The 114145-nt window shown below is 65.5% G+C and carries 105 protein-coding genes, 1 tRNA gene, 1 other RNA gene and 4 pseudogenes (2 of these 111 only partly in view); 53 read left to right on the forward strand and 58 right to left on the reverse strand.

What is annotated here, in order from left to right; all coding sequences use genetic code 11:
* Positions 1 to 929, forward strand: partial view of a homoserine O-acetyltransferase MetX gene (gene metX, locus OO015_RS03165; protein WP_265939703.1) — the 3' portion only. The gene continues 202 nt to the left of window position 1, outside the view; only the last 929 of its 1131 coding nucleotides appear in the window; its start codon lies beyond the left edge, outside the window; it ends in the stop codon at positions 927 to 929.
* A 79-nt stretch (positions 930 to 1008) separates the two neighbouring features.
* Here the strand turns inward: metX and OO015_RS03170 are convergent, their stop codons facing one another.
* Positions 1009 to 2007: a homoserine dehydrogenase gene (locus OO015_RS03170; RefSeq protein ID WP_265939705.1), complete on the reverse strand. Its 999-nt coding sequence runs from the start codon at positions 2005 to 2007 to the stop codon at positions 1009 to 1011.
* 292 nt (positions 2008 to 2299) lie between these two features.
* Between OO015_RS03170 and asd the strand changes: the two genes are divergently transcribed.
* Positions 2300 to 3352, forward strand: a complete 1053-nt coding sequence (asd, locus tag OO015_RS03175) for an aspartate-semialdehyde dehydrogenase (RefSeq protein WP_265939707.1) — start codon at positions 2300 to 2302, stop codon at positions 3350 to 3352.
* A 66-nt stretch (positions 3353 to 3418) separates the two neighbouring features.
* Here asd and cimA read toward each other — a convergent pair whose 3' ends face one another.
* On the reverse strand, positions 3419 to 5038 hold the full coding sequence (gene cimA, locus OO015_RS03180) for a citramalate synthase (RefSeq protein WP_265939709.1): 1620 nt from the start codon (positions 5036 to 5038) through the stop codon (positions 3419 to 3421).
* 276 nt (positions 5039 to 5314) lie between these two features.
* Complete coding sequence (locus tag OO015_RS03185; protein WP_265939711.1) at positions 5315 to 6919, reverse strand: thiamine pyrophosphate-binding protein; 1605 nt, start codon at positions 6917 to 6919, stop codon at positions 5315 to 5317.
* A 594-nt stretch (positions 6920 to 7513) separates the two neighbouring features.
* On the opposite strand from OO015_RS03185, the gene OO015_RS03190 reads away from it, so the two are divergent.
* Positions 7514 to 8017, forward strand: a complete 504-nt coding sequence (locus tag OO015_RS03190; protein WP_265939713.1) for a polysaccharide deacetylase family protein — start codon at positions 7514 to 7516, stop codon at positions 8015 to 8017.
* 3 nt (positions 8018 to 8020) lie between these two features.
* Here OO015_RS03190 and OO015_RS03195 read toward each other — a convergent pair whose 3' ends face one another.
* Positions 8021 to 8737: an MBL fold metallo-hydrolase gene (locus OO015_RS03195; protein ID WP_265939715.1), complete on the reverse strand. Its 717-nt coding sequence runs from the start codon at positions 8735 to 8737 to the stop codon at positions 8021 to 8023.
* 119 nt (positions 8738 to 8856) lie between these two features.
* Positions 8857 to 9120, reverse strand: coding sequence for an SWIM zinc finger family protein (locus OO015_RS03200; RefSeq protein WP_265939716.1), 264 nt, complete (start codon positions 9118 to 9120; stop codon positions 8857 to 8859).
* A 289-nt stretch (positions 9121 to 9409) separates the two neighbouring features.
* Here OO015_RS03200 and mobA point away from each other — a divergent pair, with 289 nt between their 5' ends.
* Genes mobA through OO015_RS03215 form a run of 3 tightly spaced genes read left to right on the forward strand, consistent with a single transcriptional unit; the run spans position 9410 to position 12508 of the window.
* A complete protein-coding gene (gene mobA, locus OO015_RS03205) occupies positions 9410 to 10051 on the forward strand; it encodes a molybdenum cofactor guanylyltransferase (RefSeq protein ID WP_265939718.1) in 642 nt (213 codons plus the stop codon).
* Positions 10048 to 11682, forward strand: coding sequence for a gamma-glutamyltransferase family protein (locus OO015_RS03210; RefSeq protein ID WP_265939720.1), 1635 nt, complete (start codon positions 10048 to 10050; stop codon positions 11680 to 11682). Before mobA ends, OO015_RS03210 begins: the two co-directional genes overlap by 4 nt.
* A gap of 13 nt (positions 11683 to 11695) precedes the next feature.
* The gene (locus OO015_RS03215) at positions 11696 to 12508 is read left to right on the forward strand and encodes an SAM hydrolase/SAM-dependent halogenase family protein (RefSeq protein ID WP_265939722.1); all 813 of its coding nucleotides are present in this window, start codon (positions 11696 to 11698) and stop codon (positions 12506 to 12508) included.
* Positions 12509 to 12883: 375 nt separating this feature from the next.
* On the opposite strand, the gene OO015_RS03220 is transcribed toward OO015_RS03215, so the two are convergent.
* Both OO015_RS03220 and miaB read right to left on the reverse strand, forming a co-directional pair.
* Positions 12884 to 13774 carry a tetratricopeptide repeat protein gene (locus OO015_RS03220; protein WP_265939724.1) on the reverse strand — a complete coding sequence of 297 codons (891 nt, stop codon included), beginning with the start codon at positions 13772 to 13774 and terminating at the stop codon, positions 12884 to 12886.
* 24 nt (positions 13775 to 13798) lie between these two features.
* Positions 13799 to 15172 carry a tRNA (N6-isopentenyl adenosine(37)-C2)-methylthiotransferase MiaB gene (miaB, locus tag OO015_RS03225; protein ID WP_265939726.1) on the reverse strand — a complete coding sequence of 458 codons (1374 nt, stop codon included), beginning with the start codon at positions 15170 to 15172 and terminating at the stop codon, positions 13799 to 13801.
* Between the two features lie 199 nt (positions 15173 to 15371).
* On the opposite strand from miaB, the gene OO015_RS03230 reads away from it, so the two are divergent.
* Together OO015_RS03230 and OO015_RS03235 are read left to right on the forward strand one after the other, a co-directional pair.
* Positions 15372 to 16145, forward strand: coding sequence for a hypothetical protein (locus OO015_RS03230; RefSeq protein WP_265939728.1), 774 nt, complete (start codon positions 15372 to 15374; stop codon positions 16143 to 16145).
* Between the two features lie 11 nt (positions 16146 to 16156).
* Entirely contained in the window at positions 16157 to 17011 is an 855-nt protein-coding gene (locus OO015_RS03235) for a helix-turn-helix domain-containing protein (protein ID WP_265939729.1), read from the forward strand.
* Here the strand turns inward: OO015_RS03235 and OO015_RS03240 are convergent.
* The 5 genes from OO015_RS03240 to OO015_RS03260 form a co-directional block, all read right to left on the reverse strand.
* Positions 17002 to 17931, reverse strand: coding sequence for a diacylglycerol/lipid kinase family protein (locus OO015_RS03240; RefSeq protein WP_265939731.1), 930 nt, complete (start codon positions 17929 to 17931; stop codon positions 17002 to 17004). The two genes, OO015_RS03235 and OO015_RS03240, sit on opposite strands and share 10 nt — an antisense overlap.
* Positions 17928 to 19097: a Vms1/Ankzf1 family peptidyl-tRNA hydrolase gene (locus OO015_RS03245; protein ID WP_265939733.1), complete on the reverse strand. Its 1170-nt coding sequence runs from the start codon at positions 19095 to 19097 to the stop codon at positions 17928 to 17930. The genes OO015_RS03240 and OO015_RS03245 overlap by 4 nt, the downstream gene beginning before the upstream one ends.
* A gap of 281 nt (positions 19098 to 19378) precedes the next feature.
* On the reverse strand, positions 19379 to 19699 hold the full coding sequence (locus OO015_RS03250) for a hypothetical protein (RefSeq protein ID WP_265939735.1): 321 nt from the start codon (positions 19697 to 19699) through the stop codon (positions 19379 to 19381).
* An 11-nt stretch (positions 19700 to 19710) separates the two neighbouring features.
* Positions 19711 to 20922, reverse strand: a complete 1212-nt coding sequence (coaBC, locus tag OO015_RS03255; RefSeq protein ID WP_265939737.1) for a bifunctional phosphopantothenoylcysteine decarboxylase/phosphopantothenate--cysteine ligase CoaBC — start codon at positions 20920 to 20922, stop codon at positions 19711 to 19713.
* Positions 20880 to 21518, reverse strand: a complete 639-nt coding sequence (locus OO015_RS03260) for a DUF2085 domain-containing protein (protein WP_265939739.1) — start codon at positions 21516 to 21518, stop codon at positions 20880 to 20882. The genes coaBC and OO015_RS03260 overlap by 43 nt, the downstream gene beginning before the upstream one ends.
* An 81-nt stretch (positions 21519 to 21599) precedes the next feature.
* On the opposite strand from OO015_RS03260, the gene OO015_RS03265 reads away from it, so the two are divergent.
* From OO015_RS03265 to OO015_RS03280, 4 genes are all read left to right on the forward strand, one after another.
* Positions 21600 to 21673 (forward strand) — tRNA-Glu (locus OO015_RS03265).
* 309 nt (positions 21674 to 21982) lie between these two features.
* Positions 21983 to 22975 carry a sugar phosphate nucleotidyltransferase gene (locus OO015_RS03270; RefSeq protein ID WP_265939741.1) on the forward strand — a complete coding sequence of 331 codons (993 nt, stop codon included), beginning with the start codon at positions 21983 to 21985 and terminating at the stop codon, positions 22973 to 22975.
* A 3-nt stretch (positions 22976 to 22978) separates the two neighbouring features.
* Entirely contained in the window at positions 22979 to 23899 is a 921-nt protein-coding gene (gene prmA, locus OO015_RS03275; RefSeq protein WP_265939744.1) for a 50S ribosomal protein L11 methyltransferase, read from the forward strand.
* Positions 23896 to 24693 carry a 16S rRNA (uracil(1498)-N(3))-methyltransferase gene (locus OO015_RS03280; RefSeq protein WP_265939746.1) on the forward strand — a complete coding sequence of 266 codons (798 nt, stop codon included), beginning with the start codon at positions 23896 to 23898 and terminating at the stop codon, positions 24691 to 24693. The genes prmA and OO015_RS03280 overlap by 4 nt, the downstream gene beginning before the upstream one ends.
* Here OO015_RS03280 and OO015_RS03285 read toward each other — a convergent pair.
* The gene (locus OO015_RS03285; RefSeq protein ID WP_265939748.1) at positions 24644 to 26365 is read right to left on the reverse strand and encodes an ABC-ATPase domain-containing protein; all 1722 of its coding nucleotides are present in this window, start codon (positions 26363 to 26365) and stop codon (positions 24644 to 24646) included. The two genes, OO015_RS03280 and OO015_RS03285, sit on opposite strands and share 50 nt — an antisense overlap.
* A gap of 104 nt (positions 26366 to 26469) precedes the next feature.
* Between OO015_RS03285 and OO015_RS03290 the strand changes: the two genes are divergently transcribed.
* On the forward strand, positions 26470 to 27231 hold the full coding sequence (locus tag OO015_RS03290) for an alpha/beta fold hydrolase (RefSeq protein ID WP_265939750.1): 762 nt from the start codon (positions 26470 to 26472) through the stop codon (positions 27229 to 27231).
* An 8-nt stretch (positions 27232 to 27239) separates the two neighbouring features.
* On the opposite strand, the gene OO015_RS03295 is transcribed toward OO015_RS03290, so the two are convergent.
* The 5 genes from OO015_RS03295 to OO015_RS03315 form a co-directional block, all read right to left on the reverse strand.
* Complete coding sequence (locus OO015_RS03295; protein ID WP_265939752.1) at positions 27240 to 27686, reverse strand: hypothetical protein; 447 nt, start codon at positions 27684 to 27686, stop codon at positions 27240 to 27242.
* A gap of 33 nt (positions 27687 to 27719) precedes the next feature.
* Positions 27720 to 28967, reverse strand: a complete 1248-nt coding sequence (gene rho, locus OO015_RS03300; protein WP_265941012.1) for a transcription termination factor Rho — start codon at positions 28965 to 28967, stop codon at positions 27720 to 27722.
* Between the two features lie 363 nt (positions 28968 to 29330).
* Positions 29331 to 30338, reverse strand: a complete 1008-nt coding sequence (gene glpX / locus OO015_RS03305) for a class II fructose-bisphosphatase (protein WP_265939754.1) — start codon at positions 30336 to 30338, stop codon at positions 29331 to 29333.
* A gap of 4 nt (positions 30339 to 30342) precedes the next feature.
* Positions 30343 to 33270 (reverse strand): helicase C-terminal domain-containing protein, encoded by a 2928-nt coding sequence (locus tag OO015_RS03310; protein WP_265939756.1) that lies wholly within the window; start codon positions 33268 to 33270, stop codon positions 30343 to 30345.
* A 28-nt stretch (positions 33271 to 33298) separates the two neighbouring features.
* Positions 33299 to 34405 carry a M20/M25/M40 family metallo-hydrolase gene (locus tag OO015_RS03315; protein WP_265939758.1) on the reverse strand — a complete coding sequence of 369 codons (1107 nt, stop codon included), beginning with the start codon at positions 34403 to 34405 and terminating at the stop codon, positions 33299 to 33301.
* Positions 34406 to 34614: 209 nt separating this feature from the next.
* Between OO015_RS03315 and sdhC the strand changes: the two genes are divergently transcribed.
* From sdhC to OO015_RS03340, 5 genes are read left to right on the forward strand one after another with little or no spacing between them, the layout of a single operon-like run.
* Entirely contained in the window at positions 34615 to 35019 is a 405-nt protein-coding gene (gene sdhC, locus OO015_RS03320; RefSeq protein ID WP_265939760.1) for a succinate dehydrogenase, cytochrome b556 subunit, read from the forward strand.
* Positions 35020 to 35032: 13 nt separating this feature from the next.
* Positions 35033 to 35446, forward strand: coding sequence for a succinate dehydrogenase hydrophobic membrane anchor subunit (locus tag OO015_RS03325; RefSeq protein WP_265939762.1), 414 nt, complete (start codon positions 35033 to 35035; stop codon positions 35444 to 35446).
* A gap of 3 nt (positions 35447 to 35449) precedes the next feature.
* Positions 35450 to 37177, forward strand: coding sequence for a succinate dehydrogenase flavoprotein subunit (gene sdhA / locus OO015_RS03330; protein WP_265939764.1), 1728 nt, complete (start codon positions 35450 to 35452; stop codon positions 37175 to 37177).
* 1 nt (position 37178) lies between these two features.
* The gene (locus OO015_RS03335; protein WP_265939765.1) at positions 37179 to 37874 is read left to right on the forward strand and encodes a succinate dehydrogenase iron-sulfur subunit; all 696 of its coding nucleotides are present in this window, start codon (positions 37179 to 37181) and stop codon (positions 37872 to 37874) included.
* Between the two features lie 12 nt (positions 37875 to 37886).
* Positions 37887 to 38360 carry a hypothetical protein gene (locus OO015_RS03340; protein ID WP_265939767.1) on the forward strand — a complete coding sequence of 158 codons (474 nt, stop codon included), beginning with the start codon at positions 37887 to 37889 and terminating at the stop codon, positions 38358 to 38360.
* A gap of 65 nt (positions 38361 to 38425) precedes the next feature.
* Here the strand turns inward: OO015_RS03340 and ffs are convergent.
* An RNA gene (ffs, locus tag OO015_RS03345) (signal recognition particle sRNA large type) lies at positions 38426 to 38689 on the reverse strand.
* A gap of 589 nt (positions 38690 to 39278) precedes the next feature.
* Entirely contained in the window at positions 39279 to 40514 is a 1236-nt protein-coding gene (locus OO015_RS03350) for an ArsR/SmtB family transcription factor (RefSeq protein ID WP_265939769.1), read from the reverse strand.
* A 296-nt stretch (positions 40515 to 40810) separates the two neighbouring features.
* Here OO015_RS03350 and OO015_RS03355 point away from each other — a divergent pair, with 296 nt between their 5' ends.
* From OO015_RS03355 to OO015_RS03395, 8 genes and pseudogenes are all read left to right on the forward strand, one after another.
* Positions 40811 to 41992, forward strand: coding sequence for an ABC transporter substrate-binding protein (locus OO015_RS03355; protein ID WP_265939771.1), 1182 nt, complete (start codon positions 40811 to 40813; stop codon positions 41990 to 41992).
* Between the two features lie 23 nt (positions 41993 to 42015).
* Positions 42016 to 42717: pseudogene (locus OO015_RS03360) on the forward strand (FAD-dependent oxidoreductase); the annotation flags it as partial.
* A 95-nt stretch (positions 42718 to 42812) separates the two neighbouring features.
* Entirely contained in the window at positions 42813 to 43328 is a 516-nt protein-coding gene (locus OO015_RS03365; protein WP_323053854.1) for an FAD-dependent oxidoreductase, read from the forward strand.
* 260 nt (positions 43329 to 43588) lie between these two features.
* A pseudogene (locus OO015_RS14140) lies at positions 43589 to 45144 on the forward strand (4-hydroxyphenylacetate 3-hydroxylase N-terminal domain-containing protein).
* A gap of 155 nt (positions 45145 to 45299) precedes the next feature.
* A complete protein-coding gene (locus OO015_RS03380; RefSeq protein ID WP_265939777.1) occupies positions 45300 to 46295 on the forward strand; it encodes a catechol 2,3-dioxygenase in 996 nt (331 codons plus the stop codon).
* A 144-nt stretch (positions 46296 to 46439) separates the two neighbouring features.
* Positions 46440 to 46655 (forward strand): hypothetical protein, encoded by a 216-nt coding sequence (locus OO015_RS03385; RefSeq protein ID WP_265939779.1) that lies wholly within the window; start codon positions 46440 to 46442, stop codon positions 46653 to 46655.
* Complete coding sequence (locus tag OO015_RS03390) at positions 46656 to 47135, forward strand: hypothetical protein (RefSeq protein WP_265939781.1); 480 nt, start codon at positions 46656 to 46658, stop codon at positions 47133 to 47135.
* A 115-nt stretch (positions 47136 to 47250) separates the two neighbouring features.
* Positions 47251 to 47466 carry a tautomerase family protein gene (locus OO015_RS03395; protein ID WP_265939782.1) on the forward strand — a complete coding sequence of 72 codons (216 nt, stop codon included), beginning with the start codon at positions 47251 to 47253 and terminating at the stop codon, positions 47464 to 47466.
* Positions 47467 to 47692: 226 nt separating this feature from the next.
* On the opposite strand, the pseudogene OO015_RS14145 reads toward OO015_RS03395, so the two are convergent.
* From OO015_RS14145 to OO015_RS03430, 7 genes and pseudogenes are all read right to left on the reverse strand, one after another.
* Positions 47693 to 47992: pseudogene (locus OO015_RS14145) on the reverse strand (CocE/NonD family hydrolase C-terminal non-catalytic domain-containing protein); the annotation flags it as partial.
* Positions 47993 to 48186: 194 nt separating this feature from the next.
* Positions 48187 to 49017: an ABC transporter permease gene (locus OO015_RS03400; protein WP_265939784.1), complete on the reverse strand. Its 831-nt coding sequence runs from the start codon at positions 49015 to 49017 to the stop codon at positions 48187 to 48189.
* Between the two features lies 1 nt (position 49018).
* Positions 49019 to 49843 carry an ABC transporter ATP-binding protein gene (locus OO015_RS03405; protein ID WP_265939786.1) on the reverse strand — a complete coding sequence of 275 codons (825 nt, stop codon included), beginning with the start codon at positions 49841 to 49843 and terminating at the stop codon, positions 49019 to 49021.
* Between the two features lie 216 nt (positions 49844 to 50059).
* A pseudogene (locus tag OO015_RS03410) lies at positions 50060 to 50882 on the reverse strand (ZIP family metal transporter).
* A 124-nt stretch (positions 50883 to 51006) separates the two neighbouring features.
* Positions 51007 to 52218: a nickel pincer cofactor biosynthesis protein LarC gene (gene larC / locus OO015_RS03420; RefSeq protein ID WP_265939791.1), complete on the reverse strand. Its 1212-nt coding sequence runs from the start codon at positions 52216 to 52218 to the stop codon at positions 51007 to 51009.
* A gap of 11 nt (positions 52219 to 52229) precedes the next feature.
* Positions 52230 to 53351, reverse strand: coding sequence for a 23S rRNA (adenine(2503)-C(2))-methyltransferase RlmN (gene rlmN / locus OO015_RS03425; RefSeq protein WP_265939793.1), 1122 nt, complete (start codon positions 53349 to 53351; stop codon positions 52230 to 52232).
* 45 nt (positions 53352 to 53396) lie between these two features.
* Positions 53397 to 54563, reverse strand: a complete 1167-nt coding sequence (locus OO015_RS03430) for a PrsW family intramembrane metalloprotease (RefSeq protein ID WP_265939795.1) — start codon at positions 54561 to 54563, stop codon at positions 53397 to 53399.
* 97 nt (positions 54564 to 54660) lie between these two features.
* On the opposite strand from OO015_RS03430, the gene OO015_RS03435 reads away from it, so the two are divergent.
* Positions 54661 to 55569, forward strand: a complete 909-nt coding sequence (locus OO015_RS03435) for a hypothetical protein (RefSeq protein WP_265939797.1) — start codon at positions 54661 to 54663, stop codon at positions 55567 to 55569.
* Here OO015_RS03435 and OO015_RS03440 read toward each other — a convergent pair.
* Entirely contained in the window at positions 55550 to 55813 is a 264-nt protein-coding gene (locus OO015_RS03440) for a hypothetical protein (protein ID WP_265939799.1), read from the reverse strand. The two genes, OO015_RS03435 and OO015_RS03440, sit on opposite strands and share 20 nt — an antisense overlap.
* 27 nt (positions 55814 to 55840) lie before the next feature.
* The gene (locus OO015_RS03445; protein WP_265939801.1) at positions 55841 to 56395 is read right to left on the reverse strand and encodes a hypothetical protein; all 555 of its coding nucleotides are present in this window, start codon (positions 56393 to 56395) and stop codon (positions 55841 to 55843) included.
* A 168-nt stretch (positions 56396 to 56563) separates the two neighbouring features.
* Between OO015_RS03445 and OO015_RS03450 the strand changes: the two genes are divergently transcribed.
* Positions 56564 to 57079 (forward strand): OsmC family protein, encoded by a 516-nt coding sequence (locus OO015_RS03450; RefSeq protein ID WP_265939803.1) that lies wholly within the window; start codon positions 56564 to 56566, stop codon positions 57077 to 57079.
* Here OO015_RS03450 and OO015_RS03455 read toward each other — a convergent pair.
* Positions 57070 to 57750, reverse strand: a complete 681-nt coding sequence (locus OO015_RS03455) for an RraA family protein (protein WP_265939805.1) — start codon at positions 57748 to 57750, stop codon at positions 57070 to 57072. The two genes, OO015_RS03450 and OO015_RS03455, sit on opposite strands and share 10 nt — an antisense overlap.
* A gap of 144 nt (positions 57751 to 57894) precedes the next feature.
* On the opposite strand from OO015_RS03455, the gene OO015_RS03460 reads away from it, so the two are divergent.
* Together OO015_RS03460 and OO015_RS03465 are read left to right on the forward strand one after the other, a co-directional pair.
* Positions 57895 to 59487 carry an amidase gene (locus OO015_RS03460; RefSeq protein ID WP_265939807.1) on the forward strand — a complete coding sequence of 531 codons (1593 nt, stop codon included), beginning with the start codon at positions 57895 to 57897 and terminating at the stop codon, positions 59485 to 59487.
* A gap of 249 nt (positions 59488 to 59736) precedes the next feature.
* Complete coding sequence (locus OO015_RS03465; protein WP_265939809.1) at positions 59737 to 60354, forward strand: superoxide dismutase; 618 nt, start codon at positions 59737 to 59739, stop codon at positions 60352 to 60354.
* A gap of 63 nt (positions 60355 to 60417) precedes the next feature.
* Here OO015_RS03465 and OO015_RS03470 read toward each other — a convergent pair whose 3' ends face one another.
* A complete protein-coding gene (locus tag OO015_RS03470; RefSeq protein WP_265939810.1) occupies positions 60418 to 61392 on the reverse strand; it encodes a ring-cleaving dioxygenase in 975 nt (324 codons plus the stop codon).
* A 338-nt stretch (positions 61393 to 61730) separates the two neighbouring features.
* On the opposite strand from OO015_RS03470, the gene OO015_RS03475 reads away from it, so the two are divergent.
* On the forward strand, positions 61731 to 62261 hold the full coding sequence (locus OO015_RS03475) for a MarR family winged helix-turn-helix transcriptional regulator (RefSeq protein ID WP_265939811.1): 531 nt from the start codon (positions 61731 to 61733) through the stop codon (positions 62259 to 62261).
* Here the strand turns inward: OO015_RS03475 and OO015_RS03480 are convergent.
* Genes OO015_RS03480 through OO015_RS03505 form a run of 6 tightly spaced genes read right to left on the reverse strand, consistent with a single transcriptional unit; the run spans position 62258 to position 67289 of the window.
* On the reverse strand, positions 62258 to 62746 hold the full coding sequence (locus OO015_RS03480; protein ID WP_265939812.1) for an MOSC domain-containing protein: 489 nt from the start codon (positions 62744 to 62746) through the stop codon (positions 62258 to 62260). The genes OO015_RS03475 and OO015_RS03480 overlap by 4 nt on opposite strands.
* Before the next feature lie 7 nt (positions 62747 to 62753).
* On the reverse strand, positions 62754 to 64247 hold the full coding sequence (locus OO015_RS03485) for a gluconokinase (RefSeq protein ID WP_265939813.1): 1494 nt from the start codon (positions 64245 to 64247) through the stop codon (positions 62754 to 62756).
* Entirely contained in the window at positions 64244 to 64756 is a 513-nt protein-coding gene (folK, locus tag OO015_RS03490; protein ID WP_265939814.1) for a 2-amino-4-hydroxy-6-hydroxymethyldihydropteridine diphosphokinase, read from the reverse strand. The genes OO015_RS03485 and folK overlap by 4 nt, the downstream gene beginning before the upstream one ends.
* Positions 64753 to 65601: a dihydropteroate synthase gene (gene folP / locus OO015_RS03495; protein WP_265939815.1), complete on the reverse strand. Its 849-nt coding sequence runs from the start codon at positions 65599 to 65601 to the stop codon at positions 64753 to 64755. The genes folK and folP overlap by 4 nt, the downstream gene beginning before the upstream one ends.
* Positions 65598 to 65999 carry a dihydroneopterin aldolase gene (gene folB, locus OO015_RS03500; RefSeq protein WP_265939816.1) on the reverse strand — a complete coding sequence of 134 codons (402 nt, stop codon included), beginning with the start codon at positions 65997 to 65999 and terminating at the stop codon, positions 65598 to 65600. Before folB ends, folP begins: the two co-directional genes overlap by 4 nt.
* Positions 66000 to 67289 (reverse strand): bactofilin family protein, encoded by a 1290-nt coding sequence (locus OO015_RS03505; RefSeq protein WP_265939817.1) that lies wholly within the window; start codon positions 67287 to 67289, stop codon positions 66000 to 66002.
* Positions 67290 to 67402: 113 nt separating this feature from the next.
* Here OO015_RS03505 and OO015_RS03510 point away from each other — a divergent pair, with 113 nt between their 5' ends.
* Positions 67403 to 69019, forward strand: coding sequence for an AAA family ATPase (locus OO015_RS03510; RefSeq protein WP_265939818.1), 1617 nt, complete (start codon positions 67403 to 67405; stop codon positions 69017 to 69019).
* 6 nt (positions 69020 to 69025) lie between these two features.
* Here the strand turns inward: OO015_RS03510 and OO015_RS03515 are convergent, their stop codons facing one another.
* Positions 69026 to 70006 (reverse strand): tyrosine-type recombinase/integrase, encoded by a 981-nt coding sequence (locus OO015_RS03515; protein ID WP_265939819.1) that lies wholly within the window; start codon positions 70004 to 70006, stop codon positions 69026 to 69028.
* 274 nt (positions 70007 to 70280) lie between these two features.
* Here OO015_RS03515 and ggt point away from each other — a divergent pair, with 274 nt between their 5' ends.
* The 7 genes from ggt (at position 70281) to OO015_RS03550 (ending at position 76807) form a co-directional block, all read left to right on the forward strand.
* Complete coding sequence (gene ggt / locus OO015_RS03520; RefSeq protein WP_265939820.1) at positions 70281 to 71981, forward strand: gamma-glutamyltransferase; 1701 nt, start codon at positions 70281 to 70283, stop codon at positions 71979 to 71981.
* Positions 71982 to 72070: 89 nt separating this feature from the next.
* The gene (locus tag OO015_RS03525) at positions 72071 to 72916 is read left to right on the forward strand and encodes a sulfite exporter TauE/SafE family protein (protein WP_265939821.1); all 846 of its coding nucleotides are present in this window, start codon (positions 72071 to 72073) and stop codon (positions 72914 to 72916) included.
* 1 nt (position 72917) lies between these two features.
* Positions 72918 to 73352 carry a DUF1634 domain-containing protein gene (locus tag OO015_RS03530; RefSeq protein WP_265939822.1) on the forward strand — a complete coding sequence of 145 codons (435 nt, stop codon included), beginning with the start codon at positions 72918 to 72920 and terminating at the stop codon, positions 73350 to 73352.
* Positions 73353 to 73460: 108 nt separating this feature from the next.
* Positions 73461 to 73865 carry a hypothetical protein gene (locus OO015_RS03535; protein ID WP_265939824.1) on the forward strand — a complete coding sequence of 135 codons (405 nt, stop codon included), beginning with the start codon at positions 73461 to 73463 and terminating at the stop codon, positions 73863 to 73865.
* On the forward strand, positions 73862 to 74704 hold the full coding sequence (locus OO015_RS03540) for a sulfite exporter TauE/SafE family protein (protein WP_265939826.1): 843 nt from the start codon (positions 73862 to 73864) through the stop codon (positions 74702 to 74704). The genes OO015_RS03535 and OO015_RS03540 overlap by 4 nt, the downstream gene beginning before the upstream one ends.
* A gap of 196 nt (positions 74705 to 74900) precedes the next feature.
* Positions 74901 to 75506, forward strand: a complete 606-nt coding sequence (locus OO015_RS03545) for a cupredoxin domain-containing protein (protein WP_265939828.1) — start codon at positions 74901 to 74903, stop codon at positions 75504 to 75506.
* Between the two features lie 479 nt (positions 75507 to 75985).
* Positions 75986 to 76807 carry a cytochrome c gene (locus OO015_RS03550; protein ID WP_265939830.1) on the forward strand — a complete coding sequence of 274 codons (822 nt, stop codon included), beginning with the start codon at positions 75986 to 75988 and terminating at the stop codon, positions 76805 to 76807.
* 421 nt (positions 76808 to 77228) lie between these two features.
* Here OO015_RS03550 and OO015_RS03555 read toward each other — a convergent pair whose 3' ends face one another.
* Both OO015_RS03555 and OO015_RS03560 read right to left on the reverse strand, forming a co-directional pair.
* Positions 77229 to 78350, reverse strand: coding sequence for a threonine synthase (locus tag OO015_RS03555; protein ID WP_265939832.1), 1122 nt, complete (start codon positions 78348 to 78350; stop codon positions 77229 to 77231).
* 120 nt (positions 78351 to 78470) lie between these two features.
* Positions 78471 to 79628: an acyl-CoA dehydrogenase family protein gene (locus OO015_RS03560; RefSeq protein WP_265939834.1), complete on the reverse strand. Its 1158-nt coding sequence runs from the start codon at positions 79626 to 79628 to the stop codon at positions 78471 to 78473.
* 197 nt (positions 79629 to 79825) lie between these two features.
* On the opposite strand from OO015_RS03560, the gene OO015_RS03565 reads away from it, so the two are divergent.
* The 4 genes from OO015_RS03565 to OO015_RS03580 all read left to right on the forward strand — a co-directional run bounded on the left by OO015_RS03565 (position 79826) and on the right by OO015_RS03580 (position 83584).
* Entirely contained in the window at positions 79826 to 80362 is a 537-nt protein-coding gene (locus OO015_RS03565) for a macro domain-containing protein (protein WP_265939836.1), read from the forward strand.
* 75 nt (positions 80363 to 80437) lie between these two features.
* Complete coding sequence (locus OO015_RS03570) at positions 80438 to 81499, forward strand: tartrate dehydrogenase (RefSeq protein WP_265939838.1); 1062 nt, start codon at positions 80438 to 80440, stop codon at positions 81497 to 81499.
* A gap of 9 nt (positions 81500 to 81508) precedes the next feature.
* Positions 81509 to 82708: an enolase C-terminal domain-like protein gene (locus OO015_RS03575; RefSeq protein WP_265939840.1), complete on the forward strand. Its 1200-nt coding sequence runs from the start codon at positions 81509 to 81511 to the stop codon at positions 82706 to 82708.
* Between the two features lie 225 nt (positions 82709 to 82933).
* Entirely contained in the window at positions 82934 to 83584 is a 651-nt protein-coding gene (locus OO015_RS03580) for a DedA family protein (RefSeq protein WP_265939842.1), read from the forward strand.
* Between the two features lie 31 nt (positions 83585 to 83615).
* Here OO015_RS03580 and OO015_RS03585 read toward each other — a convergent pair whose 3' ends face one another.
* Entirely contained in the window at positions 83616 to 84548 is a 933-nt protein-coding gene (locus tag OO015_RS03585) for an LLM class flavin-dependent oxidoreductase (RefSeq protein ID WP_265939844.1), read from the reverse strand.
* Positions 84549 to 84840: 292 nt separating this feature from the next.
* On the opposite strand from OO015_RS03585, the gene OO015_RS03590 reads away from it, so the two are divergent.
* Entirely contained in the window at positions 84841 to 86031 is a 1191-nt protein-coding gene (locus OO015_RS03590) for an MFS transporter (RefSeq protein WP_265939846.1), read from the forward strand.
* Between the two features lie 53 nt (positions 86032 to 86084).
* On the opposite strand, the gene OO015_RS03595 is transcribed toward OO015_RS03590, so the two are convergent.
* From OO015_RS03595 to OO015_RS03610, 4 genes are all read right to left on the reverse strand, one after another.
* Positions 86085 to 87158 (reverse strand): hypothetical protein, encoded by a 1074-nt coding sequence (locus OO015_RS03595; protein ID WP_265939848.1) that lies wholly within the window; start codon positions 87156 to 87158, stop codon positions 86085 to 86087.
* A gap of 241 nt (positions 87159 to 87399) precedes the next feature.
* Positions 87400 to 89685, reverse strand: a complete 2286-nt coding sequence (gene metE / locus OO015_RS03600; RefSeq protein WP_265939850.1) for a 5-methyltetrahydropteroyltriglutamate--homocysteine S-methyltransferase — start codon at positions 89683 to 89685, stop codon at positions 87400 to 87402.
* A gap of 197 nt (positions 89686 to 89882) precedes the next feature.
* Positions 89883 to 90350, reverse strand: coding sequence for a hypothetical protein (locus tag OO015_RS03605; protein WP_265939852.1), 468 nt, complete (start codon positions 90348 to 90350; stop codon positions 89883 to 89885).
* A 92-nt stretch (positions 90351 to 90442) separates the two neighbouring features.
* Positions 90443 to 91657 (reverse strand): DUF711 family protein, encoded by a 1215-nt coding sequence (locus tag OO015_RS03610; protein ID WP_265939854.1) that lies wholly within the window; start codon positions 91655 to 91657, stop codon positions 90443 to 90445.
* Positions 91658 to 91891: 234 nt separating this feature from the next.
* On the opposite strand from OO015_RS03610, the gene OO015_RS03615 reads away from it, so the two are divergent.
* The gene (locus tag OO015_RS03615; protein WP_265939856.1) at positions 91892 to 92617 is read left to right on the forward strand and encodes a PIG-L deacetylase family protein; all 726 of its coding nucleotides are present in this window, start codon (positions 91892 to 91894) and stop codon (positions 92615 to 92617) included.
* Between the two features lie 3 nt (positions 92618 to 92620).
* On the opposite strand, the gene OO015_RS03620 is transcribed toward OO015_RS03615, so the two are convergent.
* The 5 genes from OO015_RS03620 to OO015_RS03640 form a co-directional block, all read right to left on the reverse strand.
* Complete coding sequence (locus tag OO015_RS03620) at positions 92621 to 93529, reverse strand: LLM class flavin-dependent oxidoreductase (RefSeq protein ID WP_265939857.1); 909 nt, start codon at positions 93527 to 93529, stop codon at positions 92621 to 92623.
* A gap of 214 nt (positions 93530 to 93743) precedes the next feature.
* On the reverse strand, positions 93744 to 94004 hold the full coding sequence (locus OO015_RS03625; protein WP_265939859.1) for a hypothetical protein: 261 nt from the start codon (positions 94002 to 94004) through the stop codon (positions 93744 to 93746).
* Positions 94005 to 94072: 68 nt separating this feature from the next.
* Positions 94073 to 94678, reverse strand: coding sequence for a DsbA family oxidoreductase (locus OO015_RS03630; protein ID WP_265939861.1), 606 nt, complete (start codon positions 94676 to 94678; stop codon positions 94073 to 94075).
* Positions 94679 to 94731: 53 nt separating this feature from the next.
* Entirely contained in the window at positions 94732 to 95118 is a 387-nt protein-coding gene (locus OO015_RS03635; protein WP_265939863.1) for a DoxX family protein, read from the reverse strand.
* A gap of 79 nt (positions 95119 to 95197) precedes the next feature.
* A complete protein-coding gene (locus tag OO015_RS03640) occupies positions 95198 to 95761 on the reverse strand; it encodes a YceI family protein (protein WP_265939865.1) in 564 nt (187 codons plus the stop codon).
* Between the two features lie 153 nt (positions 95762 to 95914).
* Here OO015_RS03640 and OO015_RS03645 point away from each other — a divergent pair, with 153 nt between their 5' ends.
* From OO015_RS03645 to OO015_RS03655, 3 genes are read left to right on the forward strand one after another with little or no spacing between them, the layout of a single operon-like run.
* Positions 95915 to 96289 carry a winged helix-turn-helix transcriptional regulator gene (locus OO015_RS03645; RefSeq protein WP_265939867.1) on the forward strand — a complete coding sequence of 125 codons (375 nt, stop codon included), beginning with the start codon at positions 95915 to 95917 and terminating at the stop codon, positions 96287 to 96289.
* Between the two features lie 18 nt (positions 96290 to 96307).
* Positions 96308 to 97237: a cobalamin-binding protein gene (locus OO015_RS03650; RefSeq protein WP_265939869.1), complete on the forward strand. Its 930-nt coding sequence runs from the start codon at positions 96308 to 96310 to the stop codon at positions 97235 to 97237.
* Complete coding sequence (locus OO015_RS03655) at positions 97237 to 98052, forward strand: ECF transporter S component (RefSeq protein WP_265939871.1); 816 nt, start codon at positions 97237 to 97239, stop codon at positions 98050 to 98052. The genes OO015_RS03650 and OO015_RS03655 overlap by 1 nt, the downstream gene beginning before the upstream one ends.
* Here the strand turns inward: OO015_RS03655 and OO015_RS03660 are convergent.
* From OO015_RS03660 to OO015_RS03670, 3 genes are all read right to left on the reverse strand, one after another.
* Positions 98049 to 99239 (reverse strand): CaiB/BaiF CoA transferase family protein, encoded by a 1191-nt coding sequence (locus OO015_RS03660; protein ID WP_265939873.1) that lies wholly within the window; start codon positions 99237 to 99239, stop codon positions 98049 to 98051. The genes OO015_RS03655 and OO015_RS03660 overlap by 4 nt on opposite strands.
* 98 nt (positions 99240 to 99337) lie before the next feature.
* Positions 99338 to 100015 carry a response regulator gene (locus OO015_RS03665; protein WP_265939874.1) on the reverse strand — a complete coding sequence of 226 codons (678 nt, stop codon included), beginning with the start codon at positions 100013 to 100015 and terminating at the stop codon, positions 99338 to 99340.
* 86 nt (positions 100016 to 100101) lie between these two features.
* Positions 100102 to 102318: a GAF domain-containing protein gene (locus OO015_RS03670; RefSeq protein ID WP_265939876.1), complete on the reverse strand. Its 2217-nt coding sequence runs from the start codon at positions 102316 to 102318 to the stop codon at positions 100102 to 100104.
* 158 nt (positions 102319 to 102476) lie between these two features.
* Between OO015_RS03670 and OO015_RS03675 the strand changes: the two genes are divergently transcribed.
* The 5 genes from OO015_RS03675 to OO015_RS03695 all read left to right on the forward strand — a co-directional run bounded on the left by OO015_RS03675 (position 102477) and on the right by OO015_RS03695 (position 109296).
* Positions 102477 to 103241 carry an MBL fold metallo-hydrolase gene (locus OO015_RS03675; RefSeq protein ID WP_265939877.1) on the forward strand — a complete coding sequence of 255 codons (765 nt, stop codon included), beginning with the start codon at positions 102477 to 102479 and terminating at the stop codon, positions 103239 to 103241.
* 20 nt (positions 103242 to 103261) lie between these two features.
* Positions 103262 to 104752 carry a hypothetical protein gene (locus tag OO015_RS03680; RefSeq protein WP_265939878.1) on the forward strand — a complete coding sequence of 497 codons (1491 nt, stop codon included), beginning with the start codon at positions 103262 to 103264 and terminating at the stop codon, positions 104750 to 104752.
* Between the two features lie 99 nt (positions 104753 to 104851).
* The gene (locus OO015_RS03685; protein WP_265939879.1) at positions 104852 to 106225 is read left to right on the forward strand and encodes a L,D-transpeptidase family protein; all 1374 of its coding nucleotides are present in this window, start codon (positions 104852 to 104854) and stop codon (positions 106223 to 106225) included.
* A gap of 117 nt (positions 106226 to 106342) precedes the next feature.
* Positions 106343 to 107755 (forward strand): cryptochrome/photolyase family protein, encoded by a 1413-nt coding sequence (locus OO015_RS03690; protein ID WP_265939880.1) that lies wholly within the window; start codon positions 106343 to 106345, stop codon positions 107753 to 107755.
* Positions 107755 to 109296 (forward strand): FAD-dependent oxidoreductase, encoded by a 1542-nt coding sequence (locus OO015_RS03695; protein ID WP_265939881.1) that lies wholly within the window; start codon positions 107755 to 107757, stop codon positions 109294 to 109296. The genes OO015_RS03690 and OO015_RS03695 overlap by 1 nt, the downstream gene beginning before the upstream one ends.
* An 8-nt stretch (positions 109297 to 109304) precedes the next feature.
* On the opposite strand, the gene mrdA is transcribed toward OO015_RS03695, so the two are convergent.
* From mrdA to OO015_RS03720, 5 genes are all read right to left on the reverse strand, one after another.
* Positions 109305 to 111473: a penicillin-binding protein 2 gene (mrdA, locus tag OO015_RS03700; RefSeq protein ID WP_265939882.1), complete on the reverse strand. Its 2169-nt coding sequence runs from the start codon at positions 111471 to 111473 to the stop codon at positions 109305 to 109307.
* A gap of 214 nt (positions 111474 to 111687) precedes the next feature.
* The gene (locus OO015_RS03705) at positions 111688 to 112662 is read right to left on the reverse strand and encodes a ribose-phosphate diphosphokinase (protein ID WP_265939883.1); all 975 of its coding nucleotides are present in this window, start codon (positions 112660 to 112662) and stop codon (positions 111688 to 111690) included.
* A 4-nt stretch (positions 112663 to 112666) separates the two neighbouring features.
* Positions 112667 to 113428, reverse strand: a complete 762-nt coding sequence (gene rnc, locus OO015_RS03710; protein ID WP_265939884.1) for a ribonuclease III — start codon at positions 113426 to 113428, stop codon at positions 112667 to 112669.
* Positions 113428 to 113862 (reverse strand): hypothetical protein, encoded by a 435-nt coding sequence (locus OO015_RS03715; protein ID WP_265939885.1) that lies wholly within the window; start codon positions 113860 to 113862, stop codon positions 113428 to 113430. The genes rnc and OO015_RS03715 overlap by 1 nt, the downstream gene beginning before the upstream one ends.
* 89 nt (positions 113863 to 113951) lie before the next feature.
* On the reverse strand, positions 113952 to 114145 hold the 3' portion of the coding sequence (locus OO015_RS03720) for a DUF190 domain-containing protein (RefSeq protein ID WP_265939886.1). It continues 172 nt past the right edge of the window; the window shows 194 of its 366 coding nt (coding positions 173-366); its start codon lies beyond the right edge, outside the window — the gene reads right to left on this strand; its stop codon occupies positions 113952 to 113954.

The following is a 114145-nucleotide window of genomic DNA, read 5'->3' on the forward strand; positions in this document are numbered from 1 at the left end:
TCGCCTCCCACGCACCGGACGATCAACTGGGCTGGTGGGAACCGATGGTCGGGCCTGGCCGGTTCATCGACACCGACCGGCATTTCGTGATCTGCGCCAACGTCCTCGGTAGTTGTTATGGCTCCACCGGGCCACGGTCGATCGATCCGCGGACCGGTCGTCGATACAATCTTCGCTTCCCACTGATCACGATCCGCGACATCGTCCGCTCCCAGGCCTTGCTGCTCGACCAGCTCGGTATCGAGCGGATCTACGCCGTGATCGGTGGCTCGCTCGGTGGCATGCAGGTCCTCGAATGGGCTGCGATGTATCCGGACCGGGTCGAGCGGATCGTGCCGATCGCGGTCGGCGGCCAGTTTTCCGATCAGGGCATCGCCTACAACGAAGTGCAACGGCGCGCCATCATGCTCGATCCAGCCTGGCGGAACGGCGAGTACGAGGACGGCGAGGGGCCGCAGCGCGGGCTGGCCATCGCACGCATGCTCGGTGTGATCACGTACCAGTCGGACGAGCTGATGACCGCCCGGTTCGAGCGCCGAACGGAGGCACGCTATACGGCCTGGCCCGAGTTCCTCGGTCGCTACGATGTCGAAGGGTACCTCCACTACCAGGGAGACAAACTGGTCCGGCGGTTCGATGCGAACTGCTATCTCTACCTCACCCGGGCGATGGATTCGCACGACCTCGGGCGCGGTCGCGGCGGGTATCCAGCTGGTCTCGCGCTGATCCGTGCCCGGACGCTCTGCATCGGCATTCGGTCCGACATCCTCTTCTGGCCGAGCCAGGTACGCCAGCTGGCTGACGATCTGCGCGCCTTCGGTACCGATGCCCAATACTGGGAACTCGACTCACCGAATGGCCACGATGCCTTCCTCAAGGACTTCGACCAGATCGGCCCGGTCATCGCCGGTTTCCTCGCGGAACCGTGACGTCACGTCGAGCGAAACGCAACGCAGGAGCAGGGGATCGGTTGCAGTCGACCCCCTGCATCCTCAACACCGCACGAGTTCAGCCAGCTGGATCGATCCGCGGAAGCAGCGCCGGGCCGAACCGCACGGCATCGATGACATCGGCGATCAACGCAGCGGCGGTGGGCGCGGGGCCAGCCCCTGGCCCGTACAGGACGACCGTGCCGACCCGGTCACAGGTGAGTTCGATCGCATTCAAATTGAGGCGCACGTGCGCGAGAAGGTCGTTCCCCGAGACGAAGACCGGATGCACCCGCAGTTCCCAATCGCCGTTCTTGTACACCGCCTCCGCAATCAGTTTCACCGCCCCACCGCGCGTCCGCGCGTCGAGGATCTGATCCGGCGTGACGCTGGTTATCCCGCGGCGATCGATCCGCTCGGGGTGAATATGCCGGCCAGCCACGAGCGAGGCGAGGATGCTCAGCTTGTAAGCCGCATCGAACCCCTCGACATCAGCAGTCGGGTCCGGCTCGGCGTAGCCGCGGCGTTGTGCTTCGCGCAGGGCGTCATGGTATGCTACCCCCTCCTCGGCCATCATGGTCAGGATGAAGTTCGTCGTCCCGTTCACGATACCCCGGATCCGCTCCACGCGGTTGACCGACAAGAGCTGCCGCAGGCTCGCCATCAGCGGAATTCCTGCTCCCACGCTCGCTTCGAAGAGGAGCGCTCGCTGCCTCTCGCGCGCCACAGCGACCAGCTCCGCGAAGTGCTTGCTCAGAGCCTCCTTGTTCGCCGTGACGACGTGTTTCCCCGCCAGCAAGGCACGTTTCAAGTAGGTGGCAGCTGGCTCCTCACCGCCCAGTGCCTCGACGACGACGACCACGTCCGGATCCTCGAGTATCGGATCGATACTGGTGGTCGCAGCATGTTCCGGCAGACCAGCCGCGACCACCCGTTCCGGATGGCGAGCCATGCCCCAGCGCACGTCGATCCGAAGGCCTGTGCGTCGCGCAAGCTCGTCCCCCTTGTCCTGGAGGGTCTTGGCAACAGCTGAGCCGACCGTTCCGACTCCGAGCAACGCGACACCGACTGTCTGCATCTGACGACCCTCTCCGCTCGTTTCCTTGACCCACAACGCCATGCCTGGTACAGTGACGCCAGGCGCACACAGGGTAGGCGAGCCCTGGCGCCTCGCGCAACGGGAAGGGTGCTTGAAGGAGTGGACGCCGTGCGCATGACTGGCCGCGTCACGACTACGACAACAGCGACTCGTCGCGCCGGCGTGCGCTCGGGCAGCCCGTGACGCGCGGTGAATCCCGAGCGAGCGCCGGCAGGGGCTGTTGCCTCTGCCGGTTTTGTTGTGTCGGACGTTTTCGTGAAAGGAGGCTGTCGTGGCAGAACGGATCGATGTCGCGATTCTGGCGGCGACCGGGAGTGTCGGACAGCGCTTCGTGCAGTTGCTGGCTGGTCACCCCTGGTTCCGCATCGCCGAGCTGGTAGCCAGCGACCGCTCCGCAGGTAAACGGTACGCCGATGCGGTGAACTGGCGCATCAGCGCTGCGCCACCGGAGGAAGTCCGCGATATCGTCGTCAAGCACATCGAAGAACCGATCCAGAGTCCGGTCGTCTTCTCCGCGCTGCCTGGCGGAGTTGCAGGCGCGATCGAGGAAGCGCTCGCCCGTGAGGGAAAGAAGGTCTTCACCAATGCGCGCGATCACCGCATGGATCCTGACGTACCGCTCCTCATTCCCGAGGTCAATCCGGACCATGCCCGGGCGATCGAGCGGCAACGGCAGCTCCGCGGCTGGCGCGATGGGTTCATCGTCGCCAACCCGAACTGCTCGACGATCCATCTCGTTCTCGCTCTCAAGCCGCTTTACGATGCCTTCGGGATCGAACAAGGTATCGTGACCACGTTGCAGGCCGCGTCGGGAGCCGGTTATCCCGGTGTCCCCTCGCTCGATCTCATCGACAACGTGATCCCGTACATCGGCGGCGAGGAAGAGAAGATCGAAGCCGAATCCCGCAAGATCCTCGGCCAGTGGGCCGACGGCATCTTCCAGGACGCTCCGCTGACGCTCAGTGCGCACTGCAATCGGGTGCCGGTTCGTGACGGGCATCTCGAGACTGTCAGCCTCAAGCTCCGCCAGCAGGCAACTGCGGCCGAGGTGATCGAGGTGCTGCGCTCCTTCCGTGCTCGCCCTCAGGAACTCGAACTTCCCAGCGCGCCGCGCCACCCCGTGATCGTGCTCGACGAGCCGGATCGCCCGCAGCCGGTACTCGATCGCGATGCCGAACGCGGGATGGCGTCGGTGGTCGGCCGCGTCCGGCCCTGCCCGGTCTTCGATATCCGCTTCGTCGTACTGGGGCACAACACGATCCGCGGTGCTGCTGGGGCTTCGGTCCTCAACGCCGAACTCTTCTATCGCGAGGGCTTGCTCTGACACGTGACGATCGCGAAGGGCGGGGCAGGCGTCAGGCACACACCACCTGCCCCGCCTCATTCTGCCTCACGGTGCGACCGGTACCAGCTGCGGGATCCTCGCCGCGACCTCAGGTCGCGTCACCAGCGGGTAGGCGAGGCTATCTGCCAGTGCGAGCCACGACGCTTCGATGATGTTTTCCGACGACCCGACCGTGTTCCAACTGCCTTGGGCATCTCCGGAGCGAATCCAGACGCGTACTTTGGCTCCTGTCCCGTGGTGGTCGTCCAGCACGCGCACCTTGTAGTCCTCGAGCTCGACCTTCGCGATCTCCGGGTAAAACTCCTGCAGAGCCTTACGCGTGGCACGGTCGAGCGCATTCACCGGCCCGTTTCCTTCTGCTGCGGTGTGGAACACCTGGTCGCCGACCCGCAGCTTCACCATCGCTTCGGCGAGCATGCCACGTCCGTTGCGGTACTCGGTCAGCACAGTGTAGTCGAGGACTTCGAAGGGAGGCCGATAGTCCGGCAAGTTCCGCCGGATCAGGAGCTCGAGTGACGCATCGGCGTCTTCGAACCAGTACCCCTGGAACTCCAATTCCTTGATCTGCTCCAGGACGCGCCGCACCACCTCCGGCTTGTCGGAGAGTTCGATCCCGAAGCTCCGCGCCTTGACGATGATGTTGCTGCGGCCACTCAACTCGCTCACCAACACGTGCCGCGTATTCCCGACGACTTCCGGAGGCATATGCTCATAGGCTGACGGATGTTTGGCGATCGCGTTGACGTGCAGTCCTGCCTTGTGGGTGAACGCGAAGGCACCGACGAACGGCAGGCGCGGATCGTGCGTGAGGTTCGCGACCTCGGCCACGTAGCGAGACGTTTCGGTCAGCTTGCGCAACTGTCCCGGTGGCAGGCACCGGTAGCCGAGCTTGTACTCGAGGATCGGGATGATCGAGCAAAGATTGGCATTCCCGACTCGCTCACCGAGCCCATTGATCGTTCCCTGGACATGCGTCGCACCAGCCAGTACTGCCGCGATACTGTTCGCGACCGCCAGCTCGCAGTCGTTGTGCGTGTGGATCCCGACCGTGCAGGAAACCGCAGCGATCGCGTCACGGACAGCTCGTACCAGGGGATCGGTCAGTGTGCCACCGTTGGTATCGCAGAGCACGACAGCATCGGCACCGGCATCGCAGGCGGCTCGGAGCACCTCAAGCGCGTACTCGCGATCCTCGGCGTACCCATCGAAGAAGTGCTCGGCATCGAAGATGACCTCGCGCCCAGCCCGCTTGAGGTAGGCAACCGACTCCGCCACCATGCGGAGATTCTCCTCGAGCGTCGTCCCGAGGATCTCGCGCACCTGGAACGACGATGCCTTGCCGACGATCGTGACCGTCGGCGTTTCGGCAGCGAGCAACAGTCGAAGATTCGCGTCGTCCTCGACGGCGATACCAGCCCGACGCGTGCTCCCGAATGCCACGATCCGCGCATGCTTCCACTGCTCGTGGCGAGCGCGCTCGAAGAACGCCATGTCCTTCGGGTTCGAGCCAGGCCAACCACCTTCGATGTAGGCAACGCCCAGCTCGTCGAGCGCGCGGGCGATCTTCAGCTTGTCCTCGGTAGTCAGCGAGACGCCTGAACCCTGCGTCCCGTCGCGCAGCGTCGTGTCGTAAATCGCCACCCATCGTCCCTCGTGCTCGTTCATGACCCTCCTCCAGACACCTGGCGGCCTCCCCGCGTCGGGGAGGCCGCCGTCACTCCGTTCGCGCTGATTACTCTTTCACACGCCTAGGGCTCGACCCTCCCCAACGCCGCATACCCCGCCACGCGGGGCCGAATGATCGAAATAATCGCGATCGTCAGGTCGGGCCAGCGAGCCATCGGCGCCACACCCTCCAGTATTCCCTCGTAGCCTAAACCATGCTCCGTCGTTTGTCAAGTACGACGATCCACGGCTGACCGGATACTGCCGTCTCCGCCGTCAGACTGGAAAGTCGATCGGCACCTCGATCAACGTCGGCCGGGATCGGTTGAGCGCGGCGGTGACAGCCTCGGTGAGCATGTCCGGGGATGTCGCTCGAACGGCCGGAATCCGATACGCCTCGGCCAGACGCAGGAAATCGGGATTCACGAGGTCGACCGCGATGAAGCGACGCCCGTACGAGCGGGCCTGCTCGTCCTTCACAGCCGTATAACTCGCATCGTTGAAGAGGACGATCGGGATACCGAGCTCGAACTGTACCGCTGTCGCGACCTCCTGCATGGTGAACTGGAAGCCACCGTCACCGACGAGTGCGACTACGGCCGCCTCCGGGCGCGCGATTTTCGCACCGATCGCCGCGGGCAGCGCGAAGCCGAGTGTCCCGTAGCCGGTCGGGAAGAGATAGGTGCGGGGTTCGTAGACCGGATAGTGCCGGTTGCCGACGTACGCCATCATCGTCATGTCGTTGACCAGGATCCCGTCGCGTGGCAGCGCCGCGCGGAGCGCCCGCAGCCACTCGGCGTGCTCGGCGCCCCACGCCTGTTCGAGCGCTGCGCGCTTGCACGCTGCGAGTTCCTCCACCGACCAACCCGAGCGCGAGATGCCGCGTGACGCCAGTGCCTCCAGCAACGCACGCGCAGCCGCCCGCACGTCAGCGAGGATGGCGAGACTCGGCGGATACTGGCGCAAAATCTCGCCCGCGTCGATATCGACGCGGATCCGGCGCTCCGGTAAGGGCAGCTTGCCGTTCTCGGTGTCCTGAGCCCCGAGCTTGGAACCGAACACGATGGCCAGATCGGCCTGCCGGAGCAGGCGATCGACCGGATTTCCAGCCTCCCAGAGATTGCCGAGGCAGCGCGGGTGATCCTCCGGCACGGCCCCCTTCCCCTGGATCGTCGTGAGCACTGCCGCGCCCAGACGTTCGGCGAGTTCGACGAGTTCAGCACTCGCGCCGCTCGCCACCGCCCCGCCCCCGCAGTAGATAACGATGCGTTCGGACGCTTCGATCGCAGCGACCGCAAGCTCGACCGCCCCTGAGCTCGGTTGCGGTGCAATCCGCGCCGGTTGTTCCAGATGCGCAAGATCGATCTCACCCGTACCTCGGAGCACGTCGAGCGGGACTTCGACATGGGTCGGCCGGGGACGACCGTTGATCGCCTGGCTGAACGCCTCCCGGATGAGGGTCGGCACCTCCGGGACGCCGCGGGCGCGATCAGCCCACTTCGTGAGCACACGCATGATGCCGAGCTGGTCCCGGCAGTCGTGCAGGTGTCCGAGCATCTGTCCCTGCCAGTCCTGCTCGACGTTCGAGGCGATGACCACGAGCGGCGAGGAGTCCGCGTAGGCCTCCCCGACCGCAGTAGCGATGTTCGTCACGCCCGGGCCAGTGATGACGATCGCGACACCTGGCTTCCCGGATACCCGCGCATACCCGTCCGCCATGAAACCAGCACCCTGCTCGTGCCGAGCGAGAATGTGCCGGATCGGTGACGAATACAGTGCGTCGTAAATCGCCAGCGTGTGCACGCCTGGGATGCCGAACACGACCTCAACGCCTAACCGCTCCAGTGTGCGTACGACTGCCTCGCCACCGTGCACTCGCATCGGATCCCCCATCCATCCTGTGCCGATCAGCGTCGCGATTATAGAATCCGGGCGAGCGGCAGCATACGTCGCTCGCGTCAACCTGGAGTTCGAGGGGGACGGACACGCCAGTGGGGGTACCGAAGGCTGTGCGGCGCATCACGCACCTCCTCGTCCTGTTCTTCTCTTCTCGGCAGTCGTCCTCGTGTCACCGGCTACCTCGGCACCCGTGCGGATCACGCGTCCAGTGCGCCCAACCGTGGACGCACCGAGGTCGCTTCACCAGCTGCGGGCAGCGAGTTCACGGAGGAGCCACCGGATCGCCCACCCCCAGTCGAGCCAGGGCGCAACCACCTCCCTCAGTGAGCGACCAACACCCCTTCTACCCACTCCGGGATCGACCGCCGCGTCGCCGACACCGGTCCCACACCCCTTCACGGATCCCGTACCGATCCTCATGTATCACTACATCCGGCCTCTCCCCGGACCGGAAGACCCGATCGGGCGTGGCCTTTCGGTCGATCCGGAGTCGTTCCGCGACAGCTGCACTGGCTCGCGCCCCACGGCTATACGCCCATCACCCTATCGGAACTCGCTGCGCTGCGGCAGGGTACGATGCCAGCGCCTCCCAAGCCGATCGTGCTCACCATCGATGATGGCTACCGCGATTTTTACGAGAACGCCTGGCCGATCTTACGCTCCTATCACTTCCACGCGACCGTGTTCGTCATTACCGGTTTCCTCGATACGCCGCGTTACCTCACCTGGGACATGGTGCGGGAGCTGGATCGTTCTGGCCTCGTCGAGATCGGAGGCCACACCGTGCACCATGTCGATCTCACCCAGGCTTCCGCCGAGAGCCTTGTGCAGGAATTGACTGACTGCCAGCGTGCGCTCAGCGAAGCACTCGGCCATCCGGTGGTATCATTCGCCTATCCGGCGGGCAAATTCGACAGTCGGGTCGAGGCAGCTACGGCACACGCCGGCTACCGCATCGCGGTGACGACGCAGCCCGGATGGGCAAAGGCCGATGACGATTGGCTCGCACTGCCGAGAGTACGCGTTCGGGGCGAGATGAGCCTCGAGGAGTTCGCTGCGCTGCTCACCGGTTCGCGCTGACGCTCAGGCACCGGCTCCGCGTGGTTCGCAGATCCTGACTTCCGCGACCCCCTGTACGAGCGCGGCGAGCCGTCTGGCATCCTCGACAGAGCCGACGATCGCCCCGTAATGCATCGGGATCACCACACGCGGCTTCAGCATCCGCACCGCTTCTGCAGCTTCCTCAGCGGTCATAACGTACGTGCCGCTGACCGGGAGAAACGCATAATCGACCGGACCGAATTCGGCCATCTCCGGAATCGCGTCGGTATCGCCAGCGAAGTACCAGGTCACCGAGCCGACTCGGCAGATATACCCCACATGCTCGCGCTCGCGCGGATGGAACGGAACACCAGGACTGCGGAACTTGTTGAGGTTATATGCTGGCACAGCTCGCACCTGGAGTGGCCCGTGCGCAATCTCCTGACCAGGCCGTATCACATGTACTGGTGGAAGAAGCCCTTCGCCTTGTGCGGCTGTCGGATTGACGATGAGGAGCGTCCGCTCAGGATCGCGTATCTTCGCGACGTCGGTGGGAGAGCAGTGATCGAAGTGCTCGTGACTGATCAGAATGACATCCGCACTCGGCTCACCGTCCGGAATCCGAAACGGGTCGTGATAGATCCGCAACCCGTCGACGTCGATACGGAACGCAGACTGTGCGTACCACGTCACGTCGAAAGACATCCATACCCCCTGTTCGGTACCACTGGCCACGCGCCACACGGTCGACGGACTCATGCAAGGATCCCCCGGCCCCGCTCGAGCGCCTTTCCAGCAGGGGACCCCAACGATTTCCCGTCAAGGGCACTCACTCGGCACCGAGTCGGCGCCCCCTGAGTTCGGTCGTGCTCGGCGTATTACAGGACAGGCTCAGCGGGTTCAGCTGGACGCGGAGCGAGAAGGCCGAGCAAGCGTTCGACCGCCATGATATGGCTGCATGTACCGAGCCCGAGCGCTTCGAACGAGTGGCAGGTGCAGAACCACGTTCCCTGCTCGAAACGCACGTCGTAGACATCGTGATCGCCACGGAACCGGATATGCAGGGACTCGATATGAGCCCGATCCGGTTCAGCAGCGTACCGTCGAGCCTTTTCGATCTTGCTGATCAGGCTCGAGTTCATCGCACCGCTCCTTTCTTCCTCTTCCCTCGGGCCCACGTTACCTCTGCCGAAGCAACAGCACAAGCGCGTCGAGGTATACTGCCCTCGCGCCTACACCCCTCAATTGCTGGACCTCTGCTCATGGTGAGGCCCTCTCGACTGGGGATCGCTCCTTCCAGTATAGCGGACACGGCATCCGGGGGACAATCGCTGTCCACCATCACGTCCCACACCGGGCTACGCAGCGGGCGCCGGCGACGGTCTGCTGCATGCACGGGCGATTGCGCTACACTCGCGCTCGGAGGAAAGCATGCAGGCGAGTATCGCTCTCCTCGCTGGCGGACAAAGTCGACGCATGGGGCGCGATAAGGCGCTCCTCGACTTTCTGGGAGAGCCGCTGCTCGCACGCATGATCCGTCGCGTGCGCCCGTTGACCGACGATCTGTTCATCGTCGCGTCCGATCGGCCGGAGTACGAGCAGTTCGGAGTGCCGGTGGTACCGGATCGCTTTCCTGGCTGTGGCCCTCTCGGTGGCATCGATACGGCCTTGCACGCCGCGCGCCACGACTACTGTCTCGTGCTCTCCTGCGACCTTCCCTTCGTCAATCCTCGCTTGCTCGCCGCACTGCTGGCCATCCCACGCGACTATGATGTCCTCGTCCCCGTTCGGTCGATCCGCACCGACCAGGGCGGAGACGAGACCTTCGAGACCTTGCATGCCGTCTACGCCAAGACCTGCATACCGGCGATCGAGCGATGCCTCGCCGAGAGCCGCTACAAGATCGTCAGCTTCTTCTCGTCCGTTCGGGTACAGCGCGTCGAAGAAGCGTTCGTGCGGTGGTACGACCCTGATCTCCTTTCGTTCCTGAACGCGAATACGCCCGAGGCTTATGCGCAGGCACTCGCGTTGGCGCGTCGCGTACTGGATCGTGGAGGCGGAGACGTGCCATGAGGAGTCGCATCGTACCGGTTTTCGCCGAGCGAGCCGGAAGGCCGGTCGTGATGGGTCGCCGCTGGGCGATCGCCAGTGGCCATCCTGTCGCCACCTGGGCAGGCGCACGCATGCTGGAACGAGGTGGTAGGGCCATCGATGCGGCTCTCGCGATCGCTGCTGCGCTGAATGTCGTCGAACCGCACATGTCCGGCCTGGGTGGCGATCTCGCCGCATTGGTCATCGACTCCCGCACGGGTCAAGCATGGGCGATCGACGGGATCGGCCTGGTTCCGCTCGAAGCCACCCCGGAACGCTTTCGCGACGGTATCCCCGAGCATGGGCCACTGACCGTGGCGGTACCGGCTGCCGCCCGAGCCTGGGAACTCCTCTATACCCGCTGGGGCACACTCCCCCTTCGCGAGATACTCGCGCCGGCGATCGAACTCGCCGCTGACGGCTTCCCGGTGAGTCACAACCTGTCCGCCTACCTCGCTGCGTATACCGATCGCTTGACGACAGACGAGTGGGCGGCACGCACGTTCGTTCCCGCGGGCCGTCCGCCTCAACCCGGTGACATCCTCCGGCAGCCGCACTTGGCGCGGACGTTCGAAATCCTCGCGACGGCCGGGTTCGCCGAACTGTATCGCGGTCGATTGGCCGAGCAACTGGTCCGCTCCCTGCGACAAGCGGGTGGTGTCCTTTCCACCGAGAGCCTCGCGCTGGCAGAAGCGAAACCGGAGCCACCGCTCCAGCTCGGATATCGGGAGTGGACCGTGTGGGCACCACCATCGAGCATTGGAGCGCAGGAACTGCTTCTCACGCTCGCTCTGCTCGATCGCTTTCCCGTCGCGGGCTGGAAGCCGCTCTCGGCTGAACTCCTGCACGTCATGATCGAAGCCACGAAGCTCGCCGAAGTCGAACGCGAACGCTGGACGGCGAACTCGCACGCGCCCACCCCGCTCCCGGCCGAGGCGCTCGATCCTGCTCACGCGCAGGCGCTCGCCAGAACGATCGATCTGCGCCGAAGCACGCCACGCCACGCCGCGGAACGACGCGAGCGAACCGCGACGACCGCATTCGTGGTCGTCGACAGCACGCGACTCGCGATCGTCGGAACGGCGAGTCTACATGAGCCATTCGGTTCCGGCTTCGTCGCCGGCGACACCGGGATCCTGCTCAATAACGCCCTGGTCTCTCGTACCCTCGACCCGCAGGCACCGTATCGTCTCGCTCCTGGGAGCCGTGTCCGCCACGCGCTGAGCCCTATCGCGGTGACAGGCAACCGGACGCTGATCGGCATCGGTTCGTCGGGTGGCGATGCACAACCGCACGTTCTCGTCCACGTCCTCACCCATCTGCTCGAATTCGGCTTCTCGGCGCAGGAAGCCGTCGAACTCCCCCGCTGGCGCTTCCGCCGCTCCGGCCGAGCAGCGGTTTCGTCCCGGGGTGCCGACGGGCTCGTCGAGGTCGAAGGTCGCCTACCGAATGCGACGATCGAAGGGCTCCAGGCACGCGGGCATCGGGTGGAACGGCTTCCGCGCTGGGGGCCGATCGGCTCCTGCCAACTGGTGCTCCGCCGCGGAGATCGGGACATCGCGCTCGAAGCGGCAGCCGACCCGCGGAGCGATGCCTATGCACTCGCCTGGTGAAGGGCAGCGACCGATGGAACAGGAATGGCGAGCGACCGGGATCGTCACGTTCCTGAGTGACTACGGCATCCAGGATAGTTATGTCGCTCAAGTCAAAGGGGTCATGCTCGCTCGCCATCCAGGCCTGACGATCGTCGACATCAGTCACCTGATTCCGGCACAGGACATCCTCGAGGGGGCCTTCCAGCTCGCGACGTGCTGGCGTGTCTACCCATCGGGAACGGTGCACCTCGCCGTGGTCGATCCGGGAGTCGGTACCAGCCGGCGGCCGGTCGCTGTGCTCGCCGACGCGCACCTCTTCGTGCTCCCGGATAACGGGTTGGTGACCTTCGTGCTCGAAGAGGCACGTTCCGTGCAGGCGTGGTCACTCGATCGGAGCGAGTTCTTCCGGCACCCCGTCTCCGCGACCTTCCATGGCCGGGACATCTTCGGACCGGTCGCTGCAGCCCTCGCCTCCGGCACGTCTCCCGAGCGTGTCGGGTCCCCCGTCGATCCCGCGACGCTCGCACGCTTGCTTCTACCCGCCCTCGAGGTCGCAGCTGACGGTGTGCGCGGTCCGATCGTGTCGATCGACCATTTCGGCAATGCCCGAACGCTCATTCGACCCGAGCACCTACCGGCACCACCCGAGCGCCTGACCGTAACCTGTGGTTCGCTCCACATCCAGGGCATCTCCCGGACGTTCGGCGATGTGGAACCGGGGCAGCCGGTTGCCTACTTCGGCAGTCACGGTGGACTCGAACTCGCTGTCCGCAACGGGAATGCAGCACAACAGTGGCATCTCGTACGTGGGATGCTCGTCGAAGTTCGACGGGTCAGGCGGTGATGATATACTGCGTTGGCGAGCGGAAGGCTCAGGGGCAGATCAGTATGGGACGCGTGAACACACGGAAGCCGCGACGCAAGACAGCGAAGCGCACAGCGCGTTCGATTACTCCTGCATCACCGCAGTCTGCAGTACGAGCGACGGGAGTTTCCCCCATAAATACTGGCAGTGGCATTATCAGTCCGTGGGGTCGGGTCGACGAAGAATATGCGCTCATCAAAGCCGACCTGAAGCGTCTCGCATGGGTCACTGCGTTTCTTCTGCTCGTCCTCTTGGTCTTGACGTCTTTCCTCCGCTGACAGGAGTATGACGAGCAAGACGAGAGGCCGGGCTCGGTCATCGCGAGCCCGGCCTCTCGTGTGGTTCCTCGCACGATCACGTTTCCAGTGACTCGTCGAGATCGAAGTCGGAAATGAGCGACTCCTCGTCCACCGTACTGAGCAACTCCTCCGCGACCGACTCTTCCTCCTCGACAGTCTCCGCCTCGACCTCTTCTGCTTCGAGCATTTCGGCCTCTTCCAGCAGTTCCTCTTCCTCCTCCAGCACCTCCTCGCGGCCGAACGTCTCCGGCAGGTACGGGCGAGGCGGAGCGATCTTCGGCTGCGGCGGGAAGGAGGGTGTGTCGATGAGATGCGGTGCGCGGAATACCTCCCGAAGGATCACGCGCAGCGTATCACCGGTCAACTGCACCACATAGGCACGATAGACATTGCCTTGCCGGACGAGATCGATGAGTCGGCGAGCGATTCGCCCCTCCAGCTGGCCGAGCCGTGTGCCGTCCGCATCGACAACGAACACGGCACTGTCCTGCATGTCGAGAAAAACCTCTTGACCTGGGAAGAGGCGAGCCAAAACGACCGGCGGTGCAGGACGGAGCAAATCGGTCACGTACGTTCGCCCCATCTCTTCCATGAAGACATCGTGTCGCGGTGCTGGACGGCTGCTCGGCATCGGAATGACGCCGTCGGGCGTCTGGCTCACGAGCCACTCGAGCCGTGCGACGTTCCGCTGGGCGATCGGATTGCCCGGCTCGATCTCCAGTGCACGCTGGTAAGCAGCGCGCGCATCCGCCACCCGCCCGAGTTCAGCGTAGGCATGCCCCAGCCGGTTCCACGCTGCCACATCGCGCGGCGCCAACTCGGTAATCTTTTGGTTGAGTTCGACGGCCCGCTGCCAGTTTCCCTGGAAAGCAGCCTGCTTGGCTGCTTGCGTCAGACGTCGCAAGAGCCGACGTTCATGACCGCCCTGGTTCGCCAATGCTGACATCGTTCTCCTCAGCCTCCGTCTCGGTTATCGCGTTGCGCCAGCAGCGACTGATTCTTCGACCGCGACTGGTTCACCGAGCAGGTACCACGGACTCGTCTGCGTAATCCGCACCTGAACGAAGCGACCCTTCCAGTTGCCAGGAGCCTCGAAGAAGACGAGCGTGTTCCCGCGCGTCCGGCCACGCCAGCGACCACGCGCCATCCCGTCGACCAGAATCTCGACCGTCTGTCCCAGGTAACGAGCGTTGCGCTCCCGGGCGATCCGTTCTTGCAAGGCTTCGATCGCCCGATGGCGCCGCCGCTTTTCCTCGCGTGGCACATCGTCGACCCAGCGAGCCGACAAGGTTCCCGGCCGCGGGGAGTACATCGCGACATGCACCTTGTCGAACCGGATCTCTTCCAACAGGCGATAGGTGTTCAGGAACTGCGCTTCCGTCTCGCCCGGAAAGCCCACAATGATGTCGGTCGAGAGCGTCACGTCCGGGATCAACTCGCGGATGCGTGCGATCCGCTCACGGTACTCGTCGACCGTGTAATTCCGCCGCATTCGACGCAGCACCTCGTCGTCACCGGCCTGCACCGGGAGGTTGACGTGCTCGCACACCTTCGGGAGATCGGCGATCGCCTGAATCAGTTTGTCGCTGAAGTACTTCGGATGCGAGGTGAGGAAGCGGATCCGCTCGATGCCGGGAACCTCATGCACGCGTGCGAGCAAATCCGCGAGATCCGGCTGCCCAGGCAAGTCGTGACCATACGCGTTCACTGTTTGCCCGAGCAGCGTCACTTCGCGGACTCCACGCGCAGCCAGCCGCTCCACTTCCGCGACCACCTGTTCGACGGGGCGACTGCGCTCGCGCCCGCGCCGGTACGGAACGATGCAATAGGAGCAAACGAAATTGCAGCCATAGATCACCGGCACGAAGGCCGTCACATCCGGATCGGACTGTCCTTCGTAGTAGTGGGGCAACTCGACGAGGTCGACATCGACCTCGGCCAGTTCCGGCACGATCTCGACGAGCCGCTCGAACTCGGACGGCCCGTACCACAGATCGACCCACGGGTACCGCTCGGCGAGACGCCGCTCCTGACCAGCGACGAGACACCCGGTCACCGCGATGCGGACATGCGGCTTGCGCCGCTTGAGCCTCGCCAGCGCACCGATATAGCCGAGCGCCTTGTCCTCGGCCTGCTGACGAACGACACAGGTATTGACGATGACGACATCGGCATCCCACTCACGCACAGCTGGCAGATAGCCGGCCTGACGCAAGAGCGCTGCCGCTTTTGCCGACTCGGCCTCGTTCATCTGGCAGCCGATCGTCCAAATGTGAAAACGCTTGACTCCGGGGATCTCCGCGGTTACCTGGGCCTGTCGAGGTTGCAATTGTACGAGCTGCATGGAATCTCCCTCCACAGGCGCACGGCGCCCGTGTCCTCGATACAGTCTACCAGTATAGCCGAAAAACCAAGGGCAGGGGTCAGCTGCAGTCGCGTCACCCGGTACCTGTGCTAGGATACTCGGTCGAGGGGATGGCCGACGAACCGAGCGCTCCGCGGCGTCGGGAACGGCGCCCGCTCCATGCCCTGAGGAGGACGGTATGACACAGCGACGCTGCGGTACCTGCCGGTATTTCGAAGAGGGAGGACTCGCAGGATCCGGATGGTGCCGGCACCCGAAGCGTCAGGGGCTCCAGCATATGGTCTTCGTGCGCCGCGGCGAACTTGCCTGCCGCACCGGTTGGGACGAAGACCTCTGGGAACCGCGCGAGCATCTCGACCGAACCGAAGCAGCGAGCGTGGCAGGTTCCTGGGCCTGGCATTCCGATCGCCGCTCGACTGAGGATCTCGACACGGCTTTCGAACCGCCGGTTCCACCACGTTGGCACGCGACCGAACCATTCGACGAGCGGCCCGCTGCCGAGCCTGCACTCGACCATGCGCGCACTGGCCGGAGCGGCGAGACGGAACCGTTCCCGCTCCTTAGCGAGCACACGGGCGACATGGCAGCTCCGCTCGATCGAGTGGAAGAGGAACCGACCACCGAACCTACTCTCGACGACGTTTCCCCCGATGCGCAAGAGATTCTGGCCGCTCTTCCGCGCATCTGCCGCACCTGTCGCGATTTTCGCCCCTCAGGCGATGGCCGCACTGGTTGGTGTGCCAATCCCTACGCGTTCCCGGAGCGACGGCAGGTCATCGCTGATACCTTGGCCTGTGCCAGTACGCTCGGCTCGTGGTGGCTCCCCAGCGACGACTGGTGGTTGCAACACGCCGATATTTCGCATCACGGGCAGCCGACTCCGCACGTCGATGAGTTCCTTCGTCAGCTGCTCAGCGAACGGCTGGAACGCCGCCGGCGCGCGAGTTCGTGAGGCAGTGAGCGATGGGCGAGTTCGGCGAATTGCTGCGGAATGCCCGGGCATACCGCGGGGTCTCCCTGACCGATGCTGAGCGGGCGACACGCATCCATCGCCGGTACCTCGCTGCACTCGAGCAGGAAGCGTTCGACCAGCTGCCGCCGCTCACCTACGCGCGAGGCATCGTGCGCATCTATGCGCAATATCTCGGATTGGACCCCCTGACCGTTCTCGCGAAGTTCGAGGAGGCTCACGGTCAACGGAGCATGGGGTTCCGCGTTGTCCCCGCTGTCCGGCAAGTCCGCGAGCCGATGGCGCATTGGGCCCCCAACTTCGCCGTCATCGTGTTCATGCTCGCGATCTCCGCCATCGTTTTTGCGCTGGTGTACACGACCTATCTCGCGCCGCGCGAGCAACCTACGCCGACGCTCTCTGCCAGTAGAGACATCGGGGAGACTCCTTCCGTCGCGTCGACACCGACGGTCGGATCTCCCGCAGCAGCGCGGACCTCGACGGCCATACCGGAGACACCCACTCCCGGCACGCTGGGGCTGAGAACCACGGCGCCGACAACACAACCCACAGAAAGCCCTGCACCCGTCACTCCGACAGCCGCTCCCGTTGAGGCAACGCAACCTTCTCCACCGCCGAGCGAGGAGCACACGTTCGAGATTCTCGCGCAAGGTCGCGTCTGGGTGCAGGCAACCGTCGATGGCCAAACCGTGTTGGCCGAGGTGCTCGAGCCCGGTACGAGACGAGTGTTCCGGGGACAGACGATGACGGTGTCGTCCGGTAACGCACCGCTGGTTCGAGTCATCATCGACGGGGAAGACCGTGGTCCCCTCGGCCAGCGCTGGGACGAATCGGCGACCTATCCGTAACGGTTCGCCCGCTCTTCGCCGACCCCGCGACTGAAGGCTGGAACGACAGCCGTCAAGGCAGCCGGTTCGATCGTGACAGACAACGCTGACAGGTCAGGGTAGGGGTCCCCGTCGACTTCGACCGGCGCTCGTCCGCATGGGGTGATCGACACCTGCTGGCCACGCCAGCGGCGCACCGATCGCGCGCGCCAGAGACGGCCGAGTGCGGCCCACGTGAAGACCTCGACCCAACCCGCGAGACTTCCCGGTGTCAACGCGAGGACATCGAGAGACCCATCGCTGGGATCGATGTCAGGGCCGAGCCGGAAATACGGATGGACCAGGAACGAGCCGTTGGCGACCAGCACGGTACGAGCCGTGACTTCATGACGTGCGCCGTCGATCTCGATCGTGAACGACCAGGGCCCGTCACCGAGATGGCGAAGACCAGGGATCAGGTAGCTCCGCCAGGCGAAGAAGCGCTTGACGCCTGGCGAAGCGTCCGCCACGATCTCCGCATCGATACCGACTCCACCGAGAAAGAGCAGGACGCGATCTGCGGAAATCCGCCCCACATCCAGCCGGCGGTAGCGCACGGGACCGGTCAGCGCATGCGCTGCTCGGATCGGATCGGCCGGCAAGCCGAGCAGCTGTACCACATGGTTCGTCGAACCACCGGGCAGGACACTGAAAGACGAACCGGAACCGGCAACCGCAGCGGCAACGCGACTGGCTGTCCCGTCACCACCGAACGCGACGACGAGGTCGGCACGTCCAGCCGAGCGGCGAGCCAGTGCGTATATCTCCTCCGGCGACCGCCCGATCTCGACGGTGACGGCGAACCGGCGCGCGAGGACTCGTGCAATACGTTCGACAGTGCTGGCGCGCACGCGTCCGGCACCGGCATTCGCGATCAAGGCGAGTGACGGGTGCGCTCTCATGCTGTCGCCGGTGCTCCGATGCGGTAACGGAGGATCGCGCCGATGCCACCGTACGGTTCGAGCTGCGCTCGCAGTTCTGGCTCGGTGATGAAGACGAGATTCGCGTTCTGCCGGTACGCCTCGGCATAGACTTCCGGAACGATGTTCTCGCGCTGGCGCACCGGGCCGCTGCAGAACGCGCACTCGGTTGCCTCGCTCCCGATCGGCTGCAGCGCTCCACAACGGAGGCAGTATCGCCCCGGCGCACGCAACTGATCGTCGACGACGAGTGCGTTCACGTTCTGCATCTGCACCACTTCGACGACACGGTCGAGACCGACGACGGCCATATCCTGGCTCAGCGCTTCGGCCAGGACGAGTTCGACGTAGCGCTGCTTTTCCTGCCGCTGCCACGCAGCGACGATGCGTCGCGTCTCTTCCAGCACTTGCTTGGCGTTCGCTTCCATCAAGCAGTTGAAGGAGCCGACGTAGCGCTCGTGAAGGTACGGGTGCAAGCCATCCACGAAATCGGCCACCACTTCATCCGGCCCAGCAACGACGAGGAATCGGAAGGGATCTTGTTCGAAGAGCTCGAACAGCACTTGCCCGACCCGCTGGAAATGCTGGCGAACATGGTCTTCGATGTGGCGCGCGAAACGTGCTTGCGACCAGCCTCCCTGCCCATGCTGGCCTGGTACCTCTTCGTCCAGGCGAACCGCTACTTCTTGGAAATTCACGAGATGCCCACGGAAGATGCGTGCACGATCGCGGGAGATCAAGCACGTACAGACCGGTTCGAACATCTCGACTACCCGCACGAGCCGGCCGATGACCGGTCGAAAATCGAGATCGACTTCGTTCCCCACTTCGCGCGGCACGTGAAAGACCTGCCAGATGCCAGCCCGGCTACTGGCGAAAAGCGCCACTCCTTGCCCGAACTCGTCACCGTGATCGCGGAAGAACGCACGGATCCGCTCGACGTCCTCGTCGACCGCCTGGCTCTGCGGGCGCGTCAGACCGAGTTGCTCTTTTGCCCGGTCCAGATCGCGAAGCAAATTCTTCAAGCGGATCGAATAGTGATCGTCAGTGATGTGTTCCTTGTCGATGCGCAGATAAAGGCTGATGATCGGCCACTCGTCGCTGCGCAGCGCCCCGAGCCCCTCGACGTCACGTCGTGTGATCTCCACGCTCTACCCTCCCCATACCCGATGGTCGAACTCGCCACTCTTCGCTGTCTTGCTGTCAATCTTCCGTGGCCTCCTCAGGGCCGAACAAACGCTCGACGATGTAGTTCGCAAGCCAGGTTGCCGCGGCTGCGAGCACGAGATTCAACACACCCCGCACGAGATTTCTGACCATCGACCGGCTACCCCTCTTCCGCACGACGACGCTCCAGCCCGCGACGTCCCATTTCGTCAGCAGTCTACCATGCCACCCGGCACCGTTTCGCGCTGCACCCATGACCACGTTAGCGACCGGATCGCTCGCGCGACCACCCGGCCAAGACACCGAGCACGCTGAGCGCCAGTACACCGGACACCAGCACGGCAAACAGGTCAGGGAGAACGGGAAGCGTCCCGACCACCGGTATCGCCGTGAACGGGAAGCCCAGCCACCGGTGGAACGCGGTCAGCGAACCGCTCGGGTCACCCATCACCGCCGCATAGACCCGGAGACACCAGCGCCCGACCAGGAGGGCCCAATAGACCGAGACAGCGAACATCGTCCAGTCGGCCAACCGCGTGGCCAGGCGCCCCCGCCGACGCGTGCGACGAGTTCGGACCGGCATCATCGAGCTGCTCATCCGATTCCCGTGCCTGTTCCTGCCTCCAAAAGGAGCTGAATGGCGTCCCAGATACGCTCAGCGACCTCGTCCTTCGGCAACTCGGGCAACACCTCCGGCGGTTTTCCCGGGCGCAGCAGGAACACCTGGGCCGTATCGGCACCCATCGTCCGCCGAGCATCGTTCAAGACCAGGAGATCGAGACCTTTCCGCTCCAGTTTCTCTCGCGCATGCTCCAGGAGCCGTTCGGTCTCGGCCGCAAAGCCCACTTTGACGAGCCCCGGACGGTGAATGCTCGCCAGAATGTCCTCGGTCGGCTCGAGTTCGAGGACGAGCGATGCCTCCCGCTTCTTGATCTTCTCGCTCGCTGGGGAGCGCGGCCGGAAATCGGCTACCGCAGCGCACATGACGAGGACGTCCGCGCTCGCGGTCATTTCCTGGACAGCGCGGGCCATTTCGGCTGCTGTCTCCACCTCGATCCGCTGCACGCCGTACGGTGCGGAGAGGCACGTCGGACCACTGACGAGCATCGTCGTCGCACCGCGGTCACGAGCCACCTCGGCAAGTGCGTAACCCATCTTTCCGCTCGAATAGTTGCTGAGGAAGCGGACCGGATCGATCGGTTCGCGTGTCGGCCCCGCCGTCACGACCACCCGGCGACGGCGGAGTGGCCCATCGCGCCCGAGAACCTGCCGGACCGCCCCGAGCAGCTCGTCCGGCTCGGCCATCCGACCTTCACCGATCATCCCTGAGGCGAGCGATCCGTGATGCGGCCCGACGATCGTCACGCCGCGTGACCGGAGGAGTTCGAGGTTCGCCTGCGTTGCCGGGTGCCGGTACATGTGGTGGTCCATCGCGGGCGCGACGATCAACGGTGCCGGGCAGGCGAGCGCGGTGAGGGTGACCGCATCGTCGGCGATGCCGTGGGCCAGTTTGGCCAGTGCATCAGCCGTGGCAGGTGCCACGACCATCAGATCGGCCAGTGCCCCGAGCGTGACGTGCCCTGCCTGCTCGCCCTGCCAGACGCCGACCGTCGAGACCTGTACCGGCCGCCTGGTGAGCGCCTGGAACGTGAGCGGTCCGACGAAGTCGGTCGCAGCCGGAGTCATCACCACATCGACGACTGCTCCACCCTGGAGCAAGCGCCGGACGAGCTCGGGAACCTTGTAGGCAGCGATCCCCCCGGTTACGCCGACGACGATGCGCTTGTCTCGCAAGATCCTCGGCACGATGCCTCCTCTGTGACGGCCGGTCGTTCGGACTCCAGTCGTTCGCGGCGCGCCAGCACGGCGCGGATCTCCGCGAACCCGACTTCGAGCCGAGGATAGACGAACCAGACGACAGCGAGTGCGAAGAGCGTGCCAGTGAAGAGGCGCAACTGCCACGTACTCTCCCGCAGCCCGACGAGTTGCGTCGTCCCGTCGAGCGCCACCGGCAACGCGAGCAGGACGGCCCCCCGCCAGGACAGAGGTGGCAGGCGATGACGCACGAGCACGAAAACGAGACCGAGGACGAAGACGCCCACGTAAATCGCGAGGTCACGCTGGCAGTACGCGACTTGCTCCCCGAAGAGGAAAAAGCTGCGATCCGGACGCTGGTGGCAGACGAACCGGTAGGCAAAGTAAATGGGCGCCGCGAGCTTCGGATGACCGGTCGCCACCAGCCACGGTGCGAGCAGCGGTAGAGCAGCGAAGAGGCCCGTGAGGAGATTGAGGGTTGCGAGCCAGTGTCGAGCCCAGATACCGACCAGACGATCGACCGCGCGTTCGAAGCGGACGTGCCGCAGGGCGCCCGGTTGGACGACCGACGCTCGGCTGTCTTGCATGTGCCGCCTCCTGGCGAATCGAGCGAGCTTTGACGAATCGCTGCTGCGAAGTTTATACTCAGATGGATTGTGCGGGTGCACGCCCCCATCGTCTAGAGGCCTAGGACACCACCCTTTCAAGGTGGAGATCGCGGGTTCGAATCCCGCTGGGGGCACCGCTCGCTTCCATCGCTCCGTCTCGGAAACTGCCCAGGCCGGGATCGCGTGTCGGTTCGTCGGGTTCGCTCTGCGCGTTACACGAGCCATTCGTTCCAGCGCTCATACGTGAGTGCTCCGCCTGCTCAGCATCCCGTCGAGTGTCCATGTGTGGAGACTCAGCATACCGGTGCGTCAGAGCGGCACCTACGATCCATCCCGAACGACGAGTGTGTTCTCGATGACTGGTCGTCCAGCATACTCCTCTGCAGCAACACCACGCGCCGGCGACGCCGGACGGCCGGCAGTCTGACCGAGGAGGTGTACGGATGCACGTCGTCATTCCGGTGGCAGGCCTGGGAACGCGGCTTCGTCCCCATACCTGGAGCAAGCCGAAGCCGCTCGTCACGGTTGCCGGAAAACCGATCCTCGGCCATGTCCTCGACCGGCTCCTGTCGCTGCCACTCGAACGCGTCGTCTTCGTCACCGGTTACCTCGGCGAGCAGATCGAGGACTACGTGCGATCGCACTACCGCTTCGAGGCACTCTTCGTCGAACAGCCCGAACCGCTGGGACAATCCCATGCGCTCTTGCAGGCGAAAGGGCTCATCGACGGGCCGACTCTCGTCGTCTTCCCGGATCTGATCTTCGACGCCGATCTCGAGTCGCTCGTCACCTGCACCTGGGACGGTGTGGTCTTCGTGAAAGAAGTCGACGATCCACGCCGCTTCGGTGTCGTGATCGTCGAAGACGGTCGCATCGTTCGGCTCGTCGAGAAGCCCCAAACGCTGGTCAGCCATCTCGCCGTCGTCGGGGTCTATTACTTCCGCGATTTCGCTGACCTGATCGACGCCATCGAGCAGCAGATCGCCGAAGACCGCCGGCGGGGAAACGAATATTACCTTGCCGAGGCGATCCAGATCCTGATCGATCGCGGTCGCACCATCGTGGCGCAACCAGTTTCGGTCTGGGAGGACTGCGGCACGGTCGAAGCCCTGCTGCAAACCAACCGCTTCCTCCTGGAGCGCCAGTCCCAGGAACATCCCACCTTCCCGAACAGTGTCGTCATTCCACCGGTCGTCATCGACCCCAGCGCGACGATCGAACGAGCGGTCGTAGGGCCCTACGTCAGCATCGGCGCCAGCGCTGTCGTCTCGCGCGCGATCGTCACTGACTCGATCATCGACGAAGGTGCAACGATCGACGGCGTGATGCTCCATCGCTCGATCGTCGGTCGCAGAGCACGCGTGGCCGGCGACTTCCTGCGCGTCAATGTCGGCGACTCCTCGGAGATCGCCTTCGCACGGCAGGACGAGGGTTGACCGATGCGGCCACGCTGGATCGAAGTCTCGGTCGAAGCCGACGCGGAATCGGCCGATGCCGTCAGTGAGCTCTTCGCTCGCTTCGGCTACCAGCAAGGCGTCGCGGTCTTTCACCCAGTGGCGCAGGATGCGGATGGCGAGCACGCCACCATCGACCCGGCGGCACCGGTCCGCATCGTCACCTACCTCCCGCTTGACGAACGGGTCGACGAGACGATCGAAGCGTTGCGGCGTGGGCTGTGGCACCTCGGCCAGCTCGGCACGGTGGGAGAACTCCGGCTGCAGACCATCGCCGAAGAGGACTGGCAGGAAGCCTGGAAGCAGCATTTTCCCGTGACCCGCATCGGCCGGCGCTTGGTGATCCGACCATCCTGGTTGCCCTACGATGCCACCGCTGCTGACCTCGTGATCGATCTCGACCCCGGTATGGCGTTCGGCACGGGACTACACCCGACGACCCAGCACTGCTTGCTCTGGCTCGAGGAGCTGGAGCTGGCCGGCAAACAGGTGCTCGACGCCGGGGCCGGCTCCGGCATTCTCTCCATCGCCGCACTCAAGCTGGGTGCCGCGCACGTCACGGCGTACGAGATCGACCCGGTGGCGGTCGAGGTGCTCCGGGAAAACCTCGCCCGCAACGGTGTGCTGGATCGCGTGAGCGTCCGACAGGCCGACGTCACACGCGATCTCGATGCGCACGAGCGCTTCGATCTCGTCCTGGCCAACATCGTCGCGCGTGTGCTCATCGAAGCCGCACCGCGGCTCGTCCGCGCAGCGCGTCCCGGAGCCCGGCTCGCCCTCAGCGGGATCATCGAGCAGCACGAGGAGGCGGTCCGTTCTCGTTTCCGGGCGCTCGGCACCGAGCTTCTCGACCGCAAGCAGGACGGCGATTGGGTCAGTTTGCTCGTCCAGCGGACACGACCATGAGCCGCCGTGGCCATCGCTTCTACATTCCCGAGCCCCTGCACAGTGGCGAGCGCGTCGAGCTTCCCGAGCGCGTTCGCCATCAGGTCACGCGCGTGCTCCGGCTGCGTGTCGGCGACCAGATCGTGCTGTTCGATGGGCAGGGTCTCGACTACCGGGCTGTGCTGGTCGCCGTCAGTCCGGAGCGGGTCATCGCGGAGATCGAGGATGCGCAGCCGTCGCGGCCGCTTCCGTGCCCACCGATCTCGCTGGCAGCTGCATTGTTGCGTCACGATCACTTCGACCTCGTGGTCGAGAAAGCGACCGAGCTCGGTGTCGAGCGTATCCTCCCACTCCGGACGCACCGCGTGGTGGTCCAGCTCGACGAGCGCGCAGTCCACAATCGATTGGCGCGCTGGCAACGGATCGCGATCGAGGCGAGCGAACAATGCGGCCGGGGCGTTGTACCCTTCATCGATCCGCCCTGCTCGCTGGCTGACGCGCTCGAGCGGTGTCGTGGCCACCGGTTGATCGCCTTCTGGGAAGCGGAGCGCATTCCATCGATCGTCGAGGACTCGTTCGAGCCCACGACCCCTGTTGCACTCTTCGTCGGCCCTGAAGGAGGCTGGACCGACGACGAGATCACGCTGTTGCGTACGCATAATGCCGCGCCACGCTCCTTAGGCCCCTTGATTCTCCGCGCCGAGACAGCGGCCCTCGCTGGGATCGTCGCGGTACGGGCCCGGAGCAGTGCGCCCACCTCGCCCATCAGCGATCCGGCCGGAGCTGGCGAACCTCGAGCGTGCGCAGGCGGTTGAGTGCAGCAGCGAGCTCGAAGCGGCGTGGACGCGCGAAATCCCCCGGATGCCCCCGGAACGGGGAGAGGACATCCAGTCCGTGGCGATCGATCGCTGCCTCGAGCAAGTCCAAGATGGCTGCCAGCGGACGGCGGCCGTCGATGAATCCCTGCTCGAGCGCATAGACGAGCGCCAGGCCGATCGCTCGCGTCTGGCTCGGATCGACGATCTGCTCGACATGACTGAGGTCGATCGACTCGTACCCGAACGCGACCTCTTCGGTCCCGTACGCTTTCACGCGCGTCCGGTCCCGCCGTCGCGGGTCGATGCTCTCCGGCACTGGCACCCGCGCCACGACACCAGGCCACAGGTCAGGCGGTTCGAAGTGCCCATCGCCGTGCCGCTGGGCAAGTGCACGGGCCCTCTCCGTGACATCTTCCGGACGGTAGGAACGCATCCAGATGACGGTGTCGGCAACATGCAGATAGTCCCCGGCGCCACCCATCACGAGCACGGTCGAGACGCCGGCAGCACGATGCAACTGCCGGACCCGATCGATGAAGGGCACGATCGGTTCGGCATCGGCGGGAATGAGCTCGCGCATCAGATGGTCGCGAATCATGAAGTTGGTCGCGCAGGTATCTTCGTCCATCAAGAGAACCCGCGCACCGACTTCGAGCGCTTCGAGAATATTGGCAGCTTGCGAGGTCGAGCCGCTCGCATCGTCACTGGTAAAGCATTCCGTCGAGTGCCCGAGCGGCAGGTTCCGGATGAACGCCGAGAGGTCGACCCCAACGACGCGGCGACCGTCCTCGGAGCGGATCACGACGGCATCGTTTCGCGTGACGACCCGCTCGCGCCCATCTCCGGGGATGTGGTTGTAGACCCCGCGGGCGAGTGCTTCCAGGAGCGTGGACTTGCCGTGGAAGCCACCGCCGACGATGAGCGTCACCCCCTCGGGGATCCCCATCCCCCGAACCGGCCCACTGTGGGGAGTCACCAGCTCGACTTCGAGGCTCGGCGGTGGTTCGAAGGGAATCGCTCCCTCGCGCAACGGTTCCTGGCTGACTCCGGACCGGCGCGGGAGGATCGCACCGCGTCCGACGAAAGCGACGAGCTGGTGGTCTGGCAGCTGCGCCCGCAGGGCTTCCGCATCCTCGACCACAGCGATGAACTGCTCGGCCTCAGCGGACGCCTGGCGGTCGAGCTGCAACGTGGCCCGCGCGATCTCCGGAAGCAGATCGGCCAAGAGCTCCTCGGCTCGATCGCCCAGGATCGTTCGCCCGGCCGCGGGGAGTCCGACGGAAAGACGCAGTTCGACACGCTCCTCGGTGATCAGGCAAGCCGTTCGCTCGAGCACCTCTTGTCCACCAGCGTCGATCGCGATGAGTCCGGAGCGGCCCGTACCGGCACGCCGTCGCCCCAGGCGATCGATGATCCGCTGCGCCCGACGGGCCAGGAAGTCTTCGAGCGCGATACGCCGCACCCGGCTGGAGACATCTGGGAGAGCGAGGCGGTGCCGTTCGACGATCAGCCGGACGCGCGACGGTGGTGCGTACGGGTCTCCCTGGACGTGATCGATCGCGAGGACGACATCTGCCGCGCGGTACAGCCCCCTGATCTCCTCGTAGGCCTTGTATCCGCGCCGGTCGATGCGTCGCAAGGTGGAACGAAGCACCCCGATGTCCCGCACGGTGTCCCCTCCCCCTGACCGCCTGCCGCGAGTATAGTGCCAACCCGGGAGCCAGTCGGCACCCCATGGAGTGGCGATCGTCGAGGAGGGAGCGAGGGAACCGAATGCCGTACTGGGCGCTGAACGCCGTGCGCATCTACTACGCTCGCGCGGGATCGGGAGTACCTGTCCTTCTCCTGCATCAGTATTTCGGGACGCACGAGAGTTGGCTCGCCCTCTTTGACCTCCTCCGGAGGCACTTCGACGTCATCGCTCCAGACCTGCGTGCCCACGGCCGGACGAGCGATCCCGGCGGGCGGCTGACACTGCCCGGATTCACCGAGGACATCGCGGAGCTGGCACGCGCGCTCGAGATCGGGTCGGCACATCTCGTCGGCGCGAGCCTCGGGGCGATGGTCGCAGCACGTTTGGCGGTGACGCGAGCGATCGAAGCACGCTCGCTCGCTCTGATCGGTGCACCGAATTTCGCTGCTCCGTCGACGACCGAGTACACCCGCTCGATGATCGAGGAGATCTTCCCTGCGAACGAGGAGGAATATGGTCACCTGCACCGGGCGCACGGCCCGCACCACGCACGGGAGCGACTGCTCCACACCTTCGCGCAGGACAGTATCGACCGTCCCCGCGAGATGCAGACGTGGTACGAAGGACTGGAGGGACTCGACTGCCCGATCCTCCTCATGGCTGGCGACAACGATCCGGTCTCACCGGCCTCTTGGGTGGTCGAGCTCGCCAGCCGTCTCGGGCACGGGGAAGTCTGCCTCCTACCGCGCGCCGGCCACTTCCCACACCGGAGCGTGCCCCACCTCGCCGGAGGGGTGCTGCTCGACTTCTTGCTCCGAGCCGAGCGAGAAGCAGCCCCGTGACTCCCGCCTCACATCCCACCCGGGCGCAGACGCTCGCCGAGGATGAAGGCGACCTGTCCGAGGACGAGGACGAACAGCGCGACCGCGAGCAGGACTACAAGCAACCGCCGCGACAGTCCCGCGCGGATCCCGAGATAAAGCGCAGCCACCAGCGGCGCACCCATCAGCGCTGCATAGTGCGCGATTTCGACGCCAGTGCCGACCCCGCTCGGTGCGCTCAGTCCGAAGCCACGTGCCCCGGCCGGGAGCACGAGAACCGAGAGGATCAAGCCGGCCAACGGGAGGACGGTGGCGACTACCTTGTCGAGCAGCCGCCACCGCGGGTTCGCCCACGCCAACAAGACACCGACCGGCCAGATGACAGCGGTCGCGCCGACCGCGACGGCGATCAGGAAGTCCTGGTCAGTCCACTCGCGCTGTGACGCATCGTGCGACGGCAGTGACTGTTGCTGCATCACGACAGGGCCTCTGCATCACTCGACCGTGTCTCACAGATCCTTGTGCAACGTCGCGAGGAACTCCGCGTTGTTCTGGGTACGAGCCAAGCGGCCGAGTACCAGCTCCGTTCCGTCGGTGCCACCGAGCATCGACACCATGCGCCGCATCGTCCAGACCTGCCGCAGCGTCTGCTCGTCCAGGAGCAGCTCCTCACGCCGAGTACCGGAGCGCTGGATATCGATCGCTGGGAAGATGCGCCGCTCGGCCAGCTTGCGGTCGAGGTGCAGCTCCATGTTCCCGGTACCTTTGAATTCCTCGTAGATCACGTCGTCCATCCGGGAACCGGTATCGACGAGACAGGTCGCGATAATCGTCAGGCTCCCACCGCCCTCGATATTCCGCGCGGCACCGAAGAAGCGCTTGGGCGGGTAGAGCGCGACCGGATCGATACCTCCGGAGAGCGTCCGGCCGCTGGGCGGGACACTCAAGTTGTAGGCACGCGCGAGACGGGTGATCGAGTCGAGCAGGATCACGACATCCATCCCGCACTCGACCAGGCGCTTCGCCCGCTCGAGCGTCATCTCGGCCACCCGAATGTGATCCTCGACCGGCTCGTCGAACGTCGAGGAGATCACCTCACCGTCGACCGAGCGCCGCATATCGGTCACCTCTTCCGGACGCTCGCCGATCAGCAGGACGATGAGGTGAATGTCCTTGTAGTTGGTCGTGATGCCGTTCGCGATGTGCTTGAGCAGTACCGTCTTCCCAGCCTTCGGTGGCGAGACGATGAGACCGCGCTGCCCGCGCCCGATCGGGGCCACCAGGTTGACGAGCCGCGTCGACAGGATGTGCGGCTCCGTCTCCAGATTGATGAGTTCCATCGGGAAGATCGGCGTGAGGCTATCGAAACTCGGGCGCCGCCGCGCTAGCTCCGGATCCATCCCGTTGACGGCATCGACGCGGAGAAGACTGTAGTACTTCTCGTTCTCCTTCGGCGGCCGCACCTGCCCAGCGACCCAGTCTCCCTGGCGCAGCCCGAAGCGGCGGATCTGCGACTGAGAGACGTACACGTCGTTCGGACCAGGCAAGTACCGCTCACCGCGCAGGAATCCGAAGCCGTCTTCAGTGATTTCCAGGACACCTTCGCCGAAGATCCCACCCTCGCGCTCGATCTGCGCGCGGAGGATCTTGTTCACGAGCTCCATCTTGCGGAGCCGGTTCGCGTTGGGAACGCCGAGATCCCGAGCGATCGCCTGGAGTTCTTCCAGACTCTTCCCCTGGAGCTCGGCCGCGGTCAGCGCCGGTGCTTCCTTCACTTCTTCGACCGTGGTCGTCGGATTGCTCGGTACGATGGTTTCCATGGTTTCCGTCCTCCTCGAAGCGGTTCGTTTGGCCACTGAGCTGTTCTCCCTTACTGTCACACGACAACGACGCCTCCTGCGCCTCCCCACGCCGGTGCGCACGATGCACCCGCGAGACGGTCGCAGCACGACGCAGCCCAACGTGTGGTCATAACGAGATCTGTCGGTCGATCAGCGGACAATCAGGAACCTCGACGCTCGATAGTCTTTCGCGTGAAATGCTCTGGTCTCCGGAGTACGATGGATGGCGCAAGACCAGGATGCCACGGAGAGGCACAAGGCGCGGAATCCCGCGCCCTGCTACTGTACCACAGCCCGCTCCTCGGTGTCAAACGCGACGGTCTCGTACTCCTGTACCTTCGCGAGCCGATGCTCCGCAACGATCCGGCGGATCGTTCCGCTCCGGGAACGCATGACGATCGAGTGCGTGCGCGCTCCGTTCCGCGTGAAGCGCACTCCCTCGACCAGGTCACCCGTCGTGATGCCGGTCATCGCGAAGAACACGTTGTCGGAGCGGACCAGGTCGTCAGCCGTGAACACCTTGTCGAGCTCCAGCCCCTGCTCCAGCGCGCGTCGCCGCTCGTCCTCGTCGCGTGGATACAGCGTGCACTGGATCGCCCCACCGATACACTTGAGCGCGGCAGCCGCGACCACTGCTTCCGGGGAGCCGCCGATCCCCATCAACACGTCGACACCCGACTCCGGGAACGCAGTCATGATCGCACCGGCCACATCACCGTCGGTGATCAGGCGAATGCGGGCACCGGCTCGCCGCACTTCCTCGATAAGATCCTGATGGCGGGGACGATCGAGAATGACGACGGTCAATAAGCGCACACTCATCCGCTTTGCCTCAGCGATACGGTGCAAGTTCTCGGTCGGCGACAGCCGGATATCGATCGCCTGCGCCGCCTCAGGGCCGACGGCGATCTTGTTCATGTACACGATCCCTGGCGGGTAGTACATCGACCCACGCTCGGCCAGCGCCACGACCGAAACCGCACCGGGCATGCCGTTCGCGCAGAGCCGCGTCCCGTCGATCGGGTCGACCGCGAGGTCGCCTTCCGGCGGCTCACCGGTGCCGACCTCCTCGCCGATGTAGAGCATCGGCGCCTGATCCTTTTCGCCCTCACCGATCACGACGATGCCCTTCATGTGCACCGTCGAGAGCATGCGGCGCATCGCCCGGACGGCTGCAGCGTCAGCAGCATTCTTGTCGCCGCGTCCGACCCACTGTGCTGCCGCCAGCGCGGCCGCTTCGGTCGTCCGTACCAGCTCCAACGCCAGGTTGCGATCGAGCTGCTCCATACGCCTACCTTCCTTCCGTTGCCGCGGTACTCGCTGCTAATCGCTCTTGATGGCGCGTCAACCACTCCTGCGCGAGGCGCGGAATCTGGACGATCGACGTGCGCCGGACGGTGCAGGGAGGCAAGGACTGGACGAACAGCTGACCATACCGACGGGTCACGATGCGACGGTCCAGCACGACGCACACACCGTAGTCACGCGTGCTTCTGATCAGCCGGCCGAACCCCTGCTTGAACCGGAGTACGGCCTGCGGCACCGCATACTCGTGGAAGGGATCCGCATAGGCCTCGCAGCGCGCGGCGAAGACCGGGTCGCTCGGTACCGCGAACGGGAGTTTGACGATGACGAGGACACTCAAGGCCTCGCCAGGAACGTCGACACCTTCCCAGACGGCATTCGTGCCCAGCACCACCGTCTCCGGTCGCGCCTTCAGGCGCTCGACGAGTTGCCGCGGGCTTCCGTCCAACCGCTGCCCGAGAACGAGAATCCCTTCCTGTTCGAGCGGCCGCTTGATCGCCCGGTACGCCGCCTGCAGGGCACTGTGCGACGTGAACAGGACCAGCGCCCGTCCACGCGTCACCCGCAGCAAGTTGATCAACGCTTCGCTGACCTGCCGCTGATAACCCGGTTCGCCCGGTTCAGCGACATCCTCGGCAAGACAGAGCAGCGTCGACGTCGCATAATCGAACGGCGAATCGACGACCAGCTCGTCCGCATCCGCAAGCCCCAGCTGCTGGCGGATGTACCCGAAGGAGCGATCTACCGTCAAGGTAGCCGAGGTGAGAACGCAGGTTTCGAGGCGCGAGAACAGCAGCTCGTTCAACAGGGAAGCGACTTCGAGCGGAGCCATATTGAGGCTGACGGCTGGTGGTTGGGGACGCCAGGACAACCAGTACACCCGCTCGGCACGCGGCTGGAACAGCACCTCTTGGAGCCGCTCGTGCATCTCGCGAGCACGCCGCTCGAGCACGTCCAGCTCGGTCATCAGCTCACTGAGTTCGTCACGAACCGATTCCGGGAGCTCCTCGAGGCGCAGGCTCGCCCAGTGCAGGGCCGTGACGACCGTCCGGAGGTGCGTCGTCAAGCTCTGGCCGATCTCTTCGACAGTCATCCAGGCTGTCTCATGGCGGAGCGCTTCCGTGATCCGGATTTGCCGATCGTATCCGCCGTTCTCGACCGGGTGCCGCTGGGCGATATCGCCGAGCGACAGAAACAGCGTCTCGGCCTGCTGCTGCAGCGCCTCGACACGCGGCCACCACTCGGTCAGCTTCTCGCCCAACTCCTGGGCCAGCGCCCGCGCTCGCGCTTCCGGAACCGCTGCGAGCCCTGTCCACAGCTCGCCCAGTGCACCGACGAAACGCCCCACATGATCGACCCCGAGCGTCCGGCGGATGAGCTCACGCACGTCATCGTGCGTCACTTGGAAACCGAATTGCTGCGTCGCTTCCTCGACGAGATGATGCGCCTCGTCGACGACGAGATACCGGTACGGCGGGAGTACACGACTCTCTGCGAGAAGATCCGAGAGCAGGAGCGCATGGTTCACGATGACAATGTGCGCTCCCTCCGCCGTCGCCCGCGCTCGATAGAGAAAACACTGATTCCGTCGGTGAAAGAGGCACCGGTTGGGTACGCACGCTCCTTCCGATTCCGCGACCTGTGCCCACGCCAGTTGCTCCTCGTTGCTCAGATGCAACTCGGCGCGATCGCCCGTCTCTGTCTGGGGAAGCCACGCCGTGATCTTGGCTGCGAGCAATGCCTCGGCGCGACTCTGGAAGGGCTCCCGCTGGCGCAGGAACCAGCGACGCAGGCACAAGTAATTCGCGCGGCCCTTGAGGACCGTCGCGCGGAATCGCGCTGCTCGTGCCAGCCGTGAATCCCGCTCGGCTGCAGCCTCCAGCGCGCGCCGCAGCAACGGCAAGTCCTTCGCATAGAGCTGGTCCTGCAGCGCCAGCGTTTCGGTGGAAACGACCACCGTCTCGCCGCGCTCGACCGCATGGAGGATGGCCGGCAAGAGATAGGCGAGCGACTTCCCCGTACCGGTTCCCGCCTCCACCAGCAGCTGACCGCCCTCGTTGAAAGCGCGGGTGACCGCCTCCGCCATCGCGACCTGACCGGCACGGAACTCGTAGTTCGACAAGGTGACAGCGAAGGGACCGTCCGGGCTGTACAGCCCAGCGACCCACTGCGGGTCGATGACGGGTGCCTCCCCAGTCGGTTCCAAGCGCGGCGGGCGCTCCCGCGGCAGGAGGAAGACGAGTTCCGCCGCGTGGCTGACGCCCGGCACTGTCGAACGCAGGCGTTCGGCCAGGGCACCGCCGAGCGCACCGATTCCCTGCTCGGCCAGTTCCCGGTAGATCGCCTCGAAGACGTCGGATTCGGGCAAACCGGCCTGCGCAGTGTAGTCGGCCAGGCGGCGCAACGTCTCCAGATCGTACTCGCGCAACAGATCGCACAGACCGAGAAACACTGCCATCGTCGTCTCGACATCGGCCATCGCTCGATGCTGCTGCGCGACCGAGATGCCGAGCCGGGCAGCGATACTCGCCAACGAGTACGCCGGCAGGTCCGGGAGCAAGATCGTCGCCAGCCGGAACGTATCGTAGACCGGGTTCCGCAGTTCCAGGCCCTGCGCAGCCAGCATCTGCAGATCGTAGTCGGGCGACTGCCCAACGATCGGATGGTTGCGGACGAACTGCCGGAGCCGCGGTGCAACCTGCGCGAAGGTCGGTGCACGGCGAAGATCACGCATCGTCAGGCCGGTCAGGCTCGAGACCGCGAGCGGCAAGGGGCGACGTGGCTGGACGAGCGTCTCGAACCGCTCGAGCACCTGCTCGTCGCGGAACTTGACCGCCGCCACCTCGATGATCTCGTCTCGTTCCGGATCCATTCCCGTCGCCTCGATGTCGAGCGCGACGTAGATCCGCGGCATCGTTCCGGTCACTCCTCGCTCGTTTCTGTCACGACACGGGAAACGACTCGACCAAACGGATCAGTTGGAGAAGCCCACGCTCGAGCGGTGGAAGCTCGATCGTTTCCTCGAGCGTGTGACTGCCACGCCCCCGCGTCAAACCGATGCAGATCGCCGGGATGCCCGCACCGATCGCCGCATTGGCATCGGTACTCGATGCGTCCAGGATCGGCTCGATACCCAGCTTCCGGAGAATCCGCACCGCCTGCTGCACGAGTATCGAATCGGCTGGTGTCTCCCCAGCCGGTCGCTCGCCCAAAAGCTCGATATCGACCGCGATCGAACCACAACGGTGCCGGACACAGATCGCCTCGACCGCGCGATAGAGCCGCTCCAATTCCCGCCGGTCGATCGAGCGGAGGTCGACGACCGCCTGCGCCACCGGCGCGATCGTGTTGACGGAGACGCCCCCCGCGATCGTGCCCACATTGTACGTCGTCTTGGGCACGCGCGGCACCTCGAGCTCGGTCAAAGCGCTGACGATGCGGGCCAGTTCGTGAATCGCACTCGGCGTGCCGAAATTTCCCCAGCTGTGCCCGCCAGGGCCGCGAACGACGATGCGGATACGGATCGACCCGACGGCGACATGGGTGACGCGCCCCAGGTTGTGTCCCTCGACGGCGATCACCGCACCCAGTTCCGGCCCATAGCGGTCGATGAGGGCCCGCATACCACGGAGGTTCCCGAGCCCCTCTTCACCGACATTCGCTGCCAGGATGACATCCCCGGGGAGTTCGAGCCCGCTGGCCGCGAGAAACTCCCACAACGTGAGCAGCGCCGCGACACCGAGCGCATTGTCGCCGATTCCCGGCCCCCGGATCCAGCCGTCACCGCGCTCGAAGGTGAGCGGCGTCTCGCGGGGAAAGACCGTGTCGAGATGAGCGGCCAGGAGCAGACTCTTCGCGTGCCCGCGACCGCGCCACCGCACGACCACGTTGCTCACCTCGTCCACCGTGACCTCAGCACCGCGATCGCTCAGCCATTCCGCCACGAAGCGAGCACGCTCAGCTTCTTCGAAGGTCGGCGCCGGAATCGCAGCAATCACACACGCAAGAGAGGCGACCTGTTCGACTATGTCGCTCGGCAACGTTCGCATGCATTCTTCTCCTTCTCGGATGGCGGCCAGGACACGCCGGCTCTCGCACCGGCAGTCTACCGGGAACGCACCCCTCCACGCGAATGGTTCCGGATGCGCGAACTAGCCGACTTGTGAAGAGTCTCCGCACAGCGTACACTTCCCGCAGCGACCAGGCACGCGTTCTCGTTCCCGCCTTGCTCGCCGATCGAGTATTGGGAGGCTGAGCGGTGACGACCGAGACGGCACGCGAGGTAACGAGCCGGGGGATCAGCGCGTACCGTGGGTACCGTCCCCCACCCGGGATGATTTCCTGGGCCCTCCACCGCATCACCGGGCTCGGCGTCTTGCTCTTCTTGCTGCTTCACATCGTCGATATTTTCATCGTCAATTACGGGCCGGACGCGTTCAACGAGCTCTTGTTCTTGTATCGGCACCCGGTCTTCCGCATCGGCGAGATCATCTTGGTCGCTGGTCTCTATTATCACGCCGCGAACGGCGTACGGATCATCCTGATCGACTTCTGGCCGCAGGCCTATCGCTTCGAACGAGAACTCTTCTACGGTGTCATCGCTGTCTTCCTGCTCGCATTCATTCCGACAGCGGTCCTGATGATTCGGGCCATACTGACATGACGAGGAGCGAACGATGACTGCTGTCCGGCCGCATGTGGGTCGCGAACGGCCATCAGGAGGCTTCGAACTCTTTTCGTGGTATTTCTTCCGGTTAAGCGGCCTCCTCTTGATCTTCCTGGCGATCGGGCACGTGGTTATCATGCACGTCATCAACACGGTGGACGAAATCGACTGGCAGTTCGTCGCCGATCGCTGGCACTCGCCGTTCTGGCGCGCCTATGACTGGTTGATGCTGTTCCTGGCACTCCTGCACGGTCTCAATGGGGCCCGGCTGGCGGTGGACGACTACATCCGGCCCCAGGGTTGGCGCATCCTGGCGCACTCGATCCTTTGGACGCTCGCGCTCCTCTTCCTCATCATCGGCTCGATCGCGATCCTGACCTTCGATCCGACTCGCTTCCAAGCGGTCGCACAAGCAGGGGGTTGAACGATGTATCACCGCTTCGATGCTGTCATCGTCGGTGCTGGCGGCGCTGGGCTGATGGCCGCTGCCCAGCTGGCTGGTCGTTGCAACGTCGCGGTCATCAGCAAGCTCTACCCGGTCCGTTCCCACACTGGAGCCGCCCAAGGCGGAATCGCCGCCGCGCTCGGCAACGTGGAAGAAGACCACTGGATCTGGCACATGTTCGATACCGTCAAGGGCGGTGACTACCTCGTCGACCAGGACGCTGCCGAGGTTCTGGCACGCGAGGCGATCGACGCCATTATCGAGCTCGAGCACTGGGGATTTCCCTTCAACCGCACACCGGATGGCCGCATCGACCAGCGGCGCTTCGGTGGTCATACGCGGAACTTCGGTGAAGGGCCGGTCCGGCGCGCCTGCTACGCAGCCGACCGGACCGGACACATGATCCTGCAGACACTGTACCAGACTGCGCTCAAGCGGCAGGTCACGTTCTTCGACGAGTTCATGATGCTCGACCTCCTGCTCACCGACGACGGCGTCTGCACCGGCGTGGTCGCGATGGACATCGAGACGGGCGAGATCCACGTCTTCCACGCCAAGGCCGTCCTGCTGGCCACCGGCGGCTTCGGCCGGGTGTACAAGGTCACCAGCAACGCCCTCGCTGCGACCGGCGATGGCGACGCCATCGCCTTCCGCCGGGGAATCCCGCTCGAGGACATGGAGTTCTACCAGTTCCACCCGACCGGCATCTACAAGATGGGCATTCTCCTCTCCGAAGCTTGCCGCGGCGAGGGAGGCATCCTCCGCAACGGTCTCGGGGAGCGGTTCATGGAGCGCTACGCACCGACGCTCCTCGACCTCGCCCCGCGCGACATGGTCTCGCGCGCCATCTACCAGGAGATCCGGGCTGGTCGGGGCGTGGACGGCAAGGACTACGTCTGGCTCGATCTCACTCACCTGCCGGCCGATGTGATCGAGACGAAGCTTCCCGACATCACCGACTTCGTGCGGACGTACCTCGGTCTCGATCCGGTGAAGGATCTCATCCCGATCCAACCCACGGCGCACTATGCGATGGGCGGGCTCCCGACCGACGTCGACGGTCGGGTGACGGTCGACGCGCAGAACACTCCGATCCCGGGACTCTACGCCGCCGGCGAGTGCGCCTGCGTCAGTGTGCATGGGGCGAACCGGCTCGGTACCAATTCACTCGTCGACCTGGTCGTCTTCGGCCGGCGGGCCGGGCGACACATGCTCCAGTTCGTCCGGGAGAACGACTTCCACCCGCTGCCGAAGGAACCGGACTACCGTGCCCGCGCCGAGGTCGAGTGGATCCTCGAGAACGAGGGGAACGAGCGCGTCGCCCAGATCCGTGCCGAGCTGCAGGAAGCGATGATGACCGATGCCGGTGTCTTCCGGACAGGGGATGGCCTCAAGCGCCTCCAGCAGAAGCTCGGCGAACTCCGCAACCGCTACACCCGGATCCGGATCGACGACAAGAGCCGGACGTTCAACATGGAACTCGTCGAGGCACTGGAGCTCGGATTCCTCCTCGACTGCGCTGAAGCGATCGCTGCGTCCGCGCTCGCCCGGGAGGAGAGCCGGGGCGCGCATTATCGGGAGGATTTCCCGGTACGCGATGACGCCAACTGGCTCAAGCACACCTTGATCACGCGGACGTCCGGCGGTCTGCAACTCTCCTACAAGCCGGTCGTGATCACCCGGTTCGAGCCGAAGGAGCGGGTGTACTGAGATGCAGGTGACGGTACGCGTCCAGCGGTTCAATCCCGAGAAGGACACCAAGCCCTACTACCAGGAGTACACGGTCGAAGTCGAGCCGACCGATCGGGTCCTCGATGCCCTGAACGCCATCAAGTGGTACCACGACGGGACGCTCACGTTCCGGCGCAGCTGCGCGCACGGCGTGTGCGGGTCCGATGCCATGCGGATCAACGGGCGCAATCGGCTGGCCTGTAAGGTCCTCATCAAAGACCTCGGTCCGAAGATCACGGTCGAGCCCTTGCTCGGCTTTCGCATCATCCGCGATCTCGTCGTCGACATGGAGCCCTTCTTCGCCCAGTACCGGGCCGTGATGCCCTACTTGATCAACGACGAGCCACCACCGGTACGCGAGCGCCTGCAGTCACCAGAAGAGCGTGAGCGCTACGACGATACGACGAAGTGCATCCTCTGTGCCTGCTGCACCTCGGCGTGCCCGATCTTCTGGACTACGGAGTGGCTGGGGCCAGCTGCCATCGTCAACGCGCATCGTTTCCTCTTCGACTCGCGCGATCGCGCGACCGAGGAGCGCCTGGCGATCCTCAACCAGAAGTTCGGCGTCTGGCGCTGTCGGACGATCTTCAACTGCACGGAGGCGTGCCCGCGCGGTATCCAGGTGACCAACGCGATCGAACAGGTCAAGCGGCGGATCCTCTTCGAGGAAAGCTGACGGGGGCACGGCATGCGCAACCCGTTCGATTGGGACTATCTCACAGCTCCGCTCTGGCAGACGCCCACCTGGGGCCCCTTTTCGATCGCCTTCGTGACGGTGTACGTCATCGGTTTTCTCGCGTGCTTGTGGATCTACAATGATCCGCGACGTCTCATTCGCAAACGCGACCCGCTCCTTGCCGAATTTCTCCAGCGGATCGCTGGCTGGGGACTCGCGGTCTTCGGCGTTGGTCTCTTCTTCTTCCTCTTCCGGCTCGGTCGGATCAGCGCCTTCAATCTCTCCATGCGCATTTGGCTCTACCTGTCGGCGCTCTCGTTCCTCGTCTGGCTGCTCTACGCTGGACACGTTCTCTACCGTGTCTACCGGCCACTGGCACGACAGCGCCAGGAGGAGCTCCGCCGCAAGCAATACGCGCGAATCCCGAAGCGCGCCGCACGTCGCCTCCCTCGGGCGGAGCCACCGGCGGCCAAGCAGTCCCGCTGAACGAAGAACTGCCGAAACGAACGGGCTGCCCTGGCTTCAACCAGGGCAGCCCGACGGAAAATGGACCGTGCACCCTCCGTCGATCACGGCCCTCCAGCTTGCACTGGACCCGCCGGCTCCGGCTAGGCACTCCCACGTCGCCCGAGGGTGACCGCTTATGGCTGCTGCCTTCCGGCCCTGACCAGGTTCACGGCCCCTCGCCGCGTGGGACCCGGCCATCCACGCCACGTGGTCCAGGCAGTCCCACAGGACCGGACCTCGGGAGGGGATTCAGCCCCGCTCAAGCGGATCGCGGGTACAGGGCACCGCTAGCTCCCCGCCTAGCACGGTCCAACAGTGAGTATACCGATCCGCAGCCCGCGATCGCAATCGGCTCGGACGCACCAGCCCCGCCAGATGTGGTACACCCCAGCCACGGCGTTATTCGAGACCAGGGACGATCGGCGCCGCGCCGAGTGCACGACCGCACTCCGTACCTTCCGGCTAGAGAGACCGCGTTCCCAACGGTTGACACGCTGGTGTCGCCGCGTTATCATGGTATTCGGCACCCGTACGTACATCGTTCGGACGGGGCAGAAAGAGCGCAGCGCGGTTCTTCCGTTCTGTCTGTTCTCCAAGATCGACCACTTCTCCCTCCCTCCCTGTACCTGGGGCCGTCGGACGACGGCCCCGTTCTCACCGGCGATGCGCCCTGCCACGCTCCAACAGAGACAGGGGCGGTGCGCAACGCCACCGCCCCTGTCCCCTAAAAAAGACGAAGGGGACTGACGTCCCCGTCGTCACACGGGCCGATCGCCGAAGGAGGGCGATCACAGTCCGACCGTGGCCGAGACCGGCCGGACTGGGTGCGGGTCATCGAGGGGTACGCGATCCCGCAACGGGACCGCGGTAGGGGGCAGACAGAGGAATCGCCTGGCCTCACTCGACGGCGGAGTGAGGTGGCTTGTCCTCGGCCAGCAGCGACCGACCCGCGGCGTGCGACACCAGGGCCGCACGCGACCCGTTTGATTTGTCCTGTTCGGCCGAGTTCCGTTCGACCGAACCGATCCGCTCCAGCTCCTCGGCGATCTGCCGAAGTCGCTGGGAGTTGATCGCGTAGTACTTCATCCCGTTGGCAGGCCGGACCGTCACGATTCCAGCAGCCTCCAGCATCGCCAGATGACGCGACACGGCCGACTGACTGATGCCCAGCATGCCAACGATCTCCTGAGCGTACCGTTCGCCGTTGCGCAAGAACTCGATGATGCGCAACCGGGTCCCGTCACCGAGCGCCCGCAGACCGGGCAAGAGATCGGGCGAGATGACCGATTCCGGCTCCGGCTGCGTCGCGGCGCTAGTCCGCTGGCAGTTAAAGTACAGAATCAGTTCCGGCGGGTACAGGATGAACTGCACGAAATTGCCCAGGTAGTAAGACGGGCAGAACGTCACCCGCTCGACCCGCGGCAGCGCGAGCTGCACCTCCTCCGGCAGCCGGTGGCCGCTCAATTCCTCGAAGGCCGTCGCCACGCTCGAGAAGGTCGTCGCTCGTGCTTGCCGGACAGCCCGCCGCATGACCGGCAGGACTCGCTCGAACTCCGCCGCGTAGAGTTCTCGCCAGAACCGCTCCAGCAAACGAACGGTCCGCTCTTTGAGCTGTTCAGGTGCCAGGACGAGCCGGACGACCTCGTCCAGATCCGCCCGCGTGATCCCAGGCTCGAAGAACGCTCGCCACACTGCCGGATCGTCCGTCTCGGGTGGCGCCTCGAGCGCCCCGCGATCGAGGTAGACCCGCAGCATGGACTGGATCGCCATGCTCCGGTAGGCCCAGGCCGGGAGCCGCTGCAAATGGGACAGAAACTCCTCGAACCCCGCCTCGCGGTGTTCGGGCCGGAACGGATCGAACGACATCAACAGTTCTTCGACGTAATACAACAGCCGGCCCGAGAACCCGAGCAGCGTGTCGAGATCATGCTCCCATTCGCTACCGAGCGCCTTCCGCGCTTCGACCAGCCAACGCTCGAACCGGCGCGCATCAGTCGCTCGAAAGACCAGCGAGATGACCGAGGTCAAATCGAGCGGAACCGATATTGCGACCTCGAGCTTGAGCGCCGGCCGGCCTACCAGCAACTCACCCATCGTTCCGCTGGCCCGGCCTCCTCGATATCGCGATATCACGATAGCATGGTCTCCCTCTCGTGTCAACCCTTCCGAGCGGAACGCCGCTGCTCCCGGTCTCCACTCCGTCTCCGCCGCGGGAACGAGCACGATTTTCTCTTCTTTCATTCGGTGCGTCGAGCGGCACACATGAGTCGTCGGTATCTCCCCGCCCCGTGCGGGATCAGCGGCCCAAACCTTCGCAGGGCACCGATCGCCGCGTATACTCGTCGGCGTTCGGCCGAACGGGAGAACGGCCGGATGTCGAAAGACTCGGTTCGAGCGCGTACTCGAAAAGGGAAGGGTAGGAACGTTCGATGGAGCGCATGACCCGACGGCGATGGCTCGGTCTCGTCATGGGCACGGTGACCGTCTCGGCGAGTGCACTCCTCGCCAGTTGCGGCGGCACGGGGAGCACACCGACACCGACCACTGCCGCCACACCGACACCGCCGGCAGCGGCTGCCTCACCGACCGCCACCGCCGCAGCGACCGCGACCACTGGCGCAGCCACCCCGACCGTCGCTATCGCCACTCCGACGACCGCAGCCGCGAGCACCGTCAAGGCGCGCATCGCCTTGACCGCGAGCGATGCCGCTTTCCTGATCGCGCTCGATCAGGGGCTCTTCAAAGCTGCTGGCATCACCGTCGACCTGATTACCGCAACGCTCGACCCCGGTCAGGCGATCTCCCTTCTCGGAGCTGGCCAGCTCGATCTCGTCGGTGGGGGCATCAGCGCTGCTCTCGTCAACGGCATCAAGCAAGGGGTCGCCCTCAAGATCGTCGTCGCCGAGACCGTGATCACCGAAGACTTCGGAAACTACCACGTCATCGGCGTCTCCAAGTCGCTCTGGGACTCCGGCGAGGTTCGCTCGGTCGCTGACCTGCGCGGCAAGTCGATCGCGCTGGTGACGAGTTCCGGTGGCGATGTGCTGGAAACCAAGAAGGTCTTGGCCCAGCATGGGCTGACGCTCGACGACGTCCAAGTACAGACACTTCGGGCACCGGACGTTCCCGCCGCCCTCCAGAACGCCGCTGTCGCCGCCGGATTCCTGATCGAGCCGTACGTGACGATCGCATTGGAGCAGCTCGGTGCCGCAGTCGCGTTAGTCGACGGGCAGGCGATCGCACAAGCAGCCGGCATCGGCCTCCCGATCAACGTCCTCTCCTTCGGCCCGCGGCTCCTCGACGACCGATCGCTCGCCGTCGCGTTCCTCGCTGCCTATCTGCGCGGTGTCGCTTGGTACTACGAACGGATCGGCGATACCGCTCGCCGGCAGGAGATCGCCGAGGTACTCAAGAAGTACACGCCGCTCAAGGACGACCAGCTCTACGCCCGCATGACTTGGCCGCCGATCGCGCGCGACGGTCGCTTCGATCCTAAATTCCTCGACGAGTATCAGGCCTTGTGGATCGAACGCGGCCAGATCAAGGAAACACTGCCGGTGGACGAGCTGGTGGACTTCAGTTATCTCGACGAAGCAGCTCGCCAGGTTTGAGGCACCGACGTGAGGGATGCTCGATGACCCTGCCGATCGGCACGCGCACCGAACGCCGCACGACAGTCGACCCGGTCACGATCGAAGCCGATCTCTGCGTGGTCGGTGCCGGAATGAGCGGTGTGGCCTGTGCCGTCACAGCAGCACGGCTCGGCCGACGCGTCGCGCTCCTCGACGCAGCCCCCTGGGTTGGTGGTCAGGCGGTCGGCGTCCCGATCGGCACCATCGCTGGTCTCTTCAGCTGCGGTCCGCGCGAGGAGCAGCGACTCCTTTCACCCCTTTTTAGTGAGGAGCTGATCCGGCGTCTCGAGGAGCGCAATGCGACGTGGCCGATGTACTCGCGTCGGGCACGCACGCTCATCCTGGTCTACGACGAAGCCGAACTCGAGCGCATCTTCGAGATGCTGCTCGTCGAAGCCGGTGTGCGGATCGTGCCAGGCACGGTCGCAGTCGCAGTCGAACGCGCAGGAGATCGCATCGTGGCGGTCGCCTGCGCGACCCGCTTCGGCCCCTTGGTCGTCCGAGCCCCGCTCTTCGTCGACGCCTCGGGCGACGCCGTCCTGAGCTGGCTGGCCGGAGCCCCCTACCGCGTCAGCGATCCACCCGTCTACGGAACGCAAATGGCCGTCCTCGAGCACGTCGCGTTGCCAGCCGATGAGGACGCGACGGCGATCGCACGCCGTGCCGAAGAACTCCTGCGGACGTACGCTGACCGCTACGGGTTGACCCGCCTCGAATCGCGCGTCTTCCTCCTCCCGCAGCGCGGTCTCGCCATCCTCAATGCGACCCACCTGCCGACGCCGCTCCATCCGGTCGCCTTCTGGGGGCAGCCTGGCCGGCTCGCGCCGAGGCCGAGCGTGCAGCCCAGCTCCTCCGTGATCAGTTTCCCAGCGTGTTCGGACATGCTCGCCTTCGCCGGCTGGGCTATCCTGGCATCCGGCAGACACGCACCATCGTCGGCCGGACGAGTCTGAGCGCGGACGACATCCTCGCTGGGCGACGTTTTCCGGACGCGATCGCCCGCGCCGCCTGGCCGGTCGAATTGCATGACTCGGCCGCCGACTACCGCTGGCAACCGCTGCCGGACAGCCACTCCTACACCGTCCCGTACGGTGCACTGCTTCCGGCGGAACTCAGCAATGTCCTCGCGGTCGGCCGTTGCATCGACGCCGATCCAGTCGCCCTCTCGAGCGTGCGCGTGATGGGTCCCTGCGCTGCCATGGGCGTCGCAGCTGCGCACGCCGCTGATCTGGCGCTGCTGAGCGGACGAGACTTCGCAACCGTCGATATCGCCTCCCTGCAGCGACGCCTCGCTCCCAACCTCGGCGACAGCTGAATCCTTCCGCCGCGACAGCGAACAGCGCGCCCGAATCTGCCCGATTTTGTTCTATTCGGCCCTCGCTGACCGCTTTCTGTGCGCTGAGAGTTCATCGCTGAAGCACCACTTTCGATCGTTTCGGCATATCTCCGACGCCTTGGTTCAGGATATCGGAACTTTCCTCTTGCGGAAGTGATCTGACCACCCGTACACTACACAACGGGACCCGCCGGAAAAGCGAGCGCGTGCGGAGGACGAGTAGGCCGCGGAGGTGCAGCATGGCACAGACGGTCGCAACGCGGCCGTTCACCGGCGAGGAATACCTCGAAAGCCTGCGGGACGGACGCGAGGTCTACGTCTACGGTGAGCGCGTCACGGACGTGACGACCCATCCGGCGTTCCGCAATGCCGCCCGCATGGTCGCCCGCCTCTACGACGCCTTGCACGACCCAGCCAAGAAGGACATCCTCACCGTCGAGACCGATACCGGCAACGGTGGCTTCACCCATCCCTTCTTCCGCGCCCCCGCTCGGTCGAGGACCTCGTCAAGGCCCGCGACGCCATCGCCGAGTGGGCCCGCATGACCTACGGGTGGCTCGGGCGCAGCCCCGACTACAAGGCGAGCTTCCTCGGCACGCTCGGCGCCAACGCCCCCTTCTACGAGCCGTTCAGCGAGAACGCCCGCCGCTGGTACCGGCTCGGCCAGGAGCGCGTCCTCTACTGGAACCACGCCATCGTCAACCCGCCCGTCGACCGCAACCGCCCGCCCGACGAGGTGGGTGACGTCTACATGCACGTCGAGCGGGAGACCGACGGCGGGATCTCCGTCTCGGGCGCCAAGGTGGTCGCCACCGGCTCGGTCTTGACGCACTACAACTTCATCGCCCACTACGGCCCCTTGCCGATCAAGGACAAGAAGTTCGCCCTCATCTTCACCGTCCCGATGGATGCACCGGGCGTCAAGCTCATCAGCCGGCCGAGCTACGAGTACACGGCCGCCGTCATGGGGAGCCCCTGGGACTACCCGCTCTCCAGCCGCCTCGACGAGAACGACGCCGTCTTCATCGTCGACCACGTCTTCGTCCCCTGGGAGAACGTCTTCGTCTACGGGGACGTGGAGAAGGTGAACACTTTCTTCCCGGCCTCGGGGTTCATCCCGCGCTTCACCTTCCACGGCTGCACCCGCTTTGCCGTCAAGCTCGACTTCATCGCCGGGGTGCTCCTCAAGGCGATCGCGACGACCGGCGTCAAGGACTACCGCGGCGTCCAGGCCCGGGTCGGCGAGGTGATCGCCTGGCGCAACCTCTTCTGGGCCATCACCGACGCCATGGCCCGCAACCCGATCCCCTGGACGGACGGCTACGTGCACCCGAACCTCGAATACGGTATGGCCTACCGCGTGCTGGCACCGACCGCCTGGTCGCGCGTCCGCCAGATCATTCTCGACAATGTCGCGAGCGGCCTCATCTACATCCCCAGCCATGCCCTGGACTTCCAGAACCCGGCCGAGCGCCCCTACCTCGAGAAGTACGTGCGGGGCAGTGGCGGGGTCGATGCCCACGACCGGGTCAAGCTCATGAAGCTCCTCTACGACGCGACGATCTCGGAGTTCGCCGGTCGCCACGAACTCTACGAACGCAACTACGCCGGGAACCACGAGAACATCCGCTTGGAGACGCTCATCGTCGCCGAGGCGGTCGGTGCCGCCGAGCGGATGCGGGGGCTGGCCGAGCAGTGCATGGCCGAGTATGACCTGGAGGGTTGGCTGGTACCGGACCTGGTCAACAACGACGATGTGAGCTGGGTCCTCCAGCGCTTCCGCGAACAGCAGTGACCGGGAGCGGAGCCGGACGCACGGTTCTGGCGGGTCTCCCGTGCGTCCGGCTGTCCCGGTGGAGGAGGACGAGGCCGGGCGAAGGGGTCGGCACCCCCGCGGGCAGAGACGCCCAAGGAGTCGGTCAGCAGGAGACTGCAGTGGGAGGGAGTTCCATGAGCACGAACGGCTATCCGGAACCGCTCTTCGAGGTCGCGCAACTCGCCCACGTCGAGATCTACACCCCCGATCTCGACGGTACTCTCTGGTTCTTCAAGGACCTCCTCGGCCTGGAGGAGACCGAGCGGGTCGGCGACTCGGTCTACCTGCGCGCCTACGAGGACTGGTACCACCACACCCTCAAGGTCACCAAGCGGGAGAAGCCCGGCCTGGGCCACGTCGCCTGGCGCACCACCTCCCCGCAGGCGCTCGAGCGCCGCGTCCGCGCCCTCGAGGAAGCCGGCCTCGGCGAGGGCTGGATCGCGGGAGACCGCGGCCACGGCCGCGCCTACCGCTTCCACACCCCAGACGGCCACCCGATGGAGCTCCTCTGGGAGGTCGAGTACTACAAGACGCCCGCCGAGGCCAAGACCAAGCTGATCAACCGGCCCCAGCGCCGCCCCTTGCGCGGTATCCCGGTCCGCCGCATCGACCATGTCAACCTGCTGGCCAGCGACGTGACGCAAAACAAGCAATTCCTGATGGACCTCCTCGGCTTCCGCTTGCGCGAGAACATCCAGCTCAACAACGGCCGGGAAGCCGGCGCCTGGCTCTCGGTCAGCCCGCTGGTGCACGAGATCGCCTTCATGATGGACCAGTCCGGCGCCAAGGGCCGGCTCCACCACGTCTGCTACTGGTACGGCTACCCGCAGCACCTCTCCGACATCGCCGATGTGTTCAGCGAAGTCGGGATCAAGATCGAGGCGGGACCGGGCAAGCACGGGATCTCGCAAGCGATGTTCATGTACGTCATCGAGCCGGGCGGCAACCGGGTCGAGCTCTTCGGCGATGCCGGGTACCTCATTTTCGACCCGGCCTGGCAGCCGATCACCTGGCGGGAAGAGGAGCTGGACAAGGGAATCATCTGGTTCGGTTCCCCGCTGCCAGCCGAGTTCTTCCTCTACGGCACCCCACCGGTCGAGGCTGCCGAACCCGCCCGCGCCGACGACTGAACCACGAGGCCGCCAGGTGGGCATCCTGGCGGCCTCGCTCCCTCGTCCGGATCACGCGGTTCGGCAGTATTCCGGGCAGGGTATGGGTCCCGCGGGGGAGACGACTCGACGCACGGTCGGGCCATCATCCCTAGCGATGACGACGTGGCTGCGCTCTATCGCGCCTGGGCGACCCGCACACCGCGCTCCTCCCCGTTCCTCCCTGACACTTGCAACGAGGCGGATGCGTATCGTATCCAAGCCGCACTCGTGGCCCGGCTGCCAGGCCAGGTCGTCAGCTTCACGCTCGGCTTCACCTCGCCTGCGATGCGGCAGCAGTTCGGAGTCGAGCACTCCAACTACGGCCGGCTCTGTGATTGAATGGAGATCGAAGGAGAAAGGGTCTCCGGCGACCGCTTCATCCATCCTCGCGTCGAGCCAGAAATCACAGTGCGCTTCTCCGGAGCACTCGTCACCCCGTGCGATCCCGATACGCTGCAGCACGCCGTTACCGCGGTCTACCCAGCGCTCGAAGTCGTGGATTCCCGCTTCGTCGACTACCGCTTTCGACCGTCCGAGAACACTGCTGACGACAGCTCGACAGCCGGGTACCGCTTGGGACCAGCGCACGATTCGACCGTGCCCCCTCTTCTGTCCGACCTCACGGTGCGCCTCCCGCGGAACGGGCAGCCGATCGACGAAGGAACGCCCGCAGCGTTGGAACCGGAGCCGCTGGCGCTCGTCTGCTGGCTGGTCGAACAACCCACCCGACACGGAGTCGCGCTTCCCGCCGATGCGATCGTCCTGACCGGCGGGCTTACGCGCGCACCCCGCCCACCGTGGCGACCGGTTCCGCGCTGACTTCGGTCCGCTCGGCGTGGTCGAGCTGACGTTCGCCTGAGGGACTCGTCGGCTCGCTCGGCGCGGCCTACGCACCTGGAGTACGCTTACCGTTGCGGTGAAAGGGGGACGACCGATGCCGATGCTCGAGATCCTGATCGCCCGGGAACAGCCGCTGCCGGTGGAGACCAAGCGCGCCTTCGCCCGCGAGGCAGTCGAGATCTTCCGGGAGGTGCTCGGCACCCAGCCCGGCCGCTTGCGCCTCGTTTTCTTCGAACTGAAGCCAGAGGATACGCTGGCTGTCCTCGACGAGCCAGCAGCGCAGGCATCGGCCCGCGAACCCAGCGGCTGAATCGCAGCCGAGCCGCTCCGGCCCGTCGTTCCGCTCCTCCGATGCGAGCGACCACCCGCCGCTCGGCGATCTCGCTCCCCAGCTCGACGGCAGGATAGGCTGCTGTGTTCACGCGGAAACAACCGGCACGACGAGATACGAGTCGTAGTGCCCGCCACTCGAGACTCGATGGCGACCACGATGGACGGGTCGACTCGTGGTACGCGGAGACGCGACTCGGTGGGTATTGCTGGATATCTCGCCCCTGCACGATGAGCCGCAGGTTTTTGTCGGCCTCGAACCGCGTCCCGGGCGGCCAGATCTCGATGTCGACCGGGACAGGCTCGCCGGGTCGGACCTTCTCCTCGCGATCGTGGCAGTGGTACGGCTGGAACTCGGTCGAGCGAAGCGGATCGAGTGCCCGGTGGGAGAGGCGCAGCCACCCGAGCGCGACGGGCCCGAATCGTGCAGCCTGCTGTCTCGTCCTTCGCGCGTTCCTCGGGTCAGTACCCGGCGAAATCCGACACGCTCTGCAGACTTGTCCCAGAACGGCACGTCACGCTCGGCTTCGAGCGAAGACGGTGAAGCACAGCGATCGTGCGCACAGGTCGAGGTCTCGCTCTGTTTTCACCTGCGTGGGACTCGTCCAGCGGCTCTCTCGCCTCCAGTCGAACTCCGGTCGGAATTCCACCCCGAGTCGAGAGAGAACAAGTTTGCCGCGAGGCCTTCAGCCCGTCCGCCTCATGTCCGCCCACTCGTCCGCTGCCAGGGTACCAGCACTTTCCGCAAGAAATCGACCAGCTGCACGCTGACGAAGCCGAGAATCGCTGTCACGAACAAGGTCGCCCAGAGCGAGGAGACCGAGAACGTTTGCCAGGCGCTCCACAGGAGATAGCCGAGGCCATCGCGTGCACCCAGCATCTCCGCCAACACCCCGAGGATCAACCCGGTCCCGACCCCGAGCCGGAGTCCCGCCAGCACCAGCGGCATCGCTCCCGGCAGCGCGACTGTCCGGATCACGTCCCACCGCCTGGCCCCGAACGTCTTGGCCACGTCGAAATAGACCGGGCTGATCGCCAGTACGCCTTCCATCGCGTTGGTCACGGCAAGGTAGAAGACACCGATCGCCACCATCGACACCTTCGATCCCTCGCCCAGACCAAAGATCAGGAGCAGCAAGGGAAACAACGCACTCTTGGGCAGTGGGTAGGTCGCCGCGATGATCGGGTCGAGCGTCAACCGGAGCCAGCGCCACAAGCCCATCGCCAGCCCGATCAAGACCGCCGGCACGCCCCCGATAATCGTCCCCAGAACCACCCGCCACAGCGTGATCTTCAGGTGATGGAGGAGGACACCGGTGGTCACTGCCTCCCAGAAAGCCCGCACGATCGCGCTCGGCGCCGGGAAGAAGCGCTGGTCGACCCAGCCCACCCGCGCCGCCACCTCCCAGAGCAGGAGCAGCACGATCGGTGACAGGATTTGCGCCGCTGCCTCCGTCTTGGCTCCGGCCCGCGGCACCCAGCGTCGGCGCCGCACGGCCACGTGCTCCAAGGCCGCGCCTCGCTCTGCCATGTCAGTCCTCCCGTGGCCCGCGTCGCACTTCCTCCGCGATCGAGCCCCAGATCTCTTCGTACAGCTCCCCATAGCGCGGATCGGCCCGCACCTCCACCACGTCCCGCGGCCGAGGGAACGGAATCGGAATGAGGCGCTTCACCTGCCCCGGCCGGTGCGTCATCACCAGCACCTCGTCCCCGAGCGTGATCGCCTCGTCGATCGAGTGGGTGACGAAGATCACCGTCTTCTGCTGCTCTTCGCAGAGCGTCGACACCTCCTGCTGCAGGATCGTCCGCATCTGCTCGTCGAGAGCCGAGAACGGCTCGTCCATGAGGAGCACGTCCGGATCGACTGCGAAGGCCCGGGCGATCGAGACGCGCTGCTTCATGCCGCCCGAGAGCTGATGCGGGTAGGCGCGCTCGAACCCGGCCAGTCCCACCTTGCGGATCCAGTGCCCCACCCGCTCCTCGACCTCGCGCCCCCGGACTCGCCGCAGCTTGAGACCATAGGCAACGTTGTCGCGCACCGTCATCCAGGGGAACACCGACTGCTCCTGGAAGACCATCGCGAACGGCGGATGCCCGTCCCGGCTCGGCCGCATCCAGACCTCACCGCTGTCCTGCCGCTCGAGACCGGCGAGGATCCGGAGGAGCGTCGTCTTCCCGCAGCCGCTCGGCCCAACGATGACCAGGAACCGCCCCTCGCGCAGCTCGAAACTCACGCGGTCGAGCGCGCGCAGCTGGCGTCGCCCATGCTGGAAATGCTTCACGACGTCCGTCACGCGCACGACGACGTCACGGTGCGCGGTCGACGCCGTACCCGGCTCCTGTGCAGCTTCGTGCATGCCACCCTCCAGGCCACATCAGCGAGACTGGGAATGAAAGCGACATCGATGCGCTACGCCTGTTCCGATGCTAGCCAGGTTCGGCTAAGTTCTGCAACCAGCTCGTTCGCCATAGGAGAACAGAACCGCCTCGCCAGCTCTCTGTGTCCGCCCCACCCGCCCGCGAACAGCCGAATCCGGCTCGACTCAGCGCCGCTACACGACCGCGGAAACGGCTCACCCCAACGCCGTATCGAGCACCATCATCGTCGTGAAGCCGAGGATGGTTCCCGTCGTCGCGAGATCGCTGTGGTCACCACGTTGCGATTCAGGAATCAGTTCTTCGACCACGACGTACAGCATCGCGCCTGCAGCGAAGGCGAGGGCGTACGGTAGGATCGGTTGGACGAGGATCACCGCCGCCGCGCCGATGAGCGCTGCCACCGGCTCGACGATCGCCGAGAGCTGTCCGTACCAGAACGCCCGGAACGGACTGAACCCCTCGCGTCGCAGTGGCATGGCGACCGCCAGCCCCTCCGGCACGTTCTGGAGCGCGATACCGATCGCCAGGGCAACCGCACCGCCGGCCAGCGACAAAGCGAGCGCCGGGTCGAGTACCCGGGCCGCTGCACCGAAGGCAACACCGACCGCCAGTCCCTCCGGGACGTTGTGCAGCGTGATCGCCAGGATGAGCAAGGTCGTCCGTCGCCAGGTCGTCGAGATTCCCTCAGCGGCCTCTCGAGGGAAAAAGAGATGCAGGTGCGGGAGAAAGCGATCGACCAGCCGCAAGGCGAGCGCACCGAGCACGAGACCGCTCGCGGCCGAGCCAGGGGATGCCACCGTTCTGCTCGGTCACCTCCATCGCGGGAATGAGCAGTGACCACACGCTCGCCGCGATCATCACACCGGCAGCGAAACCGAGCATCATGTCCAGCAGCCACCGAGCCATGCCACGACGCACCAAGACCAGCGCTGCTGCCAGTGCGGTCGCTCCCCACGTCAGGAGCCCACCGAGCAGGGCTTGGAGGAGCGGATCGAGGGCGAAAAACCAGTCCAGCATACCGGCTCCTCAGGATCGTTCGACATAGAGAAACTTCTAAATTAGTCATGTCTAACTCTAGCAGCGCAACACCGAACGACGCAAGCAGGCGCGGCACCCGCGCGCCGCCTCGCGGGAACGGTCATCACCGCGATTCGGCTGCCTCGTCCGTGAGCACCCGACCGATCCACGCTCCGGCGATCCGATGCGCCTCGTCCCACACCTCGCGGATCGGAACTCCCGTCGCCTGGTGGATGGCGAGGCAGTCGCGGTATTCGGGCACCGCGTCGATCACCCGCCCACCGTGGATCTTCAGTTTCACCGCGACCTCGCCCCAACGTGTCGCCACGCTCACGATGCGGCGCTCCAGCTTCGTCCGATCGAGCGCGATCGCGCGTACACCGAACGTCGTCGAGTGCTCGAAGAAGACCTGCTCGATCCAGGGCCGGTCGCTCGCCCGGCAAATCACGCTCACCTCCACTGCCGGGCGTGACCGTTTCATGACGATCGGCGTGAGATAGACGTCCAGCGCCCCCGCCGCGAAGAGCCGTTCGACGAGCGGCTCGACGAACTGCGGATTCATGTCGTCGAGGTTCGCCTGGAGGAGGAGTTCGGCCGGCTCCGGTTCCGGCGGCACGCTCGTGGTCTCGCCGATCCAGAGCCGGAGCGCATTGGGCCAGGGCAGCTCGCGCGCGCCGAAGCCGTACCCGACCCGCTCGGGACGGAACGCTGGCCGTTGGAAGTGGGCGAGCGTCACCAGCAGCGCCGCTCCGGTGGGTGTCACCAGCTCCGCTTCGATGTCCACCGGTACGGTCGGTGCAGCCGCTTCGGCCAGCAGCGCCGCCGTCGCTGGCGCTGGCACCGGCAGTCTCCCGTGGGTCGTCTCGACCCAGCCCCGGCTCATCGGCAACGGCCCACAGGCGATCGCTTCCACCCCCAGCAGTTCGAAGCCCCAGACGACTCCCACGATGTCGACGATCGAGTCGACCGCACCGACCTCGTGGAAGTGCACCCGCTCGACCGGCACACCATGGACGCGCGCTTCCGCCTCGGCCAGCCGTTGGAAGACGGCGAGTGCTCGCTCCTCGACGCGTGGTGGAAGCGCCGATTCGTTCAGCAACCTGCGGATCTCCGCCCAGTCGCGCGACGGTTGGTCACGCTCGACGACGACCTGAACACGGGTGCCGCGCAGTCCCTGCCGGACGACCGTCTCGGCGACCAGCCGGTACCCTTCGAGGGCGAGCGACGTCGCGAGCCGCGTCGCCAGCTCATCGACCGCGAGCCCGGCATCGACCTGCGCACCGAGCAGCATGTCGCCGCTCGCCCCCGAAAACGGATCGATGACCGCGACACGCATGCGCTGACCTTTCACTGTCCGGCCACAGCCGGCAAGCGGCGTCCTCGCCGCGCTTCTTCGTGCGCCCGGAGCTGCCCGCAGGCAGCGGCGATCTCCACACCACGCGAGTACCGTACCGTAGCCGGAATGCCGTAGTGCTCGAGAACAGCGCGAAAGCGTTCGATCCGCTCCGGAGCAGGACGCCGGTAGAGCGGCGCTGCGGGGGTCGGGTTGTAGGGGATCAGGTTGACATGGCACAGCAGGCCACGCAGCTTCCGGGCGAGCTCCGCAGCCGTCTTCTCGTCGTCGTTCAGGCCGTCGATCAGGACATACTCGAACGTGACGCGCCGCCCGGTTTTCGCGACATACCGGCGACAGGCCGCGAGCAGCTCGTCGACCGGCCAGCGCCGGTTGAGCGGCACCAGCTGCGAGCGCAGTCCGTCGTTCGGCGCGTGGAGCGAGACAGCCAGCTTGACCTGATACGGCTCCTCGGCCAGCCGGTCGATGAACGGCACCATGCCGGCAGTCGAGAGCGTGATGTGCCGCGTCCCGATTCCCAGTCCCTGTCGATCGTTGACGATCGCGACGAAGCGCAGCACTGCATCGTAGTTCTGGAACGGCTCTCCCATCCCCATGACGACGATATTCGACAGGCGCCGCTGCCGCTCGCGCGCGACCCGCGCGGCATAGACCACCTGGCTCACCATCTCCCCAGGCGTGAGGTTGCGGATCAAGCCGGAAAGCCCGGTCGCGCAGAAGCTACAACCGACCGCGCAGCCGATCTGACAGGAGACGCAGACAGTCGTACGGTCGGGGTAGAACATGAGGACTGTCTCGACGAAGTGCTCGTCCTCCGTCCGGAAGAGGAACTTGATCGTCTCGCCGTCGTCAGTCACCCGCCGCCGCACCTCGACCAGGTTCGTGATTGGCAAGGTCTCCTGCAGTTCTTGCCGCATCGCTTTCGGCAGAACGCTCATGACCCCGTAGTCGAGCGCGAGTTGCTGGTAGGCCCAGTGGTAGAGTTGCCGGGCGCGGTAGCGCGGGTACCCACGCTCGACGACCCACGCTTCCAGTTCAGCCAGCCGAAAGTCGTGGAGCGTGCGCGGCCGCCCCGTCCGAGGACGCTCTGTTGTCGCCGATCGGGCGTCGTGCATGTTGTCCTGAGTCCTCCGCGTCGTTCGCTCATCTCGTTAAGTGTATCAACGAGCTGGCCGGCCAACGGCAGCGTCGAGCTGTACGCGGAGCTGACGGATCCGGGCCTCGAGCGCTTCAGCCTCGAAGGCAGCCAGATACCTGGGCAGACGCTCCCCGCGTGCCCGGTGCCAGCACCGGTACGCCCAATCCACGAGCGCGATATCGAGTCGCCGACGCAGCCAGAACGCTCGGAAACCGTACCGCACAAGGTAGCTGAGCTGACGTCCCCGACGACGCCAGGGACGGGTCACGGTTTCCAGATCCTCCGGATCGGCCAGGCCGCGTTGCACCGCTTCCGCGAGAAAGCGCCGAACGTCGCGCGAGCGCCGGCGAGCTTGGACGAACGCAATGACAGCCAACCCGATCGCTCCAGGCAGCAGGACGCCCGCTGGATAACCGAGGAGCACTGCGACCGCGAGCGCGCCGCTCTCGTCCGCCTGCGCGAGGGTGACCGCCCCGTTCCAGAGCGCATGGAGGAGCACGGCCACGAGCAGCCCGCTCGGAAGCACCAGCCACCGGGCGGCCGCTGAACGCGCTTGCGCTGCGAGCCCGATACCCAGGCCGGTCAACGCCGTGTAGAGCGGGTGGCCGAAACCGGTCAGAATGCCGCGAACCAGAAAGAGGCTGCCAGCACCGGCGAGCCCTCCCCGCAGGAACTCGTCCGCATAGTACAGCCAATCCTCGACGACCGCGAAGCCCAGGCCGGCCAATCCACCGTAGACGATGCCGTCCACCACATCGTCGAACTCGTGCCGTGCCGCGAGAAACAGCAAGAGTACGAAAGCACCTTTCGCGATCTCTTCCGACAGCGGTGCGAACACCACCGAGCCGATCGCGTCACGCACCTCAGTCGACAAGCCGAGTGTTGCTCCAGTCGAGACTTCGAGTGCAGCCGTGCCGAGTGCGCCGCTGAGCGTCGCCACACCCGCACCCCAGGCGAACGCCAGCCCGAGCAACCACGGTGGCTCGTGCTCCAGCGGGTCGAGTGCGATCAAGTAGAGCGCAGCGAAAGGAGCGAGCAGTAGAGCCAGCGCGCCGCCCACGAGAAAGGCTGCCCATGACGTTCCCACGAGGACGATAGCGACGACGCAGCAGAGCCCAGTGAGCGCCAGGACACTCGTGCACCCAATGATCAGCGGCCAGATCGGTGACCCACTCGCTCGTCGCTCCATGCTCCTCGCCCGCTTCCCCGGTCGGCGCAGTCGCGTGTATCGTATCGTGAAGAAGAGACGGCATCGAGACAGCGTCCCCGCGGGAGGGAGCACGACGATGAACCAGCACCGCGAGCTATCGGGAGAACGGCTGCTCGAGCGACTCACCGAGATCTGGCCGGATGGAGCACCGGCGCGCGTTCAGCCGGTCTTCGACGACCTCCGTACCGCCCTCCGGGTTCCCGACGTGCCGTTTCCGTTCCGCTTGCTCGCGAACTGGCCACCGTACCTGGCTTTCGCTGTCCGCCAGTTCAGCCCGTTCGTGCGCTCGCTCGCCTTCGAGGCAGCAGCCGATGCGCTCCGGGCCGAAATCGCCCAGGCGCTCGCGGCTGCCGCTCGTCGAGAGCGACTGGAACCGCTTCGTCCACTCGTCCTCCGCGAGCACGAGCTGGCACCGAAGATCGTCCTCGTCCTCGCCGCGTTCGCGGTCGGCTTGCGCGGACGCAGCACCGAACCCGCACCCCCGCTCGGCACGACGCTGCCGGAGGAAGAGCCGCTCCCGGTGCGGCCTGCCGAGCTCCCGCGGACGATCGACGAGCGGATCGCACCGCTACCGGACATCCGCTCGCTTCCGGAGGCGACGCGTGCCGCGCTGGAGGAACTCGCCGCACTGCGCGGCGTGCCGACCGTCGATGATTTCAGTCGAGCGCTGGGGGTGACCGACCGGGAAGCACTCGCCCAGCTCGTCCAGCTGCGCCAGGCTCAGGCAGCGACGGTGGACGAGCTCCGGCCGAGGATCGGCCAGCTGGCCGACCGACTGGTCCGGCGCTTTACCCTCCCCGGCGGCAAAGTCCTGCCGGACTTCATGGTCCCGCCGGACGACCTGCCAGCTATCCTGACAGCCGTCGAGACACTCCAAGCGATCGCGCGCGAGGCGCTGATCGATGTCACGCTGGCTCGCCTCGCGCTCGACGGTGTGGAGGCTGCCAAACGGTCCCCCTACCCCGTCAGCCAACCAGTGGGGTAACCGGGAACAGGCGCGCGAACGGCGCCGGCCAGAGCGCCGTCGCGAAGTAGTAGGCAGCGAGCGCGACGAGAAGGACGAACGAAGCTGACCGCACGAAGCCGAAGGCCGAACGGGCACGCGCCCGAAGTTCGGCACCCGTTCGCTCAGTCAGCGACGAGAACGCGAACAGCCCGCTGACGAAGCTCGCGGCTGCAAGGACGAAACCGATCGGCGCAAAGATCGGACTGTATGTCATGCTGTGCATGGCCAGACCGGCCAAGATCGGCCCGGTTCAACCGAATCCAGCTAGGACAAAACCGGTACCGGCTGCCACCGAACGGAGGAAGGACGGCTGTGCTCCGGTACGCAAGAGCCGCCGCCCCGTACGGCTGACGACCGTCCCCGGTAGACTCCACCAGCCGCGCTGCGCCGCCAGCCCGGCAAGCACGAGAGCGACGGTAAGCCGCAGCATTCGCCCGACTGCACTCGGAAACGTCACACCACCGATCAGAGGCGCAAGCCCCGATGCGATCGCCACACCGAGCAGGAGGAAAACGCTACAGGCACCGAGCCCCAGACCGACAAGTCGGCGATGTTTCCCGTTCCTGTCACGGCCGGCACTGCGCGCCAGGATCGCCAGGAACAGTGGAAACGAGCAGGGGGAGAGCAGGCTGGCCAGCCCGGCGAGCAGCGCCAAGGCGACAAGCGAGAGTGCATCGATGGGCGGCAACCGAAAGCGGGGATAGTGCACGTATGCCAGCCAGTAAGCGAGCAAGAGTACCGCGAATACGGATGTGAGAGCGAGTACGGTCGACACCCTGGGATGCCGTCGTAGCTGGTAACGCATGCGGCCACCTCCGATCCGGCCACCACGCCTGACGACACCATCGGACGCTGCCTCTTGCCGCACGACCTCGCATCAGGTACATGCGACGGCTATCCTTCACCCGCCGAGCGCTGTGCGGCACGCATGACCAGTATACCCCCACGGGGTATAGCAAAAGGAAGGGTAGCGATGGATCTACGGACTCTCCAACGCCCGCTCAAGCAGCGGTACCGGGAAGAGCCGGAAGCCGCCCAGATCACGCTGCGCGCGGTGGCCAGCCAGTTCGAGAGCCCGCTGCGCTGCGTGATCGAAACCACCGGCGGCACGATCGTCAGCGAAGCGCATCCAGGAGTCGGTGGCCCCGGCACGGCCAGCTGCTCCGGCGATCTGCTCCTGGCCGCGCTGGCTGCCTGCGCCCAGATCACCTGCCAGATGGTGGCGACCGCCCTCGGGATTCCCTATCGCCGCATCAGCGTGGCGGCCGAGGGCGATCTCGATCTGCTCGGGACGCTCGGCGTCTCCCGCGAGGTACCGGTCGGTTTCCAGGCGATCCGGCTCCTGGTCGATATCGATGCACCGGAGGCGACGCCGGAGCAGCTGGCCAACCTGCGGGAAAAGACCGAGCAGTTCTGCGTGATCTACCAGACGCTCCGCCAGCCGCCCGCCGTGACCGTCCAGTGGTCGAACGCCAGCTCTCAGCCGTAAAGTTCCGCCAAACGGTCGATCGTGAAACCGGGTGCCTGGCAGGCCTCGATAATCCGGCGCTCGCGCGCTTCGACTTCTTTGGCGGCCCGGTACAGCTCCGGCGCGATCTCCAGCGGGATCTGAATCACGCCGTGCTTGTCTCCGTGCAGGAGATCGCCCGGCTGTACCGTCAACCCGCCGACGGTGACCGGCGTCCCGAACTCCACCACGTGCACGTAAGCGTGCGAGACCTGCACCTGGCTCGCGAAGAAGTGGAAGCCGAGACGCTCCACTTCGTCGAGGTCACGGACGCCGCCGTTGGTGACGGTTCCGATGCAGCCGAGCGCCCGGTGGATGTTCGCGTTCACCTCGCCCCAGAAGGAACCGACCGGCGGATCGTCGAGATCCTGAATCACGACGATGCGTGGCTCGGGAATCGTCAGGATGTACTCCCACATCGCGCGGCGCGGCACGGCCTCGCCCGGTCGTGGGGGCTGAGCTGCCCGGATCTTCGCCGTGACCGCGTAGCCGACCATCGTCCCGAGATGCGGGAACATGCACGTGATGCGAGCATCCATGAAACCGACGTTGCGCGGACGGATGTCGAAGGTCTCGATCGCATTGGCAACCGTCGGTGTCGTGAGCGTCTGGAGTGCTTTGAGCACCTCCGGAGCCAACGGTGCGTCCGCCATCGTTCACCCTCCTCGCACGATCCCTTGTCCGCACGGCGCATCATAACCGAGATCGCCGGTCAGTGCAGCTCGCCTTCCATCGGGCACATCGGATACGATGCCTTCAGTAAGCGACGGTATCACCCGGAACGACGGAGGGTAGTCGTGACGTCTTTCGATCCGCTCGCACTGGTGCGCCAGAATCTCGCCGCGCTCGGCGTGACTCCAGCCGGCGAGGAGCTCGAACAGGCACGCGCCGAGGGTTTCCTGGCAACCGCTCTCGCCTTTCACCAACTGGCGACTGGCGAGCTGGCTGTCGAGGATCTGCCTGACCTCTTACGCGACCGCACGCCGCTCCCTGCCGAGATTCCGTCTCTCCCGGGCTCCGGCCCCGATGAGCTTCCGGACATTCTCGCCCTCGCCAGCCGCCTGCGTCGGGGCGAGACGACGAGCCGGCAACTCGTCGAGCAGGCACTCCAACGGATCACCAGCGAGGACTCGACCCTGAACGCCTTCCAGCTCGTGCTCGCTGACCAGGCACTGGCCGCGGCCGAGACAGCCGACGCCGAGCTGGCTCGCGGTATCGACCGTGGCCCGCTGCATGGACTCCCGGTCGCGCTCAAAGATCTGGTGGATGTCGCCGGTGTGTCGACGACCGCTGGCTCGACCGTTCTCGCGCGACGCATCGCCCAGCGTGACGCGACAGTCGTCGAGCGACTCCGTGCAGCCGGAGCGATCATCGTCGGCAAGACGCGCCTCCCCGAGTTCGCCTACGCCGGTTCCTCCACCAATCCGCACTACGGCCCGGTACGCAATCCCCGGGCACCGGCGTACGACACTGGCGGCTCCTCCAGTGGATCGGCAGCTGCGGTCGGTGCCGGTATGGTGGTGATGGCGATCGGTTCCGATACTGGTGGATCGATCCGGATTCCCGCCACTTATTGTGGCTTGGTCGGGCTCAAGCCGACGTTCGGCCGAGTGAGCCTGGCCGGTGTCTTCCCACTCGCTTGGTCGCTCGACCATCTGGGACCGATCACGCGCACGGTGGCTGATGCGGCAGTCTCCCTCGCGGCGATCGCCGGCCCCGATGCACGGGATCCCCGGACTCGCCCGGCGCCGCTCCCGGACCTCCTCGCAGCGGCACGCGCTGAGCGACTGCCGGTTCGCGTCGCCGTTCTGTGTTCGTCCGGTGGTGAACCGCTGGCCGATCCGGAGGTTCGCGAAACGCTCGAACCAGCGCTCGACTGTCTGGCCCAGGCCGGCGCGACGCTCCTGCCGCTCGACCTGCCGGAGCTCGCGGAACTCCGTGTTCTGAGCGCAGCGATCGCCCAACTGGAGATCGCCGCGCTGCATGGCCCGTTGGCACGCGAGTGGTGGAGCCGGTACGGCGACTTCTTCCGTCTCCGCCTGCTCGGCTGCTTCGCCTACCCCAACTGGGCCTCTGTCGTCGCTCAGCGACTCGCCGCCCGCGCTCGCGATCGGTTCGCTGCCAACCTCGCCGAACACGGTTGCGAGCTCCTCGCTCTGCCCACAACTCCCAACACTGCTCCGCGGCTCGGCCAGTGGTCACCGCGCTCGAGCTGGTTGACCTCACCGTTCAATCTCCTGGGCTGGCCAGCGATCAGCGTTCCAGCCGGCATAGCAGCGAACGGCTTACCGGTCGGGATCCAGCTCGTCGCCGGGCCCTGGCGCGAGGATCTCGTCGTCGCTGCTGCCAGCATCGTCGAACGCACCCAGCCAGGACGACGGTCGGCCTAGCTTGGCACGGAAGTGGAGCACGAGCCGGTTCGGCCGACCGTCGCTCCGCGGTCAGGGGACGCGAGGCGAGCACTCGACGACGTACCGCTGGTCTTCGAGGATCGTACCGGCGGTTTTTCGTCATGCACCTTTGCTTGGCGTGGATTCTGCGTCATACTTCAACCGAGCGGTGCAGTATCCGAACCGACGAGCCATCAGGGCAACTGCACCGCCTGTCGGTTGGCCTGTCGAGGGAAAGGGAGGGTCCCGATGCCGTACGAACTCCCACCGTTGCCGTATCCGTACGACGCGCTCGAGCCGTACATCGACGCACGGACGATGGAGATCCACCACACCGGGCACCACGGTGCCTACGTCCGCAACGTGAACGCCGCACTGGAGAAGCATCCGGAACTTCCGGCCATGCCGATCGAGGAGTTGCTGCGGCGGATCAACGAGATCCCGGAGGACATCCGGACGGCCGTCCGCAACAACGGCGGAGGCCATGCCAACCACACGATCTTCTGGCAGATCATGGGGCCGAACGCCGGTGGCGAGCCGACGGGAGACCTCGCGCAAGCGATCGCTGAGACCTTCGGGAGCTTCCAGCAGTTCAAAGAGCGGTTCTCGGCCGCTGCGGCCGGCGTGTTCGGTTCCGGCTGGGCCTGGCTGGTCCTCGACCAGAACGGCAAGCTCCAGATCATCACCCGCCCCAACCAGGACAGCCCGTACATGGACAACCTGTACCCGGTGATGGGACTCGACGTCTGGGAGCACGCCTATTATCTGAAGTATCAGAACCGGCGCCCTGAGTACATCGCCAACTGGTGGAACGTGGTCAACTGGGATGCCGTCGCCCAGCGCTACCGCGAGGGACTGAAGCGCTGAGCCCGGTCGAAACGGCATCTCGAGAGACAGCGCCGGGGGCGACACCCCGGCGCTTCCGTCTCGTCAGCGATTCTCGGCTTCCACCGGCTCGAGCGGCCGGAGGTGCGCTTCGATTTCCGCTCGGCGCGGCTCGAGGAACGGTGGGAGCGAGAGCTTCTCGCCGAGATGCTCGACGTCCTCGTCGACCGCGAAGCCTGGTCCGTCGGTCGCGAGCTCGTACAGCACCCCTCCCGGCTCGCGAAAATAGAGCGAGCGGAAGTAGAAGCGATCGATCTGCGGCGTGACCGGAATGCCCGCCTGCGCGATCTGCTCGCGCCAGGCACGATGCGTCGCATCGTCCGGTACGCGGAAGGCGACGTGGTGGACACCACCGGCACCGAGCTGGGCCCTCGGCAGGTCCGGACGCTCCTCGACGAGGACGAGCGCCCCGGGACCGCCCGATCCCGTCTCGAACAGTGCCGAGCGAGAGGTACCGCGCCCCTCGGCACGCAGCCGGAAACCGAGCACATCGACCAGCACACGCGCAGTCGGCTCCAGCGCACGCACGACGAGCGTCACCGCGAAGATCCCCTTCACCTGGTATTCCGGCGGAACGGGTGAACGTTCCCACGGCACGCCGCCGGGTACGCCACCGTCATCGACGAGCGCCAGCCGCTGTCCCTCGAAATCGGTGAAAAACAGCGCGTCGCGCCCAGCATAGCTCCCGCGCTCGAGGCCCGGTACACCGTGACCATCGAGCCATGCCAACCACCAGTCGAGCGCCTGACGGCTACCGACACGCAAGGCCATCCGCGCGATCTCGCCGTGCCCAGGCTGATGCGGCGGAAGGTGCGGCCAGTCGAAGAAGGTCACCTCCGTCCCCGGTGTGCCGACACGATCGGCACAGAACAGGTGATACGCCGAGACATCGTCCTGGTTGACCGTCTTCTTGACGAGCCGAAGTCCGAGTACCCTCGTGCAGAAGCGCAGGTTCTCGGGCGCACGAGCCGTGACAGCCGTGATGTGATGGATTCCAGCGAGCACCAATGCATCCGCCATCGTTTCGTCGCCCCCAGGTTACCGTACCCATCGAGTGTACTGTCTCACCTGTCGAATCGCGAACATCCGTAACTCGTGAAATACTGGCACGCGACGACCGAGTCAGCATGCCTGCACCGTGCACTCGGCATACGCGATCGCTGAACGGACTCGTGCTGCCTACACGAACCGTGCATCATACAATGCTCACTGGAGGGTCGGGCACTCGACTTTTGGCAGGGAGCAACCGGAACACATGGGGCAACACCGGAACGACTGGGAGACTTCCATGATTCCAGCGTACACGCTACAATGACTTCAGCTGTGACCTCACGGTTTTGACAAGTGGGATAGAGGAGATGGAGAAGAAGCAGAATCCTTGCTCACCGATCCCGACGCGGACTCGTCATCCGGCGGTGCGGGCCTGGATCTATCTCATGCGGATCGCTTACCGCACGGAGCGCGAGTCGGCCGCCCACGCGTACGCGCATGGTCTCACGTTCGCCCAGCTGGACGTGATCTTCCATATCGCGAAGTGTCCAGGGATCACCCAGCAGGAACTCGCCGAACGCATGCTCGTGACACCAGGGAATGTCACGCAGCTCCTCCAGCGGATGGAGCGACAAGGGCTGATCAAGCGAGTGCCCGAGGGGCGAGCGAAACGACTGTATCTGACCGAGAAGGGGCAAGAATACTGCGAGCAGCTGCTTCCCAAACAAGAGCAGTTGCACATCCAGCAATTCGCCGGGCTCACGCTCGAGGAGCAGGAGCAGCTGCTGCATCTCCTGATGAAACTCGATCGTGCACAACGGCGGAAGGTCCGCGCGCTCCGCGAGGCTGGCGAGCGACTGCCCTGGCAGGACGCCGCGTCACAGGCTGCGAACGCTTAACACCCACGACGTTGCACCATCACGGGATCCCCTGGCCGAATGATTCCCGGACGGCGGACGATCGCGCACACCCCGCGCCGTCCATACAGCGTCTTGACGAGCTGCGGATGGTAGACGGCCACCGTGCTGCAGGGCTTGTTCTGTGCGGTGACCTCGAGAATCACTGCCCCAGCGATCAGCAGATCACCCGGTTCGAGATCGCTCAGGTCGCCCAGCCCGACCACGGTCAGGTTCTCACCGAGAAAGCCAGGCTCCAGCTGAATACCGAGTTCCTCGTTGACATCGTCCAGTACTTCTTGCGCGACGATCGTCAACTGCCGGGTGTTCGGTTCCAGCTCGCCTCGCTTCTTGTGCCGGTTGTACGGCCCAGCGTGGTAGTCGCCGACCACGCCGTCCATCCCAACCTCGATCTCGAGCCGCCGGTACTTCGGTATCCCACCTTGCGGACTCGAGCAGACTGCCACTACCCGGCCCTGCAGCTCCATCGTCCACTCACTCCTTCCTCAGTACCACGTTCAGCTGTGCCAGAGCAACGTGGAGCGTTCTGATCGCCTCCTGTTGACGTCGCAAGACCTGCGTTGCGGTCTCGTTCGGCATGATGCACGTCCACTGCGCGACATCGGAGCGAGCCAGGTGCTCGAGCGGGCGGCCGGTGAGTCGTGCCGACGCCACCAGCGCAGCACCGCGCAGCGATGCCTCAGGATCGGGAGCGAGTAGGAGCGAGCGTCCGGTCGCATCGGCCACGATCTGCGCCCAGCCCGGTATGCCCAGGAGCGCATTGCCGCTGCCGATGAACACCTCGATCCCCGGTCTGATCTCGAGCAACAGGTCGACCACCTCAGCGATCCGGCAGGCAACTGCTTCCAGCGCGGCACGCAGCACCGCGACGCCATCGTGGCTGAGGCGGAGACCGACCAGCGCAGCACTCGCATCGACCGGCCAGCCCGGGCTGCGCTCGCCCGCGATCGTCGGGAGCCAGAGCAGACCGGTCGATCCCGGCTCGAGTGTCTGCACACGCTCCCAGAGCGCTGGCTCGGGAGAGAGCACGAAGCGCTGCCGGATCCAGTCGATCAAGTCCCCACCCTCGCTGAGTGCACCCCCAGCGAGGACGAGTTCCCGATCCAACCGATAGAGCCACAAGCCCCAGGGTACGACGAGCGGCTCACCGCGCCAGAGTGTCCGGATGGCCGACGAGGTGCCGATCATGATCGTCGCACGGTCTTGACCGACCGCACCGCTTCCGACGTTGCTGCAGGCCCCGTCGCCCCAGGCTGGATACCAGACCGCATCGGCGAACCGTGGCCAGCGCGCAGCGTACGCCGGCACCAGCCTCCCATCGGCATCGTCGATCACCGGCAACCGGTGCGGATCGAGCCCGACGGCTGCACAGGACTCCTCGTCCCAGTCGAGCCGCCAGGTATCGAACAGACCGCTCCCCGACGCCATCGAGACCGATGTCCGGTACGAACCGGTCCAGCGGACGAACAGATAGTCGGGAAACGCACACCAGCATGCGACTGTCGTGCGGAGCTCGGGGAGACGCTCGACCAGCCACGCGAAGCGCGCGATCGGGTAACTGGGGTGCAGGTAGGCTCCGGTCCGCCGGTGATGGTCTGCTGCATCGACGCGGGCACGCAGTTCGAGTGCTGCTGCACGCGCTCGCGTGTCGGCCCACATCGAGACGCGGGTGACTGGGCATCCCTGGCGGTCGAGCCCGACCAGACTGTGCCAGAAGCAGCTGATCCCCACGGCCTGGACCGGCGAGCCAGCTGCCTGGTGGACCGCATCGAGGAGGTTCTCGATCCGCTCGGCGAGCGTGCCAGCGTCGAGTTCCGCGCGCCCGTCCGGCCCCGTCTCGAGCCGGTAGGTCACGCGTCGCAGCGTACCCGCCACGATCTGCCCAGTCTCATCGAACAGCGCCGCTCGTGCCGACGAGCTGCCGATATCGATTGCGAGGACCCTGCTCCTGGTCTGGCTCGTGCTCATGCCACTGCATCCCCGTTCACCCACTCAGGACCGTCGACGCGCCGCACCTCGGTCGCTCGATCACCCAACTGCTCGAGCAGGACGCGTACCGGAAGCCCGAGCAGCGGATGCACCTCGTCGGGCGCGATCTCGGCGAGGGGAACCAGCACGAAGGCCCGTTCGTGCAGCCGCGGGTGCGGAACGGTGAGGCCCACTGAGTTTTCGACGACCCCATCGTAGAGCAGGAGGTCGAGATCGAGCGTCCGGGGGGCATTCCGAAACGTCCGCTCCCGCCCAAACGAGCGCTCGATGGCGAGGAGCGTTCGCAAGAGCTCACGCGGGTCGAGATCTGTTTCCAACGCGATGACCGCGTTCAGGAACCATGGTTGGTCACGGAATCCGACCGGCTCGGTCTCGTAGAGCGACGAGACTGCGACGATCCGCCCGTGCTCGCTGAGACGTCGAACGGCTGCACGCAGCGTCGCTCGACGATCACCCAGGTTGCTGCCGAGCCCGATATAGGCGATCACCACGTTCCCCGCACGATGGCATCGGTCATCCGGACGACCCGCACCATCTCCTTGACGTCATGCACCCGAACGATGTCCGCGCCGTTGGCGATAGCGATCGCGACTGTCGCTGCCGTCCCTTCGAGCCGTTCGTCAGGCGGGGTGCCGAGCACGTAGCCGATCGTCCGCTTGCGCGACGTCCCCACCAGGATCGGGCGACCGAATAGCGTGAGGTCACGCAGGCGGCGCAACATGAGGAGATTCAACTCTGGCTCCTTGCCGAAGCCGAATCCAGGATCGATGATGATCCGTTCCCACTCGACACCGGCTGCCAGAGCCCGCTCGATCCGCTGCGCGAGATCGCGGACGAGCCGCGGGATCAGCTCGTCAGCGCGCTCGATCGGCAAGTCGTGCATGATCACGACCGGTACCCCGGCACGGGCAGCGACAGCTGGCATGTCCGGGTCGCCAGCCAGTCCACGGACATCGTTGATCATCGTCGCCCCAGCAGCCAGCGCCGCCTCAGCCACCACCGCTTTGTTCGTGTCGATCGAGATCGGTACCTCGGGCAGCGCTTCCCGGATCGCGCGGATCGCGGGGATGACGCGCTGCAACTCCTCTTCAGCCGGCACCGGAATATGGCCAGGGCGGGTCGACTCACCCCCGACGTCGAGGATGTCAGCCCCGGCTTCCACCATCTCCTGAGCCCGGCGCACTACCTCGTCCAACCGCCCCAGTAAGCCGTCGCCACTGAACGAATCCGGCGTCACATTGATGATGCCCATCACGAATGTCCGCCGCCCCCAGGGCCACCGGTCGAACGGCGGATAGGCGACACGTGGCGCCTCGAGCACCGTTCCAGTCATCCCGCTCCGCTCCTTTCCGCGCTCTCGATCTCCTGTCGGGTCCGCCGGAGCTCGACGCCGACCCGGCCGATCGCTGCCCCGGCGATCGGTGGCGACAGTTTCCACACCCGTACCCGCACGGCCGCGACCGGCGGATACTCCGCGAAGACGGCACGGACGATCTCCCCAGCGACCGCTTCCAGAAGCTGCCGCGGCTCGCCTTCGAGGACACGCCGCACGGTCTGGTACAGCGCTCCGTAGTTGACCGTCTCCGCGAGCGCATCGCGTACCGCAGCCGGTTCGAGATCGAGCTCGACCTCGAGATCCACCGCGAACCGCTGGCCGAGCTGGCGTTCCTCTGGGTGCACACCGTGGTAACCGTAGAACTGCAGTCCCTCGAGCAGAATGCGGTCAGCCATTCACCGCTCCTCGCGCGTCTCGTCTGCTCCTCCGGACCGTTCCGTCTCCGATCGTACGATCGGCTCCGTCGAGGAAGCGTCCTCGATGACCGGTGCAGGAGCCGGTGCGGCTGCAGTGGGTACGACGCGGTGCACGCCCCAGCCGGACAGGGCCGTCCACACCATTCCGAGTCCGAGGATACCGAACAGGAGACTCCACCAGACCGTCCAGCCGAACGGGATCGGGAGCAGCCGGAAGACGAGGACGAGCGTCGTCCCCACCACCATTGCGAGCCAGAGCACGAGACGACGGTCGCTCCGGAGCGCGCTCACCGGCAGGAGGCGAATCAGCGCGATCCCGACCAAAACCTGGCTGAGGTACAGCACGGCGACGTAGAGACCGAGCAACAGCAGCGCGGCCGAGAGGCCGACGACGGTCACGGCGAGCACGAGCGCAGCGATCGGTAACACGACGAAAACCACGAGACCCCACACGAGTGACCAGAGCGGTGCATGACGAAACGTATCAGCCACCAGCGCGGTCTGACGCGGTAGAGCCAGCACGAGCAAGGTACCAGCGACCAGTGCCCAGCCCAGCCGCAGCAAGACCGTCGAGAGCCAGCTGAGCACCCGATCCAGCGTCGTCTGCGGTCCACCAGTCGTACCCGGCGACAGCGTGTACGCTTGTGGTCCCACGATCCGTGCACCAGGCGCGATCGTCGCTGGCTGCGGAGCCCGGTACCGGAAGGCGCCGTCGATCTGCGCTCCGTCGCGGATCTCCACACGATTCGCGTTCACGTCCACATCACCGAAGATACGGCCGTTCACCACGAGCATGTCGACATTGCCGCGGACATTCCCACGCACTGTGCCGTCGACCGTCAATGTTCCAGCGCCGATGACCGTCACGTCATGAGCGATCGTCGCCGTGCGCCCGACCGTTACGGACTCGGCGCCCAGCACGGCGAGATCCCAACCGATCGGCCCAGTGAGCTCGACAGTGCCAGCAGCGACCCGTACGCTCCCAGCGACCGGCCCGCTTACCCGGATCGAGCCGGCTGCCACCGTCACGTCACCACCGACCCGACCAGAAATCGCGACCGTTCCCCCAGCAGCGAACACGTCCCGCGTGACGTCACCGTCGATCTCGATCGCATTCCCTGCCGCATACAGCTCGTCGTCGAGTCGTTCTTCCGTTCCGACCGTCACCGACGGCCCTGCAACGAACTGCGCAGCTCGGGCACCCGGTGCCCACACTGCGAGCGCGACCATCAGGCCGATCGAGATGACGACCGCCGCCACCCTCCGCATCCACCACCTCCCGGTCGATCCGTCCTCATGATACGCCACACGTCCTCCGCACCGAGATCGAGGTTGCCGGATCGCTCCGGTTGCGCTAGCGTTGGCACCAGTGAGGGTGCAACATGACGGTGCAGGACGATCTCTCGCGAGCGCATCGCGCGCTGATCCTCAGCGAACTCAGCCGGCCGGAGGCCTATCCGTTCCCGGTCGACCGGATCGACGTCGAAGAGACTCATATCTCGCTAGTGTTCCTGGTCGGCGACTATGCCTACAAGGTCAAAAAGCCGGTGAACTTCGGCTTTCTCGATTTCAGCACGCTCGAGCGCCGACGGTTCTTTTGCGAGCAAGAAGTCCTGCTCAACCAACGGCTGACCGATGGTGTCTACCTTGGGGTCGTACCGATCGCTCGCGTGGGCTCGCACCTTCGGGTCGAAGCTGAGGGCGAGATCGTCGAGTACGCTGTCAAGATGCGCCGGCTCGACTTCGAGCAGACCCTGTTGCGCCGCGTGCAGCGCGGCAGTCTGCCGATGGAGCTGGTCAGCGCACTGGCTGACCGGCTCGCCGCGTTCTACCGGACGGCTGCGCGGAGTCCGGAAATCGACCAGTGGGGGACTCCGGAAGCGATCTGGTTCAACATTCGTGAGAACCTGGAGCAGACTGAGCCGTTCATCGGTGTCGTCCTCGCTCCCATTCAGCACCGCTGGATCGCTTCGATCAGCGAGCGGTTTCTCCGCGAGCGGCTCGACCTGTTCCAGCGCCGCATTACCGAAGGGCGGATCGTCGAGGGGCATGGCGATCTCCACCTCGCACACATCTTCGTCGAGTCCGAGTCACCGCCACGCTTCCAGATCGTCGATTGCATCGAGTTCAACCCGCGGCTCCGCTGCGGCGACGTCGCGGTCGATCTCGCCTTCCTCAGCATGGATTTCGACCACCACGGTCGGAGCGATTTCGCACGCTGGCTCACGCTCCGCGCGAGCGATGCGCTCGACGATCCGGAACTCCCGCTGCTCGTGCACTTCTATAGCGTGTACCGCGCCCATGTGCGCAACAAGGTCAACTGCTTCCGGCTGGCGGAGCTCGCTCCGGAAAGCGATGAGTTCTCCGCAGTGCGGACACAGGCCGAGCGGTACATCGACCTGGCGACGTCGTACCTGGTCGAGCCGGCCGAACCGCTCTTGCTCCTGATCGGCGGCCTGTCGGGGACAGGGAAGAGTGCGCTCGCTCGCCGGTTGGCACGGTGCCTCGGCATCGCGCTCTACTCGTCCGACATCGTCCGCAAAGAACTGGCTGGCGTGCCGGTCGAGCGACGCGTCGAGGTACCGTACGGCACGGATATCTACGGACCCGAGTTCACGCGAGCGACGTACCGGGCGCTCCTCGAGCGCGCTGCGGCAGAACTGGCCACCGGCCGGTCGGTCGTGCTCGACGCGACCTTTCTCGACCGGGAATGGCGTGAGGCAGCGCGTGCGCTCGCCACGCGCTACAGTGCTCGACCGATGCTCGTCGAGTGCTGTTGCCCTGCGGAGATCGTGGAAGAACGTCTGCGCTATCGGGCCCACGAGCCGGGTCAAGCGAGCGAGGCGACCTGGCCGATCTACCTCGAGCAACGCGCCCGCTACGGCGAGACGATGGAGCCGATTGCCGGACTCGCCCATCTCACGGTCGACACCGCCCAACCGCTCCCGTTCGTACTGGACGTGGTGCTCACCTGGCTCCCTTTGCGCGAACGCCTGTAGGCATCGCTACGTCACTCTCGACTCCCGCGATCCCGCGAGCGGGTCGAGCGGTGGTGCCGCCAGGCGGATGTACCGCCGCACGCTGAGCCGGTTGCGGGCATCATCGGCCAGTCCCAGGAGTTCCAGCAGCTCGTCTTCGCTCGCGCCCCGCTTCGCTTGCTCGACCGCGAACGTGTGCCGCAACGTCTGCGGAGAGACCGGCTTCTGGATGCCTGCGGCAGCAGCGACTCGCTCGACCAGCTTGTTGAGCGACTGCGGGAGGATCGGCACGAGCCGATCCTGTGGTCCTTCCTCCTCGAGCAAGCGCTGGTAGATCTCCGTCAGTTCGCGGTTACCGGCGAGCTTCCGTTCGCGCAGCCGGCGCTTTTGTCCTTCGGCGAAGACATAGACCACCGGTCTGTCGGGATCGGCCCAGTCGATGTGCGAGGCGCGCAAGGTGAGCACCTCGTGTCGCGAGAGGCCCAGCCGCAACATCAGCCAGATCGCCAGGTGTGTCCGCGGGCCTTCGGCCGCTGCCGCAGCGAGTAAGCGCTCCTGCTCCTCCGGGAACAACGGCTGGGGCGTCTTGAGCGGAATCCGATCCGAGTAGAACGCTGCCGTCGGGTCGTGCTCGATCACCTTGGCACGCGTGATCAGGAACTTGAAGAACGTCGACAGCGTCGTCAACCGCCGCTTGCGTGTCGACCGGCCACGACTCTGCTCCAGAAACGTCGCCACATCGCGTTCGTCGATCTGGGCGATCGGTTTCGGACCGACCAGCGACTCGAAGACCGCCAGGTCGTAACTGTAGGACTTGACGGTGTTGACCGGATGACCGGACTGCTCGAGATAGCGACGGAACCAGAAACGGGCGACATCGAGCGACGACTCGGCAGTCAGCACCGGCAAGAGGCCGACCGTACCGCGGAGCTTGCCGTCCCTCCCCAGCTCGAAGAGCGGCGGTTGGATGACCTGTGCCTGCTCGTCCTCCCGCCGTTCGTCCCGCATCGCTGGTCCTCCGTGACGCACAAATGTTCTGCCCAACCGGAGCGTACTTCTCCTTCCACGGCCTGTCAAGCTCGAGCGTGCGCAGGCTTCAGTACAGGCACTGGACGTGCGCTCACGCGGTACCGTATCCAGCGCCCACGCGCCCCCGCTGGCAGTCGTCACGGTTCGCGATACGTCTCGCGCTGTTCACGATCCCCGACCGCTGCTCTTGCAGACCACCTTTCTCGAGCATAGGCTGGACGCGGTTCGACGTGCGCATGCCTGGAGGAGTGCGATGAGCCGGAGCAAGTGGATCATCGACCGCACCGAAGCGGTGGGCAGGCATGGGATGGTCGTCGCCCAACACGAGCTGGCAGCCGAGGTCGGAGTCGCCGTGCTCGCTGACGGCGGCAATGCGATCGATGCGGCGGTCGCCACAGCGTTCGCGATCGGAGTCGTCGAGCCGTTCATGAGCGGGATCGGCGGCGGCGGTATTCTGCTGATCCACCTCGCCGAGAGCCAGGAGACCGTTGCGATCGATTTCGGTATGTGTGCTCCACTGGCCGCCCGCCCTGATCTCTACCGGTTGCTCCCCGCTACCGGTGCGACCCGGTTCGGCTGGCGAGCGGTCGAGAAGGATGCGAACGTGCACGGACCGCTCGCGATCGCGGTACCCGGCATGGTCGCGGGACTAGCGACGGCGCTCGAGCGCTACGGAACGCGACCGCTCGCTGAGCTCCTCCAACCCGCCATTCGCCTCGCACGAGACGGGTTTGCCGTCAGCTGGCATACCAGTCTCGAAATGGCACAAGACGCTGCCCTACTCGCGCAGTATCCATCGACCCGTGCGGTCTTCACCCGCGACGGCCTGCCACTGCCGGTGCGGACCGGACTCGAGCCGACGATCCTCCGGCAGCCCGATCTCGCCCGTTCGCTCGAAGCGATCGCGCGCGATGGTGCCGATGCATTCTATCGCGGTGAGCTCGGACGGCAGCTCGTCGAAGGCCTGCGTGCACTGGGCGCCATCCTCACGATGGAGGACCTCGAGCGCTACACCGTTCGCCTGTCCGCACCGCTCTGGGGAGAGTACCGCGGCTACCGCATCGCTACCGCGCCCGCACCGAGTGGCGGGCCGACGGTGCTCGAATCCCTGCATCTCCTCGACTGTTTCCCGCTCACCGAATACGGGCACAATTCGAGTCGCACCCTCCATGTCCTGATCGAAGCGTTCCGGCAGGCGTTCGTCGATCGGTTCGCCTATCTCGCCGATCCAGGTTTCGTTCCAGTGCCGGTAGCTGCGCTCACCGATCCAGCCTACGCGCGCGAGCGGGCGAGCGAGATCGGCGAGCAGGCACGGGCACGGATCGAGCCCGGCGATCCACGGCGTCTCGGCGTCCAACGTCTCTACGCTCGTTCGCTCCCCAACTACGGTGCTGGTTCGACGACACACATCGGCGTGGTGGATCGCTGGGGCAATGCTGTCGCCCTCACGCAAACGCTCCTCTCCGCGTGGGGTTCACGCGTGGTCGCCCCGGGTACCGGGATCCTCATGAACAACGGGATGCTCTGGTTCGACCCGGAACCCGGGCGCGCGAACTCGATCGAACCGGGTAAACGACCGCTCGCCAACATGTCGCCGACACTCGTCTTCCAGGACGATGGGCTGTTCCTCGTGCTCGGCGCGATGGGTGGGCGACGGATCATCGATGCCGTCGCGCAGGTCGTGAGCAACGTGATCGATCATGGGCTCGGTATCCAAGCAGCCATTTCCGCCCCCCGTATCGACTGCAGCGTCGAACCGACTGCTGTGAGCAGCCGCATCGACGGAAGAGTAATCAGTGAACTCGAGCGTCGCGGCCATCGGGTCCAGATCGTGCGCGAGGACTTCGCCGATGTCCCCTTCGCCTGCCCGGGAGGCATCTTGCGTGACCGGACCGGCACCCTGCATGGCGGCAGCGAGCCCTACTACCCCGGTATGGCTATCGGTTTGGCGTGAATCCTGGCAGACCTTCCGGTGCGACCGCTCACCGCCCCGTTTCGAGTGCTCAGGCTCCCCGGTACTGGTCGCAGGAAAGGAGTCGGTCAGTGCTCGGCATCGAACTGTTCGTCTTCGGCCTCTTCCTGTTCGCGTTCCTCGCTGGACTGCTCGGTTCGCTCATTGGCCTCGGCGGGGGTATCCTGATCGTCCCATTGCTGACACTGGTCTTCCGGCTCGATATCCATCTCGCGGTCGGTGCCAGCATCGTCTCGATCATCGCCACCTCGAGCGGTGCCGCGGCTGCGTATGTCCGTGACCATCTCACGCACGTGCGGGCTGGGATTTTCTTGGAATTAGCGACGAGTTCGGGCGCCGTCCTCGGGGCGTTGCTCGTACCCTTCGTGCCCGGTCGCGCACTCTATTTCCTCTTCGCAGGCTTTCTCCTCTTGTCCCTCGGACCGATGGCGCGTCGCCTCGGTGAGGAAATCCCGACCGGCGTGCAACCCGACTGGTTCGCTCGGCATCTCCGCCTGGGGAGCGCGTATCCCGATCGTGCCCTCGGACGGGTCGTGCGCTACGAGGTGACCCGTGTCCCGATCGGTTTCGCGATGATGTTCGTAGCTGGGCTCGCCTCGGCACTCCTCGGACTCGGCGCCGGTGCTCTCAAAGTGCTGGCGATGGACTGGGGCATGCGGATGCCGATGAAGGTTTCGACGGCGACCAGTAACTTCATGATCGGCGTGACGGCAGCAGCCAGTGCTGGCATCTACTTCTGGCGAGGGGATGTGGTGCCGCTCATCGCGACACCGGTCATGCTCGGTGTCCTCGCTGGCTCGCTCGTGGGGGCGCAACTTCTGCTGCGGATGACGAACCGGCGCGTGCGCCAGCTGTTCATTCCGATCTTGCTGGTCATCGCCTTCCAGATGTTCCTACGTGGATTGGGGGTGTGGTGACATGCGTGACCGATCGATACAGCACGGTTCACCCGAAACAAACGTGCTCAATCCTGTCCAGGAACGGATCGATCTTCTGGTCAGCCTCGTCTTGCGGTTCGGTGTGCTCGTCGCGGCGACCATCGGCGCCATCGGGCTCGTGCTCTTCTTCGTACGGGGACCCCAACCGGGCGATCCGCAGACCTTGCACGAATTGTTGACGCTTCAGAGTGGGGTACTGAAGACGAGCCCGCAGGCCATCCTGACTGGCCTCGTCCACGGTCAGCCGGACGACATCATGCGCCTCGGCCTGCTCGTCCTGATCCTCACCCCGACAGCCCGGGTCGCACTGACATTGGTCTTGTTCATCCTGGAGCGCGACGTTGTCTTCGTCAGCATCGCACTCGCTGTTCTGATCATTCTCGTGCTTGGCCTGGCCGGTATCGTCGGCGGCTGAACGAGTTGCACGAGAGCCGGAAGAGAGACCACCTGGTCGTGTGGTACGATGGAGCCCGCAGCCCTGGCGCTGCTGGGCGGCCCAAGATCGCGATGAGCAGCACCGAAGATGCAACGAGCCCGAAGCGTTTCGGAAGCGAGACAACGAACCGAGTGTGGGGAGACACAGTTCAGCGAGCTCTCCGGGCTCCTCGCCCAGCTGTACCGGGTCTGGCTCGGGGTGGCGCTCGCGCTCCTCACGCTCGGCCTCATCCTCGATCTCCTCGGCGACGGGAGCATGGAGACTGCGACCGTTCCGCTCAGCGAACTCCCGCTGCAGCTCCTCGAGGGTAACCCGGCTGCAGTCGAAAGTATCGCCCTCCTATGCGCGACACTCGGCCCCGTCACCGGGCTCCTGATGATACTCGCATACTGCGCACGGCGCGGTGATCGCCGCACGACGCTTCTCGTCGTCATCCTGCTGGTGGTCGTCGCAGTACTACCGATCGCGCGCACGATCGGGAGCACTCGATGAGTCACGCTGCAGAACTCGCGATCTTCCTCGTCGCAGCGGTATCGGGAACGCTGGGCGCGATGGTCGGTGTCGGCGGGGGAGTCTTCATGGTCCCCATCTTCTCTGCTTTTCTCGGCATCCCGATCAGGGCCGCGATCGCGGCCAGCGCGCTCGCGGTGATCGTGAACTCGCTCGGGAGTGCCTCCGTGTACCTCCACCATCGCATGGTCAATCTCCGGCTCGCCCTGCTCCTCCTGATCTCCACGACGGTTGGTGCGATCGGCGGTGCCCTCTTGGTGACGGCAGCCCCGATTACCCTTCTCCGCGTCATCTTCGCGATCACGCTCTATGCGATGATCGCGCTCATGAGCCTTCACCGTGCGAGCGCTCACCCCGTCACGGTCGGCTCCGACCGCTTCGGACTCGGCGGCAGCTTTTACGATCCGGCAATCGGCGGAACAGTCCACTATATTCCGCAACTCGTCGGTTTCGGTGCCCTGCTCAGCACGGTGGCTGGCTTCTTGTCCGGCCTCCTCGGTATCGGCGGCGGCATCGTTCAGGTCCCGCTCATGAACGTTCTCATGCGGGTCCCGGTCAAGGCAGCAGCCGCGACGAGCAGCTACATGGTCGGTGTCACCGTCGTCGGAAGCGCACTCCTCTACTACGCGAACGATCTGCTTGTCCCACAGGTCGCTATCCCGGCGATGCTCGGGGTGTTCTTCGGTGCACAACTCGGCTCCCGCCTCGGCCGAAGGATCCGAGGGGTCTGGCTCCGACGCCTCCTCATGCTCATCCTCCTCTATCTCGCGACGACGCTCCTGCTCCAGGCACTCGGTATTCCCGTGCCAGGTGCTCGCTGAGTCATCTCAATCCGCACGGTCTTCCCACGCGTAATTCCTTCGGGTGCACCCACCATCGTACAAGCCACCGAAGGACGGGGGAGGCCAGAAATGGGAAAGCGAGTCAGGTCTGTCGTCCTCTTCACGCTCATCGCTCTGCTCTCTCCTGCCGAGCCATGCCCTCGCCGCCCGCTCCCGGATGAGTTTCCAGCTGGACGTGGACGCGGCAGCGCCAGATGTCACCGTCTCGATCACGCTCACCGAGTTTTCGATCACCCCTGCGACCATCACCGTACCTCTCGGCGAGCCGGTGACGTTCGTCGTGACCAATGCGGGCGGTGCGCAGCACAACCTCGAAGTGGAGCTGGAAGACCGAGGTATCGAACAGCGACTCTTCGCCACGAACCTCATGCCCGGCGAGACACGACAGGCCACGTTCACGCTCACTGAACCCGGTGAGTGGGAGATGTACTGCCCGGTCGGGAATCACCGCACACTCGGCATGCAGGGTACGATCCTCGTCGCTACCGCCGCGACACCGACAACTGCTCCGACGCCGTCGCCGACGATCGCCCTCGTCACGCCGACGACCGCACCTCCGACAGTCGCTCCGTACCCCACTGTAGCCTTGGCGACACCGACACCCCGCACCGTCCCGACATCCACACCACCAGCACAACTCCCACCAGCGACTGGACAGCCACACGACCAGCGGGGAGCATGGCCGTTCGTGCTCCTCGTCGCTCTCGTTCTCGCTGGTGGTCTCACCGGCAGCCTGGCTACGTGGTGGCGCCGCTCGAGGTCACAGGGACCCGCTCGCTGAACCGCGAGACATGGAGCGGAGGGTCGTCGGTCGCCTCCAGACGCGACGGCCCTCCGCGTCGGCACTCGAAGGCGTCCTGTGCAGCGGCGATACGCCGTCTCGAGCTGTACCGAGCCCTCAGGTACCCTTCCGACCACGCTGACGGGCTCCAGAGCGCAACAACGCTCCCGGACGGGCTGCGCCCCCGGTTCTCGCTCGGTGTCGCACGCATGCTCGTTGGCGGCTTCCTGCCCGTGCCGTCCCCGCGAGCCCAGAAGCGTTTACGGCCTCCGGCATGTCCCGATCGTCTCCCACCGGTAGTCGGCCGCTGCAGAGCGCGCGACCTCGACAACGGCTGCCCTCGGAAGCGGATGACTTTCCGGTCCCGGAAGCTCAGGGAAAGAGCCGGTGACCGACAACCCGAGTGCACGGATCGGTGACGCTGCTTGCGGTAGTCTCATGGCAGCCCGGTACGCGCAGTTCGAGGAGAGGAGACGGTGATGGGTCGGACCTCCGAGGAACAGCGAAAGGAGTGGTCCAGCAGCCGATGGCCTGGTCGGCTGCTCTGGTTCGCCAGCGGGATGATCGCTACCGTGCTGTTCGCAGCGTGCATCCTATGGTTCGCGGGCCCGGCACTGCTCTCCCACCGAACTGCGTGGCCCTTCGAACGGACGCTCAGCCGGTGGGCGATCGATCGAGCCGCTGCCGTCGGCAGCCGAAACGCGCCAACACCGCCCGCGGTGGGCTCGCGTGGGGTAGAGACCGGGCGGATCGTCTATCTCGGAACCTGCGCTCCCTGTCATGGCGCGGATGCCGATGGGAAAGGCTGGTTCGGCACACTGAGCTATCCCCCAGCCAGCCGGCTCGACGATGAGGAGACGCAGGCACGCAGCGACGCGGAGCTCTACTGGATCATCGCACACGGCCTCAGTTTCACCGGCATGCCGGGTTTCGCCGCCCGCCTGAGCGATGAGCAGATCTGGGCCGTCATCGCCTACCTGCGAACGCTGCGGTCCAGCGTTGCGCAGCCGCTCCCGGTCGTTCCCACGCCCTCCACCGACGATCTCCGGCCAGCCGATCCAGCAGCGAATGGAGCAGCACGCGGCGCTGCGCTCTACTTCTCCCTCGGCTGCGTGTCCTGCCACGGCCCTCGCGGCAACGCACCCGGCTTCCTCCAGCTCCGTGCAACCGACCGGCGTGCTGTCCGCGCCATCCGCGAGGGCACCGACGAAGGGATGCCCGCTTACCCGCCTGCGTTGCTCTCCGATGCCGATCTCGAGGCGATACTGGCGTACATCCGCACGTTCCGGGCTGGTTCGTAACGAGAGCGCAAGGAGGAGCGGCTCGGGGCTGTCCACGCACGGGTGCGATATCAGGAGCGATACGCTCTTCAGACCACTTGACAACCGGCCTTCGGTGTGCTGTACTGGAGATGCGGTTCCGAGGAGTCGGCGACGACCCGCTCGGAGGCGTCCAGCGAAAGCCGGACGTTCGTCCCGGACAACCGGATCGACACGTACCGCACATGGCCCTGGAACGTGTGCGGGGGCGGTCGAGACCGGCGCCGAGTGGGGAGGTGAAACCTCGTCACGGCTTACGGGGAGCGGGTAGCGGATGGCTCGTCGGAACCGCTCTCTTCTGTCCTTCCTTCTGGCCGAATCGCTCGGCGCTGAACGAGACACATCTTCTGACCACGCACGACCCTATGCCCTCTGCGATCGTGAACGAACGGGCTGCACGACCCTAGACCTGGTCGATCACGTGCCGCACCACCGTGCCCGCCTTGAGCCCACTGCCAGTGAGAACGATCACGACCGGCCCATCCGGTACCCAGCCCCGGCGACGAGCCAGGCGATACGCCGCCGCACCCAGCGCTGCAGTCGGCTCCACGTAGAGCCCCTGACGCCAGAGAAGACGCACGGTCTCGACGAGCTGCGGTTCGGGAACCGCTTCCGGCCACCCACCACACTGGCGGAGAATCTCCAAGAGCAACACGCCCCGTGGTGGCGCGCCGATCCGCGCTCCCTCCGCCAGTGTCGGGCCCGGCGTTACGGGTTCCACCTCACGAGTCTGTCGTTCCCAGGCACGCACCAGCGGGGCACAGGACTCCGGCTGGGCAGCGACGAGAACTGGCCCTGGAGTCCCAACACCCTGCACCGCGAGCGCAGCACCGAGCACCAGGCTTCCGCCCCCGGCTGGGACGAAGCAGGCCGCCGGCCACATTCCACCCAACTGCTCCCACACCTCCAGCAACCAGGTCTTCGTCCCCTCCGCGAACAGCGGGTGCCAGTTGTGGCTGGCATACGCCGTTCCGGGTTCCTGTGCAGCGGCCTGAGCGGTAGCCGCGACCACCTCACGTGGGCCGGGCACCAGCTCGACCCGCGCGCCATAGGCACGGGACTGCAACAGCTTCTCCGACGCGGTGTCAGCGGGTGCGAAGACCAGCGCCTCCAGCCCATGCGAGGCAGCGTACGCAGCCAAAGCGGCAGCTGCATTGCCGGACGAGTCGACCGCGATTCGCCGGACACCAGCTCGGGCCAGGAAGGCGACCAACACGCTGGCGCCTCGATCCTTGAAGGATCCTGTCGGGAGCAGGAAATCCAGTTTGAACCAGACCGGTTCGCCGTCGAGCTGGCCAGGGACGAGCGGCGTCATTCCCTCTCCGAGCGTCCGTGCCGGCGGCTCGACCGGGAGCGCCCGTGCATATCGCCACAGCGTCGAGGTCGACACTTCGATCGCTCCGCGATCGAGCAGCAGCGGTGGGTCGACCGCGAGCACGCCTCTACAGCGTAGGCAACGCCAGACGAGTGTTTCGGGCGGAAACTGTGCACCACAATATGTACAGCGGAATGACCAGCTGGACATCGCGCACTCCTCGACCGATTCCCACCGCGCACCGTCACCACCAGCGAAAAGCGTTCTGAACCCGACAAGGTCGCTCGAGCCCCAGCGAAGGCAGCCATACGAGCCTGCACTGGAGGACGATCAACCGACGGTGCGGCGGTTTCCGCTGAGCCGAACGAGTTCCCGGACGATGATAGTGCGCTGGATTTCGCTCGTGCCCTCGTAGATCTGCAAGAGCTTCGCATCGCGGAACAGCTTCTCGACCGGATAGTCAGGGCTGTACCCATTCCCACCGAACACTTGAACTGCTTCGGTCGCCGCCCACATCGCGCTGTCGGCCGCGAATGCTTTGGCCACGGCTGCAGCGAGCGTATTGTCCTCACCGCGATCCGCCAGCCAGGCAGCCAAATAGGTCAGTTGGCGAGCGGCGTCGAGACGGATCCGCATCTCCGCGAGCTTGTGCCCGATCGCCTGATGCTTGATGATCGGTTGCCCCATCGTCCGCCGCTGTTGGGCATACGCCAACGACTCGTCCAGGCAGCGCTGGATGATACCGGCGCCGAAGGCTGCAGCCATCGGGCGCGTACGGCGCAGCGTTCGCATCGCGATCGCAAAACCTTCGCCTTCCCGGCCGATCCGATTGGAGGCGGGCACGACCACGTCATGGAATTCGATTTCGCCGTTGGATATCGCTCGCTGTCCCAGCTTGCGCAAGGGCCGGGTGACGATCCCCGGCGACTCGCGCTCGACGACGAACACGCTGATCCCGTTGCGACCGGCATCCGGGTCAGTCTTGGCGAAGACCACGAAGAAGCTGGCGATCGGCGCATTACCGATCCACCGCTTGTGTCCGTTGAGGACATAGACATCGCCGCGCCGCTCGGCACGCGTGGTCAGCGCCGTCACGTCCGATCCCGCTTCCGGCTCGGTGAGCGCAAAGCTCGCGTACTCACCAGCCGCGAGCCGCGGCAGCCAGCGTCGCTTCTGCTCCTCGCTCCCAGCGATGACGATCGGCTCGCCAGCCAGGCAGCTCGAGCAGGCCGCTGCCGTGAAGCCAGCGCACGCCCAGGCGAGCTGCTCGGCGACGAGAACCAGCTCGAGGACACCGAGTCCTCGCCCGCCGTATTCCGCTGGAATCGTGATCTCCGTCAACCCCTCCTGCCGTGCCTGGACGATCAGTTCGTGCGGGTGACGCTCTTCCTGGTCGTACAGCGAAGCGACCGGCTTGACGACCGTCTCCGCGAACCAGCGTGCTCGAGCCTGGAGTTCCCGCTGCTGTTCCGACAACGTGAAATCCATCCTCCGATTCCCTCCCGCTCCACACCGAGCCACACGTCCCACGCCCTTTTTAGGCTGCGCCCTCGATGCTTGTCCAGCTCCCTCACTGCGCCCGCTTCGGTCGGTGATCGTTGAGCCGAGGGCCGCTTACGGACACCTCGATCGGCATACGATACGATCGAGAGCGAGTTCGACCCATAGCCGTCGGAGGTACCACCATGACCGAACCTGCGATCGAGGTACGGATCGGTGACATCACCACCGTCGACACGGAGGCGATCGTGAACGCGGCGAATAATCGTCTGTGGATGGGGTCTGGCGTGGCCGGCGCGATCAAGCGGGCTGGGGGTGACGAGATCGAGCGCGAGGCCATTGCCCAGGGGCCGATCGCCGTCGGCGAGGCAGTGGTCACCGGGGCTGGTCGCCTCCCACACAAGGCCGTCATCCACGCTGCTGCCATGGGGTACGACGAGCACGGCCGTATGATCCCGGCCACTCGCGAGACCGTCTACGCCGCGACGCGCGCTGCGCTCGCTCGCTGCCAGGAACGCCAGCTCCGGTCAGTCGCCTTCCCAGCGCTCGGCACCGGTGTCGGTGGGCTCGATCTCGACACCTGCGCCCAGGCGATTGTGCAAGCCGTACGCGACCATGCCGCCAGCGGGGCCCGCTTTCCGGAACGGGTCGTCTTCGTCGTGCGCAACGAGGAAGCAGCCGCGGCTTTCCGAGCGGCACATGAACAGTTCCGCTCGTCGTGACGCTGCTTCTCGCGCGACTCGATACCTGCTATGCTCCGGCCGGGTAGTGCCGACGAAGTCAGGAGGCAGAAACCGATGCGACACTTCCGGATCGCCGTCATTCCCGGTGACGGGGTGGGGAAGGAGGTCATTCCAGCCGGTCAGCGGGTGCTCGAAGCAGCCGTCGCCGGCGAGGCCGAACTCGCGTGGCACCACTTTCCCTGGGGCTCCGACTTCTACCGGCAGACCGGCAGCCTCATGCCCCCGGACGGTGTCGAGCAGCTCCGGCAGTTCGACGCGATCTACTTCGGTGCCGTCGGTGACCCACCCCATGTTCCCGATCACGTGACGCTCTGGGGGCTCCTCCTGCCGATCCGCAAGCAACTGGACCTCTTCGTCAATGTGCGTCCCATCCGCCTCCTCCCGGGCATCGCCGGGCCGCTCCGCGACAAGAACCCAGCGGACATCGACATGGTCTTCATCCGCGAGAACACCGAGGGGGAATATGCCGGGGTCGGCGGCCGCGTGCACGTCGGCACAGCGCACGAGGTGGCGCTGGAAACGGCCGTCTTCTCGCGCTTCAACGTCGAGCGCGTCGTGCGCTACGCCTTCGAGCTCGCTCGCTCGCGACGGAAGCACCTGACGAGCATCACCAAGAGCAATGCGCAACGCTACGGTATGGTGCTCTGGGACGAGGTGGTGCAGCGGGTGGCCCAAGACTACCCGGACGTCACCGTGACCTCGCTCCTCGTCGATGCCGCCGCAGCCCTGATGGTCCGCGCTCCCGAACGGTTCGATGTCGTGGTCGGAAGCAACCTCTTCGCCGATATCCTGACCGATCTCGGCGCAGCGCTCATGGGCAGTCTCGGCCTCGCACCCAGCGCCAACCTGGCGTCCGCTCCGGGCATGCCGTCGCTGTTCGAACCGGTGCACGGGAGCGCGCCGGACATCGCTGGCCGCGGCATCGCCAACCCGATCGGCGCCATCTGGGCCGGCGCGATGATGCTCGACCACCTCGGGCTCTCCGAGGCTGCAGCGCGAATCCTCCGGGCGATCGAGCGCCTCACCCAGGAAGGGACCGTGCTGACTCCAGACCTCGGGGGTACGGCGACAACCGAACAAGTTGCTGACCGTGTGATCGCGTTGCTCCAGGACTAGGAGAGGCCGATGCGGATCGTCGCCGTCCGCCTGCGAGAACTCACCGGCACGTTCCCCTACGCTGGCCACTTCTGGGAAGAGCGGCTGGCACGACCGATCGATATCTATCCGGAACATCGCGCGGATCCCCGCGAGTGGTGGCTGCCGGAGCAGGACGGCCCTGGGCCGTACCGGTTGCGCGAGATCTTCGTCGAGATCGAGACGGACGAAGGAGTAACTGGCCTGGCTGGCCCTCTCACCCGCGACGTCGCTCGGGTCATCGGCACGGAACTGCGTCCTCGGCTCATCGGCGCGAACCCGCTCGCCACGGAACGGATCTGGGACGAGCTGTACCGCTCGTTCGTCCACGGCCGTAAAGGCGTCGTCATGATGGCACTGTCAGCCGTCGACTGTGCGCTATGGGACCTCCGCGGACGCTGGAACGGGGATCCGGTGCACCGGCTCCTCGGCGGGCCAGTACGGACGGAACTCCCCGCGTATGCCAGCACGCTGGGTTACGCGCTCGAGCTCGACGCAGCGACGCGCCTGGCTCGCGAACTGGTCGCCCAGGGCTTCCGCGCCCAGAAGTGGTTCCCGCGCTGGGCGCCCTCGAAGGGGCGTGAAGCCCTCCGCCGCACCATCGCACTCTTCGCGGCGCTGCGTGCCGCCGTGGGCGACGACGTCGAACTCATGCTCGACGCCTGGATGAGCTGGGACTGGCCCTATGCGGTCACAGCCGTGCACGAACTGGCACCGTACCGCCTGCGCTGGATCGAGGAGCCGTTCCTGCCCGACCAGCTCGACGCCTACGCTGCGCTCCGCGCGCGCTCGCCGATCCCGATCGCGGGTGGGGAACACGAGTACACCCGCTGGGGCTTTGGGGCCTGGCTGCAGCGGAAGGCCCTGGACGTCCTCCAGCCGGATATCTACTGGGCCGGAGGTATCAGCGAAACGCTGAAAATCGCTGCTCTCGCTAGCACCTACAGCATTCCCATGATCCCGCACGGCCACTCGGTTCCAGCAACGGTCCAGCTGCTCGCCGCGCTCCCCGAGCCGGTCGCCCCCTGGGTCGAATATCTCCTGAAGTGGAACGAGTTGCTTCAGTTCTTCTTCAAAGAACCGGTTCAACCAGAGAACGGCGTCATCCGCGTACCCGAGAGACCAGGTATGGGAGTCGAGTTCGACGAGAGCAAGATCGAGGCGGAGCGGGAACTGGTCTGGACGGACTGAAACTCCGTGCGCATCGGTATCCGCTCTCGATCACCGGGGGCCGATGAAGCTGGATCTCCCGGTCGATCACTCGTTGCGAGCGCACTGGTACTCGAGCAACAGGTCTCAGGTGCCGGTCGCTCGACGAGCGTTCCACGTGGAGACGTCCCGGAGCGTGTCGTGACCGGTATCCTCATCAGCTGGAGTCGCGCGAGCGGCTTCCTCCGGAGGCGGGAGGACGACAGCGTGGAGAGCTGGATTCGCGATATCCTGGTGACGCTCGGCTACATCGGACTCTTTATCCTCCTCATCGCCGAGACCGTGTTTCCCCCCATCCCATCGGAGGTTGTGCTGCCACTGGCTGGCTTTCTCGTCAGCCGGGGCCACCTGAACCCGCTCGTCGCAGTCGGCGTCGCGACCCTCGGTTCGTACGTAGGGGCGCTCATGCTCTATCTCGCGGGGCGCTACGGTGGTCGCGCGTTCTTGCTTCGCTACGGCCGCATCCTCCGTCTCGGTCCGGAAACGCTCGAGAACGCTGACAGATGGTTCCGTCGCTGGGGTTCCCAGTTCGTCCTCTGGGGCCGCCTCGTGCCCGTGGCGCGGAGCGTCGTATCGGTGCCAGCGGGGACGTTCCGCATGCCGTTCTGGCGCTTCAGCCTGCTGACGTTGATCGGAAGCAGTGTCTGGAATACGGTCCTCATCGGGAGCGGCTGGCTCCTCGGCGAACACTGGGAGCAGGTGACAGTCTGGGTCGAACGCTACACGTCTGCTCTCGTCACACTCGCTGTCCTTTCCGCTCTCGCATGGCTGTTCTTCGTCTTCGGGCGGCGACGCCGCCACCAGCGAGAACGCACCGGGTCACCCCGCCCCTCGAGTGAGAGCACCGAGCGCGTCTAGGACCGCGCGACGATACTCAGCCAGTGAGGACTCAGCCACGGTCGAGCACCTCGAGCACCCGCCCCAGCTGCTCGAGACCGTCCAGCGTGTTCGGCTCGATCCGGAGTTGCAGGTGTCGCACACCTGCCCGCGCATAGGCGCGGAATTCCTCGGCGATTTCCTCCGGTGTTCCCCGGACAGGATCGGCAACCACGCCGTAGATCCGCCCGTGGCCAGGAAAGGCAACGAGAGCGGACGCCGAGAGTTCGACGTTCGCCGGATCTCGCCCGACGTCCTGGCACGCTGCATGAAAAGCGGCGATCTGCTGGATGACACCGCTGGCGCGATTACCCGTGAAGTCGTAGTACGTGTTCCAGATGTCAGCGTAGCGCGCGGCGAGACGGAGCAGCCGCTGGCCATTGCCGCCGACCAGGATCGGTGGCCCCTGCGGCCGGGGCCCACGCGGTCGCAGGAGGCAGTCGCGCACGGTATAGAACTCGCCCGCGAAATCGATCCAGCCGTTGCGCAGGAGCCCGTGAATGATGTGCAGCGCCTCGGCGAAGCGGCTGACCCGTCGCTCCCAGGGGAAACCGAAACGGCGGAACTCGTGTTCGGTGTTCCCCGCACCGAGTCCCAGGATGAGTCGCCCGCCGCAGATTTCATCGACTGTTTCGGCCATCTTCGCGATGAGCGCAGGATTGCGCCAGTTGGTACAGACGACGAGCGTCCCGAGCGTGACCCGTTCGGTAACCGCTGCCAGTGCCGAAAGGAGCGACCAGCACTCCCACATCCCCTCGGGTTCCCCGTCCGGTGTGCGATACAGGAGATGATCGACGACCCAGAGCGAGTCGAGTCCGATATCCTCAGCGAGGCGAGCCATCGCAGCCAGGTCGCTCCACCGCGGCAGCCGGCCGTTCCACCGGTACTCGCCTTGCGGCACGAGGATGCCGACTTCGAGCGGGCGTTTCCGTCCGTCCTTCTCCATGAACCGCCCTCCCGGCGATCGTCGTCACGCGGCTGTCATTCTTTTTTCTCGTATCGAGAGCGAGCGAGCAAGAGGGACGATCACCCGGTATGCAGTCCAGCCGGCAAGTGCCCTCGACCATGCGGATACTGGCCGGGCCTACCGGTGAGGACGGGTCTCCCCGCAGCCACGACCCGAACTGGGAGCACCCGCGAGTTCGCCCTCGCTGGTTGGTCACATCCAGGACAGCGCGAAACAAGGGGCCTCTTTACGAACCGCTCGATCGCGTTAGGATAGCCGCTGGGAGGGTCGGATGCGCGCAGCTACCTCGCTCCGCCGTCACGCTCGGCTGGCCACCTTCATGCTCGGGCACTTCAGCGTCGACCTCATGAGCGGGCTCCTGCCCGCGCTCTATCCCCTCCTCGTGCTCGAGCTGGGGCTCGACTACAACCAAGTCGGCACGCTCGCCTTCGCCTACACCGCTGCTGTCTCCCTCACCCAACCGGTCTTCGGGTACGTGGCGGACCGCTGGGGTGTGCGTCGACTCGCCCCGCTCAGCCTCGTCTGGTCAGGGCTCTTCCTCGGAGCCTACGGTTTCGTACGGGAACCGGTCCTCCTGTACCCGTTTGCCTTTCTCGCTGGCCTCGGCTCCGGAGCCTATCATCCGGTCGGCGCCTCGCGCGCTGCGCTGCTCGCCGACGACCGGCATCGGAACACGACGATGTCGGTCTACACGGTGAGCGGGACGATCGGCTACGCGCTCGGCCCGCTCGCTGGCGTCCTCTTGTTCCGGGCCTTCGGTCTCGCCGGGACCCTCGCCGCACTACCGCTCGGCCTGGTGGCAGCAGTGCTCGTCGGCTGGGCACTGCGCCGCTACCACGAGCGTCCCGCCGTCAGCGACCCAGGAGCGCCCGCGCGACTGGGACACGTCGACTGGCGAGCGCTGGTCCCGATCCTCCTGGTCGTGATGCTCCGTAGCTGGGCCTTCATGACCGTCGCGACCTTCGCCCCGGTCTGGTACCGCGAGCTGGGGTTCGAGGTGCTCTACGGCGTCGTGGCGACCGTGATCGTCGCCAGCGGCGCCATCGGTACGTTGCTCGGCGGCTACCTGGCCGACCGGATCGGCTCCTGGCGCGTCTTGATCGGTTCGCTGGCCGCAGCACTCCCCGCGCTGCTCCTCTTCACGGCACTGCCGAACCAGTTCGGTCTCCTGGCCGCTGCGCTGTTCGGGTTCCTCGCCGACGCCTCGATCTCCGTTACGCTGGTCGCGGCCCAGCGGCTGCTACCGGGCCGGGCTGGCGTCGCCTCCGGCTTCATCCTCGGCATGGGGTTCGTTACCGGCGGCATCGGCGCACCGGTGACCGGCTGGATCGCGGACCGCTTCGGGCTCCAGCTCGCGCTCGCCAGCACCGCCGTACCGCTGCTGGCCGCCCTCGCCCTCTGCTGGTCCGTCCCGGTCAGCATCTTTCGCCGCCCGGTAGTGGCGAGGGCAGCCACCTCCTGAGCGCTCGGCCAGCGATCGGCAGCCTCGTCGCACGCTTCTCGTCCGCCGCCGCACTACCGAATGCTATAGGGGTCGAACGGCAGATCGCCGTAGCCGAACACCGCCTGCCAGGCCAGCCACAACGGGGTGGCGGGTATCTCCCACCAACGAGAGAGATGGACGGTCGCTTCCGGAGACCCAGGCTCCGGCACCCGCTCGATCCAGGGGCGCACCTCGATGAGCGACCACTCCATTTCCCGTATCAGGTCGTCCACCTCGTCGGCGAGGCCGGCCTTGGCCAGCGCGGCCGGGTCGAGCGCTTCGCGGAAACGGCCGGTCAGCAGGAGGCCGGCATCGTAGGTCGTCTGGACTGCACGGAGTTCCTCTGGGACGATCGCAGCGACCGCGATCACCGGCTTGAGTTCTTCGAACCACTGGTCGGCCCCGTCCAGCCCTGGCCCCCGTCCCTCGCGCACTGCAGCCACGACGCGATCGCAAGCCGGTAGCACGATCCGCGCACGCTCGAGCGGGCTCGCGTCGTCGAGGTCCGGCCAGTCTCCCAGCGAGTCCTCAGCCAGGTAGCCCAGATCCGCCACCCGATACCAGACCTCGCGGCACACTTCCATGATCGTGACCATCCAGAGGTAGCAGCCGCGCGCTTCCTCGAGCGTGATCTCCAGCCCGTCGACGTTGAAGTGGTCGTACTTGGCATCCAGGCCCGGTCGTTCCCAGACACCACCGATCGGGTCGGCCCAGCCGAGCGGGCCGCCGGAGCCGGACGGCGATGCCGGGTATTCGCGCGCATATCCCAGCCACTCGGTGATTCCGAGGGCCTCGGCAGCCTCCCAACCGATCGCCCCGAGCGTGCCGAGGTAGTGCGTCGTGCGCACGACAGGAAAATCACCGAGATACTTCTGGACCGCCTCCCATGTCTCCCGATCGTCCCATTCGGGCAACTCGCTGGATCGGTCATGCAGGATATCGCAGCCTGGACGGAACCACGCGATCGCCCTGTCGATGTTCGCTTCGATATAGCCCTCACTTTGCCGGTACATCTCGTTGACGAACTCGAACACGGTGATGCAGGTATCGCGGTCGATGAGCGGCACGAGCCGGGCGACCAGTTCCTGCACGAGGGCCTTCGACATCGCTTCACCTCCTCGGACAACGGACGACCGATCAGCTGGATCGATCTTCCCGCCCAGGAGGGACTACTGGTGTTCCCGCCGCTCCGAACTCTCGCGCCACGCGGCCGCTGCGGGAGCGGAGAGGAGCACCCTGGTGCCTCGACCGCTGCCGCCGCGCGAAACGACGACCCCGCCCGCGGGAAACCCTGGGCGAGGTCGCCGAGGCTCTGCTCCTGCAGCGAGCCCTCCGCTACCCGAGTGCTCAGTGCTGATGGTACCGTGCGCGGAGGCGCCGGGCCGCCTCGACCATGTTCTGCAGCGACGGCCAGACTTCTTCCGGACGGCGAGTCTTGAGCCCACAGTCCGGGTTCACCCACAGCTGCTCGGGACGCAGGAAGGCGAGCGCCCGCTCGAGCAGCTCGAGGACCTCCTCGACGCTCGGGATCCGCGTGGAGTGGACGTCGTAGACGCCAGGCCCGATCTGCCGCTCGTAGCGGTACGTCTGGAAGGCCTGGAGCAGCTCACCGTGACTCCGGCTGTTCTCGATCGAAATGACGTCCGCATCGAGCGCGTCGATCGCCTCGATGATGTCGTTGAACTCGCTGTAGCACATGTGCGTGTGGATCTGCGTCTCGTCGCGCACGCCGGAACTGGCGAGCCGGAAGGCGCGCACGGCCCAGTCGAGATATGCGCCCCACTCTGCCCGTCGCAGTGGCAAACCCTCGCGGAGCGCCGGCTCGTCGATCTGGATCATGCCGATGCCAGCCGCCTCCAGGTCGCGCACCTCGTCGCGGAGCGCCAGCGCGATCTGGTAGGCGACCTCGTGCCGCGGGATATCCTGGCGCACGAACGACCAGTTGAGGATCGTGACCGGGCCGGTCAGCATCCCCTTCACTGGCTTGTCGGTGAGCGACTGCGCGAACCGAATCACCTCGACCGTCATCGGCTTCGGGCGCGCCACGTCGCCGAAAATGATCGGCGGCCGGATCACCCGGCTCCCGTACGACTGCACCCAGCCGTGCTCGGTCAAGACGAACCCATCCAGTTGCGCAGCGAAATACTCGACCATATCGGTTCGCTCGAACTCGCCGTGCACCAGCACGTCGAGGCCGATCTCTTCCTGACGCCGGATGACGTCGGCGATCCGCTCGCGGATGAAGGCCCAGTATTCCTCGTCGCTCATCGTGCCAGCACGCCACCGGGCCCTGGCTTGCCGCACATCGGGTGTCTGTGGGAAACTCCCGATCGTCGTCGTCGGGAAGAGCGGGAGTTGGAAACGCTCGCGCTGCACCGTTTCCCGCACCCGGTACGGGGAAGTTCGGCGGAAATCGTCCTCCGTGAGTGCCGCGACCCGCTCGCGGACCGCCGGTCGTATGACCGGCAAGTCATCGAGCGCCACCCGGAAGACTTCCGCGTTCCGTTCGAGCTCGTCGAGGATCGCACTGCGTCCTTCGTTCAAGGCACGCGTCAAGACGACCAGCTCCTCGAGCCGTTGTTCGGCGAAGGCGAGGAGGGCCCGGAGCGATGCAGGCAGTCTCGTCTCTAGCCGCACGTCGTGCGGGAGGTGCAGCAGGGAACAGGTGGGCTGCACCCAGATCCGATCGACCGGCACGTGCTCAGCGATCTCCTCGAGCTTCTCCAGGGCCTCGACGAGATTCGTCCGCCAGACGTTGCGCCCGTCGACCACGCCTGCACCGAACACCTTGTCCTCGGGGAAACCGTGCCGGTTGAGGAGTGCCCGGTTCCCGTCGTCGCGGACAAAGTCGAGACCGACACCCTCGACCGGGAGCGTCATCACGAGATCCCAGCTAGCCTCGTCCAGGCTCCCGTAAAAGGTCTGCAGCATGATCTGGGGTCGCTTCGCAGTGGAGCCGAGCACGTCATAGGCTCGCCGGAGCAGTCGCAACTCGTCCTCGCTCCGGTCTTGCACGAGTACCGGCTCGTCCATCTGCACCCACTCGGCGCCAGCAGCTGCGAGCCGCTCCAGCACCTCGCGGTACACCGACAGGAGCGCGTCGAGATGCTCGTCCAACGGTCGCCGGTGTCGTTTGCCCAGGAGCAGCAAGGACAACGGCCCGAGCAGCACTGGCTTCGCTGGCTTTCCGAGGAACTCCGTCGCCTCGACGAATTCCTCGAACGGTTTCGCGCTGGCCAGGCGCGGAGCCGGCCCATCGAACTCCGGCACCAGGTAGTGATAGTTCGTATCGAACCACTTGGTCAGCTCGAGGGCAGGCGCACCGGGCCGGCCGCGCGCCATCGCGAAATAGGTCGAAAGGCTCACCTCCGGTTCCGGCGGGCCGAAGCGCTCCGGCACGAGACCGAGGAGACAGATCGTGTCCAGGACATGGTCGTAGAGACTGAAGTCATTGCATGGGATGAGATCGATACCAGCCTCGCGCTGCACCTCCCAGGCCGCTCGTCGTACCGAGCGTGCCGTCTGGAGCAGCGCTGCCTCGTCGCTCTCGCCCGCCCAGTAGCGCTCGAGCGCCCGCTTGAGGTCGCGCCGTTTCCCGATTCGCGGGTAGCCGAGAACCGAACTCCGTGCCATCGGTCGCCGCACCCTCCCCCAGACCGATACCATCGACCGGCCACCGCGAACCCGCATGCCGGTTGCAGGCGACGATAGCATGGGGACTGGCGCAGCGTCAAAGAAAGACGCCAGCCGAGCGGGGGGCGACCGGCCAAGGACTAGTCACACCACCACACTCGATAGCGATGAAAAGAACCGTCTGCCCCGACTCAGAATCAGTCGTCCGCCGCCTCTTCCGCTGCACCAGCGCTGACGAGGCGCCGGATCATCCGCGCGATTTCCGGCTTCATGAAATAGATCCGGCGCCCGGGAGCCTCGTCACCGCCGGTACGGAACTCGACCGGTTCTTCCTTGTGGGGAAACCGGCGCATCGCATGCCCGACGGAACTCAGACGGCCACCGATGACCCGCGCGGGAACCCCGAGCGCGCGCTCGAGCTCGACCATCGGGTACCCTTCCGGCCGCTTCGCGATCTCGGCGAGGATCTGCCGTGCACCGTCCTGCAAGCGACTCCAGAACTGTCGGAACTCCTCGAGCGTCCACGGCTCACGCTCCCCGGGGCCGCGCACCGTTTCACCAGGTTCGAACTCGGCAGCCGCCAGTCCAGCGAGCCGCTGCAAGACTTCTTGAATCGCCCCGATCTCCTGCGAGTCACCCTCGATCGTGATGACGATCCGCGCCATCGTCGCCCTCCAACAAGAACCGATACACTGTCACCACACGAATGGTACTCCTTCTCCACAATTCAGGCAACCACCTCTCTGTGGGCGAAGCACTACAGCTCATCTTCACCAGTATTCTGTCCAGGATCGCTCGTGAACCACTGCTGTGGCACCGCTCCCGCGAGCGGAAGCACTGCTGCAGGCGCGAAGAACGAGAAGGCGAACCGCACTGTCTCGCCGGGCCGCAGGCCAGGGATCGGCATCAGTCGAGTGAGGAGTGGCTTCTTCAGGCGTGTCGCCAGTGTGGCCACATCCAGAACCAGACCGCTTAGCTGTGCTGCGGTGGTCTCACCGGGGAGCGGGATGACGTCCAGACCGACTCCGCAGACGGCCGAGGCGACCAGCAGCGTCGACAATTGGAGCTGACCAGCTTGTGCGAGGGCACCGAGTCTGGCGTCCTCGAGGACGGGGAGCATCAGGCCGCAGAAGCCGGTGCGCCGCACCGGTAGTCTCTGCAACACACTGGTGATCGACGCAGCGACAGCCAGTGTCCCCGGCGCACCGAATGGCTGGAGACCGAGGCGCTCGAAAGCAGCCGCAACGCTCCGCGTCTCGTCCGGGTACGGGGCGAGCGAACAGTCGATGCCGAGCGCCCGCGCGCCGAGCCGGACAGCCAACCCTTCGACAGCTGTCCAGAGTCGCTCGGCCACCTGACTCAGGCGCTCTTCCAGACGCCGTTCGGCCTCGCCGAGCGACCGTGCGCCGGTCACCGCCGCGAGCGCATCGTCCGCCACTTCCCACGCCACGGAAAGCGCGACCTCCCCGCCATCGTGATAGGCCGCTGGGAAGAACGGGATACCAGGCGGACACAGCGCCAGAGCGGCGAACCGGAGGTTCCCGAACCCTCCCGCGGTCCGCCTCGCCAGCTCGCTGATGACCCTCCCAGCAGCCTCGACCGCTGGTAGTGCGACCCGACCATCGTCCGTCGTGGTCGAGATGGCGGCGAACAGCGTCTCGTTCTCGACCAGTGCCGGCACGATATGGGACATCCATGCGTGCTGTTCCGGGCCAGCTGGCCCCATCGAGACGTAGTCGAAGCCAGCCGTCTCGGCGACCGCACAGAGCGCTCGCGCGAAGACCGTGACCTCCTCCGGTGCGACGACGTTCGGGAAGGGCTGCGTGGCGAGACGGAGCGTTTGCAGCTCGATCCCTGCCTCGGCGAAGTACGCCCGTACTCGCTGCGGTAGCCTGGCGATCTCCGCTCCGTTCGCGATCCTGCCGCCCTGCCACTCGACCGTCCAACCGATCGTGACTGCTCGTACTCGCATGACGCACGTCTCCTCCGCCCACCACCTGGCCGCCCGCCTTATACTGCCACGGGGTGCGGACTGACCGAAGCCGATGTCATGCTCCGGCCTCGGAGCAGCGCGTCCCCGGATCCGTTCCGGCTCGCGACGGGACAGACGGCGGTCCTGCGAGCGAAGAATCGTCGCGGTATTGCACACCGTCACTCACCATCGCGAGCCTGGCACAGCGAACCGGATCGATCGGGAGTCAACACGATGGAGAAGCTGTCCGTCCGACACATCGGCGAGCCACCGCTGGCCGAGCGCGTCCTGATCGTCGGCGCGCATCCGGACGACCCGGAGTTCTTCTGCGCCGGGACGGTCGCCCGCTGGGTCGCCGCTGGGACGACCGTACACTACGTGGTCGTTACCTCCGGCGACAAGGGACAACCAGAACACTGGAACCCGTCACGGTCGTTCGTCGAAGTCCGCGAGGCCGAGCAACTGGCCGCCGCGCAGCTCCTGGGCGTTCAAGGGATCACCTTCCTGCGGCTCCCTGACGGGGAAGTCTTCGACACGCTCGCCCTGCGTGCCCAGCTGACTGCTGAGATCCGACGCTTCCGCCCCGATATCGTGCTCACGCACGATCCCCTCACGAGGCTCTACCGCCAGCATCCCGATCACCGCGCCGTCGGCGCAGCCACTCTGGCGGCCGCCTTTCCAGCCAGCCGCTTGGCAACCTTTTTCCCCGAGCAACTGGCAGCTGGCTTACACCCGCACGTTGTCCGCGTCGCGCTGCTCTTCGGGAGCGACCGTCCCGACACCTTCGTCGACATCGCACCCGTGCTCGAGCGAAAGCTCGCAGCGCTCCGCTGTCATACCAGCCAAGCGAGCGCCTTCCCCGGCGGCACGGAGAACCGCGTCCGTAGTCGTGCTCGCGAGGCTGGTGCGCCAGTCGGGCTCGAGTACGCCGAGGCGTTCCTCTGGGTCGACCTGGAGTGACGCTCAGGCCGTGGCCAACCGGCGCTGGACCTCCGGCACCACCACTTCGACGAAATGCTGGGCTTGCGCGACGTAGTCTCCAGCGACCGGCCAGAAAACAAAAGTGTCCATCCCGAGTTCGACGAAGCGGACGATCGCCTCGACCCACGCCTCCGCGGGGCCACCGAGGAATCCCGGGCGGTGCACGCGCAGAGGGCGAGCCCCCGGGTAGTCCAGGACGCCGAGGAGATTGTAGAGGCGGCGGATACTCCCCGGATCGCGTCCGGCAGCATGAGCCCCCTCGTCGACCAGCCGATTGACCTCCGGCAAGCGCTCCGGAGGAACGTAGGGCGTCGAGATCGTCAGCCCATCGGCGAGCAGACCGGTCAACCGGAGCGCGCGAGGCCGGATCGCACCGACCCAGAGCGGAATCGGTCGAACCGGCTTCGGGCCGAATTCGAGACCTTCGATACGAAAAACGCGACCCTCGTACGTCACCGGCTCACTTGTTTTTGCCTTCTCCCACAGGAGCCGGCAGAGCCGGAGCGCGTCTTCGAGTGCGGCCAGCGCTTCCGGCGGTGTCCAGCGTGGACCGCCCATCGCTGCAATCCCGTCCCAGAAAGCGCCTGCACCGAGACCGAGTTCTACGCGGCCACCGGTCAGGCGGTCGAGCGTCGCTGCAGCCTTGGCGAGCATCGCTGGTGCACGTAAGGCGAGCGTCGCCACGTTGGTGAGCACGTGCACCCGCTCGGTCCTGAGCGCGATCGCGGTCAGCAACGTCCAGGTGTCACCGAAGCGGGGATTGTAGGCGTGATCCTGCATGGCGACGAGCGCAAGCCCAGCACGGTCAGCGAGCGTCGCCAGGCCTATCACTTCTTCCGGGCGATCGACCACCGGATCGATGTTGAGCCCGAACCGTATCGTGCGCTGCATGATTCCCTCGCCTCCGCCACGCCACCTGGTACGAACCAGTGGCTTGTCGGTCAACTGGAGCAGGTACGCAGTCGGAAGTCACGGCCAGGCCGCGGTGGAACAGGTCGTCGCGATCGACACCTCGCACGACGCCACCGAGACGCTCGATGACCGTGCTGGGAGCCGCTTCCTGAATGCACCCAATTCGACACGACCACCGCCCAGCCGGTCGAGGCTAGTGACCGAGCGAGCGCATACAGCCAGGTGTCGCAGCGGGAGAACCGCCACGTCGGGAGCGAGCCACCTGGGCTTCGCCCGAGCAGCGACAGGGAAGCGACCGGGTTCGGAGGAAACTCGGCTGGTACGGGTGATCCTGACCAGTGACGAGATCCAGGCCGAGCGTGTCGCACCACTCGACGAGCTTGACCACGCGCTCCGGATCAGCCGCGGAAGGGGTCAGAAAGACACCGAAAAGCAGCGAATGCTCGTAATCCATCGCCCCCGTTACTCTCAACCTGTCGAATCGCTCCGAGGGACAGGGCGGGCGAACTGTGCGAGTCTCGCTCAACGCTCGTCTCGCCCTGCTCGCGCTCGTTGCTCGATGACGGCACGCAGCCAGGCACGGTACTGCTCTTCCGTCCGCGCCCCGCTCAAGGCAGACGTCCCATCGGCGACCAGGGTCGGTACTGCTGCAACACCGAGTCGGCGTGCCCGCTCGAGGTCAGCCTGAACGGCAGCCAGGACTTCCCCGCTACGGTAGGCCTTTTCCCAGAGCGAGACATCCAGCCCCACCGCAGCAGCACAGTCAGCCAGGACAGCATCATCGGCGATATTGCGGCACTCGACGAGATGCGCGTACTGGATGCGGTCGAAGAGATCCCAGTGCGCCTGTTGGCCGCCGATCGACTCTGCCGCTTTGCAGGCGCGGAGCCCTGGCATCGAATACGGATAGTCGAATGGCCGTGCCGCCATGAGGTCGGGCCGGAACCGCGGCACGTCGTCGTACCGGTTGGCCAAACGCCAGTGCTCGAGAATCTCAGCTTTCCCGCGTTCCTTGGAACCGAAGATCACCGCAATGGCCTCGGGTGTCGGCGCGAGCGCGAAACAGCGGTGCACTAGGTGAACTTCCGGGAACTCGGTGAGAACCCGGCGCAGCCGTGGCGACGCCACGGCACACCAGGCTCACAACACATCGTGAAAGAATTCGAGGGTGACCATACTCGTCATCCAAGGCTGAGTGGCCACGGCGTCGGTACGCCCAGCAGCGCCAGTGCTGCTCCGGCCAGTGCGAGATTCTTCAGGAAGTGCGCCATCTGGTTCGCCCGAGCCATCGGATCGGTCTCAACCCAGAAGTTGTGTATCCAAAATGCGACTGGCACGAGGAACACGATCAACAGGATATTGCCGATCACCGGCTGATACCCTGTCGCGACACTGGCCCCGCCGAGCAGCAACATGATCCCGGTCACGATGACTGCTGCCTGGGGCGCTGGAACCCTCTTTGACGCCGCGTACATGCTCATCCCGCGGACGTTCATCAAGTGGTTGATGCCGTTGAAGACGAAGAAGAGCCCGAACACGATCCGTCCCAGCAGGAATGCCCATTCCATCGCTACCCCCCTCCTCTCCGAACCCCCCCCTTTGGAGAACGAGAAGGCGGGGCAGGAGCGCTCCTGCCCCGCCGGGCTGTCAGGCCGCGTCCTTGCGCACCAGCTCCACCTCGATAAAGACATCGACTGTATCACCGACCAACCAGCCACCCGCTTCCAGCGCGACATTCCAGCTCGCGCCGAAGTCGTGCCGGTTGATCTTCGTGCGCGCCTCGAAGCCAGCTCGCACGCCACCCCACGGATCCTTGGCGACCCCGTGGAACTCCGCATCGAGTGCGACCTCCTTGGTGACACCGCGGATGGTGAGATCACCGATCACGCGGTACCGATTGCCACCTAGCGGCTCGATGCGCTTACTGACGAACGTGATCGTCGGGTAGTGCTCGACATCGAGGAAGTCTGCCGAACGGAGATGCGCGTCCCGCCGCTCCTCGCGCGTATCGATGCTGGCAGCATCGATCGTCACTTCTACCTTGCCGTTCTCCGGGTGCGCCGGATCGAACTCCACCCAGCCGGAAAAGTTCTTGAACTGGCCACGCACGGTGGTCACCATGAGGTGCCGAACGGCAAAGGTGATCTGGCTATGCGCCGGATCGATCTCCCACCGCGCCAGTCCCGTCAGCTCCGGTGCGATCGTGGTCACAGCTGCCTCCTTCCTGAGCGTCTCTGCTACGTCATCCGTAGCAACTACGAGTATCATAGTTTTAGCGGCTACCGTTGTCAAGGAGTCGTTCCGATCTCGGATCGAAGCACAGCTCTGCCGCCCGCGGTACAATGGCAGTGGCGAGGATGGACGATGCGGCGCGATGCACACCACGAAGCGAGTTGTCCGATCGCACGTGCAGCGCGGCTCCTCGGCGACCACTGGGTGCTGTTGATCCTGCGCGAACTCGGCCAGGGGAACCGGCGGTTCCACGAGTTGCTCGACGGCACCGGTATCAGTCCAGCCGTGCTGTCCCAGCGGTTACGGTATCTGGAAGCCGAGGGCTTGATTTCCCGGCATGCCTACGCGCAGGTTCCGCCGCGCGTGGAATACGAGCTCACCGACAAGGGGCGCGCCGCGCTGCCGCTCATCGAGCAGTTGCGCGAGTACGGCGAGCGTTGGCTGACCCCCGAGCCACCGGAGGGCCCGGAGGTACCATCCGACGAGCCGACCGTCGCCGAAGTGTGAGGACGATCGGAAACAGCCGTGCGCATCGTCTCCCTGCTGCCGAGTCTGACCGAAATCTGCTGGGCACTCGGACTCGCCGACGAGCTCGTCGCCGTCACGCACGAGTGCGATTATCCCCCGGCTGTGCGCGCCAAGCCACGGATCACCCGGAGTCTCCTCCCTCCTGGACTGAGTCACGCCGAAATCGACGCAGCAGTGCGTCAGCGCGTCGCAGCCGGGCTCCCGCTCTACGAGCTGGATACCGAGCAGCTCGCTGCACTCGCCCCGGACTTGATCCTGACGCAGGCGCTGTGTCCAGTCTGCGCTGTTTCTGTCGATGATGTGTGCCGGCTCGCCGCCGCTCTACCCCGACCACCACAGGTTATCTCGGTCGAACCGACGACGCTCGAGGAGATCTTCGACTCGATCGAGACCGTCGGCGCTGCGACCGGACGCCAGGAGACAGCTCGAGCGGTCGTGACCGCCTTGCGCCGGCGACTCGTCTGGATCCAGCACCGCCTGGTTGGGACGCCTAGCCGGCCCCGAGTCGTCTGCCTCGAGTGGCTCGCCCCACCGATCGTCGCTGGCCACTGGGTACCCGAGATGGTCGAAATCGCCGGCGGTCACGACGTCTTAGCGATCGCGGGGAAACCCTCCTTCACCGTGACCTGGGAACAGGTCGCAGCTGTCGCTCCCGACGTGCTCGTGCTGATGCCCTGCGGATACGACCTCGCTAGCACGCAGGAACTGGGCCGACAGCTCCTCGCCGATCCCGCACTCCGTGATATCCCGGCCGTGTCGCACGGGGCAGTCTGGGCAGTCGACGCGTCGAGTTACTTCAGTCGTCCCGGACCGCGCGTGGTCGGCGGAGTCGAGATCCTCGCCGCACTGCTCCATCCGGAGCGCTGTTCGACCGACATGCAGGATCGAGCCGCACCGGTCCGACCGCTGTCTTCGCTCGTCTCCTGATGGGTCAGCTCGCTCGTCTCACCGGTCCGTTCAGTCTGATCCTGGCCTCGCTCGGCGGGGTCGCCGCGTTCGTCTATCCCTTTCTCCTCGCTGCCATCGGTATCGAACCAGCGCGAGGCAGCAGCCTCGCTGTACCGCTCCTCTTCGCCTCGCTCGCTCTGCTCTCGGTCGCGGTCCTCTTGAGCGAGTTCGTCCAGCCTGAGCGTGCCAGCACGGATGTCGCGCGTTCTGTCGCGCTCCTCGCTGTCCTCGTGGCGATCGATGCGGCACTCCGCTTCCTCCCGAGCCTGATCGGTGCGAGCCCGATCTTTCTGCTGATCATCCTCAGCGGCTACGTGTTCGGTGCACGCTTCGGCTTCGCGATGGGTGCCTTGACCCTGCTCCTCTCCGCCATCCTGACCGGTGGCATCGGCCCGTGGCTTCCCTATCAGATGCTCTGCGCGGGCTGGATCGGGCAGTCGGCCGGATGGTTACCGAAGCTCCAGGGTTGGCAGCGTCGTCTCCTGCTCGCTGGGTTCGGCGCAGCCTGGGGCTTCCTCTTCGGTGCGCTCATGAATCTCTGGTTCTGGCCGTTCGCCGCTCCAGGCGTGACCGACAGCGGAGGACTGTACTGGGTCCCGGGCATGTCGCTCGCCGAAACCGTCCGCGCCTATGCCCGTTTCTATATCGCGACCTCGCTCCTGTTCGACGGCACGCGTGCCCTCGGGAACGCGCTGCTCGTCCTTCTGCTCAGCGATCCCCTGGTCACCATTCTCGAACGCTGGCGCGAGCGCCTCCGCTGGCACCCATGGAGAGAACTCGATGACCGCGCCTAGATCGCGCCGGCCTCGCGCATGGCTGCGATCTGGTCCGCCGTATAACCCAGCTCGCCCAGCACTTCTTCGGTATGCTCGCCGAGCAGCGGTGGGTGGCGGCGGATCATCGCCGGCGTTCTCGAGAAGCGCCACGGGAAGCCGGTCTGATCGACCGCACCGAGCGTCGGATGCGGTACGCGCTGATGCAGTTCCAAATGCTGCACCTGCGGGTCGGCGAAGACTTCCGGAACGGTGTAGATCGGGCCACAGGGCACCTGAGCTGCGTCGAGTCGCTGGACGATCTCGGCAGTCGTCAGCGTCCGCGTCACCGCCTCGATACGCTCGACCAGTTCCGGCAGGTTCGTGATCCGCCCGGCATTGTCGGCGAAACGCGGATCCGCGAGAAGGTCTTCCAGCCCGAGCGCCCGGCACATCCGAGCGAAAATGGCGTTGTTCCCTGCAGCGATATTCACATGCCCGTCCGCGCTCCGGAACGTCTGATACGGGGCGACGATCGGGTGCGCATTACCAGTCCGCTTCGGCGTCTCACCGGTCGCGAAGTAGATCCCAGCCTGGTAGGTGAGCAATGCCACCTGGCCACCCAGCATCGAGGTATCGATGTACTGCCCCTCGCCCGTCTGCGCGCGATGGTAGAGTGCCGCCACGATCGCCAGGGCTGCGAACATTCCCGCCCCGATGTCGGCGATCGGGACACCGAACCGGACCGGATCGCCGTCCGGGAAACCGGTCACGCTCATCAACCCCGACATGCCCTGGACGATCAAATCGTACGCGGTCCGGTCCCTACCGGGTCCAGTCTGACCGAAACCAGAAATCGAGCAATAGATGATTTGTGGGCGACGACCGCGTACCGCGTCGTAACCGATACCCAATCGATCGACAGTACCCGGGCTGAAGTTCTCGACGACCACGTCAGCACGATCGACCAGGCGCCAAAAGACCTCCTGTCCAGCTGGATGCTTGAGGTCGAGTGTGATACTCCGCTTGTTGCGGTTGACCGAAAGATAGTACGCGCTGACACCATGAATGAAAGGCGGGCCCCACGACCGCGTGTCGTCCCCTGTCCCAGGACGCTCGATCTTGATCACGTCCGCGCCGAGATCACCCAGGAGCATGGTACAGTACGGTCCCGCCATCACGCGCGTCAGGTCGACAACGCGGACGCCGCTCAGCGGAAGTTGTGCCATCGTCCTTCGCCTCCCACCCGAACCGACAGAACGACGAACGCCACCGGGTTCGGTGGCGCATTCATGGTGGCATACTTCACGACAACGCGCGAGATCGGCTACCGCCGTGGCACATCAGTCGGTCGCGGCACCAGGCCGTGCGAGATGGCGTAGATCACAGCCTGCGTGCGGTCACGGACTCCCAGCTTCTGGAAGAGCGCCGAGAGATTGTTCTTGACTGTACTCTCGGCGAGATGCAAGGCATCAGCGATCTGCTTGTTGCTGTAACCCTGGGCGAGCAACCGGAGCATGGTCAGCTCGCGATCGGAAAGCTCTTGCCCGCGCGTCGGCGCTTTGGCGAGAAGCCGCTGATACTCCCGCATCAGGATCGGTGCGAGGTCGGGATCGATCGTCGCACCACCCTCGGCGGCGACATGGATCGCCCGCAGCAGTTCGTCCGGCTTGCTGTTCTTGACTAGATAACTCCGTGCACCTGCCCGGATCGCGTGCAGCACGTATTCCTCATCGTCGTACATCGTCAGCATGATCACGTGCACGTCCCGATACTGCTGGGCGATCGCCTCCGTTGCCCGGATTCCGTCCATCCCTGGCATGTTGATGTCCATGAGCACGACATCCGGCCGGTGCCGTTCGACCAACTGGAGTGCCTCCTGACCGCTGGCAGCTTCGCCGACGACTTCGATCGCTTCGTCCGTCTCGATGAGCTGGCGCAACCCCTCACGAAACAGATCGTGATCGTCCACGATCAGCACCCGAATACGGCGTTCGCCTGCCATCTCGCGCTCCTACTATGCCCTGTGCAACCGATCGGAGACGATCTGTCCCCAGTTCTCATTCAACTCCATTCCCACCCCTTTCGTCATCACCGGTTCGTCCCAATCGGGACTCGAGTCTGGGAAGCCAGGACATCAGGCCGTATCGAGATCGCCACCGCTGTCCCGCCTTCCGGTAAGCCAGTAGCCCGGATCGTCCCCCCGAGCACGCGCACCCACTCTTCTACCAGCGCCACGCTGGGCAATCGCACCCAGCTCTCGTACCCGGCCCATTTGCCGTCATCGGCGATGACCAGCAAGATCGCCCCGTCCCGTTGCTGCCGCACCCGGACGACCAATCGCGTGATGCCGACCGGCAGTCGTGCCCGCTCGATCAGCGTCTGCGTGATCCGGTAGAGCTTTTCTTCCAAATCAGGCGTCGGTCGCTCTGGCACGTCGCCGAAAAATTCGATGGTTATCCCGGTCGTCCGCTCCAGCTGCGTGACGAAGTCCCGCAATGCGGCAACGAGTCCGAGATGGTCGAGCGAGGCCGGTCGCAAGCGGAAAATCGTATCACGGAGCGTTGCGATATGCTCGGCCAGTCGATCGCGCACCTGCTCCAGTTCGAGCACCGTTTGCTCGAGCGGTTGCTGATCTGCCCGGCGCAACGTCAACTCGATGCGGTACAGCGTCGAGGCGAGTCCCTGCAACACGTTCGTGTGGATCGTCTCGACGAGTCGGCGACGCTCATCTTCCTCGACCGCCAGCGCATCCAGCAACGCCTGCCCACGGCGGTCCGGCTCCGCACTCGAGCGGGCACGACGGACCAGATCGGCCCGGGCTGGCTCGACCAACGCAGCCAGCCACCGCAGGAGCTGCTCGAGGTTCGCGGTCGGCTCCTCGCGCGCGCTCGCCAGGACGAGGGCTCCCGTTCCCGAACCGAGCGGAACCACGAGCAGCGAGCGCGCAGCGACACCTTCCGGTACCACCGATTGCCACTGCTCGCGTTGCGCATCCCCCAAGCGAACTGGCTCGGCGTTCCGAAGGAGTGGGCCGAACAGATCCTGGGCGAGGGACACGCTCCGCACTGGAAGCGTTGCACCATCACCGACCCAAAACCAGAGCAGTCGGTCACCGTCCCGCAGCACCAGTGCCGACGCGACGGCGTCCGGCTCGCGACTCACCAGACTCCAGAGGAATGCACTGACGCTCGACGGCTCGCTGACTGCGATCAGCGTCGTCAGTGCTTCCTCGTACCGGCGGGTGAGGGATCGCGCGGTACTCGCTCGTTCTTCGGCATCGAGCCAGGCGAGCAGACCGACGAGTGCCGGTGCGATCCCTTCCAGGGCACGAAGCCCTTCTTCCGCAGCTTCCGGATCCGCTCTTCGCCAAACGACGAGAACGAGACCACGAGCCCGCTCCACGATGACCGGAAGCGGCACGGCGATCACGCTCGCCACTTCCTGCGGGAAGAGAAGGCCGATGCCGTCCGCTTCCGACAAGCGCTCACCCCGGCCACGCTCGAGCACCCCGCGCAGGATCCCAGTCACGCGCGTCGTCGCGAGCGCTGCAGGGTCGGGGAACAACGATGCGTCGCCCTGGGTCACGAGCAACTCAGGGCGGTCGCCCGGTGCCCAGCGGACGAGCAGGGCTGCATCCGCACGCGTCCGCCAGCGTACTACCTCCAGCACACGAACGAGGGATTCCCGCGCAGTCGACACGGACGCGAGAGCCTCCGCGAGCAGCGTGCTCGTCCACGCTCGATCGGTGGTCTGCCTCTCGCTCGCCAGCAGCTCGAGAGCCAGGAGCGGCGCCAGGAGCGATGCGACCGTGCGCTGGTCCGGAGCGAACGGCTCGTCGCGATACCTTCCCACGTCCAGCCGGCCGACGATCCGGTCACCAGCAGCGAGCGGCAAGACCAAGAGCTGTCGAACCCCGTCGCGCTGGAACTCTTCGATATCCAGAGTCGAGAGGAGCGGCCCGACTCCGATATCCGACACCCGTCCGGTCGCTGCTTCACGAGGGCCCAGACGCTCGAAACCCAACGGGAACGGGCGCGTCGCGATCGGCTCGACAGTGAGCCCCTGAGCCACGACGAGGCGCAATTGCCGCTCAGGGACGACACGCCAGATCCGGACGAGATCGGCATCGACCGCACGCTGGAGCGCTGCAGCGACAGCCTGCCAGTCGAGCGCGTCGGGAGCTGTCCGCCCGAGGAGTTCTATGAAGTGCTCGAGCCATGAGGGAACGGGTCGCTCACCCGCCTTCGTGACCGGTTCGGCCCTCGCCTTCCCCCTCGTTAGCCAGCGCAGGCGACCGTCAGTCATCGTGCCTTCCCGAAAGGCGTTGACCGACACACCCATCGAATCCATCGACAGTCAGCGTTTCCGGGAGGAGTATCATCGGTACCGGTCCGTGCGGGAGGCTGGTCCCCGAGTAATCGTCCGGATGGTCGCGATCGAGACAGGGAGAACGAACGGGTACCGTGCTGGGGTTGACCTTTTTGGGGACAGGAACATCGAACGGCATACCGGTGATCGGTTGCCGGTGCCGCACCTGTACGTCGGTCGACCCACGTGACCGGCGCACGCGCTGTTCGGCCGTGTTGCACCTGAGCGATCGCAATCTCCTGATCGACACCGCACCGGAACTGCGCCTCCAAGCCATCGCCGTCGGCTTGAGCCGCCTCGACGCGGTGCTCTTCACCCATGCGCACGCTGATCATGTCGGTGGATTCGACGACCTGCGTCAGTTCAACTACCTCCGTCAAGCGCCCGTTCCAGTCTTCGCTGATCCGCACACCGCGCGCGAACTCCGGACGCGGTTCGGGTACGCCTTTAGCGAGCCATTGCCCTTTTACGGTGGCAAGCCCGACATCGAGTTGCATGAATTCACCGGACCTTTCGAGCTGTTCGGGTGCCAGATCGTCCCGATCCCGGTGCGGCACGGCAACTGGACAGTCTATGGATTCCGCTGCGGGCCGCTGGCGTACGTCACCGACGCGAAGACGATTCCGGCTTCGTCGCTCGAGCTCCTCAGCGGTGTCGAAGTGCTCGTCCTCAACGCCTTGCGCGATCGCCCGCACCCGACACACTTGAGTCTGGCGGAAGCTCTGGCCATTGTCGAGCGAGTCCGCCCGCGACGAACCTATTTGACCCACGTCAGTCATGAAGTGTTACACACCGACTGGAGCGAGCGTCTGCCGAAACAGGTCTTCCTCGCGTACGATGGACTGCAGGTGTGGGTATGAGTGCGGGGAGGAACAGCATCGTGCCAGTTCGACGAATTGTCGGAGTCCTGGCACTCGTGTCGACACTGGCCTTCGGTTGGCTCCCGGCATCGTCCGCACAGGCCGAGACGAACACGTTCGCGGACGCAGCCTTCGCCGCGCGCTGGGAACGCGTCGATCGTCCCGTCGCGGCTGGCGTGGTCCAACGCTCGTGGATCTGGGGACCGACCCCACTCACCGGTGGTCTCACCGAGCGCTACCAAGAGTCGCCCGATCGCACCCGGCTCGTCCAGTACTTCGACAAGGGTCGCATGGAACTCACGCATCCGGAGGGTGACCCGAGTGCGGAATGGTTCGTCACCGGTGGGCTCCTGACGCGAGAGCTCGTCAGCGGGCGCATCCAGATCGGGGACCAGCTTTTCCTGGACGCTGGTCGCGGGGCATCCGTTCCAGTCGCGGGTGACCCAGACAACCCCTTTCCCACCTATGCCGACCTGGCGTGGGTTGTCGACCGATCACAGCCGGATCGTACCGGTCAAGCAGCGACTGCCGTGCTAAGTCCCGAAGGATGGTCGGAGCGCCCGGACGCTACCGAAGATCCCGACGTGGAGTTCGTCCGCTACATCACCTACACCGGCCCGGTCGGCGAGCCGGTCGGCTACAACATTCCACGTGCCTTCTGGACCTTCATGACCCAACCCGGCCTCATCTGGCAGGGAGACCATGTGGTCGAGGCCGATCCCGTGTTCGACTGGCTCTTCGTGCTCGGTTACCCCATCGCTGATCCGTTTTGGGTTCAGGTTCGCGTGCGTGGGCAGCCGACGTGGGTGCTCGTGCAGCCATTCGAGCGGCGTATCCTGACCTATACGCCGAGCAATCCTCCCGGCTGGCGCGTCGAGATGGGCAATATCGGCCAGCACTACCTCCGGTGGCGGTACGCGCAGACACCGCCGCTCTCGGTCGATGGCGATTCCGCCGTCTATGGGCTGGCACCCGGTACGCGGAGCGTCTACTCTTCGTCGAGCCGCCTCGACGAGACCTGGCAGGTTTCCGGGCCCAGCACGAGCTTCATCGCTGGCTCGCAACTGATCGTGCGCGAAGAGCTCCGCGGCTCCAGCCGCTGGTACACCTACTGGGCAGTAACGGAACAGGGGCTCGCGCTGGCTGGCTGGGAACGCTTCACGCGGGCAGGCACCTTCATCGAGACAGTCGTGTTCTGGCCAGCGTTAGCCATCCTCGCGCCCGATCGACTGCACGAAGGACAGTCGTGGGAATCGACCGCGACCTATCTCTCGACCCGGGTCGGTGCGCACACCATCACGTTGCGGGTCAGCGTGGACGAACAAGCGCTCGTCGGCACACCATATGGTGTTGTTCCTGCCTGGCGTCTCACGTTCGAGACGAGCGACCCACCCACCCTCGTCCTCTCGTATCTCGACAGTACGCTCTGGTTCAGTCCGAACCTCGGCATCGTCCAGTGGACGACCGATCGCTACGCTGCCCAACTCCGGGAGTTCACACTCCCTTCCTGACCAGTGTGGAACCGATCCCAACGGTCGTGCGTTAGACTCTTATGAGGAGGTCGCCACTGACTGGTGGCGACGGACTGCAGGGTAGGGAAGGGGTCGTGGATGCCTCGTCGTTTCCAGCTGCCTCTCGGCATCGTCCTCACGCTCGTTCTGCTGACCGTTTCGCTCGCCCCGGTCACCAAGATCACCCATGCAGCGAACTGGCACGGGTTAGTGCTGTACTTTCCTCAAACTGGGCACCACCTGAGCGGCGATTTTCTCTGGGCTTGGATCAGTAACGGCGGGCTCATGACGTTCGGCTATCCGATCACCGAGCCGTTCACGCAGGACGGCATGGTGGTGCAGTACTTCGAGCGGGCCCGCTTCGAATACCATCCGGAAAACCAGGGGACGCGGTACACCGTCCTGGCCACACTGCTCGGCAATTGGATCACCGAGGGGCGCCGCAACGAAGCGGCCTTCCGTCCGCTTCGGATCGATCCGAACGTGGCGAACAACGATCCCAACCGGCGCTTCTTCCCCGAGACCGGCCACACGCTGGCGTACGGCTTCAAGGCCTACTGGGAGGCGAACGGCGGACTCTCTACCTTCGGCTACCCGATCTCGGAGGAATTCACCGAGTGGAATCCGGATACTGGTGAGTACTACACGGTGCAGTATTTCGAGCGGGCGCGCTTCGAGTACCACCCGGAGAATAAGGGGACGCCGTTCGAAGTCTTGCTGGGTCGCTTGGGCGTGCAGTACGCCCAGGCGCGTGGCGTCGATACGAGTCCCGTCCCGAAGCGCCCCGAGGCGATCGAGGTTCCACCGCAGCTCCTGGACTACCGCTGGTCCCGTGCGGTCTCGACCGACGACGGTGCCGTCTTCGGCAGGGTCACTGCCTCGACGCTGGCGATCCGGAGTGCACCCAGCAACGCCGCTTCGGTCATCGCCTGGACCTATGCCCGGCACCCGGTGCCGATCCGCGGCCTCACGGTCGGTGACCCAGTGGACGGCAACCCGATTTGGTACGAGCTGGGCGAGAGCCGGTACGTCGCTGCCGCCATGGTCGAGCCGCTGGTTCCTGACCTCCCGCCGCAGCGCTTCGGTGGCCACTGGGTCGACGTGAGCTTGCGCTCCTTCTACGCGGTCGCCTACGACGGTGACCGCCCGGTCTATGTCGCCATCATCACGGCCGGGCGCGACGGCAAGACGCCAACCGGCGTGTACCAGATCTTCTACCGCGTCCGCAACGAGACGATGGATGCTGCAACGGTGGGCATACCACCCGGCTCGCCCGGGTATTATTACTTAACGAACGTTCAGTTCACGCAGTACTTCAAGTCCGGTGGGTACGCCATCCACGGGAACTACTGGACACCGCCGTCGCAGTTCGGCGGCTTCACCTCGAACGGCTGCGTCGGGCTGCTCAACAGCGACGCCGAGTGGTTCTGGAACTTCCTGGATATCGGGTCGGTCGTGAGTATCCATTACTGAACGAGAGGATCGCTGGGCGAAAGGGGATCGGCGAACCCGGCATCACCTCGCTCAGCTGTCCCTCCGTATCGACTCGAGGAGCGTGTCCCCGGCGAACGAGCGAGCGGAAAACTGCCGATGGTGACAGCGATCTGGTGGATACGGCGCGACCTCCGTCTGTACGACAACCAGGCGCTGCACGCAGCCCTCGCTCGAGCGGAACGACTGTTACCCCTGTTCGTCCTCGACCCGCACCTGCTCGAAGGGCCTGCGAGGAGTCCGCGCCGGAACGCCTTCCTGCTCGCTGCGCTTCGGTCGCTCGATGCGGAGTTACAGCGGCGCGGCAGCGCGCTCACGGTTGTCCGCGGTGACCCGGTCACGGTGGTGCCGGAGCTCGCGCGTGCACTCCGGGCCACAGTCGTCGCCGAAGAGGACGCGACACCCTATGCGCAGCGCCGCGACCGCTCGGTCGGTCTGCGTTGCCCGCTCCTGCTCGTTCCCGGTTCGACGATCCGGCCCCTCGGTTCAGTGCGGACACCACACGGCACCGCATACCGCATCTATACCCAGTTCGTCCGTGCCTGGCGTGCACTGCCCCAGCCCAGCTGTGAAGACCTCCTTCCAGCTCCGCCGGTCCTCCCGCCTCCTCCGGCGGAGATCGCCGGGAAGTTGTCGCTCACGGAAACGGCGGAAGCAACCCGGTTCGAAGCGAGCGAAGCGGCGGCACGCCAGCGACTCGCTCGCTTCCTCTCTGAGGGTATCGCTCGCTATCACGAAAGCCGCAATCTGCTCGATGGGAGCGGGAGTTCCCAGCTGTCGCCCTATTTTCGCTTCGGCCTACTCAGCGTCCGCGAAGCCTACTGCCGCGCAGCGCACGCGCGCAGCGTTCCTGAGGCAGCTCAGGGTGCCCAGGCGTGGGTCGGGGAGTTACTGTGGCGCGAGTTTTATTACCATTTGCTCGCCCTCCATCCCGAGTTCGCTCGCACCAGTATGCATCCCGCATTCCAAAACAGACCCTGGCCAGGTGATTTGCGGCACCTCGCTGCTTGGCAGCAGGGAGAGACCGGCTATCCGGTCGTCGATGCCGCGATGCGCCAGCTGGTGACCGAGGGCTGGATCAGTAACCGGGCACGGATGATCGTCGCCAACTTCCTCACGAAGCTCCTGCTCATCGACTGGCGACGAGGGGAACGCTTCTTTCGCCAGCAACTTCTCGACGGAGACCTGGCTGCGAACGCCGGCGGCTGGCAATGGTCAGCCGGTACCGGAACCGATGCTGCGCCGTACTTCCGCATCTTCAATCCTGTCGTGCAAGGACAACGCTACGACCCAGAGGGGACGTGGGTCCGTCGCTGGGTTCCGGAGCTGGCCGATATCCCGACCGACTACCTCTACGCTCCGTGGCGCATGCCACCCCTCGTCCAGCAAGCAGCCCGCTGCGTGATCGGTCAGGATTACCCGGCTCCGATCGTCGACTATGCGACTGCTCGTCACCGCGCTCTCGCGTGGTTCCGGCTCGTGCTCGGGCGATCGGATGACGGGGATACGTGATGCCCAGGAGTTCGCGCCCGAGCGTCGTCGTGATCGGTGCCGGGATCGGCGGGCTGACCGCTGCTGCCGTGCTCGCCCGTGCCGGGCTCCCGGTGACCGTCCTTGACGCCCATGTCTATCCCGGAGGTTGCGCAGCGACCTTTCGCCACCGCGGACACTGGTTCGACGCTGGCGCGACTCTGGTCGCTGGACTCGCCCCCGGAGGCGCCCTCCAGCTCGTCGCACGCGCTGCCGGTATCGAGCGCTGGCCGGGCAGACCGATCGAACCAGCGATGGTCGTCCATCTCCTCGACGAAGGCTTGCAGGTTCCTCGCTTCGGTAGCGAACAACGCCATGCCATCTACGAGGCAGTCTTTCCAGGTAGTCAGCGATTTTGGTGCTGGCAAGAGCGGACTGCTGACCTCCTGTGGGACTTCGCCTTCCGCCTCCCGGAACTGCACCCACGCCGTCTTGCCACGTTGCGCAGTCTCGCAGCCGCAACTGTCGGCTGGTTGGCGTCGGCCCGTCCCTCACCCTCGCTCGCCTTGGATCTCGCGCGTCCACTCTCCGCCCATCTCCCAGCCGATCCGGTCTTCCGGCGTTTCATCGATGCGCAGCTCCTCATCGCCGCACAAGCGACTGCCGACGCCGTCTACGCGTTGTACGGCGCGGCGGCGCTCGACCTTCCCAGGCAGGGGGTGGTGGAACTGGCCGGCGGTACCGGCACCGTCGCCCGGCTGCTCGCGGAAGCCGTGCAGCGATACGGTGGGACTGTCCTGCTCCGGCAGGAAGTCGTGGCGATCGCCCAACAGGGCAGTCGCTGGTCCGTGCGCACCAATCGGGATCTTCAGGTTGAAGCCGACATCGTGATCGCGAACCTCACTCCCTGGACACTCGGTCGACTCTGGCCGGAGGCGCCGAACTGGTTTCACCGTCGTATCGCTCGACCGCCGCGCGGCTGGAGCGCCTTCCTGCTCTACGCGAGCCTCGATGCGAGCGCGATACCAGCGGGCATCCCGACTCATCACCAGGTCATCGGGTCAGGATCGCTCGGTGAAGGGCGTTCCGTCTTTCTCTCGCTCAGCCCAGAGTGGGACAGCTCTCGAGCACCGACCGGGCGCCGGTCGGCGACGCTGAGCACCCACACGCGCCCCGAGTACTGGTGGCAGCTCGCGACCACGGATCCGTCTGCCTACGAGGCTGCGATCGCCGCGTACACAGATCGCATCATCGCAACTGTCGCCGCTGGACTCGAGTGGTTTCCGAGAGCCGTCCGTTGGGTGTTGCCGGGTAGCCCACTCGCCATCCAGCGCTTCGTCCGCCGCCCCTGGGGCTGGGTCGGTGGCTTCCCACAGCGTCACCCACTCGTCTCCTGGCCGACCGAGATCGCGACCGGACTGTATCTGGTCGGTGACAGCGTCTTTCCAGGCCAATCGATCCCGGCAACAGCGCTCGCTGGAATGCGTGTCGCCGCGCTGGTTCTCCACCCCCTCGGCAAAGCGCCACTGATCGATCGGGATGAGCCCGAGGTGGTTCCTCCAGGAACGAGCCTGGTTGGGTAGCTCCGGTATCAGCCGAAGAAGCCAACACGCACCGCTGCCTCGAGAATCTGTCGCGCGATCGGTGCCGCGACGCGCGACCCCTCACCACCGTGCTCGACCATCACGACCAGGACGAGCTGTGGGTCGTCAGCTGGTGCGATCGCCACGAACCAGGCGTGTGGCGTCTCCTGCCCTGATTCGGCCGTACCGGTCTTCCCAGCCACCGGGAGCGCGAAGCCCTGGAAGGCAGGGTAGGCTGTTCCGTTCGGCCGTGCTACCACGTCACGCAATGCAGCCCGGATCGCCGCGATGTGCTCGGCGGAGACGGGAAGCGTACCTCGCTGGCGCGGCTCAGACCGCACACGCTCGGTGCCATCGATCGCCACCACACGATCGACCAGGTACGGCCGCCAGAGTGTCCCACCGTTCGCCACAGCTGCGTAGGCGTCAGCGAGCTGGAGCGGTGTCGCGAGAAAGAACCCTTGCCCGATCGAGAGGTTGACCGCGTCACCCCGGGCCCAATAGTCGCCACGCTCCCGGAGCTTCCAGTTCGGATCGGGAACCAGACCCGGTGACTCCGGTACTTCCGGAAGCCCAGTTTCCGAACCGAACCCGAACCCCCGCGCCATTTGCGGGAGGAGATTCGGATCGCGTTCGTCGAGCTGCGCACCGATTTGGAAGAACACGGTATTGCACGACTGCACCAGTGCGTTGTGCAGACTCAGCCGTCCTTGCCCCTGCGGGTTCCAGTCCCGCCAGACCACCGGACTTCCCGGTAAGGTGAACGTCGGCGGACAATCGAAGGCGCTCTGCGCATCCAGCCCCAGATATTCCATCCCAGCCGCCATCGTCACGACCTTGAACGTCGACCCCGTGGGATAGCTGACCTGGGTGGCACGGTCGAGGAGCGGCCGGCGCTCTTCGTCGTTCAGCGCCTGCCACTCTTCCGACCGAAGACCGAGAATGAACCGGTTCGGATCGAAGCTCGGGCTGCTGACAAGCGCGCGAACGGCCCCGCTCCGCGGGTCGATCGCGACCACGCTGCCGACCCGATCGCCGAGCGCCTCGAATGCCGCACGCTGGAGATCAGCGTCGATCGTCGTCACGACATCGGCAGCCGGCTCCGCCGGAACCTCGGCGAGAACCCGACGCTCACGTCCATCCGGGCCGACGATGACCAGCCGCCCTCCACGCCGCCCGCGCAGGAACTGCTCCGCCCAGGCCTCGATACCGGTGCGGCCGATCCGATCGCCCGTCTCGTATCCCTCGCGAGCAAGTTCCGGTAACTCGTCCGCGGACACCTCCGAGAGATACCCGGTCACGTGCGCCGCCGCCGGTCCTAACGGATACACTCGCTCTGGCCACTGCCGGACGACGACACCCGGAACCCCCGCCAGCTGCTCGAGCAACGCCGGATCGATCGGGTCAGGCAACGTGGCGATGGGCATGAACCAGTCCGATTGCCCGTGCGCGTACCGCTGCCGGATCGTCTCTTGCGGAAGGTTCAGCAGCTGGCTCAAGCGCTCGAGCAGCTGCTGTTCGTCCTGGATCTGGCCCGGAACCACCCCGACCTTGTTAACCAGCCCCAGTTCGGCGAGCGGCCGCCCCTTCCAGTCGAGGATACGACCACGCTGCGGTACGGTCGGGATCCACTGCAGCCGACCGTCGCCGAGATCGGCGACGATGAGCGACGGCGTCCAGTCGACCCAATAGCCATCGCCCTCACGGACGATCGGAATCGCGTTCTCCTCCTCGAGCGTACCGACCCGCGAGCTTTCGCGCACGACGTGGATGGGGAAACGGAGGGTACCGGGAAGCGGTTCGCCGAGCGTGATCCGGATCGACAACTGCCCCATCTCCCCGGCGATCCCTTCGTACCGAGCGACGAACGAACGTTCGTCGATCCGTTCGCGCGCTGCGCTCGAGAGCAATGCGTACATCGCCCGGTAGTCACCGCGCTCCCACGCCTGCACGAAGCGCTCCGCTGCTTCGCGGGCCGTTCGCGCTCCTGGGCGAACCGACTCGCTACTGGGCGAAGCCGTCGCAGTCACACCACCGTGGTCATTGCTCGTGGACGGGAGACCGTACCGGACAGCGAGCGCGACGAGACCGCCAGCGACGACGAGGAAGACGACGAAGCCCGCGACGAGCGAGCTGAGCGGCTGGCGACGACGGGAGCGGAACGACGGATAGGACATCGGTCGACATCCCTGCCACGGGACTCCCGATCGAGCGCGTGAAGCGTTCCACGGGGTAGCACGGATCGTCAAGCTGGGCGACTCGTTCGACGTGCCCACGCCCAAAATGCGGGCGTCGCCTTCAGCGGAGCAGCCCACCCTACGGCACCCCACAGGAAGTCGCCGGTAGCACAGCCTGTCACGTCGCGTTCCTCGGTGCCATCCAGGGCCCCATTCAGCGCAACGGGAGCCGCCCGGCACTCCGATAGGCCAGGCTCACGCTGGCACCGGTGTGGATCCGCTGGATCGACTCGCCCAGCAAGGGTGCGACAGAGAGGACCGTAATCTTGTCCAGCCGCTTGTGCGGTGGGAGCGGAATGGTATCGGTGACCACGACCTCTTTGAGAGGACTCAGCGCCAGTCGCTCGACCGCTGGACCGCTCAACACCGGATGAGTACACGCCGCATAGACCTCCCGTGCTCCCCGCGCGATGCAGAGCTCGGCAGCCTGGGTAATCGATCCAGCGGTGTCGATTTCGTCATCGATCAGGATGACCTGTGCATCGTCGACCGAACCGATCAGGTTGAGCACTTCCGTCCGATCGTCGTTCCCCAGCCGCCGCTTCTCGATGATCGCGAGCGGCGCATTGAGCTCCTCGGCAAAATTGCGAGCGCGCTTCGTGCTACCGAGATCCGGCGAGACGACGACTGGATTCTCCAGGCGCTTCTCCTGAAAGTAGCGCGCCAGGATCGGCAAGGCCGTCATCTCGTCGACCGGGATATTGAAAAACCCCTGGATCTGGCCAGCGTGCAAATCGACGGTCAGGATCCGGTCGGCACCCGCCACGGTGATCATGTCGGCGATGAGCCGCGCTGTGATCGGTACCCGTGGCTGATCCTTCTTGTCGGTCCGCCCGTACGCATAGTAGGGAATGACCGCCGTGATGCGCCCGGCAGAGGCGCGTTTCAGCGCATCGATGATGATGAGGAGTTCCATGATGCTCTCGTTCACTGGGCTCGAGAACGACTGGATGACGAAGACGTCGTTCTCCCGCACACTCTCGCCGATGCGAACGAAAATATTCTCGTTACTGAACTTGAAGACCTCGATGCGACCTGGTGGGATATCGATGTAGGCGCAGATCGCGCGCGTCAGTTCCGGGTTCGAATTCCCCCCGAAGATCGTCAACTGGTCGTAGAGCCCACCCATACGCTCAGCCGACCCCCTCCGCCCGCAGCCTTTCCAGGGCCCGACGAGCTGCTTCCTGCTCGGCGGCACGCTTGCTCGGGCCATGCCCGACCCCCAGCACACGCTCGCCGACCAACACCTCGGCCGTGAACGTACGCTGGTGCGCCGGCCCCGTCACTGCAATGGTGCGGTATACCGGCGTCACATGCAAACGCTCCTGCGTCAGCTCTTGCAAGCGGCCTTTGTAGTTCTCGTTCTGCCCGAGCGCGATCAGGTTTTCCGCCTCTTCCTCGAGGAGACGCTGCAAGAACGACCGTGCCGCTCGCAGGCCGCGGTCGAGATAGATGGCTGCCAGGATCGCCTCGAAAGCACCAGCCAGGATCCGTTCGCGCACCGGCCGATCCGGTCGCGGCTGCTCACCGCGCCCCAAGTAGAGGAACTCAGCGAGCCCGAGGCGCTGCCCCCAACGTGCCAGCGTCGGCGTCCGAACGAGCGCTGCCCGATAGGCTGTCAACTCTCCTTCGCTCGCGCTGGGGAAGCGTCGATAGAGAAACTCGCTCACCAACAACTCGAGGACGGCATCGCCGAGGAACTCCAGTCGTTCGTTCGACTCAGCGATCGCGGTCTGGACACTGCGACTGCGTTCGTAGATATAGGAAAGATGCGTCAATGCCTGCTGCAGAAGGCGCGGGCGACGAAAGCGGACACCCACGGCATGCATGGCTCGCTCGAGACGTTCCGCGTCGGTCAACGCCCCAGGTCGCTGCATCTCCGGTTCCGCCATCATCAGCGATCCTCGAGGAGCGCAGCGAGATCGACCTGCGCGTCGCGCGCAACCCGTGCCAGGGCATCCCAATCGATCGAAATGATGTACTGGTAATGCATCGGTTCCGTTTCGCGGGAGATCGACTTCGCCAAGCCTGGCCCAACGAGAAAATGGATCAACGCTTCGGCCATCTCGTTCTCGTCGCGCTTGCGATCGTCCAGTGTGATCGCGTTCCCGCCAGCCCGAGATGCCTCGTACGCCCGCCGCAGGCCACGCTCGAACGCGCGTGCGAGCTTGTCAGCGAGCTGATGCTCGCGACGCATCACACGCCGTTGCTCGACGGCGATCTCATGCTCTTCCAGACCCGCCGAGCTCCGCTCGAGATCCTTGGCTTCCTCGCGGCCCGTATAATGCTCAGCCAGATAGTGCAAAAGCCGCTGGACTTCGTCCGCCACGCGCCTCTGCCTCCTGTCGCTCGCCATCTCTTGCCGGAGGCCCGACGCAGTCCAATTGTCGCATACGCTCAGGAAACGAGAAACCGCGGTCACTCGTCTGCCATACCACGCTGCTCACCGGATCGACGCGTCCGATAGGCGACAACGTCGCAGTCAGCCAGAATGATCAGTCCCTCGCTGACCATTCCGTCGATCTTCGGCAACACCGCGGCGATGCGCTCGGCACTGTCGATGACCTCGATCACCACGGGCAGGTCGATCGACAGCTGAACGATGCGTGTGG

It is taken from the genome of Thermomicrobium sp. 4228-Ro (assembly GCF_026241205.1).
GTDB lineage: Bacteria > Chloroflexota > Chloroflexia > Thermomicrobiales > Thermomicrobiaceae > Thermomicrobium.

Excerpts from the sequence above, each read along its gene's own strand:
- OO015_RS03610 (WP_265939854.1), bottom strand. The coding sequence starts at position 91,657 with ATGCGAGTACGAGCAGTCACGATCGGTTGGACGGTCGAGTGGCAGGGC.
- OO015_RS03325 (WP_265939762.1), top strand. The coding sequence starts at position 35,033 with ATGACTGCTGTCCGGCCGCATGTGGGTCGCGAACGGCCATCAGGAGGC.
- larC (WP_265939791.1), bottom strand. The coding sequence starts at position 52,218 with ATGCGTGTCGCGGTCATCGATCCGTTTTCGGGGGCGAGCGGCGACATG.
- OO015_RS03575 (WP_265939840.1), top strand. The coding sequence starts at position 81,509 with ATGCGGATCGTCGCCGTCCGCCTGCGAGAACTCACCGGCACGTTCCCC.
- OO015_RS03550 (WP_265939830.1), top strand. The coding sequence starts at position 75,986 with ATGGGTCGGACCTCCGAGGAACAGCGAAAGGAGTGGTCCAGCAGCCGA.
- folP (WP_265939815.1), bottom strand. The coding sequence starts at position 65,601 with ATGACTGGAACGGTGCTCGAGGCGCCACGTGTCGCCTATCCGCCGTTC.
- OO015_RS03670 (WP_265939876.1), bottom strand. The coding sequence starts at position 102,318 with ATGACTGACGGTCGCCTGCGCTGGCTAACGAGGGGGAAGGCGAGGGCC.
- glpX (WP_265939754.1), bottom strand. The coding sequence starts at position 30,338 with ATGGAGCAGCTCGATCGCAACCTGGCGTTGGAGCTGGTACGGACGACC.
- OO015_RS03390 (WP_265939781.1), top strand. The coding sequence starts at position 46,656 with ATGGAGATCGAAGGAGAAAGGGTCTCCGGCGACCGCTTCATCCATCCT.
- OO015_RS03615 (WP_265939856.1), top strand. The coding sequence starts at position 91,892 with ATGGAGAAGCTGTCCGTCCGACACATCGGCGAGCCACCGCTGGCCGAG.
- OO015_RS03295 (WP_265939752.1), bottom strand. The coding sequence starts at position 27,686 with ATGCAGCAACAGTCACTGCCGTCGCACGATGCGTCACAGCGCGAGTGG.
- OO015_RS03645 (WP_265939867.1), top strand. The coding sequence starts at position 95,915 with ATGCGGCGCGATGCACACCACGAAGCGAGTTGTCCGATCGCACGTGCA.
- OO015_RS03690 (WP_265939880.1), top strand. The coding sequence starts at position 106,343 with ATGGTGACAGCGATCTGGTGGATACGGCGCGACCTCCGTCTGTACGAC.
- cimA (WP_265939709.1), bottom strand. The coding sequence starts at position 5,038 with ATGAACGAGCACGAGGGACGATGGGTGGCGATTTACGACACGACGCTG.
- metE (WP_265939850.1), bottom strand. The coding sequence starts at position 89,685 with ATGGCACGGAGTTCGGTTCTCGGCTACCCGCGAATCGGGAAACGGCGC.
- OO015_RS03340 (WP_265939767.1), top strand. The coding sequence starts at position 37,887 with ATGCGCAACCCGTTCGATTGGGACTATCTCACAGCTCCGCTCTGGCAG.
- OO015_RS03250 (WP_265939735.1), bottom strand. The coding sequence starts at position 19,699 with ATGCCGGTCCGAACTCGTCGCACGCGTCGGCGGGGGCGCCTGGCCACG.
- OO015_RS03310 (WP_265939756.1), bottom strand. The coding sequence starts at position 33,270 with ATGCCGCGGATCTACGTCGCGCTCGACATCGAGGCGACGGGAATGGAT.
- OO015_RS03535 (WP_265939824.1), top strand. The coding sequence starts at position 73,461 with ATGCAACGAGCCCGAAGCGTTTCGGAAGCGAGACAACGAACCGAGTGT.
- prmA (WP_265939744.1), top strand. The coding sequence starts at position 22,979 with ATGCGGCCACGCTGGATCGAAGTCTCGGTCGAAGCCGACGCGGAATCG.
- OO015_RS03190 (WP_265939713.1), top strand. The coding sequence starts at position 7,514 with ATGCCAGCGCCTCCCAAGCCGATCGTGCTCACCATCGATGATGGCTAC.
- OO015_RS03185 (WP_265939711.1), bottom strand. The coding sequence starts at position 6,919 with ATGCGAGTGCACGGTGGCGAGGCAGTCGTACGCACACTGGAGCGGTTA.
- OO015_RS03505 (WP_265939817.1), bottom strand. The coding sequence starts at position 67,289 with ATGCGGAGGGTGGCGGCGGTCGTCATCTCGATCGGCCTGATGGTCGCG.
- OO015_RS03570 (WP_265939838.1), top strand. The coding sequence starts at position 80,438 with ATGCGACACTTCCGGATCGCCGTCATTCCCGGTGACGGGGTGGGGAAG.
- sdhA (WP_265939764.1), top strand. The coding sequence starts at position 35,450 with ATGTATCACCGCTTCGATGCTGTCATCGTCGGTGCTGGCGGCGCTGGG.
- folB (WP_265939816.1), bottom strand. The coding sequence starts at position 65,999 with ATGGCTGACCGCATTCTGCTCGAGGGACTGCAGTTCTACGGTTACCAC.
- OO015_RS03210 (WP_265939720.1), top strand. The coding sequence starts at position 10,048 with ATGAGGAGTCGCATCGTACCGGTTTTCGCCGAGCGAGCCGGAAGGCCG.
- OO015_RS03170 (WP_265939705.1), bottom strand. The coding sequence starts at position 2,007 with ATGCAGACAGTCGGTGTCGCGTTGCTCGGAGTCGGAACGGTCGGCTCA.
- OO015_RS03240 (WP_265939731.1), bottom strand. The coding sequence starts at position 17,931 with ATGAGAGCGCACCCGTCACTCGCCTTGATCGCGAATGCCGGTGCCGGA.
- OO015_RS03220 (WP_265939724.1), bottom strand. The coding sequence starts at position 13,774 with ATGTCAGCATTGGCGAACCAGGGCGGTCATGAACGTCGGCTCTTGCGA.
- OO015_RS03430 (WP_265939795.1), bottom strand. The coding sequence starts at position 54,563 with ATGGAGCGACGAGCGAGTGGGTCACCGATCTGGCCGCTGATCATTGGG.
- OO015_RS03445 (WP_265939801.1), bottom strand. The coding sequence starts at position 56,395 with ATGCGTTACCAGCTACGACGGCATCCCAGGGTGTCGACCGTACTCGCT.
- OO015_RS03590 (WP_265939846.1), top strand. The coding sequence starts at position 84,841 with ATGCGCGCAGCTACCTCGCTCCGCCGTCACGCTCGGCTGGCCACCTTC.
- OO015_RS03620 (WP_265939857.1), bottom strand. The coding sequence starts at position 93,529 with ATGCAGCGCACGATACGGTTCGGGCTCAACATCGATCCGGTGGTCGAT.
- OO015_RS03235 (WP_265939729.1), top strand. The coding sequence starts at position 16,157 with ATGGGCGAGTTCGGCGAATTGCTGCGGAATGCCCGGGCATACCGCGGG.
- rnc (WP_265939884.1), bottom strand. The coding sequence starts at position 113,428 with ATGATGGCGGAACCGGAGATGCAGCGACCTGGGGCGTTGACCGACGCG.
- OO015_RS03395 (WP_265939782.1), top strand. The coding sequence starts at position 47,251 with ATGCCGATGCTCGAGATCCTGATCGCCCGGGAACAGCCGCTGCCGGTG.
- OO015_RS03595 (WP_265939848.1), bottom strand. The coding sequence starts at position 87,158 with ATGTCGAAGGCCCTCGTGCAGGAACTGGTCGCCCGGCTCGTGCCGCTC.
- OO015_RS03515 (WP_265939819.1), bottom strand. The coding sequence starts at position 70,006 with ATGCGGGACGAACGGCGGGAGGACGAGCAGGCACAGGTCATCCAACCG.
- OO015_RS03315 (WP_265939758.1), bottom strand. The coding sequence starts at position 34,405 with ATGCGAACGTTGCCGAGCGACATAGTCGAACAGGTCGCCTCTCTTGCG.
- mrdA (WP_265939882.1), bottom strand. The coding sequence starts at position 111,473 with ATGTCCTATCCGTCGTTCCGCTCCCGTCGTCGCCAGCCGCTCAGCTCG.
- OO015_RS03215 (WP_265939722.1), top strand. The coding sequence starts at position 11,696 with ATGGAACAGGAATGGCGAGCGACCGGGATCGTCACGTTCCTGAGTGAC.
- OO015_RS03530 (WP_265939822.1), top strand. The coding sequence starts at position 72,918 with ATGCGTGACCGATCGATACAGCACGGTTCACCCGAAACAAACGTGCTC.
- OO015_RS03485 (WP_265939813.1), bottom strand. The coding sequence starts at position 64,247 with ATGAGCACGAGCCAGACCAGGAGCAGGGTCCTCGCAATCGATATCGGC.
- OO015_RS03555 (WP_265939832.1), bottom strand. The coding sequence starts at position 78,350 with ATGTCCAGCTGGTCATTCCGCTGTACATATTGTGGTGCACAGTTTCCG.
- OO015_RS03465 (WP_265939809.1), top strand. The coding sequence starts at position 59,737 with ATGCCGTACGAACTCCCACCGTTGCCGTATCCGTACGACGCGCTCGAG.
- mobA (WP_265939718.1), top strand. The coding sequence starts at position 9,410 with ATGCAGGCGAGTATCGCTCTCCTCGCTGGCGGACAAAGTCGACGCATG.
- miaB (WP_265939726.1), bottom strand. The coding sequence starts at position 15,172 with ATGCAGCTCGTACAATTGCAACCTCGACAGGCCCAGGTAACCGCGGAG.
- OO015_RS03705 (WP_265939883.1), bottom strand. The coding sequence starts at position 112,662 with ATGGGTGGGCTCTACGACCAGTTGACGATCTTCGGGGGGAATTCGAAC.
- OO015_RS03280 (WP_265939746.1), top strand. The coding sequence starts at position 23,896 with ATGAGCCGCCGTGGCCATCGCTTCTACATTCCCGAGCCCCTGCACAGT.
- OO015_RS03405 (WP_265939786.1), bottom strand. The coding sequence starts at position 49,843 with ATGCACGAAGCTGCACAGGAGCCGGGTACGGCGTCGACCGCGCACCGT.
- OO015_RS03435 (WP_265939797.1), top strand. The coding sequence starts at position 54,661 with ATGAACCAGCACCGCGAGCTATCGGGAGAACGGCTGCTCGAGCGACTC.
- OO015_RS03200 (WP_265939716.1), bottom strand. The coding sequence starts at position 9,120 with ATGAACTCGAGCCTGATCAGCAAGATCGAAAAGGCTCGACGGTACGCT.
- OO015_RS03230 (WP_265939728.1), top strand. The coding sequence starts at position 15,372 with ATGACACAGCGACGCTGCGGTACCTGCCGGTATTTCGAAGAGGGAGGA.
- OO015_RS03335 (WP_265939765.1), top strand. The coding sequence starts at position 37,179 with ATGCAGGTGACGGTACGCGTCCAGCGGTTCAATCCCGAGAAGGACACC.
- OO015_RS03270 (WP_265939741.1), top strand. The coding sequence starts at position 21,983 with ATGCACGTCGTCATTCCGGTGGCAGGCCTGGGAACGCGGCTTCGTCCC.
- OO015_RS03470 (WP_265939810.1), bottom strand. The coding sequence starts at position 61,392 with ATGGCGGATGCATTGGTGCTCGCTGGAATCCATCACATCACGGCTGTC.
- OO015_RS03455 (WP_265939805.1), bottom strand. The coding sequence starts at position 57,750 with ATGGCGGACGCACCGTTGGCTCCGGAGGTGCTCAAAGCACTCCAGACG.
- OO015_RS03695 (WP_265939881.1), top strand. The coding sequence starts at position 107,755 with ATGCCCAGGAGTTCGCGCCCGAGCGTCGTCGTGATCGGTGCCGGGATC.
- OO015_RS03655 (WP_265939871.1), top strand. The coding sequence starts at position 97,237 with ATGGGTCAGCTCGCTCGTCTCACCGGTCCGTTCAGTCTGATCCTGGCC.
- OO015_RS03585 (WP_265939844.1), bottom strand. The coding sequence starts at position 84,548 with ATGGAGAAGGACGGACGGAAACGCCCGCTCGAAGTCGGCATCCTCGTG.
- OO015_RS03565 (WP_265939836.1), top strand. The coding sequence starts at position 79,826 with ATGACCGAACCTGCGATCGAGGTACGGATCGGTGACATCACCACCGTC.
- OO015_RS03660 (WP_265939873.1), bottom strand. The coding sequence starts at position 99,239 with ATGGCACAACTTCCGCTGAGCGGCGTCCGCGTTGTCGACCTGACGCGC.
- OO015_RS03635 (WP_265939863.1), bottom strand. The coding sequence starts at position 95,118 with ATGGAATGGGCATTCCTGCTGGGACGGATCGTGTTCGGGCTCTTCTTC.
- OO015_RS03400 (WP_265939784.1), bottom strand. The coding sequence starts at position 49,017 with ATGGCAGAGCGAGGCGCGGCCTTGGAGCACGTGGCCGTGCGGCGCCGA.
- OO015_RS03510 (WP_265939818.1), top strand. The coding sequence starts at position 67,403 with ATGACGGTGCAGGACGATCTCTCGCGAGCGCATCGCGCGCTGATCCTC.
- OO015_RS03260 (WP_265939739.1), bottom strand. The coding sequence starts at position 21,518 with ATGCAAGACAGCCGAGCGTCGGTCGTCCAACCGGGCGCCCTGCGGCAC.
- rlmN (WP_265939793.1), bottom strand. The coding sequence starts at position 53,351 with ATGCACGACGCCCGATCGGCGACAACAGAGCGTCCTCGGACGGGGCGG.
- OO015_RS03290 (WP_265939750.1), top strand. The coding sequence starts at position 26,470 with ATGCCGTACTGGGCGCTGAACGCCGTGCGCATCTACTACGCTCGCGCG.
- OO015_RS03475 (WP_265939811.1), top strand. The coding sequence starts at position 61,731 with ATGGAGAAGAAGCAGAATCCTTGCTCACCGATCCCGACGCGGACTCGT.
- OO015_RS03625 (WP_265939859.1), bottom strand. The coding sequence starts at position 94,004 with ATGGATTACGAGCATTCGCTGCTTTTCGGTGTCTTTCTGACCCCTTCC.
- OO015_RS03380 (WP_265939777.1), top strand. The coding sequence starts at position 45,300 with ATGAGCACGAACGGCTATCCGGAACCGCTCTTCGAGGTCGCGCAACTC.
- ggt (WP_265939820.1), top strand. The coding sequence starts at position 70,281 with ATGAGCCGGAGCAAGTGGATCATCGACCGCACCGAAGCGGTGGGCAGG.
- OO015_RS03685 (WP_265939879.1), top strand. The coding sequence starts at position 104,852 with ATGCCTCGTCGTTTCCAGCTGCCTCTCGGCATCGTCCTCACGCTCGTT.
- OO015_RS03665 (WP_265939874.1), bottom strand. The coding sequence starts at position 100,015 with ATGGCAGGCGAACGCCGTATTCGGGTGCTGATCGTGGACGATCACGAT.
- OO015_RS03540 (WP_265939826.1), top strand. The coding sequence starts at position 73,862 with ATGAGTCACGCTGCAGAACTCGCGATCTTCCTCGTCGCAGCGGTATCG.
- OO015_RS03440 (WP_265939799.1), bottom strand. The coding sequence starts at position 55,813 with ATGCACAGCATGACATACAGTCCGATCTTTGCGCCGATCGGTTTCGTC.
- OO015_RS03605 (WP_265939852.1), bottom strand. The coding sequence starts at position 90,350 with ATGGCGCGGATCGTCATCACGATCGAGGGTGACTCGCAGGAGATCGGG.
- OO015_RS03560 (WP_265939834.1), bottom strand. The coding sequence starts at position 79,628 with ATGGATTTCACGTTGTCGGAACAGCAGCGGGAACTCCAGGCTCGAGCA.
- OO015_RS03450 (WP_265939803.1), top strand. The coding sequence starts at position 56,564 with ATGGATCTACGGACTCTCCAACGCCCGCTCAAGCAGCGGTACCGGGAA.
- OO015_RS03480 (WP_265939812.1), bottom strand. The coding sequence starts at position 62,746 with ATGGAGCTGCAGGGCCGGGTAGTGGCAGTCTGCTCGAGTCCGCAAGGT.
- OO015_RS03355 (WP_265939771.1), top strand. The coding sequence starts at position 40,811 with ATGGAGCGCATGACCCGACGGCGATGGCTCGGTCTCGTCATGGGCACG.
- OO015_RS03195 (WP_265939715.1), bottom strand. The coding sequence starts at position 8,737 with ATGAGTCCGTCGACCGTGTGGCGCGTGGCCAGTGGTACCGAACAGGGG.